Source organism: Herbidospora mongoliensis (assembly GCF_001570545.1).
Taxonomy (GTDB): domain Bacteria; phylum Actinomycetota; class Actinomycetes; order Streptosporangiales; family Streptosporangiaceae; genus Herbidospora; species Herbidospora mongoliensis.
Genome location: NZ_BBXD01000009.1, coordinates 57,672 through 171,067 on the forward strand (window position 1 = coordinate 57,672; position 113,396 = coordinate 171,067).

The 113,396-nt window shown below is 69.5% G+C and carries 106 protein-coding genes, 2 tRNA genes and 2 pseudogenes (2 of these 110 cut by a window edge); 64 read left to right on the plus strand and 46 right to left on the minus strand.

The window, feature by feature from the left end:
- Both AW272_RS04715 and AW272_RS04720 read left to right on the plus strand, forming a co-directional pair.
- Window positions 1-435: the 3' end of a class I SAM-dependent methyltransferase gene (locus AW272_RS04715; protein WP_066361288.1), read on the plus strand. The gene continues 621 nt to the left of window position 1, outside the view; 435 of the gene's 1,056 nt are visible here — the last part of the coding sequence; the start codon falls outside the window, past its left edge; its stop codon occupies window positions 433-435.
- A 50-nt stretch (window positions 436-485) separates the two neighbouring features.
- On the plus strand, window positions 486-3,365 hold the full coding sequence (locus AW272_RS04720) for an AfsR/SARP family transcriptional regulator (protein ID WP_066361290.1): 2,880 nt from the start codon (window positions 486-488) through the stop codon (window positions 3,363-3,365).
- Here the strand turns inward: AW272_RS04720 and AW272_RS04725 are convergent.
- From AW272_RS04725 to AW272_RS04735, 3 genes are read right to left on the minus strand one after another with little or no spacing between them, the layout of a single operon-like run.
- Window positions 3,355-4,425 carry a methyltransferase gene (locus tag AW272_RS04725; protein ID WP_066361291.1) on the minus strand — a complete coding sequence of 357 codons (1,071 nt, stop codon included), beginning with the start codon at window positions 4,423-4,425 and terminating at the stop codon, window positions 3,355-3,357. The two genes, AW272_RS04720 and AW272_RS04725, sit on opposite strands and share 11 nt — an antisense overlap.
- A complete protein-coding gene (locus AW272_RS04730) occupies window positions 4,409-4,786 on the minus strand; it encodes a YchJ family protein (RefSeq protein WP_275527278.1) in 378 nt (125 codons plus the stop codon). Before AW272_RS04730 ends, AW272_RS04725 begins: the two co-directional genes overlap by 17 nt.
- Window positions 4,787-4,837: 51 nt before the next feature.
- Window positions 4,838-7,186 carry a PEP/pyruvate-binding domain-containing protein gene (locus AW272_RS04735; RefSeq protein ID WP_066361293.1) on the minus strand — a complete coding sequence of 783 codons (2,349 nt, stop codon included), beginning with the start codon at window positions 7,184-7,186 and terminating at the stop codon, window positions 4,838-4,840.
- Between the two features lie 115 nt (window positions 7,187-7,301).
- Here AW272_RS04735 and AW272_RS04740 point away from each other — a divergent pair, with 115 nt between their 5' ends.
- Window positions 7,302-8,459 (plus strand): alkaline phosphatase PhoX, encoded by a 1,158-nt coding sequence (locus AW272_RS04740; protein WP_066361296.1) that lies wholly within the window; start codon window positions 7,302-7,304, stop codon window positions 8,457-8,459.
- 35 nt (window positions 8,460-8,494) lie between these two features.
- Here AW272_RS04740 and AW272_RS04745 read toward each other — a convergent pair whose 3' ends face one another.
- Entirely contained in the window at window positions 8,495-8,989 is a 495-nt protein-coding gene (locus tag AW272_RS04745; RefSeq protein WP_066361298.1) for a hypothetical protein, read from the minus strand.
- 10 nt (window positions 8,990-8,999) lie between these two features.
- Window positions 9,000-9,506, minus strand: a complete 507-nt coding sequence (locus AW272_RS04750; RefSeq protein ID WP_066361300.1) for a MarR family winged helix-turn-helix transcriptional regulator — start codon at window positions 9,504-9,506, stop codon at window positions 9,000-9,002.
- Between the two features lie 45 nt (window positions 9,507-9,551).
- Between AW272_RS04750 and AW272_RS04755 the strand changes: the two genes are divergently transcribed.
- The gene (locus AW272_RS04755; RefSeq protein ID WP_066361301.1) at window positions 9,552-10,466 is read left to right on the plus strand and encodes an EamA family transporter; all 915 of its coding nucleotides are present in this window, start codon (window positions 9,552-9,554) and stop codon (window positions 10,464-10,466) included.
- 56 nt (window positions 10,467-10,522) lie between these two features.
- On the opposite strand, the gene AW272_RS04760 is transcribed toward AW272_RS04755, so the two are convergent.
- The 4 genes from AW272_RS04760 to AW272_RS04775 are packed head-to-tail and all read right to left on the minus strand — an operon-like array spanning window position 10,523 to window position 14,897.
- Window positions 10,523-11,251 carry an alpha/beta fold hydrolase gene (locus AW272_RS04760; protein WP_066361302.1) on the minus strand — a complete coding sequence of 243 codons (729 nt, stop codon included), beginning with the start codon at window positions 11,249-11,251 and terminating at the stop codon, window positions 10,523-10,525.
- 5 nt (window positions 11,252-11,256) lie between these two features.
- The gene (locus AW272_RS04765) at window positions 11,257-12,186 is read right to left on the minus strand and encodes a winged helix-turn-helix transcriptional regulator (protein WP_066361303.1); all 930 of its coding nucleotides are present in this window, start codon (window positions 12,184-12,186) and stop codon (window positions 11,257-11,259) included.
- Entirely contained in the window at window positions 12,179-13,687 is a 1,509-nt protein-coding gene (locus AW272_RS04770) for a carotenoid oxygenase family protein (RefSeq protein WP_066361305.1), read from the minus strand. The genes AW272_RS04765 and AW272_RS04770 overlap by 8 nt, the downstream gene beginning before the upstream one ends.
- Window positions 13,688-13,691: 4 nt before the next feature.
- A complete protein-coding gene (locus AW272_RS04775) occupies window positions 13,692-14,897 on the minus strand; it encodes an acetyl-CoA acetyltransferase (RefSeq protein ID WP_066361306.1) in 1,206 nt (401 codons plus the stop codon).
- Between the two features lie 38 nt (window positions 14,898-14,935).
- On the opposite strand from AW272_RS04775, the gene AW272_RS04780 reads away from it, so the two are divergent.
- Entirely contained in the window at window positions 14,936-16,114 is a 1,179-nt protein-coding gene (locus tag AW272_RS04780; RefSeq protein WP_066361307.1) for an acetyl-CoA C-acyltransferase, read from the plus strand.
- Window positions 16,111-16,905 carry a DUF1295 domain-containing protein gene (locus AW272_RS04785; RefSeq protein ID WP_066361308.1) on the plus strand — a complete coding sequence of 265 codons (795 nt, stop codon included), beginning with the start codon at window positions 16,111-16,113 and terminating at the stop codon, window positions 16,903-16,905. The genes AW272_RS04780 and AW272_RS04785 overlap by 4 nt, the downstream gene beginning before the upstream one ends.
- Here AW272_RS04785 and AW272_RS04790 read toward each other — a convergent pair.
- The 9 genes and pseudogenes from AW272_RS04790 to AW272_RS44820 all read right to left on the minus strand — a co-directional run bounded on the left by AW272_RS04790 (window position 16,893) and on the right by AW272_RS44820 (window position 22,297).
- A complete protein-coding gene (locus tag AW272_RS04790) occupies window positions 16,893-17,627 on the minus strand; it encodes a GNAT family N-acetyltransferase (RefSeq protein ID WP_066361309.1) in 735 nt (244 codons plus the stop codon). The genes AW272_RS04785 and AW272_RS04790 overlap by 13 nt on opposite strands.
- 15 nt (window positions 17,628-17,642) lie before the next feature.
- Window positions 17,643-18,698, minus strand: a complete 1,056-nt coding sequence (locus AW272_RS04795) for a tetratricopeptide repeat protein (RefSeq protein ID WP_066361310.1) — start codon at window positions 18,696-18,698, stop codon at window positions 17,643-17,645.
- Entirely contained in the window at window positions 18,695-19,171 is a 477-nt protein-coding gene (locus tag AW272_RS41785; protein WP_157518324.1) for a hypothetical protein, read from the minus strand. The genes AW272_RS04795 and AW272_RS41785 overlap by 4 nt, the downstream gene beginning before the upstream one ends.
- A gap of 44 nt (window positions 19,172-19,215) precedes the next feature.
- Window positions 19,216-19,479, minus strand: coding sequence for a hypothetical protein (locus tag AW272_RS41790; RefSeq protein ID WP_157518326.1), 264 nt, complete (start codon window positions 19,477-19,479; stop codon window positions 19,216-19,218).
- A complete protein-coding gene (locus AW272_RS04800; protein WP_157518328.1) occupies window positions 19,473-19,988 on the minus strand; it encodes an LVIVD repeat-containing protein in 516 nt (171 codons plus the stop codon). The genes AW272_RS41790 and AW272_RS04800 overlap by 7 nt, the downstream gene beginning before the upstream one ends.
- A 100-nt stretch (window positions 19,989-20,088) precedes the next feature.
- Window positions 20,089-21,557: pseudogene (locus tag AW272_RS04805) on the minus strand (nSTAND1 domain-containing NTPase).
- The gene (locus AW272_RS04810; RefSeq protein WP_066361319.1) at window positions 21,545-21,892 is read right to left on the minus strand and encodes a hypothetical protein; all 348 of its coding nucleotides are present in this window, start codon (window positions 21,890-21,892) and stop codon (window positions 21,545-21,547) included. Before AW272_RS04810 ends, AW272_RS04805 begins: the two are co-directional and overlap by 13 nt.
- On the minus strand, window positions 21,882-22,067 hold the full coding sequence (locus AW272_RS04815; RefSeq protein WP_066361321.1) for a hypothetical protein: 186 nt from the start codon (window positions 22,065-22,067) through the stop codon (window positions 21,882-21,884). Before AW272_RS04815 ends, AW272_RS04810 begins: the two co-directional genes overlap by 11 nt.
- Window positions 22,064-22,297 (minus strand): effector-associated constant component EACC1, encoded by a 234-nt coding sequence (locus AW272_RS44820; protein WP_245657194.1) that lies wholly within the window; start codon window positions 22,295-22,297, stop codon window positions 22,064-22,066. The genes AW272_RS04815 and AW272_RS44820 overlap by 4 nt, the downstream gene beginning before the upstream one ends.
- A 131-nt stretch (window positions 22,298-22,428) precedes the next feature.
- On the opposite strand from AW272_RS44820, the gene AW272_RS04825 reads away from it, so the two are divergent.
- Together AW272_RS04825 and AW272_RS04830 are read left to right on the plus strand one after the other, a co-directional pair.
- On the plus strand, window positions 22,429-23,184 hold the full coding sequence (locus AW272_RS04825; protein WP_245657195.1) for an ABC transporter ATP-binding protein: 756 nt from the start codon (window positions 22,429-22,431) through the stop codon (window positions 23,182-23,184).
- Between the two features lie 103 nt (window positions 23,185-23,287).
- Complete coding sequence (locus AW272_RS04830) at window positions 23,288-25,153, plus strand: hypothetical protein (RefSeq protein ID WP_066361328.1); 1,866 nt, start codon at window positions 23,288-23,290, stop codon at window positions 25,151-25,153.
- Here the strand turns inward: AW272_RS04830 and AW272_RS04835 are convergent.
- On the minus strand, window positions 25,137-25,460 hold the full coding sequence (locus AW272_RS04835) for a winged helix-turn-helix domain-containing protein (protein ID WP_066361330.1): 324 nt from the start codon (window positions 25,458-25,460) through the stop codon (window positions 25,137-25,139). The genes AW272_RS04830 and AW272_RS04835 overlap by 17 nt on opposite strands.
- A complete protein-coding gene (locus AW272_RS04840; RefSeq protein WP_066361332.1) occupies window positions 25,457-25,879 on the minus strand; it encodes a hypothetical protein in 423 nt (140 codons plus the stop codon). The genes AW272_RS04835 and AW272_RS04840 overlap by 4 nt, the downstream gene beginning before the upstream one ends.
- Before the next feature lie 305 nt (window positions 25,880-26,184).
- On the opposite strand from AW272_RS04840, the gene AW272_RS04845 reads away from it, so the two are divergent.
- Together AW272_RS04845 and recD2 are read left to right on the plus strand one after the other, a co-directional pair.
- On the plus strand, window positions 26,185-28,113 hold the full coding sequence (locus AW272_RS04845) for a fibronectin type III domain-containing protein (protein WP_066361334.1): 1,929 nt from the start codon (window positions 26,185-26,187) through the stop codon (window positions 28,111-28,113).
- A 50-nt stretch (window positions 28,114-28,163) separates the two neighbouring features.
- On the plus strand, window positions 28,164-30,275 hold the full coding sequence (gene recD2 / locus AW272_RS04850) for an SF1B family DNA helicase RecD2 (protein ID WP_245657196.1): 2,112 nt from the start codon (window positions 28,164-28,166) through the stop codon (window positions 30,273-30,275).
- A gap of 41 nt (window positions 30,276-30,316) precedes the next feature.
- Here recD2 and AW272_RS04855 read toward each other — a convergent pair whose 3' ends face one another.
- Entirely contained in the window at window positions 30,317-31,801 is a 1,485-nt protein-coding gene (locus AW272_RS04855) for a TLP1 C-terminal extension domain-containing protein (RefSeq protein ID WP_066361341.1), read from the minus strand.
- 163 nt (window positions 31,802-31,964) lie between these two features.
- Between AW272_RS04855 and AW272_RS04860 the strand changes: the two genes are divergently transcribed.
- Entirely contained in the window at window positions 31,965-32,603 is a 639-nt protein-coding gene (locus AW272_RS04860) for a TetR/AcrR family transcriptional regulator (RefSeq protein ID WP_083958016.1), read from the plus strand.
- Here AW272_RS04860 and AW272_RS04865 read toward each other — a convergent pair.
- Complete coding sequence (locus tag AW272_RS04865) at window positions 32,582-33,388, minus strand: aldo/keto reductase (RefSeq protein ID WP_066361344.1); 807 nt, start codon at window positions 33,386-33,388, stop codon at window positions 32,582-32,584. The genes AW272_RS04860 and AW272_RS04865 overlap by 22 nt on opposite strands.
- Complete coding sequence (locus tag AW272_RS04870) at window positions 33,385-33,732, minus strand: MmcQ/YjbR family DNA-binding protein (RefSeq protein WP_066361346.1); 348 nt, start codon at window positions 33,730-33,732, stop codon at window positions 33,385-33,387. The genes AW272_RS04865 and AW272_RS04870 overlap by 4 nt, the downstream gene beginning before the upstream one ends.
- 166 nt (window positions 33,733-33,898) lie before the next feature.
- Here AW272_RS04870 and AW272_RS04875 point away from each other — a divergent pair, with 166 nt between their 5' ends.
- The 4 genes from AW272_RS04875 to AW272_RS04890 all read left to right on the plus strand — a co-directional run bounded on the left by AW272_RS04875 (window position 33,899) and on the right by AW272_RS04890 (window position 37,218).
- Entirely contained in the window at window positions 33,899-34,648 is a 750-nt protein-coding gene (locus tag AW272_RS04875) for a lytic polysaccharide monooxygenase (protein WP_066361347.1), read from the plus strand.
- A 69-nt stretch (window positions 34,649-34,717) separates the two neighbouring features.
- Window positions 34,718-35,248 carry a DUF305 domain-containing protein gene (locus tag AW272_RS04880; protein WP_066361349.1) on the plus strand — a complete coding sequence of 177 codons (531 nt, stop codon included), beginning with the start codon at window positions 34,718-34,720 and terminating at the stop codon, window positions 35,246-35,248.
- Window positions 35,249-35,283: 35 nt separating this feature from the next.
- Window positions 35,284-36,606, plus strand: a complete 1,323-nt coding sequence (locus tag AW272_RS04885; RefSeq protein WP_083958017.1) for a phytase — start codon at window positions 35,284-35,286, stop codon at window positions 36,604-36,606.
- Window positions 36,607-36,651: 45 nt separating this feature from the next.
- Window positions 36,652-37,218, plus strand: a complete 567-nt coding sequence (locus tag AW272_RS04890; protein WP_066361350.1) for a PadR family transcriptional regulator — start codon at window positions 36,652-36,654, stop codon at window positions 37,216-37,218.
- Here the strand turns inward: AW272_RS04890 and AW272_RS04895 are convergent.
- Window positions 37,205-37,975, minus strand: a complete 771-nt coding sequence (locus AW272_RS04895; protein WP_066361352.1) for an SGNH/GDSL hydrolase family protein — start codon at window positions 37,973-37,975, stop codon at window positions 37,205-37,207. The genes AW272_RS04890 and AW272_RS04895 overlap by 14 nt on opposite strands.
- A gap of 95 nt (window positions 37,976-38,070) precedes the next feature.
- Between AW272_RS04895 and AW272_RS04900 the strand changes: the two genes are divergently transcribed.
- Entirely contained in the window at window positions 38,071-40,269 is a 2,199-nt protein-coding gene (locus AW272_RS04900; protein WP_066361353.1) for an ABC transporter permease, read from the plus strand.
- A 211-nt stretch (window positions 40,270-40,480) separates the two neighbouring features.
- Window positions 40,481-40,553 (plus strand) — tRNA-Met (locus AW272_RS04905).
- A 365-nt stretch (window positions 40,554-40,918) separates the two neighbouring features.
- On the opposite strand, the gene AW272_RS04910 is transcribed toward AW272_RS04905, so the two are convergent.
- Window positions 40,919-41,539, minus strand: coding sequence for a fasciclin domain-containing protein (locus AW272_RS04910; protein WP_066361355.1), 621 nt, complete (start codon window positions 41,537-41,539; stop codon window positions 40,919-40,921).
- Between the two features lie 22 nt (window positions 41,540-41,561).
- Window positions 41,562-42,947: a molybdopterin-dependent oxidoreductase gene (locus AW272_RS04915; RefSeq protein ID WP_439649138.1), complete on the minus strand. Its 1,386-nt coding sequence runs from the start codon at window positions 42,945-42,947 to the stop codon at window positions 41,562-41,564.
- 241 nt (window positions 42,948-43,188) lie between these two features.
- Between AW272_RS04915 and AW272_RS04920 the strand changes: the two genes are divergently transcribed.
- The 3 genes from AW272_RS04920 to AW272_RS04930 are packed head-to-tail and all read left to right on the plus strand — an operon-like array spanning window position 43,189 to window position 48,341.
- Window positions 43,189-44,622 (plus strand): MFS transporter, encoded by a 1,434-nt coding sequence (locus AW272_RS04920; RefSeq protein WP_066361357.1) that lies wholly within the window; start codon window positions 43,189-43,191, stop codon window positions 44,620-44,622.
- 42 nt (window positions 44,623-44,664) lie between these two features.
- Window positions 44,665-46,536, plus strand: a complete 1,872-nt coding sequence (locus AW272_RS04925; protein ID WP_066361358.1) for a WD40 repeat domain-containing serine/threonine protein kinase — start codon at window positions 44,665-44,667, stop codon at window positions 46,534-46,536.
- Window positions 46,536-48,341 (plus strand): serine/threonine protein kinase, encoded by a 1,806-nt coding sequence (locus tag AW272_RS04930; RefSeq protein ID WP_169807490.1) that lies wholly within the window; start codon window positions 46,536-46,538, stop codon window positions 48,339-48,341. The genes AW272_RS04925 and AW272_RS04930 overlap by 1 nt, the downstream gene beginning before the upstream one ends.
- On the opposite strand, the gene AW272_RS04935 is transcribed toward AW272_RS04930, so the two are convergent.
- Window positions 48,338-48,742 carry a hypothetical protein gene (locus AW272_RS04935; protein ID WP_066361361.1) on the minus strand — a complete coding sequence of 135 codons (405 nt, stop codon included), beginning with the start codon at window positions 48,740-48,742 and terminating at the stop codon, window positions 48,338-48,340. The genes AW272_RS04930 and AW272_RS04935 overlap by 4 nt on opposite strands.
- Before the next feature lie 51 nt (window positions 48,743-48,793).
- Here AW272_RS04935 and AW272_RS04940 point away from each other — a divergent pair, with 51 nt between their 5' ends.
- Genes AW272_RS04940 through AW272_RS04950 form a run of 3 tightly spaced genes read left to right on the plus strand, consistent with a single transcriptional unit; the run spans window position 48,794 to window position 51,146 of the window.
- Window positions 48,794-49,477 (plus strand): response regulator transcription factor, encoded by a 684-nt coding sequence (locus AW272_RS04940; RefSeq protein WP_066361364.1) that lies wholly within the window; start codon window positions 48,794-48,796, stop codon window positions 49,475-49,477.
- Window positions 49,474-50,748 (plus strand): sensor histidine kinase, encoded by a 1,275-nt coding sequence (locus AW272_RS04945; protein WP_066361366.1) that lies wholly within the window; start codon window positions 49,474-49,476, stop codon window positions 50,746-50,748. Before AW272_RS04940 ends, AW272_RS04945 begins: the two co-directional genes overlap by 4 nt.
- A 56-nt stretch (window positions 50,749-50,804) precedes the next feature.
- On the plus strand, window positions 50,805-51,146 hold the full coding sequence (locus AW272_RS04950) for a PepSY domain-containing protein (RefSeq protein ID WP_066361368.1): 342 nt from the start codon (window positions 50,805-50,807) through the stop codon (window positions 51,144-51,146).
- Between the two features lie 124 nt (window positions 51,147-51,270).
- Here AW272_RS04950 and AW272_RS04955 read toward each other — a convergent pair whose 3' ends face one another.
- Window positions 51,271-52,074 (minus strand): SAM-dependent methyltransferase, encoded by an 804-nt coding sequence (locus tag AW272_RS04955; protein WP_066361370.1) that lies wholly within the window; start codon window positions 52,072-52,074, stop codon window positions 51,271-51,273.
- Between the two features lie 104 nt (window positions 52,075-52,178).
- On the opposite strand from AW272_RS04955, the gene AW272_RS04960 reads away from it, so the two are divergent.
- From AW272_RS04960 to AW272_RS04970, 3 genes are read left to right on the plus strand one after another with little or no spacing between them, the layout of a single operon-like run.
- Window positions 52,179-52,706, plus strand: a complete 528-nt coding sequence (locus AW272_RS04960; RefSeq protein ID WP_066361371.1) for a hypothetical protein — start codon at window positions 52,179-52,181, stop codon at window positions 52,704-52,706.
- 31 nt (window positions 52,707-52,737) lie between these two features.
- A complete protein-coding gene (locus tag AW272_RS04965) occupies window positions 52,738-53,265 on the plus strand; it encodes an RNA polymerase sigma factor (RefSeq protein ID WP_245657197.1) in 528 nt (175 codons plus the stop codon).
- Window positions 53,262-54,017 (plus strand): hypothetical protein, encoded by a 756-nt coding sequence (locus AW272_RS04970; protein ID WP_066361373.1) that lies wholly within the window; start codon window positions 53,262-53,264, stop codon window positions 54,015-54,017. Before AW272_RS04965 ends, AW272_RS04970 begins: the two co-directional genes overlap by 4 nt.
- A gap of 240 nt (window positions 54,018-54,257) precedes the next feature.
- Here AW272_RS04970 and AW272_RS04975 read toward each other — a convergent pair whose 3' ends face one another.
- On the minus strand, window positions 54,258-54,857 hold the full coding sequence (locus AW272_RS04975) for an MBL fold metallo-hydrolase (RefSeq protein ID WP_066361375.1): 600 nt from the start codon (window positions 54,855-54,857) through the stop codon (window positions 54,258-54,260).
- Between the two features lie 110 nt (window positions 54,858-54,967).
- Here AW272_RS04975 and AW272_RS46290 point away from each other — a divergent pair, with 110 nt between their 5' ends.
- Window positions 54,968-55,462: a helix-turn-helix domain-containing protein gene (locus AW272_RS46290; RefSeq protein WP_083958019.1), complete on the plus strand. Its 495-nt coding sequence runs from the start codon at window positions 54,968-54,970 to the stop codon at window positions 55,460-55,462.
- Window positions 55,463-55,501: 39 nt separating this feature from the next.
- Here AW272_RS46290 and AW272_RS04980 read toward each other — a convergent pair whose 3' ends face one another.
- The gene (locus AW272_RS04980; protein WP_066361376.1) at window positions 55,502-56,590 is read right to left on the minus strand and encodes an S-(hydroxymethyl)mycothiol dehydrogenase; all 1,089 of its coding nucleotides are present in this window, start codon (window positions 56,588-56,590) and stop codon (window positions 55,502-55,504) included.
- 12 nt (window positions 56,591-56,602) lie between these two features.
- Here AW272_RS04980 and AW272_RS04985 point away from each other — a divergent pair, with 12 nt between their 5' ends.
- Window positions 56,603-57,376, plus strand: coding sequence for a class I SAM-dependent methyltransferase (locus tag AW272_RS04985; protein ID WP_066361377.1), 774 nt, complete (start codon window positions 56,603-56,605; stop codon window positions 57,374-57,376).
- Here the strand turns inward: AW272_RS04985 and AW272_RS04990 are convergent.
- Window positions 57,330-58,229, minus strand: coding sequence for a bile acid:sodium symporter family protein (locus tag AW272_RS04990; RefSeq protein ID WP_369408715.1), 900 nt, complete (start codon window positions 58,227-58,229; stop codon window positions 57,330-57,332). The genes AW272_RS04985 and AW272_RS04990 overlap by 47 nt on opposite strands.
- 113 nt (window positions 58,230-58,342) lie before the next feature.
- Here AW272_RS04990 and chvE point away from each other — a divergent pair, with 113 nt between their 5' ends.
- Genes chvE through AW272_RS43080 form a run of 6 tightly spaced genes read left to right on the plus strand, consistent with a single transcriptional unit; the run spans window position 58,343 to window position 64,129 of the window.
- On the plus strand, window positions 58,343-59,458 hold the full coding sequence (gene chvE, locus AW272_RS04995) for a multiple monosaccharide ABC transporter substrate-binding protein (RefSeq protein ID WP_066361381.1): 1,116 nt from the start codon (window positions 58,343-58,345) through the stop codon (window positions 59,456-59,458).
- Entirely contained in the window at window positions 59,455-60,999 is a 1,545-nt protein-coding gene (mmsA, locus tag AW272_RS05000) for a multiple monosaccharide ABC transporter ATP-binding protein (RefSeq protein ID WP_066361383.1), read from the plus strand. The genes chvE and mmsA overlap by 4 nt, the downstream gene beginning before the upstream one ends.
- Window positions 60,996-62,243, plus strand: a complete 1,248-nt coding sequence (gene mmsB / locus AW272_RS05005) for a multiple monosaccharide ABC transporter permease (protein ID WP_083958020.1) — start codon at window positions 60,996-60,998, stop codon at window positions 62,241-62,243. Before mmsA ends, mmsB begins: the two co-directional genes overlap by 4 nt.
- Window positions 62,244-62,261: 18 nt before the next feature.
- The gene (locus tag AW272_RS05010; protein ID WP_066361385.1) at window positions 62,262-63,284 is read left to right on the plus strand and encodes a LacI family DNA-binding transcriptional regulator; all 1,023 of its coding nucleotides are present in this window, start codon (window positions 62,262-62,264) and stop codon (window positions 63,282-63,284) included.
- A 57-nt stretch (window positions 63,285-63,341) separates the two neighbouring features.
- The gene (locus AW272_RS43075; RefSeq protein WP_066361387.1) at window positions 63,342-63,683 is read left to right on the plus strand and encodes a DUF3147 family protein; all 342 of its coding nucleotides are present in this window, start codon (window positions 63,342-63,344) and stop codon (window positions 63,681-63,683) included.
- Entirely contained in the window at window positions 63,680-64,129 is a 450-nt protein-coding gene (locus tag AW272_RS43080) for a DUF3147 family protein (protein WP_066361389.1), read from the plus strand. The genes AW272_RS43075 and AW272_RS43080 overlap by 4 nt, the downstream gene beginning before the upstream one ends.
- Here AW272_RS43080 and AW272_RS05025 read toward each other — a convergent pair.
- Window positions 64,044-64,826, minus strand: a complete 783-nt coding sequence (locus AW272_RS05025; RefSeq protein ID WP_218010788.1) for an alpha/beta hydrolase — start codon at window positions 64,824-64,826, stop codon at window positions 64,044-64,046. The genes AW272_RS43080 and AW272_RS05025 overlap by 86 nt on opposite strands.
- Window positions 64,827-64,851: 25 nt before the next feature.
- Complete coding sequence (gene mdlC, locus AW272_RS05030; RefSeq protein ID WP_066361390.1) at window positions 64,852-66,405, minus strand: benzoylformate decarboxylase; 1,554 nt, start codon at window positions 66,403-66,405, stop codon at window positions 64,852-64,854.
- A 198-nt stretch (window positions 66,406-66,603) separates the two neighbouring features.
- Here mdlC and AW272_RS05035 point away from each other — a divergent pair, with 198 nt between their 5' ends.
- Window positions 66,604-67,797: an Nramp family divalent metal transporter gene (locus AW272_RS05035; protein WP_066361391.1), complete on the plus strand. Its 1,194-nt coding sequence runs from the start codon at window positions 66,604-66,606 to the stop codon at window positions 67,795-67,797.
- Window positions 67,798-67,898: 101 nt separating this feature from the next.
- On the opposite strand, the gene AW272_RS05040 is transcribed toward AW272_RS05035, so the two are convergent.
- A complete protein-coding gene (locus tag AW272_RS05040) occupies window positions 67,899-68,939 on the minus strand; it encodes a cupin domain-containing protein (protein ID WP_066361392.1) in 1,041 nt (346 codons plus the stop codon).
- A 93-nt stretch (window positions 68,940-69,032) separates the two neighbouring features.
- Between AW272_RS05040 and AW272_RS05045 the strand changes: the two genes are divergently transcribed.
- From AW272_RS05045 to AW272_RS05070, 6 genes are all read left to right on the plus strand, one after another.
- Window positions 69,033-69,104, plus strand: a tRNA-OTHER gene (locus AW272_RS05045).
- 26 nt (window positions 69,105-69,130) lie between these two features.
- Window positions 69,131-70,471, plus strand: a complete 1,341-nt coding sequence (locus AW272_RS05050) for an SDR family NAD(P)-dependent oxidoreductase (protein WP_066361393.1) — start codon at window positions 69,131-69,133, stop codon at window positions 70,469-70,471.
- Window positions 70,472-70,516: 45 nt separating this feature from the next.
- Complete coding sequence (locus AW272_RS05055; protein ID WP_157518334.1) at window positions 70,517-71,347, plus strand: leucine-rich repeat domain-containing protein; 831 nt, start codon at window positions 70,517-70,519, stop codon at window positions 71,345-71,347.
- Window positions 71,344-72,921, plus strand: a complete 1,578-nt coding sequence (locus AW272_RS05060; RefSeq protein ID WP_066361394.1) for an ankyrin repeat domain-containing protein — start codon at window positions 71,344-71,346, stop codon at window positions 72,919-72,921. Before AW272_RS05055 ends, AW272_RS05060 begins: the two co-directional genes overlap by 4 nt.
- 46 nt (window positions 72,922-72,967) lie before the next feature.
- Window positions 72,968-74,137, plus strand: coding sequence for a sigma 54-interacting transcriptional regulator (locus AW272_RS05065; RefSeq protein ID WP_066361396.1), 1,170 nt, complete (start codon window positions 72,968-72,970; stop codon window positions 74,135-74,137).
- Window positions 74,138-74,150: 13 nt separating this feature from the next.
- Window positions 74,151-75,020 (plus strand): vWA domain-containing protein, encoded by an 870-nt coding sequence (locus tag AW272_RS05070; protein WP_083958022.1) that lies wholly within the window; start codon window positions 74,151-74,153, stop codon window positions 75,018-75,020.
- Between the two features lie 109 nt (window positions 75,021-75,129).
- Here the strand turns inward: AW272_RS05070 and AW272_RS05075 are convergent, their stop codons facing one another.
- Window positions 75,130-76,293, minus strand: a complete 1,164-nt coding sequence (locus tag AW272_RS05075; RefSeq protein ID WP_066361398.1) for a cytochrome P450 — start codon at window positions 76,291-76,293, stop codon at window positions 75,130-75,132.
- Window positions 76,294-76,489: 196 nt separating this feature from the next.
- Between AW272_RS05075 and AW272_RS05080 the strand changes: the two genes are divergently transcribed.
- On the plus strand, window positions 76,490-78,163 hold the full coding sequence (locus AW272_RS05080) for a sensor histidine kinase (RefSeq protein ID WP_066361401.1): 1,674 nt from the start codon (window positions 76,490-76,492) through the stop codon (window positions 78,161-78,163).
- Here AW272_RS05080 and AW272_RS05085 read toward each other — a convergent pair.
- Window positions 78,160-78,801 carry a response regulator gene (locus AW272_RS05085; protein WP_066361403.1) on the minus strand — a complete coding sequence of 214 codons (642 nt, stop codon included), beginning with the start codon at window positions 78,799-78,801 and terminating at the stop codon, window positions 78,160-78,162. The genes AW272_RS05080 and AW272_RS05085 overlap by 4 nt on opposite strands.
- A gap of 138 nt (window positions 78,802-78,939) precedes the next feature.
- Here AW272_RS05085 and AW272_RS05090 point away from each other — a divergent pair, with 138 nt between their 5' ends.
- The 9 genes from AW272_RS05090 to AW272_RS05130 all read left to right on the plus strand — a co-directional run bounded on the left by AW272_RS05090 (window position 78,940) and on the right by AW272_RS05130 (window position 93,360).
- A complete protein-coding gene (locus AW272_RS05090) occupies window positions 78,940-79,794 on the plus strand; it encodes a universal stress protein (protein ID WP_066361405.1) in 855 nt (284 codons plus the stop codon).
- A gap of 88 nt (window positions 79,795-79,882) precedes the next feature.
- Window positions 79,883-81,064: an ROK family transcriptional regulator gene (locus AW272_RS05095; protein ID WP_066361406.1), complete on the plus strand. Its 1,182-nt coding sequence runs from the start codon at window positions 79,883-79,885 to the stop codon at window positions 81,062-81,064.
- Window positions 81,061-81,990: a carbohydrate ABC transporter permease gene (locus AW272_RS05100; RefSeq protein ID WP_066361408.1), complete on the plus strand. Its 930-nt coding sequence runs from the start codon at window positions 81,061-81,063 to the stop codon at window positions 81,988-81,990. The genes AW272_RS05095 and AW272_RS05100 overlap by 4 nt, the downstream gene beginning before the upstream one ends.
- Window positions 81,983-82,789 (plus strand): carbohydrate ABC transporter permease, encoded by an 807-nt coding sequence (locus AW272_RS05105; RefSeq protein WP_066361410.1) that lies wholly within the window; start codon window positions 81,983-81,985, stop codon window positions 82,787-82,789. Before AW272_RS05100 ends, AW272_RS05105 begins: the two co-directional genes overlap by 8 nt.
- Window positions 82,790-82,812: 23 nt before the next feature.
- Entirely contained in the window at window positions 82,813-84,066 is a 1,254-nt protein-coding gene (locus tag AW272_RS05110; protein WP_066361411.1) for an ABC transporter substrate-binding protein, read from the plus strand.
- Window positions 84,067-84,090: 24 nt separating this feature from the next.
- Window positions 84,091-85,131 (plus strand): glycoside hydrolase family 15 protein, encoded by a 1,041-nt coding sequence (locus AW272_RS05115; RefSeq protein WP_169807491.1) that lies wholly within the window; start codon window positions 84,091-84,093, stop codon window positions 85,129-85,131.
- Window positions 85,128-87,275 (plus strand): glycoside hydrolase family 31 protein, encoded by a 2,148-nt coding sequence (locus AW272_RS05120; protein WP_066361412.1) that lies wholly within the window; start codon window positions 85,128-85,130, stop codon window positions 87,273-87,275. Before AW272_RS05115 ends, AW272_RS05120 begins: the two co-directional genes overlap by 4 nt.
- Window positions 87,272-90,538 carry a TIM-barrel domain-containing protein gene (locus AW272_RS05125; protein ID WP_218010789.1) on the plus strand — a complete coding sequence of 1,089 codons (3,267 nt, stop codon included), beginning with the start codon at window positions 87,272-87,274 and terminating at the stop codon, window positions 90,536-90,538. Before AW272_RS05120 ends, AW272_RS05125 begins: the two co-directional genes overlap by 4 nt.
- The gene (locus AW272_RS05130) at window positions 90,535-93,360 is read left to right on the plus strand and encodes a TIM-barrel domain-containing protein (RefSeq protein WP_066361413.1); all 2,826 of its coding nucleotides are present in this window, start codon (window positions 90,535-90,537) and stop codon (window positions 93,358-93,360) included. Before AW272_RS05125 ends, AW272_RS05130 begins: the two co-directional genes overlap by 4 nt.
- Before the next feature lie 31 nt (window positions 93,361-93,391).
- On the opposite strand, the gene AW272_RS05135 is transcribed toward AW272_RS05130, so the two are convergent.
- Window positions 93,392-93,595: a hypothetical protein gene (locus AW272_RS05135; RefSeq protein ID WP_066362485.1), complete on the minus strand. Its 204-nt coding sequence runs from the start codon at window positions 93,593-93,595 to the stop codon at window positions 93,392-93,394.
- A gap of 105 nt (window positions 93,596-93,700) precedes the next feature.
- On the opposite strand from AW272_RS05135, the gene AW272_RS05140 reads away from it, so the two are divergent.
- On the plus strand, window positions 93,701-94,414 hold the full coding sequence (locus tag AW272_RS05140) for a hypothetical protein (protein ID WP_083958024.1): 714 nt from the start codon (window positions 93,701-93,703) through the stop codon (window positions 94,412-94,414).
- 18 nt (window positions 94,415-94,432) lie between these two features.
- Here the strand turns inward: AW272_RS05140 and AW272_RS05145 are convergent, their stop codons facing one another.
- Both AW272_RS05145 and AW272_RS05150 read right to left on the minus strand, forming a co-directional pair.
- Window positions 94,433-94,819, minus strand: coding sequence for a hypothetical protein (locus AW272_RS05145; RefSeq protein ID WP_218010790.1), 387 nt, complete (start codon window positions 94,817-94,819; stop codon window positions 94,433-94,435).
- 89 nt (window positions 94,820-94,908) lie between these two features.
- Complete coding sequence (locus AW272_RS05150; RefSeq protein ID WP_157518340.1) at window positions 94,909-96,627, minus strand: polymorphic toxin-type HINT domain-containing protein; 1,719 nt, start codon at window positions 96,625-96,627, stop codon at window positions 94,909-94,911.
- 89 nt (window positions 96,628-96,716) lie between these two features.
- On the opposite strand from AW272_RS05150, the gene AW272_RS05155 reads away from it, so the two are divergent.
- Together AW272_RS05155 and AW272_RS45945 are read left to right on the plus strand one after the other, a co-directional pair.
- Window positions 96,717-98,987, plus strand: coding sequence for an RHS repeat-associated core domain-containing protein (locus AW272_RS05155; protein ID WP_157518342.1), 2,271 nt, complete (start codon window positions 96,717-96,719; stop codon window positions 98,985-98,987).
- 31 nt (window positions 98,988-99,018) lie between these two features.
- Window positions 99,019-99,438, plus strand: a complete 420-nt coding sequence (locus tag AW272_RS45945) for an SUKH-3 domain-containing protein (RefSeq protein WP_369408717.1) — start codon at window positions 99,019-99,021, stop codon at window positions 99,436-99,438.
- A gap of 201 nt (window positions 99,439-99,639) precedes the next feature.
- On the opposite strand, the gene AW272_RS05160 is transcribed toward AW272_RS45945, so the two are convergent.
- Both AW272_RS05160 and AW272_RS05165 read right to left on the minus strand, forming a co-directional pair.
- Entirely contained in the window at window positions 99,640-101,148 is a 1,509-nt protein-coding gene (locus AW272_RS05160) for a TIM-barrel domain-containing protein (protein WP_369408718.1), read from the minus strand.
- Between the two features lie 62 nt (window positions 101,149-101,210).
- Window positions 101,211-102,020, minus strand: coding sequence for an IS5 family transposase (locus tag AW272_RS05165; RefSeq protein ID WP_066362486.1), 810 nt, complete (start codon window positions 102,018-102,020; stop codon window positions 101,211-101,213).
- Between the two features lie 487 nt (window positions 102,021-102,507).
- Here AW272_RS05165 and AW272_RS05170 point away from each other — a divergent pair, with 487 nt between their 5' ends.
- The 3 genes from AW272_RS05170 to AW272_RS05180 all read left to right on the plus strand — a co-directional run bounded on the left by AW272_RS05170 (window position 102,508) and on the right by AW272_RS05180 (window position 104,442).
- Window positions 102,508-103,347, plus strand: a complete 840-nt coding sequence (locus tag AW272_RS05170; protein ID WP_066362488.1) for an IS5 family transposase — start codon at window positions 102,508-102,510, stop codon at window positions 103,345-103,347.
- A 158-nt stretch (window positions 103,348-103,505) separates the two neighbouring features.
- Window positions 103,506-104,162, plus strand: a complete 657-nt coding sequence (locus AW272_RS05175; RefSeq protein ID WP_066361424.1) for a DUF6444 domain-containing protein — start codon at window positions 103,506-103,508, stop codon at window positions 104,160-104,162.
- Window positions 104,143-104,442 carry a hypothetical protein gene (locus tag AW272_RS05180; protein WP_066361425.1) on the plus strand — a complete coding sequence of 100 codons (300 nt, stop codon included), beginning with the start codon at window positions 104,143-104,145 and terminating at the stop codon, window positions 104,440-104,442. Before AW272_RS05175 ends, AW272_RS05180 begins: the two co-directional genes overlap by 20 nt.
- Window positions 104,443-104,613: 171 nt before the next feature.
- Here AW272_RS05180 and AW272_RS41800 read toward each other — a convergent pair.
- The 3 genes and pseudogenes from AW272_RS41800 to AW272_RS05190 form a co-directional block, all read right to left on the minus strand.
- Window positions 104,614-104,895: pseudogene (locus AW272_RS41800) on the minus strand (IS1380 family transposase); the annotation flags it as partial.
- 394 nt (window positions 104,896-105,289) lie between these two features.
- The gene (locus tag AW272_RS05185) at window positions 105,290-105,706 is read right to left on the minus strand and encodes a hypothetical protein (RefSeq protein WP_066361427.1); all 417 of its coding nucleotides are present in this window, start codon (window positions 105,704-105,706) and stop codon (window positions 105,290-105,292) included.
- Between the two features lie 368 nt (window positions 105,707-106,074).
- A complete protein-coding gene (locus AW272_RS05190) occupies window positions 106,075-106,725 on the minus strand; it encodes a winged helix-turn-helix transcriptional regulator (RefSeq protein ID WP_066361428.1) in 651 nt (216 codons plus the stop codon).
- Window positions 106,726-106,801: 76 nt separating this feature from the next.
- Here AW272_RS05190 and AW272_RS05195 point away from each other — a divergent pair, with 76 nt between their 5' ends.
- The gene (locus AW272_RS05195) at window positions 106,802-107,323 is read left to right on the plus strand and encodes a pyridoxamine 5'-phosphate oxidase family protein (protein WP_066361429.1); all 522 of its coding nucleotides are present in this window, start codon (window positions 106,802-106,804) and stop codon (window positions 107,321-107,323) included.
- Window positions 107,324-107,340: 17 nt separating this feature from the next.
- Window positions 107,341-107,925 carry a dihydrofolate reductase family protein gene (locus AW272_RS05200; RefSeq protein ID WP_066361430.1) on the plus strand — a complete coding sequence of 195 codons (585 nt, stop codon included), beginning with the start codon at window positions 107,341-107,343 and terminating at the stop codon, window positions 107,923-107,925.
- Between the two features lie 435 nt (window positions 107,926-108,360).
- On the opposite strand, the gene AW272_RS05205 is transcribed toward AW272_RS05200, so the two are convergent.
- Window positions 108,361-108,885 (minus strand): GNAT family N-acetyltransferase, encoded by a 525-nt coding sequence (locus AW272_RS05205; protein WP_066361432.1) that lies wholly within the window; start codon window positions 108,883-108,885, stop codon window positions 108,361-108,363.
- 376 nt (window positions 108,886-109,261) lie between these two features.
- Window positions 109,262-110,461 (minus strand): ROK family protein, encoded by a 1,200-nt coding sequence (locus AW272_RS05210; protein ID WP_083958125.1) that lies wholly within the window; start codon window positions 110,459-110,461, stop codon window positions 109,262-109,264.
- A gap of 80 nt (window positions 110,462-110,541) precedes the next feature.
- Between AW272_RS05210 and AW272_RS05215 the strand changes: the two genes are divergently transcribed.
- From AW272_RS05215 to AW272_RS41805, 5 genes are all read left to right on the plus strand, one after another.
- On the plus strand, window positions 110,542-111,183 hold the full coding sequence (locus AW272_RS05215) for an HAD-IA family hydrolase (RefSeq protein ID WP_218010793.1): 642 nt from the start codon (window positions 110,542-110,544) through the stop codon (window positions 111,181-111,183).
- On the plus strand, window positions 111,176-112,375 hold the full coding sequence (locus AW272_RS05220) for an MFS transporter (protein ID WP_066361435.1): 1,200 nt from the start codon (window positions 111,176-111,178) through the stop codon (window positions 112,373-112,375). The genes AW272_RS05215 and AW272_RS05220 overlap by 8 nt, the downstream gene beginning before the upstream one ends.
- A 144-nt stretch (window positions 112,376-112,519) precedes the next feature.
- Complete coding sequence (locus AW272_RS45530; protein WP_066361436.1) at window positions 112,520-112,765, plus strand: transposase; 246 nt, start codon at window positions 112,520-112,522, stop codon at window positions 112,763-112,765.
- Window positions 112,766-112,802: 37 nt separating this feature from the next.
- Entirely contained in the window at window positions 112,803-113,297 is a 495-nt protein-coding gene (locus AW272_RS40355) for an IS3 family transposase (RefSeq protein WP_169807492.1), read from the plus strand.
- A 65-nt stretch (window positions 113,298-113,362) separates the two neighbouring features.
- A protein-coding gene (locus tag AW272_RS41805) for a hypothetical protein (RefSeq protein ID WP_157518346.1) crosses the window boundary here: on the plus strand, window positions 113,363-113,396 show its 5' portion. It continues 1,496 nt past the right edge of the window; only the first 34 of its 1,530 coding nucleotides appear in the window; it begins with the start codon at window positions 113,363-113,365; the stop codon falls past the right edge of the window.

The following is a 113,396-nucleotide window of genomic DNA, read 5'->3' on the forward strand; positions in this document are numbered from 1 at the left end:
GAGGACGCCCGCCAGGCCGCCAAGGCCGCCGGGGTGGACGCCCGGGTGCACTTCCACGTCTCCGACTCCACCGAGGAGCAGGGCGGCACCTGGGACCTCATCTGCTTCTTCGACGCCCTCCACGACATGGGCGACCCGCTCGAGGCCGCCCGCCGGGCCCGCGAGTCGCTCGCCGACGGCGGCACCGTGCTGCTCGTCGAGCCCATCGCCGCCGACCGCCTCGAAGACAGCATCGGCAGCCCGATCGCGGCCGCCTACTCCGCCGCCTCCGTCATGCTCTGCCTGCCGCACGGCCTGTCCGAGGGCGCGCGGCTGGGCCTGGGCAACCAGGCGGGCCCTGCGCGGATCGAGGCGCTGCTCCGCGAGGCCGGGTTCTCCCGGGTCCGGCTGGCCCTGTCGACCGACTACAACCTCGTCTTCGAAGCCCGCGCGTAGTCGTGTGAGAATTGGGCCCGACAATTCGGGTCCAATCCTGGAGAACACGGGTGGCGGTTCAGGTCAGAGCGCTGGGGCCGCTGGAGCTCGATGGAGCCTCCGCCACCTCGGGCAACGCCCGGCGGGCGCTGGCCGCCCTGCTGGTGCGGCGCGGCTCGGTCGTCGCGGCCGACACCCTGGCCGAGATCGTCTGGGGCGACGGCCCGCCCCGCAACGTCGAAGCCGCTCTGCAGACCGTCGTGTCCCGGCTGCGCGCCGTCCTGCGCGCCGCCGGGCTCGGCGACGCCCTACGGACCCGCAGCCCCGGCTACGTGCTGGAGCTCGACCCCGGCAGCTTCGACGTGACCGTGTTCACGGAGCTTGCGGGGCGGGGCCGCGCCCTCCTCGCGACCGACCCCTCGGCGGCGACGCGGCAGCTCGACGAGGCGCTCAGGTTGTGGCGCGGCCCGGCCTATCTGGAGTTCGCCGACGACGCGTTCGCGGCGGCGGAGATCGCCGGGCTGACCGAGGCCAGGTTCGGCGCACTGGAGGACCGCGCGGAGGCGGCCCTGAAGCTGGGCCGCCCGCAGGAGGCGGTGCCGCCGCTGGAGCGGGTGGTGGCCGAGGCGCCCATGCGCGAACGCCCCCAGGCCCAGCTCATGCTGGCCCTCTACCGCACCGGCCGCCAGGTCGAGGCGCTCGACGTCTACCGGCGCTACCGCGACCTGCTCGACGAGGAACTCGGCCTGGAACCGCAGGCCGATCTGCGCGAGCTGGAAGGACGCATCCTCCGCCAGGACCCCGGCCTGCTCGGCCCCTTCGCACCGGTCGCCGGCAACCTGCCCGCCGCCCGGACCGCCCTGGTCGGCCGGGACGCGCCGCTGACCGACATCGTGACCCGCCTCGGGGCCGGCCGGGTGCTCACCCTGACCGGGCCCGGCGGCGTCGGCAAGACCCGGCTGGCGCTGGCCGCCGCCCACGAGGCGGCGGCGGGCTTCCCCGGCGGCGGCTGGCTCGTCGAGCTGGCCTCGCTGTTGCGGACCGGCTCGGTCGCCGCCGCCACCCTGACCGCGCTCGACGTCCACGTGGCCGACACGGCGGGGCCGCTCGAGCGGCTCGTCGGATATCTCCGCCGTGAACGGCTGCTGCTGGTCCTGGACAACTGCGAGCACGTCGTCGACGACGCCGCCCGGGTCGTGCAGCGCATCGTCGACAGCTGCCCCGGCGTGACCGTGCTGACCACCAGCCGGGTGCCGCTCGGCGTCGAACCGGAACACCTGGTGCCGGTGCAGCCGCTCGTCGACGACTCCGACGCGGTCCGCCTGTTCGTCGACCGCGCCCAGGCCGTGGTGCCCGCCTTCGACCCGGCCGACGCGTCGCTCGACACGGTCGGCGAACTCTGCCGCCGCCTCGACGGCATGCCGCTGGCGATCGAGCTGGCGGCCGGGCGGATGCGCTACATGACCCCGGCCGAGATGCTGAACCGGCTGCCCGACCGGCTGACCCTGCGCAACCCCCACCGGCTGGCCAGTGAACGGCACCAGACGCTGCGGGCGGTCGTCGACTGGTCCTACCAGCTCCTGGAGCCGGCCGACCAGCGGCTGTTCGAGCGGCTGTCGGTGTTCGCGGGCGGTTTCGGCGCCGGCGACGCGGCCGCCGTCTGCGCCCTCGACCCGGTGACCGCCGTCGAACGCGTCGGCGAGCTCGTCGACCGCTCGATGGTCGTCGCCACCGCCGACAGCTCCTGGCAGACCACCAGCTTCGCCCTGCTGGAGACCCTGCGCGACTTCGGCCGCGAACGCCTCGCGGCCCGCGACGAGACCGGCGTCGTCTTCCGCGCCCACGCCGAACACCTGCTCGCCCTGCTCGGCCAGGGCCCCGAGAAGGTGCTCAGCCGCGAGTGCGGCGCCTGGATGGCCCAGGTCGCCGAACGCATGGACGACCTGGGCGCCGCCCACGCCTGGGCCATGGACCACGACCTGACGCTGGCCCTGCGCCTGACCGCCGGCCTGAGCACGTGGGTCGGCCTGCAGATGCACGTCGACATCCTCGGCTGGTGCGAGACCGGCTTCGCCGCGTGGGACGACCACGGCGACCCGGCCGACACCGTGCTCGCCGCGATGACCCTGGCCGTCGCCGCCGACTGCGCGAGCTTCCGCAGCGACCACAGCCAGGCCACGTCCCTGTCGCTCCGGTCCCTGGAGCTGCTGAAGGATCGTCCGGAGCGCGCTTTCCCGCTGTCCGTGCTGGGCGCGCTCGGCCTGCTCCTCGGTGACCTCGACCTCGTCCGCGACACCAGCGAGGAGATCTTCCGCATCGGCCCCGCCGCCGGAGACCACCTGCTCTGCTACGCCCACGTGGTGCTGGTGCTCGCCCGCGCCTACGGCGGCGACCACGACAGGGCGGTCGCCGACGCCCAGGCGTTCCTGGCCCGGGGACGCTCCCCCCTGGAGCTGGCCTGGGGCCGCTACATCCTCGGCGAGGCCCTGCTCGACACCGACCCGCCCCGCGCCGCGATCCTCCTCGAACAGGCCTTCACCGGCGCGAAGGCCACCAACGACCGCCTCGTCTACGGGGCGTCGCTGACGTCACTGGCGTCGGTCAAGATGCGCCACGGCGACCCGCGCGACGCGGTCCCGCTCTACCGCAAGGCCGTCGAACACTGGCACCGCAACGGCAACTGGCTCCAGCAGTGGACGTCGATCCGGGGCGTGCTGTTCCTGTTCATGGCCCTGGGCGAACCGGGGTGGGCGGCGATCCTGCTGGCCGCGATCGACCACCAGGAGAGCGCCAACGAACCCTACGGCCCCGACGCCGAACGCGTGGCCGAGGTGCGGGCCCGGCTGGCGGCCGACCTCCCGCCCGCCGAACTGGCCGAGCTCACCATCCGGGGCGCCCGGATGGACGCGCCGGAGATCCTCGCCTTCGCCCTCGGGCGGCTCAGCGCCTGACCGAACTCAGCACGACGAACTTGGGGTCACCGGCCACCATGACGGCGTTGCCGAACAGCCGCTTCAGCTTGACGTGGTAGCCGAGGTGCCGGTTGCCGACGATCCGCAGCTCACCCCCGGGCCGCAGAGCCCGCTTGGCCTGCGCGAACATGCGCCACGCGGTGGCGTCGGTGACGGCCTGGTGGGAGTGGAACGGCGGGTTGCACAGCACGAGATCGGCCGACCCGGGCTCCGCGTCGGCCAGCCCGTCACCCACCAGGAACTCGGCCGGAGCCTGGACGTTGGCACGGGCCGAGGCGACGGCGGCGTAGGACTCGTCGACGAACAGCACGTCGGCGTCCGGGTTGTCCTTCAGGACGAAGGCCCCGACGATCCCGTTGCCGCAGCCGAGGTCGACGACCCGCTGCCCCTTGCTCGTCTCGGGCAGGTTCTTCAGGAAGAACCGGGTGCCGATGTCGAGCCGATCGCCGCAGAACACCCCGGCGTGGTTGACCAGGTCAAGACCTTCATGGCTGTACGTCACCGGGAAGCGGCTCGTCGCCTGCGCCGGGCGTGGCTCCGTGAAGATCAGCCGGGCCTTCCTGACGGCGAGGGAGGTGCGGGTGGGGCCGAGGATCTTCTCGAACAGGGCCAGCGTGGAGGTGTGGATCTCCTTGACCATGCCCGTACCGACGATCTTCGTCTCTTCGTGGACCGACGGCGCGAGCCGGACGAGCTGGTCTTCCAGCAGCGCGAGGCTCTTCGGAATCCTGACGAGCAACGTGTCGATGCGCGGGGGCGGGCTGTCCAGGACGGACAGCAGCCGCGGCTCCGGCAGCCCGAGCCGGTCGAGGTTGGCCCGGGTGGCCTGCTGGGTCAGATAGGAATCGGTGATCTGCACGGGGTTGTACTCAGCCAGAGCGGTGACCAGCGCGCCCCAGCGGTCGCCGAACACGACGACCGTGCCCCGAGGTTCGCCGAGTTCGTCGAGGAGGTATTCGTCGGCGGCGTCCCAGGCGCGAAACTCGTCGCGGGGGTCGTCGGGATAGCGACGCAGGCCGAGGTCAGAGAGCGGCGACATAGACCCAGCGCCCGTTCTCCCGAGCGAACGTGCTGTGCTCCTCCATGACGCCGGCCTGGCCGCGCTCGGCGTAGTGGGCCCGGAACCTGACCGTGCCCTCGGTGTGGATCGCGGATCCGCCCGTGGTCTCGACGATCTCCAGCTCGGTCCAGCGGGTCTTCCGGTCAAGGTCGAGCCGCTGGGGGCGGGTCGCCGCCGCCCATGTCTGGAGCAGGTAGGCCGTGTCGCCCTTGGCGTAGGCGGAGAACCGCGACCGCATCAACGCCTCAGCGGTCGGCGCCGCCGTCTCGCCGGCGTGAAACCGCCCGCAACACTCCCGATAGCCCTTGCCGGACCCGCATGGACACCCCGTATCAACCACCCGGCCATTGTCCCCCAGCCGAACACCTCAACCGCCCGGCCGGTCCCCCGATCAGTCGAGCACCTCGACAGTCCCCGCCGACCCGTCCACCCGCACCCGCGCCCCGTCCCGGATGCGGCTCGTCGCGTCGCCCGTTCCCACGACGGCGGGGATGCCCAGTTCACGGGCCACGATCGCCGCGTGCGACAGCGGTGCCCCGATGTCGGTCACGACCGCCGCCGCGCGCGGGAACAGCGGGGTCCAGCCCACGTTCGTCACCGTCGTGACCAGGATCTCGCCGGCGGCCAGGTGATCGCCCTCGCTCATCGAGGGGATGACGCGGGCGATCCCCTCGACCACCCCGGCCGCACCCGGGAAGCCGTTGATCGAGCCGTTTCGCGGAGGCAGGCCCGCGTGAGTGCCCGCGTAGTCGGTCCGCCGGTCCGGGTCGGCGGCCCACCGGTCGGGGTCGAAGCGCCCCTGGATCACGCCCGGGTAGGCCGGCAGCGACCGGTAGTGGTCGTAGGTCGCCCGTCGCGCGTCGATCAGCCCGAGCACCGCATGGTCGCCCTTGAGCAGCGAGAGGATCTCGCCGATCCGCAGGTAGAAGACGTCGTCGCCGATCCCGGCCACCGATCCGGCCCGGCGGACCCAGTCGCGCAGCACCCAGAACGCCCGGACCGCCTCCGACCTGGCCTCCTCCCGCGCCTGGACGATCTCGCCCCACCGCCGGATCCGCCCCCAGTAGCGGTAGGCGTTGGTCGGATCGGTCTCCTTGAAGCGCCGCCACGCCGCCCGCGACACCTGCTCCTGCTTGTGCAGCAACTCGATCGGGTCCTCGCTCAGGCCGAGCAGCTCCCGGTCGAGCCACTGGGAGTCCTCGCCCGGACGGGGGGCCGAGAGTTCCAGCTCGTCGGCGCAGCGGTGGCCCCAGCGGTGGGCGTACTCCTGGCGGGACAGGTTCCCCCGCCGCACCTCGCTGAGGCCCAGCAGCGGGCCCATGCTCTCCAGTCGGGCGCCGAATCCGCTGGTCAGCGCGTTGGCGTCGGCCACGCCGACGAGGTGTTCCAGGCGGTTGCGCAGGAAGACCAGGCTGCCGGCGTCCTGGCGTCCGGCGGCGGCCAGGAGGCGGTTGCACTCGCGGAAGTAGGGCTCGATCGCCTCCCGCCACAGGTGGGGCAGGTCATTGCTGACGGCGATCAGGGTCCGCAGGTCGTCGGCGCGGCGCCGGGCGCGGGGCAGCGCCTGGTTCAGCCGCCGAGCATAGGAGAACAGGGCCAGCCTGCCTCTGAGGAGGGGCAGGAGCGCCCGTCCGAGCTGGGATTTGGTCAGCGGCAACAGCGGGATGTCGGTGCCCTCGGGCAGGCGGCCGAAGACGGGCTCCAGGCTGTCGCGGATCACCCGGCTGAGGCCGAGCGACTCGCCGATCGTGAGCAGGACCGACAGGTTCATGTAGAAACGCCCGCCGATGTTGCCGCACATCGGATGCCCGGCGAACTCCCCGGTGATCATGGCGTCGGCCATGAAGCGCTGGATCACCGACCACGTCACGGGCGTCATCACGCTGGGGATGGCCTCGCCGAGGTTGCCGTTGCTCCACAGGTAGTCGCCGCGCAGCGAGTCGTTCCAGATCTCCCGGCGTCCGGTGATCGGCCGGGCCTGCAGGATGTACGGCTTCGCTTCGGCGATCGCCCATTCGACGTCCATCGGCATGCCGTACAGGTTCTCGATGCGCCTGCCGAGGCCCGCCAGCGCCATCACCTGCTCGCGCGTCAGCGTGGGGACCAGCCGCAGGTCACCGGGCACCGGCACGAGCCCGGACGTGCCCGCCATCACGGTCTTCTCGGAGATCGTCTCGTCGATGTGGCCGTCGCGATCGAGGGCGAAGACGTCGGGCGTGACCGTACCGCCCACGACGGTCTCCCCCAGCCCCCACGCCGAGTTGACCACCAGCTTCCCGTCGACCTCGGTGAACATGACCCCGGAGACGGACGCGTCGATCAGTTCCTGGACGACCACCGCCATCCCCGGCCGGTCGATGCCCATCCGCTCCCGATAAGCCCGCGCGCGGTCGTTGTCGAGCGAGTGCCAGCAGCGCTCCACCGCGTCGATCACCGCGGCGGCCCCGCGAACGCCCAGATAGGTGTCGTGCTGCCCGGCGAACGACACGTCGGGCCGGTCTTCGGCCGTGGCCGACGAGCGCACCGCGACCGGCACGTCGTCGCCCATCGCCCGGTAGGCCGCCGTGATCTCGGCGGTCACCTCGCGGTTCATCCCGGCGTCACACGCCGCAGTGGTGACGTGGAAGCCCCCCGGCACCGGCAGCCCCGCCGTGGCGAGCCGCGCGAGGGAGGCGCCTTTCCCGCCGACGGTGCCGACGTCGGCGGAGTCGCTGGTCAACGGCAGGGTATAGGGCCTCATCTCGGGATGATGCCGGAAACTCGGGCATACCAAACCCGTCACGCGCTGCCCGCATCGCGTTCACCGTGTGTAAACATTGGCAGGCTTACAGTCCCGGTCAAGGAGGTAAGAAAACGTGGAAAGACGTAATTTTCTTCGCGCTTCCGTCCTGGGCGCGAGCACCGTCGCCTTCTCCGGAACCCTCTGGCAGGGTGCCGCCCTGGCTGCCCCGGCCCAACCGGCGACCAGCCCCTACGGCGCTCTGCTGGCGGCCGACGCCAACGGCATCCAGCTGCCCACCGGCTTCACCAGCCGGGTGATCGCCCGATCGCGGCAGGTGGTCTCCGGGACCTCATACACCTGGCACGACGCCCCCGACGGCGGGGCCTGCTTCGCCGACGGATCCGGCTGGATCTACGTCTCCAACTCCGAGATCAACCCGAGCGGCGGCGCGTCGGCGATCCGCTTCAACTCGGCCGGCACCGTCGTCTCGGCCAACCGCATCCTGGCGGACACCCGGCAGAACTGCGCCGGCGGCAAGACCCCGTGGAACACCTGGCTGTCGTGCGAGGAGGTCAACCGGGGTTTCGTCTACGAGACCTACCCCTTCGGCGGCACCGCGGTCCGGCGCCCCGCGATGGGCAGGTTCACCCACGAGGCCGCCGCGGCCGACCCGGTCCGCAAGGCCGTCTACCTGACCGAAGACGAGACGAACGGCCGCTTCTACCGGTTCGTCCCCACCACCTGGGGTGACCTGTCATCGGGCAGGTTGCAGGTCATGGTCGCCGGGACCGCCACGAGCGGCTCGTTCACCTGGGCGAACGTCCCCGACCCCGACGGCTCCCCGACGCTGACCCGCAACCAGGTGTCCGGCTCGAAGTCGTTCAACGGCGGCGAGGGCTGCTACTACGCCGACGACACCGTCTGGTTCACCACCAAGGGCGACAACCGTGTCTGGCAGGTCAACCTGGCGAACAACACCTATGAGCTGGCCTACGACGACAGCCTCGTCTCGCCGGGCACTCCCCCGCTGACCGGCGTCGACAACGTGACGGGCACGACCGCAGGAGACCTCTACGTCGCCGAGGACGGCGGCAACATGGAGATCTGCATGATCACCCCAGACGACAAGATCTCCCCGTTCCTCCGCCTCACCGGCCAGAGCTCCTCGGAGATCACCGGCCCGGCCTTCAACCCGGCGGGCGACCGCCTCTACTTCTCCTCCCAGCGGGGGACGTCGGGCTCGTCGTCAGGCGGCATCACCTACTGCGTCACGGGCCCGTTCCGCCGCTGACGCGCGCAAAGGTGGCCGGCCACTCCGGCCACCTTTCATTCCTGCGGTCGACAGGCGTCCAGCCAGTACTGGAAGGTCTCGGTCGTCGCTTTGAGCACGACGGAATCCCCGGGTTTCGCGGGCCAGATCTGCAGGAGATAGTGATCCTCTGTCGCTTCCTCGTCCATTCCCAGGACGTGGTAACGCAGGCGATAGATGCCAGGACCAGCCGGCAACGACACGAAGGGATAGGGCTGCTCGCCCCATTCCCGCAGCCCGACCCGGCCCGACGGGGAGTCGAAGTCGATTTCGACGATGTCCTCGTGACCATCGAGGTCAGGGCCCGGATCCTGATCGGCCACCATCAGGGTGAACGGCACCGTCCCATATTGGATGCCGAAGATCAGCTGGGCGACCCCTTTCCCCTCCAGGAGGATGCCCACGTCAGATGACTGCTGGCAGTCCCAGCTGTCTTTGTATTCTTCGTCCACCAGATATGCCTGGCTGTAGTCGACCGTCAAATCCAGGTTCACGATGTGCGTGACAGACATGGGCGAGATCTTAGGAAGACCTACCGACAGGAGGCGGCTCGAAGACGGCCAGCCATCTCGTCAGGATCTCTTCGAGCCGCGCCGCGTCCTCCGGTAAGAGGGCGTCGAGCAGTCGGCGTTCGTTGGCCATGTGCTCGGTGAACGCCGCGTCGATCAACTCCAGCCCCGCCGCCGTGAGCGCCACCACCCGCCCCCGGCCGTCCGACTCGCTGGGCCGCCGGGTGACGAGCCCGGCCTGTTCCAGCCGGTCGACGCGCTTGGTCATCGCGCCCGTGGTCACCATGGTGTGGGCGGCCAGTTCGCCCGGCGCCCGTTCGTACGGCGCCCCGGCGCGGCGCAGTGCGGCCAGCACGTCGAACTCGCCTTCGGCGAGGCCGAACCGACGGTAGACGAGGCAGAGCCGCTCGGTCAGATGCCCGCCGACCCGGTGCAGCCGACCGATGACCCCGGCCGGGCTGACGTCGACGTCGGGCCGCTCACGGGCCCATTCCTGCTGGATGCGCGCGACGTGATCCATCACACACGTCAGGATATAGCTTCCCGGGAAGCTATATTAACTTCCGTGGAAGCTACCTGGCGGTGGGTGCCGGTGACGGCCATCGCCCCCATCGCGTGGGGAACGACCTACTACGTCACCCACGAATACCTCCCCGCCGACCATCCCCTCTACGGCGCCGTCTTCAGGGCCCTCCCGGCCGGACTGCTGCTGCTCCTGCTGACGAGAAGCCTGCCGCGCGGCTCGTGGTGGTGGCGCTCACTCGTCCTCGGCACGCTGAACATGAGCGTGTTCTTCGCCCTCGTCTACCTGGCGGCCCAGCTCCTCCCGTCCAGCGTCGCGTCGACCATCATGGCGACCTCGCCGATGGTGATGATGCTGCTGGCCTGGGGCCTGGTCTCCGAACGCCCGGCGGTCACCCACCTGCTCGGCGCGGGCGTCGGCGTGGCGGGCGTGGCGCTGACGGTCTTCACCGGCGCCGAAGGGGTGAACCCCTGGGGCGTCGCAGCGTCGGTGGCCGCGATGGTCCTGTCATCGGTCGGCTTCATCCTGGCCAAGCGATGGAGCGGAGGGGTGGACATCCTGGCGTCCACCGCCTGGCAGCTCACCGCCGGCGGCCTGGTCCTGGTGCCGATGGCGATCGTCTTCGAAGGCGCGCCACCCGCTGTGGACGCCCCCGCGATCGGCGCCTACGCCTACGTCTCGGTGATCGCCACCGCGGTGGCCTTCACCGCCTGGTTCACCGGCCTCCGCCACCTCCCGGCGGGCACGGTCGGCCTCATCGGCCTGCTCAACCCGGTGACCGGCGTGCTGATCGGCACCGTGATCGCCGCCGAGACCCTGACCCCGATCCAGCTGGGCGGCCTGGCCCTGACGTTCGCCGGCATCCTCCTGGGCCGCCCGGTCACGTCCAGGCACGGAGCAGATCGGCCGGCTGTGCCGCCAGGGACACGGCGACCAGCGGAATCGGCTCGTCGGTGAGAGCGGCCCGGTATCGCGAGCGATAGTTTCGCTCGCGATACTTTCACTGAGCGAACCTATCGGCGTCGTATCGGGGCGTAGGTCGGGACCGGGTCGTTCAGCAGGAAGTCGCTGATGATCTGGTGGCAGAGGTCGGGCTTCTCGACGAGGAGCCCGTGGGACGTGCCCGGAACCACCGCCAGCTCCCCGTCGGGCAGCGCCCGATAGAGGCTGAGCGCGTGTTCGAGCCGTACCTCGTCGTCGTCGGCGACCATCACCAGCGTGCGCGCCGTGATGTTCTTCAGGTCTTCTTCTCCGTACGCCGGTTCGCGCGCGTGCAACTCCGCCAGCTTGGCCGCGACGACCCGATAGTGGGCCTCACCGTCGGGTGAGACCTCGCCGTAGCCGCGGCCCAGCCATTCGAGCGTGGCCTCGTCGGTGTCCAGCACCCCGGGGAGCCACCCCTCATGGTGGTGGACACCCGCGACCAGGACGAGCCTCCGCACCAGGTCAGGGCGCTTGAGCGCCATGGTCAGCGCGACCGTGGCGCCGTCGCTGCAGCCCAGCAGGTGGGCGGGGCCGATGTGTCCGTCCTGGAAAGCGATCATGTCGTCGGCCATGACGCCGAAGCTGAACGGCCCGGGCACGTCGGGCGTGCGGCCGTGACCACGGCGGTCGGCGCGCCAGACGGTGAAGCGGTCGTCGAGCGCGGCGGCGTTGACGTCGAGGGCGCGGGAGTCGACACCGCCGGGATGCAGCATGAACAGGGGGTCGCCGGTTCCCCGGCGGTCGTACCACGTCTTCATGCGCCTCAAGCTAGCTCGGGACGCTCCACGGCCACATCCTGTCCGCGCAGCGCCGCCCCGCACTTGCCGCAGAGAAGCCGGGGCGCGAACCACTGCCCGCACCCCTGGTGCCGGTAGATCAACGCGGGGCCCTCGGGGGCCTGGAACCATCGCTGGCCCCACGCGATCGACGTCACCACGACGGGAAAGAACGCCCGGCCCTTGTCCGTCAGGTGATAGGTCGTCCAGTCGGCCCGATCGGGTGAGGGCACCTGCTCGAAGATGCCCAGTTCGCGGAAGACCCTCAGCCGATCGGCCACAACGGCGGGGGGCGCGCCGAGGCGCTGCTCGAAATCGCGGAACCGATTCAGCCCCTGGAAGGCGCCGCCGAGAATGGCCGCCGACCATCGATTCCCGATGAGCGTCATGGTCTGGGGAAACAATCCGGCGGCGGAGGACGCGACCCGCCGCCGCGTGGTGCCCGAGGGGACCGATCGCTCCCACCCGCCGGACGGGCCGAAGGTCCCGGCCACGTCGCGGGGAAGCACGGCGTCCAGACATCCGTGACACGCCAGGACGGGCGCGAATTCGGAACCGCACCCCAGATGCACCATGACCGGCAGCGACTCGGCGTGCTGGGGAACCCAGGTGGACTCCCACGCCCAGACCGTGAGGAGCACCGTCCACAGGTCACGTCCGCGTTTGGTCAGCCGGTATTCGAGTCGTCCGCCCGAATATTCGGCCTTCTCGAAGACGGCCATCTCCGTGAGATAGGCCAGCCGCCCGCTCAGCACCGCATGAGAGATCGGCAGCGCCTCCCGCCATTCTCCGTAGCGCCGCACGCCCATGACGGCGTACCGGAGAATGAGCAGGTTCCATTCGTCGCCGACCAGGCCGAGGGTCACCCCGACCGCGTTGGTGCCCCCCGGTTCGAGGGGGGTGGGTGCGTCAGCCAAGCCGGAGGGCCTGTTCCGGCGACTCCGCGGTACGCCAGCCGGGGATCGAATCCCCCGCTGCCCAGGTGGCGTGGGTGCCGCTGGAGATGCGCTCGGGGAGGCGGATCCGGGCCAGTGGGCCGTCAGAGACGCGGGAGGCGTCGAAGATCAGGCACTCTGACCGGTCTTCGTTCATGTCGGTCGTCAGGGTGATGAGGTAGCCGTCGTCCTCCGAGGCGCTGCCGGTGCGCGGGGCCACGGCGGGTTCGCTGCCGTAGACGTTAGGAGGCAGTTTGTACGTCTCCTCTTTCCCGGTCACCAGATCGTGCTTGGTGACACCGTCGAACAGGAACCAGCCCTCGACCCCGGTGGCCGCGTAGGCGTAGCGGTAGTCGACGCCCCCGTACGCGGAATTGAGCACGCCGAATTCGGTGATGGAATCGGTGAGGCGTTCCTCCCGGCACTGACCCGTTTTCAGGTTGAGGCGCCAGCGGTGCAGCTTGGTCTTCATGCGGTCGAGCGCGAGGAAGCGGAACATGCGCTGGTAGTAGCTGCCGTCGCCGATGTCCTTGGGCTCCGGGTCCTCCTGGAAGAAACCGTCGAGGACGATCTCGTCGCCCTCTTCGTAGGCGTTCACCCAGTGCAGGACATAGGTGGACGCGGCCTCGAACCACTGGACCGCGGAACCCGTGCGGGGGATCACGCCGATGCGCAGCGGAATCTCGGGGTGGAACCGCGCGGCGTATTTGCCGCGAGCCAGCAGCGAGGGGTCCCAGAACATCGGGCAGTCGTTGAGGATCGCGTAGTTCTCCGTGAACGCCATGTCATGGGGCAGCCGAGGCCCGGGAAGCGGGACGTCCACATAATGCGTCAGGCGGTTGTCGGCGGAGACCACGCCGTAGTGCATATAGGGCTCGTCGGTGCCGTAGTTGAAGAACAGCAGTTCCCCGGTACGCGGATCGACCTTCGTATGCGCCGACACCCCGCACGCGTAGGGGAAATCCCCGTTCCAGTCGGCCTTCCCGAGCGTCTCCAGGGTCAGCGGGTCGAGCCGGTAGAGGTCACCGCACTGGTAGAAACTCGTCAACGCCACTCCGGCGTGCACCACGACGTCGGTCGAGGAGGCGTCCTTGAGGCGGCCCCGCGCGCCCCAGCCGTCTCGCAGCGACTGCGAGGGCCGCTCGGCCAGCCCGGCCCACAGCGGCTCGCCCGCCTCGGCCTCGGCCAGGAAGCCGTCGGTCTGGATGAAGCGGTTGCGGTAGAAGGCCTTCCCGTCGCGGAAGCCGATCACGTGGATCATCCCGTCGCCGTCGAACGGGTGATAGCGCTCGATGGCCGGATGCACCGGGTTCTCGGTGTTGCGCAGGTAGACCCCGTCAAGATCAAGAGGGATCTCGCCGACCACGTCGAGGTCGGTGGCGCGCCACTCGGTCGTCTGGGGACGCCACGGGCCCGTCCGGTACGGATGATCGTCGTCTTCCGGCAGGGTCGACAGGACCCGTGCGACGACATCGACGTCCACTCTTCTACTCCCCTGTCCCGATCACGAAACTGACGGTCGTGGTCGTGCTGCCGCCGATGTTCAGCGTGCCGAACCGGCCGGCCCCCTCGACCTGGTAGGCCCCCGCGCGCCCACTCACCTGCTTACACGCATCGAGCACCATCCGTACGCCGGTTGCCCCGACCGGATGGCCGCCACCGATCAGGCCGCCGCTGGGATTGACGGGGATTCGTCCGCCGATGGCCAGATCGCCGTTCTCGATCGCCTTCCAGCTCTCCCCCGGCTCGGTGATGCCGAAGTGGTCGACGGCGGCGTACTCCGACATGGTGAAGCAGTCGTGCGTCTCGATGCCGTCGATCTGGTCCAGGGCGACACCGGCGCGGGTGAAGGCGTCGGTGATCGCCCGGCGGACGTGCGGGAGGACGTAGCGGTCCCCGGCGCTACGGGAGAGCTTCTGGGCCAGCGGCAGGCCGACCGTCCGGTGGCCCCAGCCCAGGATCTGGGCCATCGCGGCGCGCTTCATGAACCGGCGGCCGACCAGGACCACGCCGGCGCCGCCGTCGGTGATCTGGGAGCAGTCGGTACGGCGGACCCGGCCCTCGACGATCGGATTGGCCACGTCGTCGGCCTCGAAGCTCTCGGGCGTGAAGGCCCACTTGCGGGTCTGGGCGCTCGGGTTGGCGCAGGCGTTGGAGAAGTTCAGCCGGGCGATCTCGCGCAGGTGGGACTCGTCGATGCCGTACCGGCGGTCGTATTCGTCGGTGAGGGCGCTGAACATGTGCGGCCACATGAACTTGGCGTGCTGGCCCTCGTGGCCGATCCAGGCGGCGGCGCCCAGATGGCCGGCGGCGTCGTCGCCGGGGACGGTGCGTTCCAGCTCCAGGCCGAGGACCAGGGCGGAGTCGTATCTGCCGGACTCGATGTCGGCCATCGCCGCGAGCAGGGCCACGCCACCGGAGGCGCAGGCGGCCTCGTGCCGGGTGGCGGGGACGTCCCAGAGCTCGGGCACGACCGTGGCGGGCATGCCGCCGAGCTGGCCCTGGCCGGTGAAGAGCTGGCCGAAGGCGTTGCCGACGTGGATGACGTCGATATCGGCCGGGGCGAGGCCCGCGTCGTCCAAGGTGCCGCGCACGACCTCCTCGGTGAGGTCGGCGAACTCCAGCCCCTCGCGGGACCAGTTGCGGGCGAAGTCGGTCTGGTAACCACCCAGGACCCATACGGCTTCCGGCATACTTTCCGTACTACAACAAACAGAGTTAGAGTGCAAACGTGTCTGACGTCTACGTCCTCGACTATGTGCGCACTCCCCGGGCCAAGGGCTCCGCGAAGGGGTCTCTGCACCATCGGAGCCCGGTCGATCTGGTCGCCGGCCTGCAGAGGGCGCTCGTCTCCAGAGGGCTCGATCCGGGTGCCGTCGAAGACGTGATCATCGGGTCGGCCTCGCAGGTCGACGAGCAGGGCGGCAACCTCGCGCGGGTGGCCACGTTGCTGGCCGGGTGGGGTGACGGGGTTCCGGGCGGGACGGTCAACCGGTTCTGTGCCAGTGGGATAGACGCGGTGGCGCAGGTGGCGGCGCGAATTCGTACCGGGGAAATGGACCTCGCGGTCGCCGGGGGCGTCGAGAGCGTGTCCCGGGTGGCCATGTTCAGCGACCGTGCGCCGCTGTGGACCGACCCGGCGACGATCGCCGAGGTCGGCTCGATCCACATGGGCGTCGCCGCCGACCTGAACGCGACCATCGACGGCTGGACCCGCGAGGAGCTCGACGCCTACGCCGTCGAGACGCACGCCAAGGCCGCGCTGGCTTGGGACCGGGGTGACTACGCGAACTCGGTGATCCCGGCGACCCGCGCCGACGGGTCCGTCTTCGATCGCGACGAGCTGATCCGGCCCGGCACCACGATGGAGTCGCTGGCCAAACTGCCACCGGCCTTCGCCGACCCGGCCCAGGACGCCATCGCGCTGAAGGCCCATCCCGGGGTCGGGGCCGTGGAGCACCTTCACACGGTCGGGTCCTCCCCCGCTCTCGCCGACGGGGCGGCGCTTCTCGTCCTCGGCACCTCGAAGAGCCCCATCAGACTGGTCGCGTCCGCCACCGCCGCCGTCGATCCGGTGATCATGCTGACCGCCGGGCAGGTCGCGATCGAGAAGGTCATCGCCAAGGCCGGGCTCACCCCCGACGACATCGACGTCTGGGAGTTCGCCGAGGCGTTCTCGGCCCTGTGCCTCAAGCTGCGGCGCGATCTCGGGCCGGGGCCCGAGCGGCTCAACCCCAGCGGCGGGACGATCGCGATGGGCCACGCGTTCGGCGCGACCGGGGCGATCATGGTCGGGCAGTGCGCCGAGAATCTGAAGCGGCTGGGCGGACGTTACGGTGTGGCGTCGGTCAGCGGTGCGGCCGGGCTCGGGGTGGCAGTGCTGATCGAGCGGGTAGACGTCTCCACGTGATCTGGATAAATCTGGCGGCGACCCTCGTGGCCGTCGCCCTCACGATGGCCGCCACGATGGCCTACGCGCTGCGCACGAACAACCAGTCGATCGTCGACTCGGTCTGGGGCCTCGGCTTCGTGGTCGTCGCGGTCGTCTCGTTCGTGCTGTCCCTGTTCATCGGCGAGGGCAACCTCGTGCGGTCGCTGCTCGCACTGGTGCTCACCGCGATCTGGGGGGTGCGGCTGGGTGCGTACATCCATCACCGCAACCGGGGCAAAGGCGAGGATCCCCGGTACGCCGCCATGATGCGCCAGAACAGCGGCCCGGTGGTCCCTTATGTCATCAAGAAGATCTACTTCCCGCAGGGCGCGGTCATGTGGATCGTGTCGTGGCCGGTGCAGATCGCCATGTACCAGCCCCAGGCGCTGAACGTCTTCACCTGGATCGGCGTGGCGTTCTGGATCGTCGGGTTCGCGTTCGAGGCGATCGGCGACGCGCAACTCGCCCGGTTCAAGGCCGACCCGGCCAACCAGGGCCGGGTGATGGACCAGGGGCTGTGGGCGTGGACCCGGCATCCCAACTATTTCGGTGACGCGGCCGTGTGGTGGGGGCTCTTCTTCATCGCCCTCGGCACCCCGTGGGCGCTGGTCACGATCGTGTGCCCGTTGCTGATGACGTACCTGCTGATCTCCAAGAGCGGGAAGGCCCTCACCGAGAAGCGCATGGCGAGGAGCAAGGGCCAGGAGTTCGTCGACTACGTGAACCGGACCAGCGGATTCTTCCCGCTGCCGCCGCGTCAGCGGTCGTAGGCCCACATGTGGAAATGCGGGACCGCCACCTGGAAGCCCATCTTCTCGTAGACGGGCAGGCCGAGTTCGCTGGCCAGCAGCATGGCCGAGGCGGCGGGATCGGCGCAGGCGGCGGCGTAGGTGATGGCGGCCGCGAACCCCTGGCCACGCGCCTCGGGGGCCACCGAGACGTAGTTGACCTCGGTGAGGCCGTCATGGGTGTACGCCGCCGAGGTCGCGACCGGCCGTCCGTCGTCGAGCCGCCCGAGGAACAGCCGCCAGCCGGTGGCGTGGACGTCCGGGCCGAAGAGGAGGCCGGGCCGCCAGCCCGCGCGGTCGAGGGGATAGGCCCGCGCCAGGGTCGCCTCGAACTCGGCGGCGTCGCCGGTGACCTCTTCGATGTGATGCGGCAGGCTCGGCCGCTCCAGAGGCTCGCGGATCATCAGCGGCGGGTGGCCGTCCGGGCGCCACGGCGCGACCGGCTCGGGCAGCGGCCAGCCGCCCCAGAAGTAGAACAGGCCGGAACCCGGCTGCCGGTCGGCGAACGCGATCGCCTCGTCGGCGAGTCTGCCCAGGTCTTTCGGCTCCCGTAGCAGCGTCGCGCCATTGGCGAACCCGGCCGCTCCCCCGAAGTCGGCCAGCCACATGTCGTCGCTACGGGCCACCCGGCCGCCCTGGTGGGCTACGTGGGCGTCGGCCGAAGCGGCGAGTAGGCGGGCGTATCGGGAGAGCATGTCGGTCATACGGGACATTTTGCCCTAGGCAGAGCGTTGCTCGGCGATGCGCCGGCGCATCGCCGAGACGTCCGAGTGGTACGGCAGCGCCTCCAGGATGTCGCAGCACTTGTCCGCCGCGTTCAGCCATTCGAGGGCGAACTTGGCCACGAACCGGTCGTAGAACAGCACCAGGCCGGCACCGGCCAGCAGGAACATCTCCCGGTCGTCCGGACGCGACTGATCGACGGCTTTGCGCAGGTGGCGGGCGGCCTCGGTCAGATATTCGGGTTCGTGCTCGATCCGGGCCCGGCAGGCCGCCGCGCACGCCAGGGTGAGGTCGTCGCGGCTGCCCCACGGCAGGACCACGGCGAGGCGGCCGAAGTCGGCGGGGAACTCGACGGACAGGTGGCGGCACATGGCGGCCAGCACCAGGATCATGGCGTGGTCGTATTCGGGATCGCCCGGCTTCGACTGCTCCATGAGCTCGATCAGGGCGTCGACGCCTTCGGCCAGGTCGTGCGGCTCCTCCGACTGGATGGACAGCAGGTTGCCCAGGGCCAGTAACGCGGGCGGCCGCATCAGGCTCGGCGGGGCTCCCAGCGCGGCGCGCAGGATCGAGAGCCGGCGGCCCTCGAAGGTGCCGGGGTCGTAGGCGGTGAGGCAGGCGTAGAGGGTGCCGAGCATCGCGGCGTGTTCCGGGTCGTCGGGGCGACCGGCGCCGACCTGGTCGAGCGCGGCCAGCGGGTCGCCGATGGCCAGGGCGACCGATCCGAGCAGCAGGAGGGTGTGAGCGTCGTGCGGGTCGTGGCGGGCCGCCGCCCGCAGGTGCCGCCCCGCCTCGATGAGTTCCCGCCCGGTACGCCGGGGCATGACGGCCGCGTCCACGAAGGAGATGCCCAGGCCGGGAACGGCCTGCTCCAGGAGGAGTTCTCCGGCGCGTGAGTGCGCGGTGGCGGCGGCCTGGACGAGTCCGGGGGTGGAGCCCCCGGTCCGCAGGCGCTTGTCGACGACCCGGGCGGCCTCAATCGCGACGGCGGGGCTCGGGTCGTCCTTCAGTGCGCGGAGGGCACGCTCGATTTCCTCGTCCGATGAAGTCATATCGTCATATTGCCGATATTTCGGGGTTCGTTACGAGTGTTCAACGGGAGAAGTTTTGAGGTCGGGTGATTCGTGGCGTGAATCGGCAAAGGTCGAGGGTTTTCTGGGGGGCATATTTCGTGATAGGGGATGGCGGGGAGGTACCTGTCCCATTCTTCCCGGGTCAGGCCTTTGCCGATGATGGCGCAGGCGCTGTCGAGCGGGTGAGAGAGTGCGGTGAAATCCCACAGGGTCACCGACCCTGAGAAGTCGTGAGTGTTGATGGAATCGAGCCAGGAATCACTGGTCAGAGCACGCGACCCGGCCGAGGCCAGGGGAACTTCATAGGCTGAACCGAAGGGTTCGGGCGCCGGCAGCGGAAGAGCGTGCGGCGTCTCCGGATCGGAGACGTCCCAGAGGGCCGCGGAATAGGGCCCGCCGCTCGTCAGCAAGCGCGCGCCATCGGCGCTCAGAGTCGCATTCTGGAAATCCACCCGCGACAGGCGCAGTGAGGTCGACGTCGGCGTGGCCGGATCGGTCAGGTCCCAGAACTTCGCGTCGTGCGCGTTGACATCGCTTCCACGGTTGAAACTGAAGGCACGCCGGCCGTCGGGAACTGGTCGGCCATCTCGAGCCGATGTGAGCGGGAATGCTCCGGTTCGTCCAACTCCCAGAGCAAGGTGCTCTTCGAACCAGCGGTCAGCGCGCGGCTCCCGTCCTCGCTGAGTTCCAGTGTTCGCGTGCCGCTGCTCGGCAGTGGATACAGGCGTGGGGTCGTCGGATCGGTCAGATCGATCAGCATCGCCTGCCCGCCATGGGCACCAGAGCACGATCGCCCCGGACGCTGAGACGCGGGCCGGAACTGTGAAGGTCACCTTCTCCCGGCAACTGGACAGTGCGGGAGCGCGGCATGGCCGGGTCGGTCAGATCCCAATAGACCACGCCACTCTCGACGCCCTCGTCGAGTTCGCTGGTCGTCAGGGTCCTGGTCGCCAGCGCGTGTGTTCCAGTCGCGTCGAGTGAGAACTCATAAACAAAGTGCTCCCGCCCCGGTAGTGGGTAGGACCAGATCTTCTCCAGGTCCGACAGATCCCAGATGAGCGCCCGATCCCTTTCATCCGTCAGCGCGCGATTGCCATCCGCGCTGACCTTCGCCGCCTGCGGGTTGAAACCATGGACTGTGGTGATCGGCGTGGCCTGCAGGTTGAGCAGGTTTCTCTTCAGAGCTGCCCGCGCCTCGCCATCCGAAGGCTTGAGGGCGTGCGCCGTGGCCACGAGACGCAAATTCAGACCGCGGTCACCGTCGCCCACGGCCTGCGCCTCTCCCAGGAGGCCACGCACGGCCGCCGTCAGCGCGGCCTCCTCGGCGGCCCGCCACTGGATCAGCCCGAAGCCGCCCGCCCCGCCGTCATCAGGAGGAGCACGCCGAGCACGGCGGCGAGGAGGTGCGGCGTCTCAGCCTCCGAATCGTGGCGCGCTGCTCGGCCAGGTCGTGGTCGACGCTCGCGTCCAGGAAGCGTCGGGCCGGCGGGTCCAAGGCCGCCGACGTGTCGGCCATCTGGCGGGCCAGGGCCAGGCGGCTGCCCAGGTAGAGGCCGCCGGGGTCGCGGTTCTCGGCGTCCCAGTGGCGGGCCGCTTCGGTGAGTTGCTGTTCGACCAGGAGGTTGGTGCGGTCGGCGTCCAGCCAGTCGCGCAACTGCGGCCACGAACGGATGAGGACCTCGTGGGCGATCTCCACCCCGTCGTGGTCGGCGGTGACCAGGCGGGCTGCGACGAAGCGGTCCAGGACGGTCCGCGCCGCATCGTCGAGAGCGGCCAGGGGCAGGCGGCGGCGGGTGTCGGGGCGCCCTCGCCGAGCCGGACCAGGCCCACGAGCAGGCGGCGTGCGGTCGTCCGGTCGGTGAGGTCGAGGTCGTCGAGGGTGCGGTCGGCGGTCTGGGCCAGGGCGTGGGCGACGCCTCCGGCCGACCGGTAGCCCGTCAGGGTCAGGGTGTCGCCCTCGCGTTCCTGCCAGGTCGCAAGGAGGGCGTGCGAGAGCAGCGGGAGGGCCGCGCCGGTGCCGAAGTCGTCGAGCAGCAGGTCGACCAGGCCTTCTTGCAGACGGAGGTCGGCCAGGCGGGTGGGCTTCTCGATGGCCTCGCGGAGCTGGGCGGGCGTCAGGGGGCTCACCACGACCGGCCGCCGCAGTGCGGGAACCAGCTCCGGATGGGCCGCGCAGTGGCCGAAGAAGTCGGCCCGCACGCCGATCACGACGGCCACGTCGGGGGTGGCGGCCAGGGCGCTCAACTCTCGTACCCAAGAGTTCTCGTCGGTGCCGGTCACGAAGGTCTGCTCGAACTGGTCGACGACGACCACGTCCGGGCGGCTCTCCGGCATCCGCACCGGATCGCCCGGTGAGACGGTGACGACCTCGGCGGTGCGGCGCAGCGCGGGGATCAGACCGGCGTGCAGGAGCGACGACTTGCCCACTCCCGACGGGCCGACGACCACGAGCGGTTCCGCGGCGGGCAGCGCCTCGGCGACGCAGTCGAGCAGGTCGCGGGTGAGGGCCTCCCGGCCGAAGAAGACGTCGGCGTCCCGGGGGCCGAAAGGCGCCAGTCCCCGGTACGGGCTGAACGCCCCGTCCATGGGGTCACCGCCGCGGCGGGCGGGGTTCGGCCCGAACGGGCGGCGGTCGGCGTGATCGATCGACAGCCTGCGCGGCGCGTTGGCCAGCTGTCCGGTCATCGAGCGGAACACGTCTTCCAGGGTGAACACGGGCGGGGCCGCCGGGTCGCCCCTCGTGAGCACGTCGATGAGCGCACCGGTGAACGTGGTGTGGCGAGCGCCCTCCGGCGCCCAGGCCGCTTGGTCGCGGTCGGTCGCGGTCAGCAGGAACATGCCCTGCTCGGCCGTCTCGACGACGACGTCGGGGAGGCCGCCGCCGGCTCGTCCCGACGAGCAGCGAAGTGGAGGACGAAGACGTCCCGTGCCGCCGCCGCGGTCCGCACGAGCGCGTCGCCGAACGCGCGCGGGTCGGCCGGGTCGAGGACCACGTCGAGATGGGCGGGATCGAGCCCGGCCCGCTCGACGAGACATCGGCCCAGGTCGGCGACCGTGTCCGGCACCGCCGGGATGTCCGGCAGCCGCGACCCGGCGATGTGACCGCCCGAACCGACGACGAGCACCCGGGCACCGGGCCGGGACAGCAGGAGCCGTGGCTCGTCAGGCGGCACCGGTGGTCTCGCCCGTGATTCCGCCGCTGGTTTCGCCCGTGGTTTCGCCTCGCTCGATCGTCTCGGCGACGTGGGAGGTCAACTCGCGAAGGGCGATCGGGTCGAGGTCGCGGACGCCCTTGGCGCTCATCTCGACCCTGGTTTCGGTGTCGCTCCTGGTGACGGTGATGCTCACTTCTCCCGGCGGGCTCGCAGCCAGGCGATGACAACCCCGGCCAGCGTGGCCGCCCCTCCCCCGGCGCCCAACGTCATGTGGAGGCCGTCGAGCACCGGCCCCAGCGCGCCCGGTTCCGGGTCGGACTCGACAATTCGCACGTCGCCCCGGAAATCAGTACGCAACGTTAAATAGAGTTCACGAAGGGCATCCGCCGCATCACGGCCGTCGGCTCGGAGGAAAACCTCCATTGGGGGCTCCACTTCGAAAGGAAGGAAAGGCTGCTCACCGGAAGTTCATCGCACTCCCGATTGGGCCGGGGATAACGTTCTCGATTTATGTCGATATGTTAGGCCCCTGACATCGATCATGGGGAGCCGTGGTGACCGCAGCCCTGGAACTGGACGCACTGAGCAAACGGTTCGGGCCGAAAATTGCGGTCGACCATGTCAGCCTTTCCGTCCCGCCCGGATCCTTTTACGGCCTGGTCGGCCCCAATGGCGCCGGCAAGACGACCTCGCTCTCCATGGCGGTCGGGCTGCTGCGGCCCGACGGCGGCCACGCCCGCGTCTTCGGTGTGGACGTCTGGGCCGACCCCGTCGACGCGCGGGCCCGGGTGGGCGTCCTGCCCGACGGCCTGGCCCTGCCCGAACGGCTGACGGGCCGGGAGCTCCTCACCTACCTGGGCCGGCTGCGCGGCCTGGACAGGGAGACGGCGGGCAAGCGGGCCGGTGAGCTGCTGGAGATCCTGGAACTCGACCAGGCCGAGCGCACCCTGGTGATCGACTATTCGACCGGCATGCGCAAGAAGATCGGCCTGGCCACCGCCCTGCTGCACGGCCCCCGCCTGCTGGTGCTCGACGAGCCGTTCGAGGCGGTCGACCCGGTGTCGGCCCTGACGATCCGGGCCATGCTGAAGAGTTTCGTCGCCGGAGGCGGCTCGGTCGTCCTGTCGAGCCACGTCATGGCGCTGGTGGAGCAGCTGTGCGACCACGTGGCGGTGATCGACAAGGGCCGCGTCGCGGCGGCGGGGCCGCTCGACGAGGTGCGCGCGGGCGGTTCGCTGGAGGACCGTTTCGTCGAACTGGTCGGCGCCGACATCGAGGAGATGAAGGGTCCGTCGTGGCTGGCGTCCTGATCACCGTGCGACAGCGGACGCTCCGGCACTCGAAAGCGGCCCTCGTGGTCGGCGTCCTGATCGCTATGAAACTGCGGACGCTCCGGCACTCGAAGGAGGCCTCGTGGTCGGCGTCCTGATCGCGATGAAATTGCGGGTGCTGCGGCACTCGATCAGCGGTTCCCGGGCCGCCGGCATGGTCATGGGCGGGGTCGCCGGGCTGGTGCTGGCGATCGGGACGATCGTGCTGGCCGCCTCGTCCGGCGAGGTCGGCGCCGATCTGCTGGCGGCGGTGTTCGCGGTCTGGCTGTTCGGCTGGATGCTCGGGCCCGTCTACACGGGCGGCGGCGACGAGAGCGTCCGGCCGGAGCACTTCGCGCTGCTGCCGGTTCATCCCCGGAAGCTGGCGCTCGGTCTTCTCGGTACGGCCTTCGTGGGCGTCCCCCCGCTGATCAGCCTCATCGCGTTCTCCGCCCTGGCGGTCTACGCGGGGTCCTTCGGCGTGGCGGCGTTCTCGGTCGCGCTGGTGGCGATCCCCCTGATGGTCGTGCTGGTCGTGGCGCTGTCGCGGCTGATGATCGGGGTGCTGGGCGTCGCCGTGCGGTCGCGGGTGGGCGCGATCCTGGCGGCGCTGGTCAACGCGTCGATGAACGTCATCCTGAACCAGTCGTGGGTGCTGATCTGGGCGGCGATCCAGCTCGACCTGCTGACCTACGGCTTCCCCGAGTCGTTCTCGACCGTGGTGCGCTGGCTCCCGTCAGCCTGGGGCATGGCGGCGGTCGAGGCGGCCGGGCGGGGCGACTGGCTCGTGGTGGTGGCGGCGCTGCTCGGTATCTGCGCGATCATCGGGCTGGCGTTGCTGGTGTGGTCGTACCTGCTGGTCAAGCGGACCACGACCAGGCCCCTGCACTGGGTGCCGCAGGGCAGCGGCGCCGAAGGCGGCCTGCTCGACCTGCTGGCGGCGCGCGGCCCGATCGGCGCGGTGGCGGCCAAGGAGCTGCGCACATGGTCGCGCGACCTGATGCGCACCCACCTGCTGTGGTTCGCCATCTTCTTCGGGCTGCTCTACACGATGGTCCCGTTGATCATCGACTGGTACGGAATGCTGCCGTGGGCCGGTGTGCTGGTGGTCGTGATGGCCGCCGCGACCTCGGCGAACCTGTTCGGCCTCGACGGGACATCCCTGTGGCTGAACCTGGTGAACCCCGGCACCGAGAAGGCGGAGGTGCGGGGACGCCAGACCGCCTGGCTGCTGCGGGTGGGCCCGATCGCCGCGCTCTTCACCGTCGCCGGGACGATCATCGGCGGCGAGGGCTGGACCTGGCCGTGGACGCTGTCGATCCTGGCGGCGGTGCTGGGCGGAGGAGCCGGGCTGATCGCCCTGGTCTCGGTGTACATGCTGGTGCCGGTGACCGAGCCGAACAAGCGCGGCGGGAACCCGCTGGAGGCCGGGAACATCTTCGGCCAGGTCGTGCTGATGCTGTTGCTGGTGACGTTGACGGCGCTGCCGGCGGGCGGGGTCGCGTATCTGGGTGACGCGCTTGACCTGCCGGTCCTGTCGTGGCTGGCGGTCGTCGTCGGTGTCGGCACGGGCGCCTTGCTGACGGTGTGGTTCGGGCGCCTGGCGTATCGGCGGCTGGCGGCCAAGGGGCCGGAACTGCTGTCGCTGATGCGCTCGGGCGGAACGGTCACGGCGGACGACCCGACGCTGTCGATGGGACGGCCGAGGGCCAAGCTGCCCCGGGGCAAGCAGGCGCTGGTCACGTTCCTCTGGATCTTCTGCTGGATCCCGCTGTTCCCGCAGGGGCTGGTAGCGCTGTGGATGATCTACAACGACAGCGCCACGAAGCTCTGGTTCCTGGCCCTGCACCTGCAGGACCCGTGGCGCGTTCCCGTGGCGATCGGCTTCGCGCTGGCCGGCGCGGTGATGATCTATTACGGCACGGTCATCCCGAGCCGCCACGAGAGACTGGTCACGGATTCCCGATGATCCGGCGCAAAACGTCCATGTAGTTGGTGAACGCCTCGCGGCCCCGGTCGGTCAGTGACAGCCAGGTCCGGGGGCGTTTGCCCTCATAGCCCTTGGACGCGTTCACATAGCCCGCCTCTTCCAGCGCCAGCAGGTGCTTGGACAGGAGCGAGTCGCTGACCTCGATCGTCTCCTTGAGGAAACGGAAGTCGGCCTGTTCGCCCGCCGCCAGGGCGGCCATGATCGACAGGCGCACCGGGGCGTGGATGACGTCGTCGAGGTCGTGGCGCGGGTGCGAGTTCTCCTGCGGCGGCTTGGCCGCGGTCATCGTCCGCTCCGGAAACGCCACCCGGCGTAGATCAGCGGCAGGCCCGACACCAGGCACAGCACCGTGATCAGCCAGTTCAAGCTCTCCACGCCTGCGAGTTTAAGGCCGAGCCCGACCCCCATCGGGACGAAGAACAGCAGAAACGTGGCCGCTATCCAGCCGCGCGTATACCAGGACGCGGCGACGTTGCCTCGCAGGCCGTGCTTGCGCGGGATGGCGTAGAGCACGATGCCTCCCACGATCCAGACGACGTAGCCGGCGTTGCGCACCCAGTCGGGCGCGGCCAGCTGGCTCCACCAGAACGGGCCGGCCGCCAGGCCCGTGATCAGCAGGTTGGTCCCCATGTGCCGGCGCGCCTTGCGCACCTCTTCCTCGACCCTGCGCACCTCGTCGAACGCCGAACTGGCAGACAGTTCCATTACTCCTCCTCTGTTCCGGTACTCAAACCGTATCAACTACTCAACTCCCATTCAAGTGAACGAAGAGAGATCCGATCTTTTCGAGTAAATCGAAGGGTTCTTTACAGAAGTTGCCAAGCTGGAGCGGTCCATGCCGACACCCTGACCTGCCATGTCTTGCCGATCATTCATCCAGAAGTTACCGATGCGCGGCTGAATGTTGCGTTCGTGTGTCGGCGGCTGTCAAGATGACGCCAAGCCGTCCGATGTTACGCGGCGATAACACCGCGACGCGCGTTCCCTCCGCCTGACTGAAGGAGTCCAACGTGGCCGTCTCCCGCCGGGGGTTCATGACCTCCGCCATGACCGGCTCCGCCCTCGCCGCGGTGTCCTCGACCGGTGTGCTGTCCGCGCTCTCCAGCCCGGCACACGCGGCGAGCCCGCCCGGCGACGTGGTGGGCAAGGTCACCGTCGGTTACCAGGGGTGGTTCGCCTGCCGTGGCGACGGGTCCCCCATCGACCGCTGGTGGCACTGGAGCGGCCAGGACAACACCGTGCCGCCCTCGCCCTCGAACACCACGATCGTGTCGTGGCCGGACAACCGCGACTACACGCGCACCTACCCCACGCTCTACCAGAACCTGGGCAACGGCCAGACGGCCAACCTGTTCTCGTCGTGGGACCAGCAGACCATCGACACCCACTTCAAGTGGATGCGCGACTACAACTGCGACACCGCGGCGCTGCAGCGCTTCAACCCGAACGGCGCCGAAGGGCCCATCCGCGACGCGATCACCGCCAAGGTGCGGCAGGCCGCCGAGGCCTACGGGCGCAAGTTCTACATCATGTACGACGTCACCAACTGGACCAACTTCCAGTCGGAGATCAAGACCGACTGGACGTCCAAGATGTCGGCGTACACCCAGAGCCCGATGTACGCCAAGCAGAACGGCAAGCCGGTCGTCTGCATCTGGGGCTTCGGGTTCAACGACCCCGGGCGGCCTTTCACCCCGGCGCAGTGCCTCGACGTCGTCAACTGGTTCAAGGCGCAGGGCTGCTACGTGATCGGCGGCGTGCCGACCTACTGGCGCCAGGGCATCAACGACTCACGCACCGGGTTCTCCGGCGTCTACCACGCGTTCAACATGATCTCGCCGTGGATGGTCGGCCGCACCCACACCATCTCGGGCCTGGACGGCTTCTACGCCAACAACGTCGTCCCCGACGTCGCCGACTGCAACGCCAACGGCATCGACTACCAACCCTGCGTCATGCCCGGCGACCTGCAATCACGCGCCCGCTCCCACGGCGACTTCATGTGGCGCATGTTCTACAACACCATCCGCGCCGGCTCCCACGGCATCTACATCTCCATGTTCGACGAATACAACGAAGGCAACCAGATCGCCAAAACCGCCGAGACCCAGGCCTGGATCCCCGCAGGATCCGGCATCCTGGCCCTCGACGAAGACGGCACCTTCTGCTCGAGCGACTACTACCTGCGCCTCACCGGCGACGGCGGACGCATGCTCAAGGGCCAGATCCCGCTGACCGCGACCCGGCCGACCCAGCCGGTGGTCTCCAGCGACGGTCAGGCCCCGTCGGCCCCGGCCGCCCTGGTGGTGACCAACCGGACGGCGACGTCCGTCACCCTGTCGTGGGGCGCCTCGACCGACAATGTGGGTGTGGCGTCGTACACGATCAACAGAGGCGGCACGGCGGCCGGCTCGACGGCGGCGACGAACTTCACCGTGACCGGGCTGACGCCCAACACGGCCTACACCTTCACCGTCGTCGCACGTGACGCGGCCGGGAACACCTCCGGTCCGTCGAACCAGGTGTCGGCGACGACGCTGGCGCAGACCACCGCGTTCGTCGCGCTGCGGGCCCGCGTGAACAGCAGGTTCGTCACCGCCAACGCGGGCCAGGCGCTGATCGCGAACGCGACGACGGCCGCCACCGCCCAGCAGTTCGAGCGCGTCAACCTGGCGAACGGCCAGATCGCGCTGCGGGCCAGATCGAACAACCAGTACGTGTGCGCCGACCAGGCGGGCGCCGCGCCGCTGATCGCCAACCGGGCCTCGGTCGGCCCGTGGGAGACGTTCACGCTGGTGCAGAACTCCAACGGCTCGGTCAGCCTCCGGGCCCAGGCCAACAACCAGTACGTCTGCGCCGAGAACAACGGCGCCGCCGCGCTGATCGCCAACCGTCCGGCCATCGGCGGATGGGAGCAGTTCGACATCGTGCCAGTGTGATCGCGACGGTGTAACCGGAACTGTCGCCCCGGGCTCCTAGAGTTGCGCCCGTGGAGGCGACGGTCGAGCGGCTGGTGTTCGTCCGTGACGACGAATACACGGTCGCGCGGATGAGCGACGGCGGCGGCGGTTTCGTCGCCGCCGGTCGCGTGCTGGCGGGGATACAGCCCGGAGAGACGCTCGAGCTGGCCGGAGCGTGGTCCGAGCACCCCCGGCACGGGCGCAGGTTCGCGGTTGAGGCGTGCGAGCGGGTGACCCCGGCGACGATCCCGGCCATCCAGGCCTACCTGGGGTCGGGCCTGATCCGGGGCATCGGCCCACGGCTGGCGGCGGCGATCGTCGGGCATTTCGGCGCGGACACCCTGACCGTGATCGACGCCGAGCCCGACCGGCTGACCGAGGTGATCAACATCGGCCCGCAGCGACGGGCCCAGATCGTCGAGGCCTGGCTCGACCAGAAAGCCGTCGCCGCCCTCATGGTCACTTTGCAGGGGTTCGGCGTCTCCCCCTTACTCGCGGCCAAGATCTACCAGGCGTTCGGAAGCGACGCGGAAGAGGTCGTCACGACCGACCCCTACCGGCTGATCGGCCGGGTGCGCGGCGTCGGGTTCGGGGTGGCCGACCGCATCGCCCTGAAATCCGGCGTTCCCGAACGCAGCCCGCAGCGCGTCAAGGCGGCGATCCTCGACCGCCTCGAGTCGGCCGCCGCGCGCGGCGGGCACTGTTATCTGGCGATGCCCGCCGTGCTGGCCCAGACCGCCGACCTGATCGAGCAGGATCCCGAGCTGGTCAGGTCGATGGTCGACGCCCTGACCGCCGAACGCCGCGTGGTGGTCGAGGCCGGGGAACAGCCCGGCAGGGTCATCGTGTACGAAAAGGAGCTGCACAGCCGCGAGGTCGCGCTGGCCGGCCACCTCCAGCGCCTGATGTCGGCCCGGTCGACGATGCCGATGCGCCACTACGACGAAGACGCGTCGCTCCACGACGACCAGCGGGCGGCGGTGACCCTGGCGCTGACCTGCCCGGTCACCGTGCTGACCGGCGGTCCCGGCTGCGGCAAGAGCCACACGGTGCGGTCGATCGCGCGGGCGGTCCGGGCGATGGGCGGCAGCGTGACGCTGGCCGCGCCGACCGGGAAGGCGGCCAAACGCCTGTCGGAGCTGACCGGGCTGCCCGCGATGACCGTCCACCGCATGCTGATGGCCCCCGAAGACGACGGGACCACCTTGTTCGCCGAGGCTCCGGCGAAGGCTGACCTGATCGTGGTCGACGAGGCGTCCATGCTGGACCTTCATCTGGCGGTACGCCTGACGGCCGCGATTCCCGACGGGAGCCATCTGCTTCTCGTCGGCGACACCGACCAGCTGCCCTCGATCGGGCCGGGCAACGTGCTGGGCGACGTGTTGAAGGTGCCCGAGGTGCCCCGGGTGCGGCTGACGAAGGTCTTCCGGCAGGCCGAGGGGAGCGGGATCGTCCGGGCGGCGCATCTCATCCGTTCCGGGGAGCTGCCCGACCTGCCGGGGCGGGGCGGGTTCTGGTTCGAGGAGGTGGGCGATCCCGCGCTGGTCGCCGATCGGGTGGTCCACCTGGCGACCGAGGGGATCCCGCGCAAACAGGGCGTGCCCGCCGACCAGGTGCAGGTGCTGTGCCCGATGCGGCGCGGGGTGACCGGGACGGTCGAGATCGGGCGGCTGCTGCAGGAGCGGCGCAACCCCGCGCGTGAGGGGGTGGCCGAGTTCTGGTCGGGGCCGGAGGTGTTCCGGGTCGGCGATCGGGTCATGCCGGTCCGCAACAACTACGACAAGGGCGTCTTCAACGGCGAGACCGGCACCATCACGTCGATGGACCTGCCCGGCCGGACCGCCTCGCTGCGGGTCGACGACGGGCGTGAGGTCGACTACGGCTTCGACGAACTCGACGACCTCACCCACGCCTACGCGATCAGCGTGCACCGGGCCCAGGGCAGCGAATACCCGTTCGTGGTGGCGCCGCTGGTGGCCGAGTCGGGCGGCATCATGCTGCGACGGCGGCTGCTCTACACCCTGGTCACCAGGGCGCGATCGTGGGTGGTGCTGGTGGGACACCGGGAGGCGCTGGAGCAGGCGGTCCACCAGCTGGGAACGGCCCGGAACACCGGGCTGGCCCGGCGACTGAACGTGTAGTCGCTCAGCGGGACGGTGATCGGAGTCGGGCCCGTCTTCGGCTAATCAGCGGCATCCACTCTGTTGCCATTCGAGGTTGCGCGGGCGTGGATGCGGGCGCCGATCGGTTCACCCGTGATCAGCAGCTCCGGGTCGGCTGTCGCCGCGAAGCGGCGGCCGTCGTCCAGGCGGGCGATGACGATGCCGGTTCGACGGCCGTCTCGTGAAAATCTGATCGTGTACGTCTCTATCGTCGCCGGGCCGTTCGCTTCTGAGGCCGACTCCACCTTCGGCCAGGCGTCGACCTGGGTCTGGAGGTCTGACTGTTCTGTCCAGGGGGCGGGTGTGGTGGCGTACAGACCGACGGAGTATTTGGTCAGCAGGCCGCCGTTGGCGCCCACCAGCACCCGGTCACCGGGGTGGGCCCGGCAGAAGGCCACGGCCTCGGCGATGGCGTGGAGTGAATAGTCGTTGCCGGGGCCGCCGAAGAACGGGAGGCCGCCGGTCAGGGTGAGCGGGCAGGTCAGCGGGATGGCGTCGGTGATGTTGGAGACGGCGATCGGGAAGCAGCTGTAGAGGTCGGCGGCGGCGATGTCGCCGGGGGTCGCGCCCGCCTGGGCCAGGGCGTCGGTGACGGCCAGGATCGCGGCGGGGCTGCGGCTGAGGTCGGGGCGGGCGAGGATGTCCTGTTCGCGGATGTCGGCGTGGCCGTGGAGGTGGACCCATCGGACTTCGGGGACGCCGAGGGCCCGCGCCTTCTCGCGTGACATCAGCAAGACGGCGGCGGCCTGGTTGACCTTCTCCCTGGCGACCACGTAGCGCGGGTAGGGGTCGGCGATCATCCGGTTCTGCGGCGACACCGTGACCAGTTCTTCCGCCGTCCGTTCGGTGGGGGCGGCGGCGTGCGGGTTGCGGGCGGCGATCCGGGTGAAGGGGGCGAAGAGGGCGCCCATGCCGTGGGCGTAGTCGTCGCGGGTCTGCTTCAGGCGGGCGCGGCGGGCGTTCTCGAAGAGGGCGTACTGCGCGGCCGCGCTGGTCAGGCCGTGACGGGCGAGTTCGAGGTCGATCAGTCCGTCGAGACCGTGGCCTCGGTCTTCCAGGCTGCCCTGTACGTGTTCCGCGAAGTCCGGCCTGTCGGGAGATCTCACCAGATGGGCGATGGTGGAGATGGCCTCCGCCCCGACGACCAGCGCCGCCTCCGACTCCCCCGCCGCGATCGAGGCCGCCAGTTCCGTCACGAGGCGCTGCGGTGACTGGCCACCCGTGACGTCGAGGATCGCGCGCTTCGGGTCGGCGCCGATCCGCGCGGCGACCGAGCGGGGAAAGTTGTTCGACCTGCCCAGGAGGGCCACCGCCTGCGGGGTGGAGATCTCGAACTGGCGGACGGCGGCGACGGTGTCGATCGCCCGGGGGTCGAGGCCCGCGATCGCCTGGGCCGCCGCGGCGGCGGCCAGTTCGACCGGGGACAGAGCGCGGTAGGCGGGGTCGCCGAGTCGCTCGGAGACCTGACCGGCCCCGACCAGAACGGGAGTGCGCGGATCATGCATGGGCCATTCTTACCCTCGACTCCCCCACCGCCTGACGTCACACGTGACCAGCGGAATCGTCAAATTGACTGAAACGCCGTTCATCTCACCGCCCGGACCCCTCGGCGCTGGCCGTCCGCGAAGGCCGCTTTGACCGGACTTCCCGGAGTTAACCTGCTGACCTGTGAGCACCGATCCCGGTATGCCCATTCCGGGACCCGGCCGTCCGCGAGACGCCGAGGTCGACCGGAAGGCCCTCAGAGCCGCGCTGGCCCTGTACGCCGAACTGGGCTGGGCGAAGTTCACGCTCGACGCGGTCGCCCGCCGGGCGGGCATCGGCAAGGCCGCACTTTACCGGCGCTGGCCCAGCCGCGAGCGGCTGATCGCCGACGCCATCGAGTCTGCGCTGGTCGGGCCGTCGTTCGACATCGACACCGGCACACTGCGGCAGGATCTGCGGGAACTCACGGGCGCGATGCTCTCCCACTACTTGGGGCCCTACGGGCTGGCGGGGCTGCGGCTGATCGTCGAGGCGAAGGCCTATCCCGAACTCTTCTCCCCCGTGACGGGGGTGATCCGGCGGTCGCGCGTGCTGGAGGCGCGGGCCATCATCCGGCGCGCGATCGCCCGGGGGGAACTCGGCGCCGACGCCTCACCCACGTTGATTCTCGACACGCTGCTCGGCGCGGTGCTGCAACATGTGATGGCGACGCCGGAGGAGCTCCGCGAGGAGATGCGGACCCAGGCGTCGGCGTACGCCGACCGGCTGATCGAGTTCGTGATGACGGCGGCGACCGTGCTCTATCCCCCGGCGAAGGCCTGAAGCCGGTCGAACCGCTCGTCGCCGAGCTCCAGGTCGGCCGCGGCCAGATTCTCCGCCAGGTGAGCCTCCGAGGTCGTGCCGGGAATGGGCAGCATGTTGGGCGCGCGCCGCAGCAACCACGCCAGCGACACCTGCGCCGGCGTCGCGCCGAGCTCCCCGGCGACCTCCTTCACCACGGTGTTCGAGGCCGCGACGGGATAGAACGGCACGAACGCGATGCCCAGTTCGGTGGTCCGGTCGAGCACGGCCTCGTGGGTGCGGTCTCCCACGTTGTACGCGTTCTGCACCGCCCCGATCGCGGTGATGCGCAGCGCGGCGTCGAGCTGCTCGACGCTCACCTCGGACAGCCCGATGGTCCCGATCTTCCCCGCTTCCCGTAACTCGACCAGCGCGCCGAGCTGGTCTTCCAGGGCCACCAGCGGATCGATGCGGTGCAGGTAGAAGAGCGGGATGTGATCGACCCGCAGCCTGCGCAGACTGAGCTCGGCCTGCTGCTTCAGATAGGCGGGGTTCCCGACGGGCACCCACTCGCCCGGGGACGGACGGGTCTCCCCCGCCTTGGTCGCGATCAGCAGCCCGTCGGGGTAGGGGTGCAGCGCCTCGGCGATGAGGGCCTCGTTGTCGCCGAGCGCGTAGACGTCGGCGGTGTCGATGAGCGGCACCCCGAGTTCGGCCACTCTCCTGAGCAGCTTGACGGCCGCCGGACGGTCGGCGGGGCCGTGCCAGATGTCCGCATCGGCGAGGCGCATCGCGCCGAAGCCGATCGCGCCGGTCGGAATGGTCATGACAGTTCTCCCAGGTGTTCGCGGACGACCTTCTTGGGGACGCACATCCGCCAGGCGTCGACGACCAGTTCGCGCATCTGGGCGGGGTCGAGCCGGTCGAGCCGGCACTCCACCCACTGGTAGCGCATGTCGACAGGACCCGGCAGGAAGAAGGTCTCGGGCTGAGCCGCGACCAGGGCGGCGCGCTCCTCCTTCGGGTAGCCGAAGCCCATCGTCGTCTCGTCGCGGCTGAACGCGACGTAGACGATCCGCCCGACGCGGAACTTGACCCGGTCGCGGATCAGGTGCTCGGTCGTGCGGGGCAGGGGCAGCGCGACCCGGCGCACGTCGTCGACGTCGACCATCGGGGAACCTCCTTGAACGCAGGCGTCCAGAGCACCGTATCTGGGTGTACCGACAACTAAACGGCCCTGTTGACCGACGTCCTGACAGGTGGCCCCTTACACCATTTACTCTTAGGAAACTTTCTTTTACATTGCTCGGAAGCCCCCCAGGAAAGGAGAGCTTCGCATGAAGAAAACGATCTTGTCGATCGTCACGGCCCTGGCCGCCGTGGCATCGACGCTGGTCGTCCTCACCGCCCCCGCGAACGCCCACGGTTACATTTCCTCGCCGCCCAGCCGGCAGGCGAACTGTGCCCAGGGCCGGGTGGCCAACTGCGGCCCGATCGTCTACGAGCCGCAGTCGGTCGAGGGTGCCAAGGGTCAGAAGAACTGCCACGGAGGTCTCGGACAGTTCGCGCAACTGAGCGATGAGAGCAAGCCGTGGCCGGCCACGTCGGTCGGGCAGAACGTGACCTTCAACTGGGTCCTGACCGCCCGTCACTCGACGAGCACGTGGGAGTACTTCATCGGCAACACCCGGGTCGCCGTCTTCAACGACGGCGGACGCCAGCCGGGCGCCACGGTCTCCCACAACGTGAACCTCGGCGGTTTCTCCGGACGTCAGCGCCTGCTGGCCGTCTGGAACATCGCCGACACCCCGATGGCCTTCTACAGCTGCGTCGACCTCCAGATCGGCGGTGGCGGCGGCAACCCGAACCCGACGCCGACCCCCACGCCGACCGTCACCCCCCGTCCGCCGTCGCCGACGCCCACGGTCACCCCGCCCCCCGCGGGTGGAACGTGGCGTGCCGGTGTGTCGTACGCGACCGGTTCCACCGTGACCTACGGTGGCGCCACCTACCGCTGCCTCCAGGCGCACACCTCGCTCACGGGCTGGGAACCGCCGAACGTGCCCGCGCTCTGGTCCCGCGTGTAGGCGACTGAAGACCGCCGGCACGGCGCAGTCCGCGCGCCGTGCCGGCTCCTGATCAACGATGAGGGATAGATGAAGCGTCTGGCAATCGTCCTGGCCCTCGTGGCCGGATGTTCCGCCCCTCCGCCGCCGCCGTCGTTCAACGCGGCCGACGTGATGTTCCTGCAGATGATGATCCCGCATCATGAGCAGGGCATCGAGATGGCGAAGATAGCCGAGCGACGGGCCGTCCGCCCCGAGGTGAAGGCGCTGGCGTCGGCGATCAGCGCCACCCAGTCGGACGAGGCGAAGACCATGACGACCCGCCTGACGAGGTGGGAGCAGCCGATGGACGCGGCCCCCGGCGCGCACGACGCCCACGGCGGCCTGCACGACACCCGCCCCTCCGACATCCTGTCGCTGAACGACCTCCCGGACGACCAGTTCGACACGAACTTCCTGAACCTGCTCACCGGCCACCAGCACAACGCCGTCGACATGGCCCGCACCGAGGTGAAGACGGGCCAGGACACCGCGACGAAAGACCTGGCCAAACGCATCGAGGACTCACGCAACGCCCAGATCAAGGAGATGCTCCGGCTCCTGGCCGCTCCCCCGCGTTAACCCGCCCGACAGGTTGATCGGGCAGCCTCTCGCGTGTGACCCGCACCCCCAAAGCCGCGCTGGCGGTCGGCGTACTCGCCACCGTCCTGCTCTCCGCCGCCCCCGCCTCGGCCGAGGGCCCCGAGGTCGTGACGACCGACAACGAGACCCCCGTCCTCTACGACGACTCCCGTGGAGGGAACGCGTCCGGTGACGACCCGGCGATCTGGGTCCACCCCCGCGACTCCCGCAAGTCGGTCGTCATCGTCACCGCCAAGGAGGGCGGCCTGCGCGTCTACGACCTTCGCTCACGCGAGCTGCAGTCTTTGAAGGCGACCAAGGCGCCTCGGCGCGATTCCAAAGAAGGGCGCTACAACAACGTCGACATCGCCTACGGCGTTTCTTTGAGCGGCCGCGAGGTCGACGTGGCCGTCGTCTCCGACCGGTACAACGACCAGGTCCGCTTCTTCGCCATCGACCCCGCCGGGTCGTCTTCGCACAGGCCGCTGCGCGAAGTGACGGCGCGGGACCAGAAGTTCCTGTTCAGCAAGGACCGCAAGACGGTCGACGAGGAGCACACGGCCTACGGCCTGGCCGTCTACCAGCCCCGCCCCGGCGTCTCCTATGCGGTGGTGACCCAGGAGGGTGCGACGACGATCGCGACCGCCCGGATCGTCGAGAAGAACGGGCGGCTGGGCTACACCGACGTCAGGAAGCAGACCATGCCCGCGAGCTTCCCGCTGCCTGACGGGAAGACCTGGAAGCCGTGCGACGAGCCCGGCGCGCTCCCCCACTTCGAGGGCTTGTCCGTCGACCAGCGTTCCGGGGTTCTGTACGCGGCCCAGGAGGACGTCGGGTTGTGGCGTCTCCAGCTGCCGCTGGGGTCCTCGAAGCCGAAGCTGATCGACAAGGTGAAGAACTTCGGCATCGAGGCGACGTACGACGAGGAGACCGAGGAGTGCACCCCGGTCGACCCGGACGCCTCCGGGTTCGGCGGCGATCGGTTGACCGCTGACGCCGAGGGTGTCGACATCTACTACGCGGGCGGCTCGGCCGGTTACGTGATCGTGTCCAGCCAGGGCGACGACACGTTCACCGTCTATGACCGGCAGGGCGCCAACAAGGCGCTGGGGACGTTCCGGATCAAGGGCGTCAAAGGCGTGGACGACGTCAACGGGTCCGACGGACTCACGGTGACCAACCGTCCGGTCGGGAAGTACACGAAGGGCCTCCTCGTCACCCACGACGAGCCGGACACCGGACGGAACGTGAACGAGAAGCGCGACGCGACGAACTTCTCCTACGTTTCGTGGGGCGACGTGGCCCGCGCGCTGCGCCTGAAGGTCGACACCAAGTGGGGCAACGACCCCCGCTTCTGATCATGCCCGTGGATACCCGGGCCTCGCCGGTTGGTTGAATGAGCCATGGCACTGCGCAACGCGATCATGGCCACCCTCCTCGACGGCGAGGCCTCCGGCTATGACCTGACCAAGAGCTTCGCCGCCTCGGTGGCGAACTTCTGGATGGCCACCCCGCAGCAGCTCTACCGCGAGCTGGAGCGCATGGAGGGCGACGGGCTGATCGCGGCCCGGGTCGTGGAGCAGGAACGACGCCCCAACAAGCGGGTCTTCTCGCTGACCCCGGCGGGTCTGGAGACCCTGTGCGACTTCACGGCGGAACCGCCCCGGCCGAGCGTGATCCGCGACGAGCTCATGGTGAAGGTCCAGGCCGTCGACTCCGGCGACATGGAGGCCGTCCGCACGGCGGTGTCCGAATGGCGGTCGTGGTCGGAGGCCAAGGTCGCCCGCTTCGAACGGCTGCGGCTGCGGCTGCTGGGCGGGGTGCCTGAAGAGGACTATCTGGTGAGCACCGCCAGGGTCGGGCCTTACCTGACGCTGATGCGGGGGCTGGCGTTCGAGAAGGAGAACGTGGCCTGGGCGGACAGGGTGCAGGCGATCCTGGAGCGACGGCTGGAGCTCATCCGCGGATGACGGCGGCCAGCTCAGGCCGCTTGGCGGTCCGGCCGTCGCCGGAGGAGCGGCCCCTGATGCGGCGCACCACCCACGGGCCGAGGAAGGCGCCGAGCCAGACCAGCTCCGCCTGATATCTGGCCAGCCTGGCGGGGGCCTCCAGGGGCGGCAGCGGGTCGGCCCAGGAGGCGTCGCAACCGGGCAGGCCCAGCGTGTGAGCCGCGGCGGCGGCCATCCTGGCGTGCCCCAGCGGGGTGGCGTGGATGCGGTCACGCGACCACAAACGGGGGTCGACGCTGATGTCGTAGGAGAACGTGTCGACGACGATGACGCCGTGGTCGCGGGCCGAGGCGCGGATCGCGTCGTTGAGCCGGAGGACCTTCGGGCGCAGGTGCCGGGCCAGCGGCACGATCCTCGCCACATCCGGGAAGGTGAAGGTCACCACGGTCGCGCCGGAGTCACTGAAGGCGGCGTAGAGGGTGTCGAGATCGGCCATCACCGCGTCGATGTCGACGCCCGGCCTGACGAGGTCGTTCATGCCGGCCATGACGGAGACCAGGTCGGGCTTCAGCGCGAGGGCGGGTTCGAGCTGAGTCGTCAGGATGTGACGGGTGAGCTGGCCCCGGACGGCGAGGTTGGCGTAGTGGATCCCGTCGTGGTGGACGGCCAGCGTCTCGGCGAACCGGTCGGCCCAGCCCCGGTAGCCGCTGTGCTCGTCGCCGTCGTTGAGCCCTTCGGTCTGACTGTCGCCGACGGCGACGTAGCGCAGGTAGCCCATCCCGACTCCTTCATAGTCAATTAGTTGAATAGTAGCCATAGCGAGTAGGGGATAACCCTCTGGGTGTACGGCCGCCACTCGGCGACAGTGGGACCGTGACCACGTGGCTGGCGCTGGAGCTACGGCGCAAGTGGCGGGTGCTGACGGTCCTCGCGCTGCTGACCGCGCTGACCGGCACCGTCGTGTTCACCACGCTCGCCGCGGCCCGGCGCGGGGCCGGCGCCCTCGGCCGGATGGCCGCCGTCACCCTCCCCGCCACCGCCGGAGTGCTGCCGAACCGCCCCGGCTTCGACTGGTCTGTCGTGCGCGGCCTCCCAGGCGTCGAAGCGGTCGGTACGTTCAGCTTCAACTCCTCGGGCAACGAGCTCAACCCCGCCCCGGACGGGGTGTGGTTCCCCCCGGCCGATCCGGCGTACATGCGTGACGTGGAACGCCCGGTCGTCCTGGAGGGCCGCCTGTTCGACCCGGGCGATCCGGCCGAGGCGGTCATCACCCCCGAGTACGCCGTCCGGCACGACCGCGCGGTCGGGGACGTCGTCCGGTTGCGTCTCACTCCCGACGGCGACGCGCGGGCGGATGTGACGATCGTGGGCGTCGTACGGTCCTATCTGTTCTGGGATCCGCCCGGCTCCACAGGTGGGCTCTGGACCTCCCCCGCGCTCTTCGCCGCCCACCGGGACCTGTTCGCGGGGATGCCGCTGAACGGTCTCGTCCGGCTCCGCGACGGCGAGGCCGGGCTGCCCGCGTTCCAGTTGGCCCTGCGCGCGGCCACCGGCGAGGAGATCCAGGTGTGGAACGTGGCCGCGCAGCTGCGCCGCGAACAGACGGTGACCGGCTACCAGAGCGCGACGCTGGTGGCGTTCGCGGCCGCGGCCCTCCTGGCGGGGGCGGTGCTGGTCGGCCAGGCGGCCGGGCGGGTGACGGCGGGGGCGCGCGCCGAACTCGGCGCGTTGCGCGGCTGGCTGAGCCCCCGCGAGACGACCGGGTTCGCGGTGGTCGCCCCTGCCCTGGCGGTGAGTTCCGGGGCGCTGCTGGCCGTACCGGCTGCGGTGGCGTTGTCGCCGTTGGGGCCCATCGGGCTGGCCGCGAGCTTCGAACCCGCGCCGGGGACGGCCGTCGACGCGGCGGTGCTCACGGCCGGGCCCGTCGTGCTGGCCGTTCTCGTCCTCGCCGGTGTGTGGCGCGTCCCCCACCGGGTGAACCCACGCCGCTCCCGGCTGGTCGGCTCGACCGTGCCGGTCATTCTGGGGGTACGTCACGGCGTCGGCCCCGGCCCGGGACGCGCCTCCCTGCTCGGCGCGGTGACCGGTGTCGCGGGGGTCGCGGCCGTGCTGACCTTCTCCAGCGGGATCGCGGCGGCCGACGTCGGCCGGTTCGGGTTCACCCACGAGATCACCGTCACGGTCGAAGCCGATTCCGGTCCGGTCGTGGCCCCGCTGCTCGCGGATCCCGACGTCGAGGGCCTCAGTGACGTGCGAGCTTCGGTCGCGGCGTCCGGTGATCGCTCGCTCACCCTGTTCGCCCGGACGACTCATGGACGGGCCCCCGACCTGGTGCTCACCCAGGGCCGTGCGCCGACCGGCCCGGACGAGATCGCGCTGGGGCCGTTGAGCGGGGCGTACCGGATCGGTTCTCAGGTCAGCCTGACCGGCCCGGCGGGCAGCGCCCGCTTCACCGTCGCCGGCATCGGATTCGTGCCCGAAGCGGGCCAGAACGACTACGGCACCGGGGGCTGGCTCACCCCGGCCGGCTATGACCGGCTGTTCCGCGCCGACCAGTACCGTTTCGTCGGTGTCCGGCTGAAGCCCGGCACCACCGGGAGCGGGCTCGTCACCGCCGTCGGCCCCCTCGGCCTCGTCGAACCCACCCCGGAACCGGCCGAGATCCGGCTCCTCCACGACCTTCGCTGGCCACCGGCCGTGGTGGCGGCGTTCCTCGCCCTCCTCGGTCTCGGCGGCCTCACCCACGCGCTGTCCACCACCGCCCGGCGGCGCGAACTCCTGCTGGCACGGGCCCTCGGCCTCACTCCCGGCCAGGCCAGGCTGACCGTGCTCACCCAGGCGACGGCCATCGCCGCGACGGCGCTGCTGGCCGGATTGCCACTGGGCGTGGCGGCCGGACGGATCGCATGGCGGGTGGTCAGCGAGACGACCCCGCTGTTGTACGTGGCACCGTGGACGTGGACCGTCCTGTCACTGGTGCCGGCGGCATTCGCGGGGGCGGCGGTGGCGAGCCTGTATCCGGGGCGACGCGTGGCCCGCGCGAACATGGCCGCCGCGCTGAGAGCGGGGTAGCGATTCCCGGCGGCCCGGATCGATAACCTCTCGCGCCCGATCAGGTCGGTCCTGCATGCTTGTCGCCACACGTCGAACGGAATCAGAAGGGGTCTGCCATGCGGTGTCATCCCCGAATGCCCCTGCTTGGGGAGGCTCACGTGTGACGCTGGTCGCGTCGATCACGTGAGCCGTCTCGGACCAGATCGGGTCCGAGACGGCTTTCTCTTTGGGCGGGTGAGGGCGCTGGTGTGCTCGACGGTTTCATACGCCGTTCTGGGTGGGTTCGATTCCCACACCCGCCACCGGGCGACGTACGAGAAAGATGAGAGCGGAACCGTCAGAAGCACGTTGAGAAGAACCTGAATCACGTCGCCCTCGGCGAAGTGCCGCAGGGGGATCAGGTTGAGGTAGCGGCCACCCGCGCCGGGGTTCCCGTGCGGCATCACCTGCGTCGCGCAGACGAACGTCGCCGCCGCGCCGGTCAAGAGGAAGTCGGCGAAGCGGCGGCGTACCGCGTATAAGACCACCGCGTAGCCGACCAGGGTGACCACCACGATCAGTGGGACAAGGCCCGCCAGGTGCCGCGTGTGGTTCAGGCGGTGATCGTGGTCGGCATGGGCCACCAGCGTGCCACACGCCGATCACGGAACCCCTGTCGTCCTGGGGACTACATCGGCATCAGGACCTTGTCGATGATGTAGACGGTCGCGTTGCCGGTCTGGACGCCGCCGCACACGATCTTCGCCTCGTTGACGGTGAGGTCCTCGCCCGCGCCCGTCACGGCCAAAGTGCCGCCCTGGAGCGTCGCGGGCACGGCGCCGGGGAGGGCCGAAGGCGCCAGGCGGCCCTGGACCACGTGGTAGGTGAGGATCTTGGTCAGCAGCTCCTTGTCGGCCAGGACCTTGTCGAGCTGGTCCTTCGGGATGGCGGCGAACGCGTCATCGGTGGGGGCGAAGACGGTGATGTCCTTGGCGGAGTTGAGGGTGTCGACCAGGCCGGCCTTCTTCACGGCGGTCACGAGGGTCGACAGGACCGGGTTGTTGGAGGCCGCGGTGGCCACCGGGTCGTCGGCCATGCCGGTGAAGCTGCCCTCGCCCGCGGCCGGTACGGCCGAGCAGGCCGGGCCGAACGGCCCGGCGGCCGGCTGGGCGGCGGCGGAAGCCGGCTCGGTCACCGGGGCGGGGACGTTCACCGGGGCCTCCGCCGCGGTGCCGGCGGTTCCGGCTCCGCAGGCCGAGGTCGCGGCGATGGCGGCGGTGGCCAGGGCGAGCAGGAACGTCTTCTTCATCGAATCCTCTTTCCGGTGCGGGTCACGGGACCGTGACCACGATTGAGTGGTGGCCGGTGGCGCCGTCGGGGAAGGGCGGCACGCGGGCCATCTGCTGGGTCCGTCCGGCGCCGTCGGTGGCGCGGACCTCCAGGCGGTGGGTTCCCGGGGTGGCCTGCCACGTCCAGGCCCACTGGCGCCAGGTGTCGACGCCGGGCACGTCGGCCAGGCGGGCCTGCGACCAGGGGCCGCCGTCCGCGCGGACCTCGACGGCGGCGACGCCCCGGTGCTGCGCCCAGGCGACTCCGGCGACCTGGACGGGGCCCGGCGCCACCCGGGCCAGCGGGGCGGGCACGTCTATGCGCGACATCGTCTTGACCGGGCCGTCCGCCGCCCAGCCCCGGCGGACCCAGTAGGCCTGTTCGGCGGCGAACGTGGTGAGCTTCAGTTCGACGACCCATTTGGTGGCGGAGGCGTAGCCGTACAGGCCGGGGACGACCATGCGGGCGGGGAAGCCGTGCTCGGCGGGCAGGACCTCGCCGTTCATCGCGACGGCGAGGAGGGCGTCGCGGCCGTCCATGACGGCGGTGAGCGGGGTGCCGCAGGTGAAGCCGTCGGCGGAGGTGCTGAGGAGCTGGTCGGCGCCTCGGCGCACCCCCGCCTCGCGGAGCAGGTTGAGCAGGGGCGCGCCGAGCCATCGGGCGTGGCCGGCGTAGGGGCCGCCGACCTCGTTGGACACGCAGGTCAGAGTGATGTCACGTTCCACGAGCGGGCGCGCGAGAAGGTCTTCGAGGTCGATCTCCAGGGGGCGGTCGACCATGCCGGTGATCCGCAGCGTCCAGTCGCTCGGGTCCACCCGGGGGACGACCAAAGCGGTGTCGACCCGGTAGAAGTCGCGGTTGGGCGTGGTGAAGGGGGTGAGGCCGGGGATCCGGAGGTCGGCACCTGCGGGCAGCGGTTTCGCGGGGATCACCGGCCGGGGCAGCCGGAACGTGGCCGCCACCGCGCGCCCGGCGCCGGCCACCCGCCCGATCACTCCCCCGGCCGCAGCGGTTACGAGCAGCCCGAACGACCCGGCCAGGAAAAGCCGCCGCCCTCCCGGCAACCGCCTCTTCGGCCACGCCCGCTCACCCCGCAACGCGACTGCCAGCAGCAGTGCCGCGGCTCCGGCAAGCCCGGATACGACCGAAGGCACCGCATCCAGCCAACTCGCCCCAGGTCGACCGGCCGCCACGACCGCGGCGACTGTCCCGGCGCACCCGATGGCGGCCGCCGCGAAGCCCGGCCGCCGTTCGGCGGCTCGGCCGAGGGCCATGGCGATGGCCGCCACCACCAGGACCATGCCGCCGATCAGGACGGCCTTGTCGTAGACCCCGAACGTCCGGATGGCGAAGTCCTTGAGGACAGCCGGAGTGGCGTCGATGACCATCCCGCCGACGGCGACGAGCGGTGACGCCGACGGGCGGAGCGCGATCGCGGTCAGTTCGCCCACGCCCAGCGCCACGGCTGCCGCGGACAGTCCTCGCGCCGACTCCCGGATGAATCTCACGCGGGGTCTTCGGAGCGGCGCGCTCCTCGGATTGCCCTGACTTCACAGATCGTGGCCACTCGACGACAAAATGCAACCGCATCGTCACATCGGGCCAGGTCAACTGGGGTACGCACGGCGGGTGGCCACCACCTGTACCCGGCCCGGCGTCGTGCTGGCCGTCTGCTGTGTCAGCGTGTTCATCGTCGGCATGGACAGCAGCATCCTCAATGTCGCGCTGCCCTCGATCCAGCATGTCTTCGGCGCCTCCATCTCGGGAGCGCAGTGGACGCTGGACGCCTACACCCTGACGCTGGCCTCGTTCCTGATGCTGTCCGCCTCCACGGCGGACCGGATCGGGAGAAGGAAGGTCTTCCAGACGGGGCTCGCGGTCTTCACCACCGGGTCGCTTCTGTGCAGTCTCGCGCCCAGTCTCGAATGGCTGATCATCTTCCGGGTCATCCAGGCGGTGGGGGGCAGCATGCTCAACCCGGTCGCGATGTCGATCATCACCAACACGTTCACCGAACCCCGGGCGCGAGCCAGGGCCATCGGCGCCTGGGGCGGGGTGGTGGGCGTCAGCGTCGCGGCGGGGCCGCTCATCGGCGGCGCTCTGGTCGAGTTCATCGACTGGCGCGCCGTGTTCTGGGTCAACGTCCCGATCGGTATCGCCGCGTTCATCCTCGCTATGCGCGACGTGCCGGAGTCGAAGGCGCCGCATCGACGCAAGTTCGACCCGGCGGGACAGATCCTCGTCGTCGGCACCGTGTTCCTGCTGACGTTCGGCATCATCGAGGCGCCTCACACCGGCTGGGGGTCCCCGCAGATCGTCCTCTGCCTGTTCGCCTCGGTGGCCTGCCTGATCGCGCTGATCTTCGTCGAGCTGCACAAGAGCGAACCGCTGGTGGACGTCAGGTTCTTCAAGGCGCCACCGTTCGCGGGGGCCACCTCGATCGCGCTGATCCTGTTCACCGCCCAGGGCGGGTTCCTGATCCTCAACACGCTGTACCTGCAGGACATCCGCGGGTTCTCACCGCTGGAGGCGGGGGTCTCGATCCTGCCGATGCCGGCGCTGATGGCGATCTTCGGGCCGATCTCCGGGCGGGTCGTCGGCAGGTACGGGCCACGGCCGTCCATGCTCCTGGGGAGCACCGGCAGCATCTGCGCGGGCCTGCTCGCGGCCATCCCGCCCGAGCTCCCGACCGGAATCCGGATGTACGTGTGTTACGCCCTCATGGGCTTCGGGATCGGCTGGCTGAACGCCGCGATCACCACCACGGCCGTGTCCGGGATGCCCAACGCGCAGGCGGGAGTCGCGGCCGGGATCACCTCGACCATGCGGCAGACGGGCGTGACGCTCGGGGTGGCGATCATCGGGAGCGTCCTCGCCACGCACGTCACGGTGCTGGCGCCCGGTCCGGCCTACTCGGCGGCCTACCGGATCTGCTGGGCGATCATCACGACCTGTGGGGTCCTGGTGCTGATCATCGGGTTGATCACGACGGGGCGGTGGGCGCAGCGGGCGGTCTACCGGCAGGTGAGCAAGCATCCGATGGAGAAGATCTGGCATCCCTAGGACTTTCCTGACTTTCGTCGTGACTCACCACATAATGTCCGCATGGCGCGCGCCGTTCCGCTGGGGCCCGACGACCCGACCGACGTCGGGGAGTACCGAATCACCGGCAAGATCGACGAGCCGGGGCCGGAGGACGCCTATCTCGCCACCGATCCACACGGGACGCCGGTCGTCATCCGGTTGCTGGCCGCCGTCGCGGAGCCCGAGCGGGTCACGGCGGCCGTCGGGCCGCTGAAGGGGGTGCCCGCGTTCTGCGTCGCCCAGGTCCTGGGGAGCGGCACTCTGGGCGATCGGCCCTATGTGGTCTCCGAGCATGTGGACGGCCCGACTTTGGCGGAAGCCGTACAGGAGAACGGGGTTCTGAGCGGGGCGGCGCTGCACCGGCTCGCGGTGGGGACCATGAGCGCGGTGGTCGCCATCCATCAGGCGGGCGTGCTGCACGGGGACATCCGGCCGGGCACCGTCGTTCTCGGGCCCGACGGGCCCCGGGTGGCGGACTTCGGGTTGAACCAGGCGCTGCGGACGTCCGAGACCACAGCCACGCGACATGTGGGGAAACCGGCCTATCGGGCGCCTGAGGAGTTCTCAGACGCCCAGGGGGGACCTCCCGCCGATGTCTTCGCCTGGGCCGCCACGATGGTGTTCGCGGCCACGGGGCGGGATCCGTTCGCCGGGGACTCGGTCGCGACGACGGTCAACCGGGTGCTGCACGATCCGGCCGATCTCACCGGGATCGACGTCGACCTGCGGACCGTGCTCTCGGCGTGCCTGTCCAAGGGTCCCGGCGACCGGCCGGTCGCCGGCGACGTGCTGTTACGTCTCATCGGCGAGGAGTCGCTCCTCCACGTCACCGGGCGGGTGACACCTCCACGGCGCAGACCGCCCTGGCGGCTCGGGGTGTCGTTTCTCGCGGGGGCGCTGGTCGCCGGACTCGCGGTCTTCCTCGCCGTGCCGCCTCGCGTCGAATACGTGAAGGTCCAGGCCGCGCCACCCACGCTGGCCACCGCGGCGACGACCGAGGTCGAACTCGCTTCGGTGCCGGAGGAGACGACGGACCTCAAGATCGACGGGACCTCGGTCACGCTGCACGAAAACGCCGAGGACCCGGTCAGGTTCAACAGCTATCTCTCGCTCGACAGTCCGTTCGCCGCCTTCGTCCGGCGGACCGACGGGACGTTGACCGAGGTCGGGCGGGGTGAGGAGCCCACGGTCTCGCCCGACGGGAAATGGGTGGCCCTCAGCCCGTGGGTCAAGTTCCTGGAGTCCGACTACGACTTCGTCAAGTTCCGCGATCTCGCGACCGGCGCCGAGTTCACCGTCAACACCGTGCGCAAACCGCAGCAGACCATCATTCCGAGCTGGTCGCGTGACGGGACCAAGGTCGTGCTCTCCGTCGAGAACGTCGACGAGGATCGCATGGACGGCTACGTCGTCGTGGACGTCAACGCCAGGACCGCGAACTTCGTCAAGACCGAGTACACCGGCGGCTCCATCTACCCGTTCGGGTTCACCCCCGAGGGGACCGTCGCGCGCGGCTACAGCGACGGCAAGAGCCTCGGGGTGGAGATCTACGACGCCCGGGGCCTGGTGATCCGGACTCTCCACTGGGTCGGCATCCCCCGCGACCGGAACTGGTTCAGCCCGTCGGGCGCGAAGCTGGCGACGGTCTGCCCGAAGAACGAGGGCCTGTGCGTGTGGGACTACAAGACGGGCGGGCGGCTGGCGACCATACCGATCCCCGACGACACCCTCTGGAACGGCTGGTTCACCGACCGCCATCTCGTCGTGCGGGTGCCGGTCAAGAAGGGGTACGAGGTCCGGATCATCGACCTGCTCGGCAAGGTCGAACGGGTACTGGCGACCATCGACGGCAAGAAGGAGACCGCGTTCTTCCGCCTGGGCACGCTCCCATGATGATCGGCGGTCACCGGATCGTCGGGCAGCTCGGGGCCGGCGGGCAGGGGGTCGTCTACCTGGGCGAATCGCCCACCGGGGAGCGGGTGGCGGTCAAGGTCCTGCGCGGCGGCGACGTGGGGGCGTTCCTGGCGGAGTCGGAGATGGTGCGCCGGGTGCGCACCTTCTGCACCGCCCAGGTGCTGGAGACCGGCGTGGCCGACGGGGCGCCCTACATCGTCAGCGAGTACGTCGACGGCCCGAGCCTGGCCTTCGCCCTGGCCGAACGCGGGCCGCTGAAAGGCGCCGAGCTGGGGCGGCTCGCCATCGGGACCATGACCGCGCTGGCCGCCATCCACCGGGCCGGGGTGGTGCATCGCGACTTCAAGCCCGCCAACGTGCTGCTCGGCGGCGACGGGCCGCGCGTGATCGACTTCGGCATCGCCCAGCTGGGCGGTTCGACCGCTTCGGATGTCGTCGGTACGCCGCCCTACATGGCCCCCGAGCAGTTCCGCGGTGAGCCCGCGGGGCCGCCCGCCGACCTGTTCGCGTGGGGGTCGACGATCGTGTGCGCCGCGACCGGGCGGCCGCCGTTCGGGACCGAACCCGTTCCCGCCGTCATCAACCGGATCCTCAACCGCGAGCCCGACCTGGGCGGGCTCGACGGAGACCTGCGGGAGCTGGTGGTGGCCTGCCTGGACAAGGACCCGGCGGCCCGGCCGGCCGCACAGGCGGCGCTGATGCGGCTGCTCGGCGAACAGACCGCTCCCGGCGGCGTGGCGCGGGACCACACCGCGGAACAGCCGGCAGGGCCGGCACCCCGGCCGGTCCGGTCCAGACGATGGTGGATCGCCGTTCTGGCCGCCGTCGGCGTGACCGCGGCCGTCCTGGTCACCCGGCCGGATCCGCCGGCCGCCGCGCCGCCGCCCCCGGTGGCGGCCCCGGTCCCGATCGTGGTGCGGCCCATGGCCGCGGCCTCCACGGTCGACGTCGAGATCGAGTCGCTTGGCGTCACGTTGCACGAGAACCCCGACGACGGCCTGTGGGTCTCCTCCTACGAGAACGCACAGGAGGAGGGTGGGAACGGCGGCTACATCCGCGAACCCGCCACCGGGAAGTTCACCTCCGTGGGCAACCTGGCGGAACCTTCCGTCTCCCCCGGCGGCCGGTTCGTGGCGGTCCTGTCGGGCGCCCGGCTGATGGCGCCCGACTTCGACTTCGTCCGCTTCACCGACCGGCTGACCGGCACCACCCGTCAGGTCACGACGGTCCCCCGCCCCGCGTTGGGCCGCCAGCCCGCCTGGTCGGCCGACGGCAGCCGCCTGCTGATGACCGTCAAGGGCGCCGCGAGCGACTCCCCGATCACCGGCTTCGTCCTGGTCGACCCGGTCACGGGCACATCGGCCGTCGAGGACGTCGCGGTGCCCGGCTCGGAGCCGTTCCTCTGGGGCCCGGAGAAGGACACGCTCGCCCGTGAGACCGGCGGCACGACCACGATCTACTCGGTCACGGGCGAGAAGATCAGAGAGCTGAAGGACACCGGCGACCTCTACAGCACCCGCGACGGTTCGCTGCTGACCGGCTGCGACGAAGGCCGGGTGTGCGTGCTCGACGCGGTCTCCGGCGCGGAGCGCCGCGGGTTCGACCTGGCCGAAGGGCTGTCCGTGGACGGCTGGCTCGACGACGGCCACGTCCTGTCGAGCCGGCGCGGCAAGGACAGGTTCGAGGTCGTGCTGCTCGACCTCGACGGAGAGCAGGTGAGGGTCCTCGCCGACGGGCCCGACAAGGTGTTCCCCGACATGCGGCTCAACTGGACCCCCCGCTAGTCGTCGGTCCCCCGGGCGACCGAGGCGACCGGGCCGGGGCAGCGGACCGTGACCGTGGCCGTCCGGTCGTCGTCCGACTCGAAGGTCACCGAGGCCGAGGGCGCCGGGCCGCGTTCGACGTCCTCGACGCCGTGGCCCTGCGCCGGGGTCCACGACAGCAGCACGGCCCGGCCGCCGGAGCAGGCGGCGGTGACCGAGCCCTCCTCGTAGGCGAAGCTGCCCCCCGCCCGCAGCGTCACGCCCGGCGGGGCGGGCGGCAGCGCCGAGGCCGTGACCAGCACCTGCTCCACCTCCGCCACGGTCAGCACGTCGCCGGGCGCGATGAGCGAGACCGCCCACACGCCCACCGATGTGGCACAGGCCGCCGCCAGCAGCCAGCCCGCCAGTCCCGCTCCGCGCATCGTCCGCCTTTCTGAGGGAACGCAACAGGCACTACCCAGAAAGGCGGACAGGTGGCACACCTGCTTCTCGTGGAAGACGATCCCCAGGTCAGGGCGGCCCTCACCCGGGCGCTGACGGGGCTCGGGCACGCGGTCAGCTCGGCGTCGCAGGGCATGGCGGGGCTGACCCAGGCGCTGGAGGAGCGGCCCGACCTCGTCGTGCTCGACCTCGGGCTGCCCGACGTCGACGGGTGTGAGGTGCTGCGGATGCTGCGGGCGGTCAGCACGATCCCGGTGATCGTGGCGACGGCCAGGGACGCCGAACAGGACATCGTGCGGGCGCTCGACGCGGGGGCCGACGACTACGTCGTGAAGCCGTTCGGCGCCGGGCAGCTCGACGCCCGGGTGCGGGCGGTGCTGCGGCGCGGCCGTGAGCGGGCCGAGCCCGAGGTGATCGTGGTCGGCGGGCTGCGGGTGGAGCCGGGCGCGCGGGAGGCCTCGCTCGACGGGCGACGGCTCGACCTGACGCCGAAGGAGTTCGACCTGCTGCACCATCTGGCCGCGCGGGCCGGGCAGGTGGTGCAGAAACGCGAGCTGCTGGCGGAGATCTGGCGGATGGCCTACGGCGGCGGCGACAAGACGGTCGACGTGCACCTGTCGTGGCTGCGGCGCAAGCTCGGCGAGACCGCGCAGAGCCCGCGCTACCTCCAGGCGGTGCACGGGGTCGGCGTGAAGATCGTCGACCCGACCCGGTGAGGCGGCGGCTGGCCTCACTGACGCTGGCGACGACGTCGCTGGTGCTGGTGGCGTTCCTGGTCCCGCTGGCGGTGCTGGTGCAGGCGCTGGTCGCCGAACGCGCCACCGGCACGGCGGCGGCCTGGGCCGGTTCCGTCGCCGCGACGGCCGCGCTGGGCGACCGCGACGCGCTGGCCGCCGCCATCGCGCAGGCCAGGGGCGCGGGAGTGCCGGTGACGGTGTTCCTGCCGGGCGACCGCTTCGTGGGAGAGCCCGCCACCCGGGGGCCCGGCGTGCGGCTGGCCGAACTCGGCCGCAGCCTGACCGTCGACACGCCGCAGGGCCGGGAGGTGCTGGTCGCGGTGCAGGGCGACGGGACGACCGTGGTCCGGGCGCTGGTCGCGCCGGAGCGGCTGCGGGAGGGCGTGACCAGGACCTGGCTCGTGCTCGGCCTGATGGGGCTGGCCCTGCTGCTCGTGGGGGCGCTGGTGGCCGACCGGCTGGCCCGGTCGCTGATCGGCCCGGTGGCCGACGCGGCGGGCGTGGCGCGGCGGCTCGGCGGCGGCGACCTGGCCGCGCGGGTGACACCCGGCGGCCCGCCGGAGATCCGCGACGTCGGCGCGGCGCTCAACCAGCTCGCCGGACGCATCGACGGCCTGCTGCGCCGGGAACGGGAATCGGTGGCCGACCTGTCCCACCGCCTGCGCACCCCGGTGACGGCGCTGCGGCTGGAGGTCGACGCGATGCGCGACCGCGACGACGCCGCCCGCGTCGGCGCGGCCGTGACCAGCGTCGAACGCATGGTCACCCAGGTCATCACCGAGGCCCGCCGCTCGGGCGCGGAACCCGGGCCGGGCTGCGACGCGGCCGAGGTGGTGGCCGAGCGGGTCGCGTTCTGGTCGGCCCTGGCCGACGACCAGAACCGCCCTCGTTCCGTACGGCTCTCGCCAGGCCCCCTGCCCGTCCCGGTCCGCGCCGAAGACCTGGCCGCGCTCGTCGACCTGCTGCTGGAGAACGTGTTCGCGCACACCCCCGAAGGCACCCCCTTCACGGTCGAGCTCACCGGCCGGCCCGGCGGGGCCGTGCTGACGGTCGGCGACGAGGGACCCGGTTTCCCCGGCGCCGACCCGGTGGAGCGGGGCGCCAGCGGGGCCGGGTCGACGGGCCTGGGGCTGGACATCGCCCGGCGGACGGCCGAGGAGTCGGGCGGGGCGCTGCGGGTGCGGAACGGGCCGGTCGGCGCCCAGGTCATCGTGGATTTGGGAATCCTTAGGAAACCGGCAGGGCCTTGATAGGCCGGTTTCTCAGAAAGTGGTGGAACACGGAGATCACCACAAGGAGAACCGATATGCGTAGGAAGACCATCATCGCCACCGGCGTTCTCGCCGCCGCCCTCGCCGCCGGTGTGGCCGGGGTCGGGATCGCGTCGGCCGACAGCGACACCACGGACACCCCCGACAAGGCGCCCACCCAGCCGACCGTGCTCGTCGACGCCGCCCAGCGCACCGCGCTCGGACAGGTGGCCGGTGGATGGGTCGTCTCGTCCGACCTCGAGGGCACGACGTGGGAGATCGAGGTCGCCGGCACGGACGGGACCGTCAAGGAGGTCTACGTCGACGCCGCCAAGGGCGCCGTCGTCCAGGCCCCCGCCGACGATGACAATGACGCCGACGACAACGACAACGACTGATCCGGCTTCAGGCCGTGGACCGTCTGACCTCAGGCGGGAGCCGTAACAGAAGTCGAGGCTCGTGAAGACGGCGGCCGGCCCGGTCCGGCCGCCACTTCGGCGCAGAAGGTCGCGGACGACGGCGTCACGGCTTGCGGGCGACGGCTCCGTAGGAGTCGATGGAGCGCTCGTAGCCGGACGGCTGCCACTCCGCCAGCGGCACCAGGCCCGGCTCGACGAACTCGAGGCCGTCGAAGACCGACTTCAGCTCCTCGACGCTGCGCAGGTAGTAGGGCACGCCGCCCGACTCGACCAGCTTCTCGGCCCCGTCGCCGATCGCGTCGCCCTCGGTGCTGTCCCAGAAGATCATGTAGCTGCCCGACGGGACCTGCTCCATGACGCGGTCGACGATCGACTTCAGCTCGTCGAGCTTCTCGACGTAGCCGAGCACGCCCATGAACATGACGCAGATCGGCTGGGTGAAGTCGAGCACGTTCCGGGCGTCGGTGATGATCAGATCGGGGTCGTGGTAGTCGGCCTCGACGTAGGTCGTCACGCCCTGGGGCGTGGTGTTGACCAGCAGCGCGCGGGCGTGTACCAGGACCATGGGGTCGTTGTCGACGTAGACGATCCGGGCGTCGGCGTGCACCGACTGGGCGACCTCGTGGGTGTTCTGCATGGTCGGCAGGCCGGTGCCGATGTCGAGGAACTGCTTGACGCCGCCCTCTTCCGCGACCCACCCGACGGTGCGGATCAGGAACTTCCGCGACTGCTTGGCCATGACCACGATGTCGGGGTAGACCGACGCGACCGCGTCACCCGCCTGGCGGTCGGCGGCGTAGTTGTCCTTGCCGCCCATCCAGTAGTTCCAGATACGCGCGGCGTGCGGCACATTGGTGTTGAGCTTGGCCGCGTAGTCGGCCCGCGGGTTCGTTAAGTCGTCGGCCATTTCGGCTCCCTGTACGGAAAATGTTCCGGGTCGCGAAGATCATACTTTCTGCGGCACAGAGCGTTACAAGCGAACCCCAAGTCGCCTCCGCCACGATAGGCGTTATGAGCGATTTCGCCGATGTGTTCACCGGAGTCACCCCTGGCCGACGCGGTCCCGGCCCCATCGGGAAAATCATCCTGATCGCGTGCTGGATCGCCGTGTGCGCCGCGTCCATCTACTTCTCGGTGCCCGCGCTGCGGCTCGCGACCGGCCAGATCGGCACCCCGGGCACCCTGACCGTGGTGTCGTGCGAAGAGCTCGGTCAGGGCCGGTACGACTGCAAGGGCTCCTTCCAGCCCGACTCGGGCGGCCCGGCGATCGCCGTCGCCGCCTCCCCCGACTCCGACGCGGGCGACGTCGAGCGGGCCCAGCTCACCCCCGAGGGCGACCAGGCCGCGCCCACGGGAACGAAGGGCGTGCTGAGCGCTCTGGCCCTGATCGGGGTGGGGATCGGCGGGCTCGGCTACCTGCCCTATGTGCTGATGTACTGGGCCGGGCTGCCCGGCCGCAGGTTCGCCGCCGTCACGGGCGGCGTGATCACCGTGGCGGGGCTCGTCCTGTGCATCGTGGGAGTCGGCGCCGCCATGTAACTTTTGCGAAGGTCCGGACATTCATCTGGTTGTGACGGCATTCGACGAGTTCTATCTGGCCCATTACCCGGCGGTGATGGGCTATGTCCGACGCCGAACGGCGTCGCCCGACGACGCCGCCGACGCGATCGCGGAGACGTTCGCCACCGCCTGGCGGAAACGCGACACCATCCCCGGCGAGGCCCGCTTATGGCTGTTCGGCGTGGCCCGGCGGGTGCTGGCCAACCAGCGCCGCGAAGACCACCGCCGCACCGCCCTGGCCGAGCGACTGCGCGTCGAACTGGCCACCGAACCGCGCGGCGAGCCCGACGGCGACCCGGACGCGGTCCGTGCCGCCTTCGCCCGCCTCGGTGACCTCGACCGTGAGGTGCTCTCGCTGGCCGGATGGGAAGGCCTGACCACCGCCGAGATCGCGAAGGTGCTCGGCTGCCCGCAGGGTGTCGCCAGGGTCCGCTTGCACCGTGCCAGGAAACGTCTCGCTCGGCTGCTCGACGCGGCCCACCTCGATCTGTCCCGGTACGGCTCCCGCGCCGGCTCCCTCGCGAAAGGACACCGATGAACATCGACCAGATGATCGCCGGGATCAACCCGGCTCCGGATGACGCCCCGGTCACGCCGGGCGCCCTCGCATTGCTGGAGGAGATCAAGGCCGTCCCCGCGGTCCGGCGCCCGCGCGCCCGGGTTGGCGCGCCGATCGCGGCGCTCACTGCGGCGGCGGTGACCTGGGCACTCTGGCCCGGCCCCGCGGCAGCGCTGGACATCAGGCGGGAGGGCGACCGCTATGTGATCGTCGTGAACGACCTGACCGCCAATCCCGAGACCTACCGGGACCTGCTGCGCGGGGTCGGGCTGGAGGTGAACCTGCGGACCGTGCCGGCCGCGCCCAGCCTGGTCGGCACCGCGATCCCCCTGGGCGGCCGTGACGTCGACTTCCTCACCAAGGAGGGCGACTGCGTCCTCATCGACTGCGTCGTCGGCCTCCGCATCAAGGCCGGCCACCAGAGCCCGATCGACATCAGGCTCGGCCGGGAGGCGGCGGCCGGGGAGCGGTATGCCATGCCGGGCCAGATCGACGCCCCCGGCGAGCCGCTGCACTGCGTCGACTTCCGCGGCCTGCGCTTCGGCGCGGTGAAGGCGCGGCTGGCGGAGAAGGGCGTCACCAACGTGACGGCGGCCGGTGGCGCCGCCGAGGACGACTGGTTCGTCCACGACGGCGTCATGTGGGCGGCCGACACGGCGCTGCTGCTGGCCGGGCCGACCTCCGACATGCCACGGGACGTCGGCCCGGTGAACAGCAGGGGTCTGTGCTGAATCCGAGACGGTCAGGGCGGCTCGATCAGCAGGCCCCGATAGGAGTCGAGGGCCTTGTCTCTCCAGGCTCTGAGGGTGATCCAGGGCAGGCCGTTCCATTGCCCTTCGGTTGCGGCGCGGGCAACACTCAAAACCGGCCGATCACCCATGCGTCAGGGCTTCTGTACAGATCCCGTCCATGACGGAGCGGATCTCACGCCGGTCGGACCCGCCTCGGGGCGTCCGACCGGCGTGACAGGTTCAGCGGTTTTCCGCCGCGATCGTCGTGTCGGAGCCGTGGCCCGTCTTGACGACGGTCTCCGGGGGCAAGGTCAGCAGCTTCGCCCCGATCGACGCCACGATCGTGTCGTAGTCGGAGAACGACCGCCCGGTCGCGCCGGGCCCGCCCTGGAACAGGGTGTCGCCGGTGAAGACGACCCCCAGGTCAGCGGCATAGAAGCAGCAGGCCCCCGGCGCGTGGCCGGGCGTGTGCAGGACCGTCAGCGTCGTGCCGCCGACCTCGATCGTCTGCCCGTCGGCCAGTTCGCCGTCGGGGTCGCGGTCGAGGTGGGTGAGCCGCCACACCGGCAGGTCGTCGGGGTGCAGCAGGATCGGCGCGCCCGTCGCCTCGGCCAGCGCGGGGGCCTGGCGCACGTGGTCGTCGTGGGCGTGGGTGGCCAGGATCGCCTTGACCCGCCGTCCGCCGATCACCTTCAGGATCGCGTCGACATCATGGGGCGCGTCGAAAACCACGCACTCCTCGTCGTCGCCAAGCACCCAGACGTTGTTGTCGACGTCGAAGGTCTGCCCGTCGAGGCTGAAGGTGCCCGCGGTGACGGCGTGGTCGATCCGGGTCACCAGGACCGTCCAGCATGAAGGCTCCGGCTTTCGGAGCGCGAAGGGAAGGCAGAACGCTGTGGCACTTTTTTGTCTCCCTGATTCTACCGGTAGGGCCCGCTATATTTTTCCACATGTCCCGCTACCGCCTTTCGCCGACATCCGCCCAGGAGGCGGCGTTGGCGGCGCATTGCGGGCATGCACGTTTCGTGTGGAATCTCGCAGTTGAGCAGCATTCCTGCTGGCAGCCGGGACGGAAGAACGCCCCCAAATTCGCCGAACAATGTCGCCAATTGACTGAAGCGCGAGCTGAACACGAATGGCTTCGCGAAGGGTCGGTCGTTGTCCAGCAGCAGGCGCTGAAGGATTTCGCCCAGGCTCTGGCGAATTTCTTCGGCGGAACACACCGACGGCCGACCTGTCACGCCTGCGGGCATCGCGCACTGGAAAACCGTGAGAGCCAAACGGCCTTCCAGTGTCGCGCCTGCGGGCATAGGGCCAACGCCGATGTGAACGCCGCCCGGAACATTCGGGACATCGCCGCGGGGCACGCGGTGAATGCGCGGGGAGGCGACCGGATTACCGGGCCTGTGAACCGCGAACCTCAGCTCGCTCTCCCCTCCGCGTGAGACGAGTTGGAATCCCCCACCTGTCGGCGGGGGAGGATGTCAATTCCAGACCACCACGGACCGCAGCACCTCACCGTGGTGCATCTTCTCGAACGCGGCCTCGACGCCGTCGAGCGGGATCGTCTCCGAGACGAACGCCGCCAGGTCGATGCGCCCCTGGAGGTGCAGGTCGATCAGCATCGGGAAGTCGCGGGAGGGCAGGCAGTCGCCGTACCACGACGACTTCAGCGAGCCGCCGCGCCCGAACACGTCGATCAGCGGCAGTTCCAGCTTCATCTCCGGCGAGGGCACGCCGACCAGCACCACGGTCCCGGCCAGGTCACGGGCGTAGAAGGCCTGCTCGTACGTCTTGGGGATGCCCACCGCGTCGATGACGACGTCGGCGCCGTGGCCGCCGGTCAGCTCGCGGATCGCCTCGACCGCGTCGTCAGACGACGAGTCGACCGTGTGGGTCGCACCCATGTTCTTCGCCCATTCGAGCTTGCGCCCGTCGATGTCGACCGCGATGATCTTGGCGGCTCCGGCCAGCCGGGCGCCCATGACCGCCGCGATGCCGACGCCGCCGGCGCCGATGACCGCGACGGAGTCGCCCCGGCCGACGTTGCCGGTGTTCATGGCCGCGCCGAAGCCCGCCATGACGCCGCAGCCCAGCAGCCCGGCGACCGCCGCGCCCGCGGCCGGGTCGACCTTGGTGCACTGCCCGGCGGCGACGAGGGTCTTGTCGGCGAACGCGCCGATGCCCAGGGCCGGGGACAGCGGTGTCCCGTCGGCCAGGGTCATCTTCTGCGTCGCGTTGTGGGTGTTGAAGCAGTACCAGGGACGTCCGCGCAGGCAGGCCCGGCACTGCCCGCAGACGGCCCGCCAGTTCAGGATGACGAAGTCACCCGGTTCGACCTCGGTGACCCCCTCGCCGACCGCCTCGACGATCCCGGCGGCCTCGTGGCCGAGCAGGAACGGGAAATCATCGTTGATGGCGCCTTCGCGGTAGTGCAGGTCGGTGTGGCAGACGCCGCACGCCTCCACCCGGACCAGGGCCTCACCCGGGCCCGGGTCGGGCACGAGAATCGTCTCCAACGTCACCGGGGCGCCTTTGGCCCGGGCCACCACTCCGCGTACTTCATGTGTCATAGAGCGATTGTGATGGACTGGATCTCCGACTGGAAGGAGCGCGACGTGCCCCCGAGAGACGACGATCTGTTCAAAGGCGCGGCCGAGTACTACGAGCTCGGCCGCCTCCCCTACGCCGGGCAGTTGCCCGAGGCCCTCGCCAAGGATCTGGGTCTCGGCCCCGAGTCGGTCGTGGCCGACATCGGCTGCGGTCCGGGTCTGCTCGCGGTCGCGCTGGCCCCCTACTGCGGCCGGATGATCGGCGTCGACCCCGACCCCGACATGCTGGCCAGGGGCCGCCGGCGTGACCCGTCGATCACGTGGCTGCGCGCACGGGCCGAGGATCTGTCGTTCGAGGCGGGCGAACTCGACGCGGTCGTCTTCGGGCGGTCCTTCCACTGGACCGACCGCCCGCTGATGGCCACCCGACTGCGGACCTTCCTCCGCCGGGGTGGCCACCTGGTCCTGATCTCCGAGATCCACCGTCCGGCCCGCATTCCACAGCAGGTCAAGGAGCTGATCGCCGAGTTCCTCGGCGCCTACCGCCTGCCGAAGCTCGGCGACGAGGAGGAGATCCTGGCCGAAGCGGGCTGGCAGGGGCCGAAACGGCTGACCCTGCGTACCGAGGGGACGCTGACGCGCGACCCGGAGACCCGGATCGCCGAGATCTACTCGATGTCGACCTCCACCCGCCACCGCTTCGGCGAACGGCTGCCGGAGTTCGACCACCGGCTGCGGGAGCTGCTGTCGGAGCCCGAGGTCATTCCCTATCCGTCGACGCTGGCTCGGATCTGGACCAACCCCTGACCAGATAGCCGAAGATCAATGTTGTCGCGAACATCAGCACCCCGTACACCGCCGGCGGCACGGCCATCGTGGAGTTGTTCAGCAGTGACGGGCTGAGCGCGATCGTGATGGCCAGCGTGCTGTTGTGGATGCCGATCTCCATGCCCGACGCGATGGCCTGGCGCCGTTCCACCCGGAACAGCCGGGGCAGCCAGTAGCCGATCGTCAGGCTCAGCGCCGAGAACAGCACCGCGACGGCGCCCACCGAGGCCAGGTGGTCGAGGAGCCGTTCGCGTTCCTGGATGATCGCGCCGATGATCACGGCGGCCAGCACGAGGGCCGAGGCGATCCTGACCGGCTTGTCGGCCCGGTCGGCGAAGGACTCTCTCCAGCGGCGCACCAGCATGCCGATCACGACCGGGATCAGGACCAGCGCGAAGACCTGGATGACCTTGTCGGCCTGCAGCCCGAGTTCGTCGCCGCCCTCGACGAAGTGGCTGATCGACAGGTTGACCACGAGCGGCAGCGTGAACACGGCCAGCACCGAGTTCACCGCCGTCAGGGTCACGTTCAACGCGACGTCGCCGCCGAACAGGTGGCTGTAGAGGTTGGCGGTGGTGCCGCCGGGCGAGGCGGCCAGCAGCATCATGCCGACCGCGAGCAGGGGTTCGAGGTCGAAGAGGACGACCAGGCCGAAACAGATCGCGGGCAGGATAAGCACCTGCGCGACCAGGGCGATCACGACGGCCTTCGGCCGGCTGGCGACGTTGGCGAAATCCTGCCAGGTCAGCGACAGGCCCAGGCCGAACATGATCAAGGCGAGGGCGGCCGGGAGCGCCACAGTGGTGAGGATCGACTGTTGCAAGCGGAACACCGCATTTCTCAGGGGGTTCGCCCGGTTGTAACAGCAGTGGTCGCGTGGATCAAGAGTCGGCTGATCTTACTGAACCGGTTGACACGATTCGTGTTAGCGATAACAGTACGGGGATGACGGACGTGAGACTCCCCCGATTCACCGCCCTCGTCGTCCTGGCCTTAGCGCTGACCGCCTGCGGATCAACCGAGAAGACCATCGACGCGGAGGCCTCGCAGTCGGCCGCCCCCGGTAACGCCGGGGTCCTGGTCGGGGTGACGATGCCCACCAAGTCGTCGGAACGCTGGATCTCCGACGGCGACAACGTGAAGGCGGGGCTGGAGAAGCTCGGCTACCAGGTCGACCTCCAGTACGCCGAGAACGACATCCCCACGCAGATCAACCAGATCGAGAACCAGATCACCAAGGGCGCCAAGCTCCTGGTCATCGCCTCGATCGACGGCACCGCCATCACCACGCAGCTCCAGCAGGCGGCGGACAAGAAGATCCCGGTCGTCGCCTACGACCGGCTGATCCGAAACTCGCCGAACGTCAGCTACTACGCCACCTTCGACAACTTCAAGGTCGGCGTGCAGCAGGCGACGTCCCTGCTCAAGGGCCTGAAGGTGGACGACTCCACCAAGGGGCCCCTCAATATCGAACTGTTCGCCGGGTCACCCGACGACAACAACGCCACGTTCTTCTTCAACGGCGCGATGTCGGTGCTCCAGCCGTACATCGACAAGAAGACCCTGGTCGTGAAGAGCACGCAGACCGACTTCTCGACGGTCGCCATCCTGCGCTGGGACCCGGCCACCGCGCAGAAGCGCATGGAGGACATCCTCACCAAGACCTACAGCGGCGGCGACCACGTCGACGGCGTGCTGTCCCCCTACGACGGTCTGTCGATCGGGATCCTGTCGGCGCTCAAGTCGAACGGCTACGGCACCTCCGACCAGCCCTACCCGGTCGTGACCGGGCAGGACGCCGAGCTCGCCTCGGTGAAGTCGATCATCGCGGACGAGCAGTACTCGACCATCTACAAGGACACCCGTCAGCTCGCCGACGTGACCGTGAAGATGGCCGACTCCCTGCTCAAGGGCTCGACCCCCGAGGTCAACAACACCACCGACTACGACAACGGCAACAAGGTCGTGCCGTCGTTCCTGCTGGAACCGGTCATCGTCGACAAGGCCAACACCCAGACGCTGGTCGACTCGGGCTACTACGAGGCGTCCGAGTTGCAATGAGCGACCACATCCTGCGGATGCGGGAGATCACCAAATCCTTCCCCGGCGTGCGGGCGCTGCAGGACGTGAACCTGTCCGTGCGCCGGGGTGAGATCCACGCGATCTGCGGTGAGAACGGCGCCGGGAAGTCGACGCTGATGAAGGTGCTGTCGGGGGTCTACCCGCACGGCTCCTACGACGGCGAGATCACCTTCGACGCCCAGGAGTGCCGCTTCGGCGGCATCCGCGACAGCGAGCAGCGCGGCATCGTCATCATCCACCAGGAGCTGGCGCTCTGCCCGCAGCTGTCGATCGCGGAGAACATCTTCCTCGGCAACGAACGGTCCCGGCGCGGGCTGATCGACTGGAACCGCACCAACCACGAGGCGGGCCGGCTCCTTCAGCGCGTGGGCCTGCGGGAGCACCCGGTCACCATGGTGTCGGACATCGGGGTCGGCAAGCAGCAGCTCGTCGAGATCGCCAAGGCGTTGTCCAAAGAGGTCCGGCTGCTGATTCTGGACGAGCCCACCGCCGCCCTGAACGACGAGGACTCCGCCCACCTGCTGGACCTGCTGCGGGGCCTGCGGGCCGAGGGCATCACCTGCGTGATCATCTCCCACAAGCTCAACGAGATCGCCGCCGTCGCCGACCGGGTCACCATCCTGCGCGACGGCCGCTCCATCGAGACCCTCGACATGCGCGCCGACGACGTGACGGAGGACCGCATCATCTCCGGCATGGTCGGCCGCGACCTGGAACACCGCTTCCCGCCGCACGACCCGTCGATCGGCGAGGAGGCCTTCCGCATCGAGGACTGGACCGTCCACTCCACCACCCAGCGCGACCGGGTGGTGGTGTCGAAGGCCAATCTGTCGGTACGGCACGGCGAGGTCGTCGGCCTCGCCGGGCTCATGGGCGCGGGCCGGACCGAACTCGCGATGAGCGTGTTCGGCCGGTCCTACGGTGTCGGCATCTCCGGCCGGGTCTACCGCGACGGCAGCCCCGTGGAGATCAGGACCGTCCGCGACGCGATCAACAACGGCATCGCCTACGCGACCGAGGACCGCAAGCGCTACGGCCTGAACCTGATCGAGGACATCAAACGCAACATCTCGGCCGCCGACCTGGGACGGCTCGCGAAGAGGGGCTGGGTCGACGACAACGAGGAGTTCCGCGTCGCCGAGGACTACCGCCGCGACATGAACATCAAGGCCCCGAGCGTCCTGAGCGTGACCGGGAAACTCAGCGGCGGCAACCAGCAGAAGGTCGTGCTGTCCAAGTGGATCTTCACCGACGCCGACGTGCTGATTCTGGACGAACCGACCAGAGGCATCGACGTCGGCGCCAAGTATGAGATCTATTCGATCATCAACCGCCTGGCCGACGCGGGGAAGGCCGTGCTGGTCATCTCGTCGGAACTGCCCGAACTCCTCGGCCTGTGCGACCGCATCTACACGCTGTCGGCGGGCCGGATCACCGGCGAACTGTCTCGGCACGAGGCCACCCAGGAACGCCTCATGACACTGATGACCACAGTGACCATCAAGGACCCGACCCCATGAGCAGTATCTCTCCCACCGATGTTCCCACCGCCCCGGCCGGTCCGCCGCCGGCGGGTCCCGCCCGGGCCACGATCTTCGGGGTCTCGCTCAACATTCGGCAGAGCGGGATCTACATCGCGTTCGCGCTGATCGTGGTGCTGTTCGCGGTGCTCACCGACGGCGCGTTGCTGCAGCCGCAGAACATCTCCAACCTCATCGTCCAGAACTCCTACATCCTGATCCTGTCGATCGGGATGATCCTGATCATCATCGCCGGGCACATCGACCTGTCCGTCGGATCGGTCGTGGCCGTGACCGGCGCGATCTCCGCCGTGCTCATGGTCGACTACGGCATCCCGTGGCCCGTCGCGCTGCTGCTCACGCTGATCGCGGGCGGGGTCATCGGCGCCTGGCAGGGCTACTGGATCGCCTACTTCGGCATCCCCGCCTTCATCGTCACGCTCGCCGGGATGCTGCTGTTCCGGGCGCTGACGCTGACCGTCCTGGGCAACCAGGGCATCGGGCCGTTCCCCGACCCCGTCAGGACACTTTCCAACGGGTTCACCGACGGCTACTTCGGCAACGTCGGGCTCGGCGTGCTCGGTGGCGCGGACATCTTCTCGCTGCTCATCGGGGTGCTCGCGGTCGGCGGCATGGCGGTGTCGCAGTGGCGGACCAGGACCGCCCGGCTCGGCTACCGCCAGGCGGTCGACCCGCTGCCGGTGTTCCTGTTGAAGATCGTCACGGCGGCGGCGGTGATCCTGTTCGTGGTGGTCCAGCTCGCCCGGTTCCGGAACCTGCCGTGGGTGCTGGTGCTGCTGACGCTGCTCGTGCTGGCCTATTCGCTGGTCACGAGCCGGGCGGTGTTCGGACGGCAGATCTACGCGATCGGCGGAAACCTGCAGGCGGCGGTGCTCTCGGGCATCAAGGTCAAGCAGGTCGTGTTCTGGCTCTTCGTGAACATGGGCGTGCTGGCCGCGCTGGCCGGCGTGATCTTCGCGGGCCGGCTGAACCAGGCCGGGCCCACCGCGGGCAACACCTTCGAGCTCGACGCCATCGCGGCGGCCTTCATCGGCGGCGCGGCGGTCCAGGGCGGCGTCGGGAAGGTCGTGGGGGCGATCACCGGCGGCCTGATCATGGGTGTGATCAACAACGGAATGTCCCTGATCGGCTCCCCGAGCGAGCGCGTGATGCTCGTGAAGGGCGTGGTTCTTCTGGCCGCGGTGGCTTTTGACGTGTGGGCGAAGCGGCGTGCCGCCCAATAGGTCCTACGCTTGGATGTTATGACGACAACTTCCGGCGGCGGGCCGGCCGAGCGCACCAAGGCGGCCGTCCTCGAAGACGTCGCCGGCCTCGCGGGCGTCTCCGCCATGACGGTCTCCCGTGTCCTCAACGCTCCTGAGAAGGTGCGCCCCGAGACCCGTGCGCGGGTGCTCGCGGCCGTTCAGGAGCTCGGCTACCGACCCAACTTCGCGGCCCGTTCTCTGGTGACGGGCCGCTCGGGCGTCCTCGGCGTGGTCAGTTTCGACACCACTCTGTACGGCCCGGCCTCCACCCTCTACGCCATCGAACGCGCCGCCAGGGAACACGACTACCTGGTCAACATCGCCAGTCTGGCGACGATGACCCGGCGCTCGATCGCCGAGGGCGTCGACCGGCTCCGTCAGCAGTCGGTCGACGGCGTGATCGTGATCGCCCCCCACGAATCGGCCGTCGAGGGCCTCCGCGACCTGCCGCCCGACCTGCCCGTGGTCGACGTCGGCGGCGGCGAGCGGCTGGCGATCCCCGCGGTCGCGGTCGACCACCACTCGGGCGCGTTCCGGGCCACCCGGCACCTGCTCGACCTGGGGCACGAGACCGTCCACCACCTCAGCGGCCCGGTCAACTGGATCGACGGCTACCACCGCATCCAGGGCTGGCGCCACGCCCTGCGCGACCGCGAGGCGCCGCCGCCCCTGGTCGGCGACTGGTCCGCCAACAGCGGCTACGAACAGGGCAAACGGCTGTCGCGCGACCCGTCGGTGACGGCGGTGTTCGTGGCCAACGACCCGATGGCGCTGGGCCTGATCAGGGCCTTCCGCGAGGGCGGCCGGCGGGTGCCGGAAGACGTCAGCGTGGTCGGCTACGACGACGTGCCGGAGGCGGCGCACTTCTGGCCGCCGCTGACCACGGTGCGGCAGAACTTCGCGACCCTCGGCCGGCAGGCGTTCCAGCTCCTGCTCGACCGGATGGTCGGCCTCGACACCACCGAACGCCGCACGGTCGAACCGGAACTGGTCGTACGGGAGTCGACCAGCCGCCGGTAAACGCGAATTACCCCGCGCATGACCTGATCGCACACCCCCAGCGGGCAACGATCTTCCATGAACGACGTGTGGTTGATCGTGGCCCGGGGGGTGTTCGGCGGCGTGCTCGTGATGGGCTTCGCCCTCCTCGGCGAGGCGACCTCGCCGAAGCGCTTCGCCGGGATCTTCGCCGCCGCCCCGGCCGTGGCCCTCGGCGGTATGACGATCACCGCGCTGAGCCTGGGCGACCACGCCCTCAGCCAGTCGGGGCTCGGCATGATCGTCGGCGCGGTGGCGCTGGTCGCCTACTGCGCCCTGGCGGTCCCGATGGTCCGCCGCTTCGGCGCGCTCAAAGGCTCGACGTGGGCGCTGCTCCTGTGGGCGGCCGTGGCCTGGCTGGGCTGGACGGTGATCTCGTGAAGATCACCTTCAAGGCCTCGCGGCTGCGGTACACCCGCCCCCGCGACCTCGCCATCAGATTCGTCTTCGGCGCGCTCATCTCGGTGATCGCCGGCCTGGTCGGCCATCAGTGGGGCACACTCGCGGGCGGCGTGTGGCTGGGGTTCCCGGCCATCCTCGGCGCCACCCTGACCCTCATCGAGGAGGAGGAGCACAAACGCGGCCCGGCCGCGAAGGACGCCATGGGCGCGGTCTTCGGGGCCTGCGGGCTGATCGCGTTCGCCGCCTGCGTCTGGATGTTCGCGCCCGACCTTCCGACCTGGCTCCTGCTGGTCGTCGCCCTGGCCGTGTGGGCGGCGGTGGCCGTCCTCCTGTACGTCGTCAGCGAAGCGAGCAGATCGCGGCTTCGATCACGTGGCTCACGGCCTCGGGGTGGGAGACCAGAGCCAGGTGGGAGCCGCCCTTGAACTCGGTGACCTTCGACTTCGCCCGTTTGGCCATGGCTCGCTGCGAGTCGGGGACGATGATCTTGTCTCCCGTCGCGATGAAGTACCACGACGGGATCGTCTTCCAGGCCGGTTCCTCGGACGGGGTCGTGAACGCCGCCATCGCGGCGGCGCGCTGTTCGGCCCAGAGCAGGGCCGACTGGGTCTTCGGCAGATCCTGGCCGAACGAGTTCTGGAAGACGTCCTGCTTCAGATAGAGGTCCGTGCCGACCTGGTCGTAGAGGGTGGCCCTGTTCGCCCCGAGGGCCGAGCCTGTTCCGCTGAGCTCCGCGGTGGTCTCGCCCGTGTCGGGAGCGGCGGCGTCGATGTAGACGAGCGCCTTCACATCCTCATCGCCGGTGGCCGCGTTGGTGATCACCGAACCGCCGTAGGAGTGGCCGACGAGGACGATCGGGCCCTCGATCGTGTCCAGGAAGTCGCGGACGGTCTGGGCGTCGCTCGTCAGGCCGCGGAGCGGGTTGCCGATCGCGCGGACGGGATATCCGGCCCGTTGGAGGTCGGTGACCTGGGCGGACCAGCTCGACGCGCCGGCCCAGGCGCCGTGGATCAGGACGACGGTGGGTTTGACCGGGCAGACCTGCTGCGGCCGCGCGGCCTCGGCCGCGACGGCGGCCGTGGTGGTGGCCGTGGTGGTGAGGATCATTGCGATTGCCAGCATCGTTTTCGACACGTCTCCCCCTGGGTCAGTGCTGGTCGACGAGCACGAGGCGGGGTTCCTCCGCGTGGGTGCCCTCGTGGACGAATTCCGTCAGGTCCTTGAGCGTCTCGGCGTGGTGCGTCTGGAGGCCGTAGCCCTGCGCGATGGCCAGCGGGTCGATGCCGCCGATGTCGAGGTAGTCGCCTCTCGGGACCTCCAGCAGGTCGGCGAACTGCTCCAGCGCGCGGTACCGGCGGTTGGCGCAGATCACGAACGTCACCGGCACGTGGTGGCGGGCGGCGGTCCACAGGGCCGACGGGGTGTAGTGCATCGCGCCGTCGCCGATCAGGGCGATCACCGGACGGTCGGGGCGGCCCAGCGACAGGCCGATCGCGGCCGGGAGGCCCCAGCCGAGGCCGCCGGCCGCCGGGTAGAAGAGGGACTTCGGGCGGGTGATGGTGAGGCGGTCCCGCAGCGGGTCGGCCGAGGTCCACTCGAAGGCGATCATCGCGTTGGCGGGTTTGCCGTGGTCGACGGCGTCGAGGATGGCCTCGGCGGTGAAGGGCTCGGCCTCGGGGAGGAAGTGGCTCTTGGGCAGCGGGCGGTCGCTTCTCTCGACCGTGTCGACCAGTCTGACCAGGGCGTCGGTCGGGTCGCCGAGGAGGAATCGGCCCATGGGGGCGCGGGCGGCCTCGCCGGGGTCGTCGGTGATGGCGTACAGACGGACCCCGCTCGGCAGGAAATCGGCCTGGCTGGGAGCGTGGTAGCGGAAGACGGGCGTGCCGACGCAGAGCACGACGTCGTGGCCCATGAGCTTGTCCGCCACGGCGCCCACCGCCGACGGGAGAACGCCCTGGTAGCTGGGGTGGCGGGTGGGGAACGGCGCCCTCGGGGCGCTGGGCGCGGTCCAGACGGCCAGGCCGATCTTGTCGGCCAGGGCGACGGCGGCCTCGAAGCCCTCTTCGGTGTCGGCGCCGGGGCCGAGGATCAAGGCGGGGGTCTCCGCGTGGTTCAGGGCCTCGATGACTTCTTTGAGGTCCTTCACGATCGGGGCGCCTTCGACGGTTCTGGCCAGCAGGTGGGTCAGCGCGGCCTCGTCGGCGGGTTCGCTCCAATCGTCCAGCGGAATCGACAGGTAGACCACACCGCGCGGTGAGCTCTGCGCGAGCAGGAGCGCCCGGGAGAGCAGGGCGGGGCCGTCTTCCGGGCGCAGGGGCTCGCCGGCCCATTTGACCAGCGGATCTGTCAGCTTCGTGGGGTCGGCGTTGGTCAGCATGGCCTCGATGGGGACGTAGCGGCGGGCCTGCTGGCCGGCCAGCACGACCATCGGGGTGTGGCAGGACGCCGTGTTGGTGAGGCAGCCCATGGCGTTGCCGGTGCCGGAGGCGGCGTGCAGGTTCAGGAAGCCGGTCGTGCCGCTGGCCTGGGCGAATCCGTCGGCCATCGCGATGGCGGCGCCTTCCTGGAGAGCCAGGTAGTAGGGGATGTCGGCGGGGAGCCCGGTCAGGAAGGACAGCTCGTTGGAGCCCGGGTTGCCGAAGACCGCCTTCACGCCGTGGTGGCGCAGCACCGCGTAGAAGGCTTCGCGCACGTCTGCCATTAAGTGAACATATCCGGATTTATCGGAATTGCGCAATTTACGGCATCACGTTTCATCGCTTACTCGATGCGGGAACATTTGACTCGGTGTGGCGATTTCCAAAACCTAACAAATAGGGAAATCACTGTGATTGCTCGCCCCAATCTCGCTAAATCCGGCATACATCCATCAAATCGGAAAGTTCCCGCGCTGGCGCCCATGTTGGGTCCTGCGTTCGTGGCGGCCATCGCCTACGTCGACCCGGGGAACGTGGCCACCAACCTGACCGCCGGGGCGACGCTCGGCTACCTGCTCGTCTGGGTCGTCGTGGCGGCCAGCCTCGTGGCGATCCTGGTGCAGTTCCAGGCGGCCAAGCTGGGGATGGCGACCGGGCTGAACCTGCCGGAGCTGTGCCGGCGGCGGTTCAGCCGGCGCGGCAGCCTCCTGTTGTGGGTGCAGGCGGAGATCGTCGTGCTGGCCACCGATCTGGCCGAGTTCGTCGGGGCGGCCATCGGGATGCAGCTGCTGTTCGGCATGCCGGTGTGGCTGTCGGCGATCACCACGGCGGTCGTCTCGCTGGCGCTGCTGGAGCTGCGGCGCAAGGGGCGCACCCGGCCGTTCGAGCTGATGAGCGCGGCGGCGCTGATGTTCGTCGGCGCCGGGGTCGGCTACGACATCGTCGCGACCGGCCACCAGTCGGCGAGCGGGCTGGCCGCCGGGCTCATCCCCAGCCTGGGCGGCGCGGGCGCGCTGTTGCTGGCCATGGGGATCGTCGGCGCGACGGTCATGCCCCACGCGGTCTACCTGCACTCCGCCCTGGTGCAGGGGCGCGGGATGACGACCGAGGCGGCTCGCGCGCAGCCGGGGCTGGTGCGGCGGATCCTGCGGTGGGACTGCTCGCTGGCCCTCGGGGTGGCCACGGTCATCAACGTGTCGATGATCGCGCTCGGCGCCGGGCTCGGGGTCGCGAGCGGCGGCACCTGGACCGGCGACCTGACCGCCGCCCACGCCCAGCTCGGCACGCTGGCGGGCGGGTTCGCGGCGCTGGCGTTCGCGGTGGCGCTGCTGTCGTCGGGGCTGTCGTCGTCCGGGATCGGGACGCTCGCCGGTGACGTCGTGATGCGCGGGTTCCTCAACGTGCGGGTGCCCGTCCACCTGCGGCGGATCGTGACGATGACCCCGGCCGTGCTGGCGCTGCTGTCCGGGGTCTCGCTCACCGATCTGCTGGTGCTGAGTCAGGTGGTCATCTCGCTCGGCGTGCCGGTGGTGCTGTTCCTGCTCGTGTACTTCTGCCGCGACCGCGAGCTGATGGGCCCGCTGGTGAACGCGCCCCTCACGACCTGGATCGCCGGCACCGCCGCCGCGGTCGTCGCCCTGCTGGGCTGCTCGCTGCCGATCACGATGCTGTTCTGATGACCGTCCGGGGCAAGGTGCGGGTCTGCGCCGTGCTGACCGCCGTCTGTTTCCTGCTGGACGTCGACCTCCGGCTCACCCTGACGCTCCTTGCGCTGGCTTCACTTGCTCACGGGGTCGCTGGGATTGACGCGCGGCACGAAAAGCGGGTCGATCGGAGTGAAGGGAAATTGCGGGAGGTCCCTTTCGGGGAGGGCGAAACTCGCCGCGAGGACTTCGCGTGAGAACGCCGTCGCGGTGGCCCTATATCCGATGTCGGCGGGCATCGGCTGGTCGAAGAAAATGAGGAAGTGGATTTCCTCGTCGCCGATGACCTCGATGTGGTGCGGATAGGCCCTCGGCACGAAATAGACGTCGCCGGGGCCGAGCAGATATTCGTCCAGGCTGAGATCGGGGTCGAGCACGCGCATCCGCGCGTGGCCCTTGGCGACGTAGCCCATCTCGGCGGTCACCGGATGCCAGTGCGGCTCCCGCATGCCGCTCTCCTTGACGCGGAGCGAATACATCGAGATGTCGTCGAGCGCGGCCCAGAACTGGCTCCGCGCCATCCGCGCGTCGCCATACGAATAGGTCAGCACCGGGGCCTGGCTCTCGATGTCGAACAGCCGCGCATTGGGCAGACCGACATTCGACGACAGGTCGATCGAGCCGTTCCGCCGCACGATCTGCTGGGCCGGGGACCGGTCGAAGTCCTTGAACGCCGCGGCCTTCAGGTCGAAGGTGTTGCCGAGCACCGCGTCGGTCATCGCGGTGAAACTGTCGCGCACCGAGAAGTGCTGCGGCCGCTCGTTCCGCAGGGCCAGCACGAGCTCCGCCCGGTCGTCGCCGATGTTCTCGATGTGATAAACCGCGCCCGACTCGACGTGGTACATCTGCCCGGGCCGCACGATGAACGACGCGAACGTGTCGAGGTTGCCCAGGATCGACACCAGCACCGTGCCGGAGACGCAGTAGGCGAGCTGGTTGGCGTTGATGTTCCACTGCGGTTCGCGGATCGCGCCCGGCTCCAGGACGAGCCGCTTGAGCGAGAGCTTGTCCAGAATCGGCATCACCTTCTCGTCGACCATGGTGACGGAGCCGAGTTCGTTCTCGAACATGGGCCGGACGTTCGCCAGCGTGGTGATGTGAGGCGATTTGCGCATGGTCTTCCCCCAGGATGCCGAACTGTTTTCCCAGGTTAATCAGCATGTATCCGATATCGGAGGATGGACACGCTTGGGATAGGGTGCGACGGCACGGTCGTAGCGCAGAGGTCGTCGCGCCCCAATTCGATGCGGAGGACGCCGGTTCGAATCCGGTCGGCCGTGCCTTTTTCTTCGCCGGAGGGGGACTCGTGGCTTCTGACGTGGAGACCTGCCTGCGAATACTCGCGGAGGCCCGCGCCGCCGACCCCGACGACCCGCGCTGGGCGACGGTCCGGGACGCCGCCGCGCAGGTCTACCGGGCGGGCAAGAAGGCACGCAAAGCGGCCCGGCACGCCGACCGCAGGCAGCACGACGACACCGCCTCCGCCGCGACCGAACGCCACCGCAGCCAGAACCCCGCCTCCGCGCCATCGGAGCCCGTTCCGCCTGCGGGCTTACGGCCGCTGGTCGGCACCAGGCGCTGCTACACCTGCAAGGCCGTCTACGGCCTGGTGCACCCGGTCTACCACCTGCTCTGTCCCGGCTGCGCCGAGGAGAACCTGGCCCGCCGCGTCGCCCGCTGCGACCTGCGCGGACGCCGGGCCCTGATCACCGGCGGCCGGGTGAAGATCGGCTTCCAGACCGCGCTGAAGCTGCTGCGCGACGGCGCGGAGGTCCTCGTGACCACCCGCTTCCCCGCCGACGCGACCCGCCGCTTCGCCGCGGTCCCGGACGCGGCCGAGTGGCTCGACCGGCTCCACGTCCACGGCGTCGACCTGCTCGACCTGCCCGGTGTGGCGGCCCTGCTGAAGACCGTCCACGACCGCTTCGACCACCTCGACATCCTCGTCAACAACGCGGCCCAGACGATCCGCCGCCCCGCCGCCTACCACCGCGAGGTGCGGGCGGCCGAGAGCCTGCCGGCGGAGGGCTTGGCCGCCCGTGTCCGCCTCACGAGCAGCGCCTCGACGGAGATCAGCCCTGCGGCCACGGCCACGTCGACCTCGGCGGACGAGATCGAGTCGCTTTTCCCCGCCGGTCTGCTCGACGAGAGCGGGCAGCCGCTCGATCTGCGGGAGCGCAACAGCTGGAGTCTGCGGCTGCACGAGGTCGACGCCGCCGAGTGGCTGGAGGTGCAGCTCGTGAACTCGTTCGCGCCGTTCCTGCTCACCTCGCGGCTACGGGGGCTGCTGGAGGCCTCCCCTCATCCCGATCGGTACGTCGTGCAGGTCTCCGCGATGGAGGGCAGCTTCTCCCGCGAGAACAAGACCGTGCGCCATCCCCACACGAACATGGCCAAGGCCGGGCTGAACATGCTCACCCGCACCGCCGCACCCGACTACGCCGCGAGCGGCATCCACATGAACAGCGTGGACACCGGGTGGTGCACCGACGAGCGCCCTCATCCGGAGAAGGCGAACAGCAGGTTCCGGCCGCCGCTCGACGTCATCGACGGGGCGGCGCGGGTCTACGACCCGATCGTCCGGGGGGTCGGCGGCCGGCCCGTATCCGGATTTTTCCTGAAGGACTTCCGACCGGTGGAGTGGTGAACGTGAAGCCTGTGCCCGTACGCTGCCCGGCCATCGAGCACCCCGATGTCCCCCTGGCCGCACCGGCGGACCCTCTACCTGGGCTGCAACCGCATCGGCCCGGGCGGCACGGCGGCCCTGGCCGACCGGCTGGGCGACGACGACACCGTGCGGGCGCTGTGGCTCAAGCGGAACCCTGTCGGCGAGGAGGGCGTGCGCGCGCTGGCCGCGATGCTCGGCCGGAACACCACGCTGCGCACCCTCGACCTGTTCAACACCGGCCTGTCGATGAGCTCGCTGGAACTGCTGGTCACGGCGCTGATGAGCAGGCGGACACCGCTGGAGCGGCTGTTCCTCGGCGGCAACGGGCTCGGCCCGGACGCCGCGCCGCTGCTGGCCGCGCTGATCTCCGGCGCGGGCCTGCGGGAGCTCTACCTCCAGTCCAACCACCTGGGCGACGAGGGCGCGGCCGTTCTGGCCGCCGCAGGCGATCCCGATCGTCCGGTGCGGCTGGGACTCGGCGGCAACGGCATCGGCCCGCGCGGCGCGACGGCTCTCGCCGGCGCGCTCGCCGGCATCGAGACCCTCGATCTCGGACGCCCTCTCTCGGAACGCAGCCTCGGCGCGCCCCCCAACACGACCGGCGACGAAGGCGCGCAGGCCCTGGCCACCGCCCTGGCGGGCAGCCCGCTGCGCCGTCTGGAGCTTCGTCACACCGGCCTCACCGGACGGGGCGCGAAGGGCCTGCTGGCGCGGGTCCCCGACGACACCCGCCTGGAGTACGTCGGCCTCGGCCCCGGCCTGCCCCGCAGGGTCAAGCGGTCGTTCACCGCGCGCCTGCGCCCGGCCGGTCCCGGCCACCCCGACCTGATCGCGATCGGCAGCCTCTTCCGATGACCATGTCTTCGGCCCGTGAGGACCTGAGCCGCTGGCACCAGGCCCGCCGCTACTCCGTCCCCCGCTGGATGATCGAAGAGGCCACCGAACGCCGTCTGGCCGGCGACTGGCAGGCCGCCTGCGCGGTCGCGGACGTGGACATCGCCTTCGACCCGGCGGATGTGACCCCCGAGATCGAGGCGGACCTGCGGCATCTCGTCCCGGACCTGCTGCGCTGGCATGTCCCTCGCGGCTCGAACAGCGCCGGGACCATGGCCACCCTCCTGCACGTCACCCTCGCCAGATACGGCCCCGGCCACGAACTCCAGGCCACCACCCCCCACCTGAGCGAAGGCCCGCAACGGCTGACGCTGCGCCTCGGCCCCGCCCAGCGAGACGATGACCACTACGGCGTCGAGAACGCCGACTGGACGTCCGCCCGCCACCTCTGGGACGCCCGGCACACCGCCGAGCTGCGCGAACGCGGCGGCGGGAACGACCACGCGACCGCCCTCCACGCCGAGGGCAAGGTCGAGGAGGCCTTCGCGGCGGCCGGGGTGGAACTGGAGATCGTCCCGTTCAGCCGCGAGCGGTTCCGGACGCGCGACCACCTCGACATGCTCGCCCACATGCCGCTGGACATCGCGCGGCTGAAGACCGAGGTCGCCCTGCTGACCGCCCGTGGCGTGGACAAGCAGTTCCGCGTCATGTGCCCTGAGTGGCCGTACATGATCTTGCTTGAGCCCTCGCGAGAGGGCCTCAAAGCCCGGGTCCTCGGCGAGCGGGAAGACCACCCCCACACCGAACTGACCGAGGTCCACTGGCGCCGCCTGCCCGACCTCGACCTGCTGCGCGCCGGCCTGCTGACCCCCGACGAACTGCACCCGCTGGTCCGCGAGGCGCTCTTCCCCGACCTCCCGCCGGGTGAGTCCGGGCCGTGGGGGCCCGACCTTCCCCACCCGGTGCGGGTGCGCTGCGGCGGCGAGTGGCACGAGGTCGTCTCCGGCGGCGGGACCCTTCAGATCCCGCACAGCGAGGACGAACAGCGCCGCGAACGCGCCATGCGCGCCCTGGGCGGCGCCGTGGCCGGCTGTTTCGCGGCGCAGCGGTCGTGGACGTCGGGCCAGGGGAAACTGCCCAAGAAGCTGCGCTTCCAGCGGCGGAACCTGTTCATGCACGCCCAGCACGGCGACACCCAGGCGGTCCTCCGGCTCCTCGACGACGGGCTCGACCCCCGAATCCGGGACGGCCGGCAGCGCACCCTCCTCCACATCCTGCACCTGGTCGACTGGGAACTCCTGCTGCCCCGCCTCCTGGAGGCGGGGCTCGACGTGGACGCCGTCGACTACCAGGAACGCACCCCGCTGCACCACGCGGTCGCCTCCTATGGGTCACCCGCGCTGGTCGAGGCGCTGCGCGCGGCGGGGGCATCGATCGACGTGGTCGACTGGGAGGACTGGTCCCTGGCCGACATGATCCGCCGCCGCAGACGGAAGGACCTGGCCGACCTGCGCGCGGAGATCGAACGCGACCACCCCGGCATCGGCATCGGCTACGAGAGCGACGGAGACGAAGACGAAGACGACGAGGAATGACGCACGGATCCCGGTCACGTTCCGGCTGCGGCGGGGACGGTGAAGGGTGAGCCAGGGCAACCTCGCCGCGGCCGACGAGCTGAACCGGCGGCTGCGGGTCTTCCGGACCGAACCGGCCGCCAGCGTCCAGCTGGAGGCGCTCGCGCTGGCCGTCTCGGCGAACCTGCCCGTGCTGCTGTGGGGTGAGCCGGGGATCGGGAAGTCGGCCGGGCTGGAGCAGCTCGCGGACGGGCTCGGGCTGCCGCTGGAGACGGTCATCGCGAGCGTGCACGAACCCTCCGACTTCGCCGGGCTGCCGATCGTCGGCGACGACCCGGCCGTGACGGGGGTGCCGATGGCGCCGCCCGACTGGGCCGTCCGGGTGGCCACGGCCGGCCGGGGGCTGGTGTTCTTCGACGAGTTGTCGTCCGCGCCGCCCGCCGTGCAGGCCGCGCTGCTGCGGGTGGTGCTGGAACGGCGGGTCGGCAGCCTCGGGTTGCCGGAGCCGGTGCGCGTCGTGGCCGCCGCGAACCCGCCGTCGAGCGCGGCCGACGGGTGGCATCTGAGCCCGCCGCTGGCCAACCGCTTCGTGCACCTGCGCTGGACCCACGACCCCCGGACCGTCGCCCGGGGGCTGGCGGGGACCTGGCCGACGGCGCGCATCCCGTCGATCGACGCGGGCCGGATCCCGGGCGCGGTGGCGCGGGCCAGGGGCGCGGTGTCCGGGTTCCTCACCGCGCGCCCCGGGCTGGTGCATCACCTGCCCGCCGACGCGGAGAGCCGGGGCGGCGCGTGGCCGTCGCCGCGCACGTGGGAGATGGCACTGAAGCTGCTCGCGACGGCCTATGCGGCCGGGACCGGCCGGGAGGCGCTGGCGGCCGCGGTGGTCGGCGCGGTGGGCGACGGCGCGGGCGTCGAACTCATCTCCTACCTGGAGGAACTCGACCTGCCCGACCCGGACAAGGTACTGGCCGACCCGGACGCGTTCAAGCTGCCGGAGCGCGGCGACCGGCAACTCGCGTTCCTCACCGCGGTCGTGGCGGCCGTGCAGGGCGACCTGACCCAGCGGCGCTGGGAGGCCGGGTGGGCGGTGCTGGCCAAGGCGGTCGACGCCGGCGTGCCCGACGTGGCGGCGCGGGCGGCGATGGATCTGGCCGCGATGCGCGACCTCGACTGGCCGGTGCCCCCGGGCATCGACGCGTTCGTGGACCTCTTGCGGCTGTCCGGCGCCTTCTGACGATGGATCGGCTATGGATCGGGTGAAGCTGCTGGCCGACCGCCTGCCGCTGCCGGCGGGACGGATGGAGCCGCACCTGTTCGGCCTGGCGACGGGCGGCCTCTTCGAGGAGTACGTGCAGAAGCTGCCGCCGCCCGCCGGGACCGTCGACTGCGGCTCGGGCGCGCACGGCCACCCCTCCCCCTGGGAGATCGCGGACGGCGCTCCGATGGTCGGGCCGGTCGAGGCCGAGTCGCTGCGCCGGCACACCGCCGAGGCGATGCGGGCCCATCGGCGCAGCCGGGGGACCCTGCCGGAAGGGTGGAAGCGCTGGGCCGAGCAGGTGCTGGAACCGGTCGTCGACTGGCGGCAGGTGCTGACCGGCGCGGTCCGCGAGGCGGTCGCGTGGGCGGGCGGCGCGGTCGACTACACCTACCGCCGCCCGTCCCGCCGTTCGGCGGCCCTGCGAACGGTGGGGCGCGGCGTGGTGCTGCCGAGCCTGCGGCGGCCGCTGCCCCGGGTGGCGATCGTGGTGGACACGTCCGGTTCGATGGGCGAAGACGACCTGGCGGCCGCGCTGGCCGAGGTGACCGGGGTGCTGCGGGAGGTCGGCGTGCGGGGCAACCGGGTGACCGTGCTGGCCTGTGACGCCGACGTGCACGCCGTCTCCCGGGTGACCTCGGCCGAGCAGGTGACCCTGGCGGGCGGAGGCGGCACCGACATGCGGGTCGGCATCACGGCTGCCCTGGCCGGACGAGAGCGGCCCAACGTGGTGATCGTCCTCACGGACGGGCACACGCCGTGGCCCGGCGAGCCGGAGTCCTGCCGCCTGATCGCGGCCCTGATCGGCCTCGACGCGCCGTCACCGCCGGGGTGGGTGGAGACGGCGCGCATTCCCCGATGACGTCGTCGCGGCGGTCGCCCGAGCGGGTGCGGAGCGCCGGGCGACCGCCCGCCACCGGGGGCGGCGGGCGGTGCCGGGGTAGGCGGAGCCGTAACGGAGGAAAGAGCTTTTACCAGGCCACGGGGAACTTCGAGAGGCCGTAGACGACGTTGAAGGACCGGAATTCCGGTTCGCCTGCTTCGCGCAGGTCGGGGAAGCGCTCGAACAGGGCGGGGAAGGCGATCCGCATCTCCATGCGGGCCAGCGGGGCGCCGATGCAGTGGTGGGCGCCGTAGCCGAAGGCCACGTGGGGGACGTCGGGGCGGGTGATGTCGAAGGCGTCGGGGTTCTCGGTGAGGGCGGGGTCGCGGTTGGCGGACGGGAGCGAGACCACGACGGCGTCACCCTTCGCGATCCGGACGCCCGCGATCTCGGTGTCGGCGGTGGCGACCTTGATCGCGCCGGTGTGAATGATCGTGAGCCAGCGGAGCAGTTCCTCGACCATACCGTCGACCCTGGCGGGGTCCTCGCGGAACCTGGCCAGCTGGTCGGGGTTGCGGAGCAGGGCGAGGGTCCCCAGGCCGATCATGCTGGCGGTCGTCTCGTGGCCGGCCAGGAGCAGCAGGCCGCCGAGGCCGATCAGCTCCACGTCGGTCACGTCGTCGCCCTGTTCCCGGACGAGCATGCCGAGCAGGTCGTCGCCAGGCTCGACGCGGGCCCGCGCGACCAGTTCGCCCATGTAGGCGGACGATTCCACCTGTGCCTTGCCGCGCGCCTCGGGGGGCAGGCCGAAGTCGAGGAAGACCCGGCTGCGGGCCTGGAACTCGTCGCGGTCGGCGTAGGGGACGCCGAGGAGTTCGCAGATGACCAGCGACGGGATCGGGGTGGCGAACCCGGCGACCAGGTCGGCGGGGGAACCGGTGCGCTCCATCTCGTCGAGGTGGTCTTTCACGATCTCGCGGATCCGGGGTTCCAGGCGGCGGATGCGGCGCATCGTGAACTCGGGGGTGAGCATGCGGCGTAAGCGGGTGTGATCGGGCGGGTCCATCATCAGCAGCGCGCCCGCGCGCAACCGCTTGGTCTGTTCCTCGCTCATCGGCGGCACGTTGATGCCGTGTCCGTAGCTGAACAGCTCGGCGTTCCTGAGCACGTCACGCACGTCGTCATAGCGGGTGACCACCCAGGCGTCACGGCCGTAGGGCGTGGGCACCCTGGTCAGGCCCTGCTGTTCGCGGACGGCGGTCAGCTCGGGATCGGGGTCGAATCCCTGGCGGCGCAGGTGAAGAGGCAGCATCGTGAGGTCTCCTGAGAAAGATCGGCTTACCCCAGCAAGATCCCTCCCCATCGGGGGCGGCGCAACCGCAACGAGGCGGAAACTCGACGGGGCTTGGCGGTCGGTTGCACCGCTCATCGGTCAGGCCCCTCGGTCCATCGGATCTACTGACCTAACCCAGGGAGTTGTGTCCATATCGGGAGCGGAAGATGGGGTTATGGCCCGTCCACTGATCCCGAGCATGCGGCTGGACGAACTCCTCTCGGAGCTCCAGACGAGGCTCGACGCCGTGCTCGCCACCCGTGACCGGGTCCACGCCCTCCTGGAGGCGGTGGTCCTGATCGGCGGTGACCTCGAACTGGAGACGGTGCTGCGGCGCATCGTCGAGACCGCCACCCGCCTCGTGGACGCCAGTTACGGCGCCCTCGGCGTGATCGGGGACGAACACGCGCTCGTGGAGTTCCTCCCCGTCGGGCTCAGCGAGGAGGAGATCGCCCGGATCGAGCACTGGCCGCACGGCCTCGGGGTGCTGGGCCAGCTCATCAAGGAGCCCAAGCCGCTGCGGCTGTCCCGGATCGCCGACCACGCCGAGTCCCACGGGTTCCCGGACGGCCACCCCCCGATGGGCTCCTTCCTCGGGGTGCCGTTGCGGGTCCGGGACGAGATCTTCGGCAACCTCTACCTGACCGAGAAGCGCGGCGGCGACGAGTTCGACGAGGAGGACGAGGCCGTCGTCGTCGCCCTGGCCACCGCGGCGGGCGTGGCGATCGAGAACGCGCGGCTGTACGAGGAGACCCGGCGCCGCGAGACCTGGCTGCGGGCCACCGCCGACGTGACCACGAACCTGCTGTCGGGGGCGGGCCCCAGCGACGTGCTGGCCCAGGTGGCCAAGCGGATCAAGGAGATGGCCGACTCCGACACCGCCCTGGTGTTCTTCCCCGTCGACGGCGGCCGGTCGCTGCGGGCGCTGGTCGCCGAGGGTCCGACCGAACTGATCGGCGGCGAGGTCGGCCTCGACACCTCTCTCGCGGGCCAGGCCTACAAGACGGGCGAGGCGCTCATCGTCAACGACATGACCGCCGCCGGGTACGAGACCATCCGGGGCCTGCCCATCGGACCGGCCGCGGCCATCCCCCTGGGGTCGGCCGGATCGGTGCGCGGGGTCCTGGGCCTGGGGAAACGGCCCGGCCGGATCCCGTTCTCCGCATCGTCGCTGGAGATGCTCCGCTCGTTCGCGGCCCAGGCGACCGTGGCGCTGGAACTGGCCGAGGCCCGGCGCGACGCCGAGCGGATCAACCTGCTGGAAGACCGCGACCGCATCGCCAAGGACCTGCATGACGTGGTGATCCAGCGGCTGTTCGCGGTGGCGATGACGCTGATGAGCACGGTCCGGCTGGTGGAGCACCCGGAGGCGGCGTCCCGGGTCCAGCACTCGGTGGACGAACTGGACGCGACCATCCGCCAGATCCGGGCGACGATCTTCGCCCTCCAGGGGCCGCTGGGCCCGGACGAATCGGGGCTGCGGGCGCGGGTCGCGGAGCTGGTCGACAGGACGTACGGGGATCTGGGGTTCCGGCCGGTGCTGCGGCTGGACGGGAAGCTCGACTACGGCGTCTCCGACGAGATCGCCGCGCAGGTGCTGGCGGTGCTGCGCGAGGCGCTGTCCAATGTGGTGCGGCACGCCGAGGCCAAGAAGGTCGAGGTGTCGCTGGAGGCGGGCGAGGAGGTCATCTTGATCGTCGACGACGACGGCATCGGCCTGCCTCCCGGCGGGCGGCGCAGCGGGCTCCGCAACCTGGAGGAACGGGCCACTTCCTGCGGCGGCGCCTTCGAGGCGGTGGCACGTGAGGGCGGGGGCACCCACCTGATCTGGCACGTGCCCGTCAACTAACTCACCCCGTCGGGCTGCATCCGGGCGGCGTAGACCGCGACCTGGGTGCGGCGCTGCATGCCCAGCTTGCCCAGCAACCGGGAGACGTGGTTCTTGACGGTCTTCTCCGCCAGGAACATCGCGTCGCCGATCTGCCGGTTGGTCATGCCCTCACCGATGTACTCCAGGATCCGGCGCTCCTGCTCGGTCAAAGCGGCCAGCGGGTCGCGGCGGCTGTTGTCCTCGCGGAGCCGGCGCAGCATCGTGGTGGTGGCCTTCGGGTCGAGCAGCGACCGGCCGCCCGCCACCGTGCGGACCGCGCCCACCAGGTCGCACCCGTGGATCTGCTTCAGCACGTAGCCGGCGGCTCCCGCCATCACGGCCTGGAACAGGGCGTCGTCGTCGGCGTAGGAGGTCAGCATCAGGCACGGCAGTTCGGGCACGGCGCTGCGGACCTCGCGGCAGACGTCGACACCGCTGCCGTCGGGCAGGCGGACGTCCAGGACGGCCACGTCGGGCCGGATCGCGGGGATGCGCGTGATCGCCGTCGCGACGGCCCCGGCCTCACCGACGACTTTGATGTCGTCCTCGGCCTCGAGCATCGCGGCCACACCGCGCCGCACCACTTCATGATCGTCAACGAGAAATACACGAATCATGTCTTCAAACCTATTCGTCCCCTATGTCCATAGATAGGGCCCAAAGTCACCCTTTGCCCGGTTAGGGACTTTCGACCCTGGGTATTTGCGCAGCTCAAGCGTTGTCATAGAAGTCGGGGCGAAGACCAAGGGGGAGTCATGAAGGACGTAACGGTTGGTGTGGACGGTTCGCCGATGTCTCTGGCGGCCGTCCAGTGGGCCGCCGACGACGCCGCACACAGGGGCTCGTGGCTGCGCGTCGTGCACGTGATCGACCGGTCTCCGTACGAACTCACGCAGTCCCCCGAGCTAGACGCCCAGCTGGCGGACGCGGCCTGCCGGATCATGACCGAGGCCGAGAAGACCGCGCGCGAGCGGCGTCCGGGTCTCGGGATGCGCCTGCAGAGCGTCGAGGGCCGCCCGGCCGACGTGCTGCGCAGGCTGGCCGACGAGTCGGCCGGGCTGGTGCTGGGCAGCCGGGGCATGGGCCGGACGGCCGGCAGCATCCTGGGTTCGGTCAGCATGCAGCTGGCCGGGCACGCCTGCGGCCCGGTCGTCATCGTCCGCGACCGGCCCAGGAACCGCGTCGGCGAGGTCGTGATCGGCCTCGACGAGACGGCCGAGTGCCAGCGCCCGATCTCCTACGCCTTCGAGCAGGCGAGCCTGCACGGTTCGGAGGTCCGGGCCCTGCACGCCTGGACCCTGCCCACGCACTCCTACGCCCCGGAGATCACCTACGACATCGAGTCGGTCCGCGCGGGCCAGCGGGCCGTCGCGGCCGGGCAGCTCGCCAAGCACCGCAAGAAGTATCCGACCCTGCCGGTCTTCGACGACCTGCGCTCCGCGCACCCGGTCGAGGCACTGGTCGACGCGTCCAGGGAGGCCGACCTCGTCGTGGTGGGCTCGCACGGCCGGGGCCGGGCCGGGTCGATGGTCATGGGTTCGGTCAGCCGCCGGGTGCTCCGGCACGCCCGCTGCCCGATCGCCGTGGTCCGCCCGTGCGCCAAGCACTGAGGTTTCGATCTGATTTCGGAGTCTTGACAGTCCACCACTGAACAGCCATATTTCGGGACTAACTTTACCAATAAAGAAAGTGAGCCCGATGGCTGCGACCGATCGTGGTGACCTCACCCGGACGGCGATCCTGGCCCTGCTCGGCACGGTCGGGCCGCTCAGCCGCACGGAGATAGCCAGGGAGCTGGACCTCTCCCCCGCGACGGTCACCCAGCTCACCAAGGCGCTCATGGCGGCGGGCATGCTCGAGGAACTCGACCTCCAGCCCTCCCGGGGCGGTCGTCCCGCCCAGCGCCTGGGCCTCCTCGGATCGGCGGGGCGCGCACTCGGCGTGAAGGTGACCGCCGAGCACCTGGTCATCGTCGAGGTCCGCCTCGACGGCGACGTCCTCGGCTCCTGGGAGACCCCCTTCGACCCCTCCTCCCCCGACGCGCTCGGCGATCTGTCCGAAGCGGTCGCCGACGTGCTGGGCCAGATGCCCCCCTTGCTCGGCGTCGGGGTCTGCGTCCCCGGCAGCGTCGACGACCAGGCCGTCGGCACCGTCAACGCCCCCACCCTCGGCTGGCAGGCCATGCCGGTCGGCGACCGGTTGCGCCGCCGCCTGAAGCTCCCCGTCCTCCTGGAGAACGACGTCAACGCGCTGGCCGTGGCCGAACGCCTCTACGGCCGGGGCCGCACCCACCGCGACTTCCTCGTGCTGACCATCGGCCGCGGCGTCGGCGCCGCGATCGTCGCCGACGGCCGGGTCTACCGGGGCGCCCGCGGCGGCGCGGGCGAGTTCGGGCACGTCCCGGTCGCCGTGGACGGGCCCCTGTGCGGTTGCGGGGTGTACGGCTGCCTCGAAGCCGTCGTCGGCGCCGCCGGTCTCGTGGCCTCGGCCCGCGAACGCGGTCTCCACGTGACGACCGTCGACGAACTGGGCGCGCTGGCCTCCTCCGACGCGACCGCCCGTGAGGTCTTCACCGAGGCCGGCACGATCCTCGGCCGGACGACGGCGGGCTTGATAAACGTCGTCGATCCCGAGGTGGTCGTGGTCCTCGGCGAGGGGACGGCCAACTGGCCGTACTGGCAGCGGGGCTTCGACACGGCGGTCCGCCACCAGCTCATGCCGGGCCGCCGGGACATCGAGATCGAGGTCGAGAGCTGGGACGACACCTCGTGGGCCCAGGGCGCGGCGGCGCTGGTCCTGGCGACCCCCTTCGACACCGAGGGGGCGGCGGGCGAGCAGGGCCGCATGGTCAGGGCCCGGCTGATCGGGGCGACCCCGTGACCCTCACCGAGACCCCGGTCGAACAGGTCGCCAAGCAGCCCGTCCGGCCGCCGAGGAAGCGCCTGCGCTACGCCCTCACGGTCGCCGTCTTCCTGCTCCCCAGCGCCGTCCCGCTCCTGCTGTTCACCCTGATCCCGATGGCGGGCTCACTCTGGACGTCGCTGCACGAGTGGAACCTGATCACCCCGATGCGCTGGGTCGGCCTGGACAACTACGCCGACCTCCTCACCAGCGAGGAGACCCACGCGGCGTTCGGCCACACGCTCTACTTCATCGCCGGCTATCTGCCGCTGGTCTACGCCGGCGGCCTGGGCCTGGCGATGCTGCTCAACCGGGCCATGAAGGGCCGCGACCTCTTCCGGGCGATCTACTTCCTGCCGGTCGTCACGTCGTGGGTCGTGGTGGCGCTGCTGTGGAAGTGGCTGCTCAACCCGGCCTCGGGGATCGTCAACTGGGCGATCGGCCTGGCCGGGCTGGAGGGCCCCGGATGGTGGACCGACCCGGACTGGGCGATGCCCTCGATCATCCTGGCCTCGGCCTGGAAGGACCTGGGCTTCGTGATGATCATCCTGCTGGCGGGGCTGCAGGCGATCCCGAACGAGTACATCGAGGCGGCCCGGGTCGACGGCGCGAACGCCTGGCAGCGGTTCCGGCGCATCACCCTCCCGCTGCTGTCCCCCAGCACCTTCTTCGTCGTCGTCATCTCGCTGATCAACGGGTTCCAGGTCTTCGACCAGGTCCACGTCATGACCGGCGGCGGACCGGCCGGGGCCACCCAGGTCGTGGTCGAGCAGGTCTACAACCTGACCTTCAAATACGGCCGCGCCGGTGAGGCGTCCGCCCTGTCGTGGCTGCTGTTCGCGGTCGTGCTGGTGGTCACGATCTTCCAGGTCCGCGGTCAGCGCCGGTGGGTGAACTATGGCTAAGACACTCAAGTACGCCCTCGTCGTGCTGGGCGCCCTGATCATGCTGTTCCCGTTCGCCTGGGCGGTGATCACCTCGCTGACCCCGGCGGGCGCCGTCCTGCAGACCCCGCCCGACTTCACGCCGGACAACGCGACGCTCGACGGATACACGCGGCTGCTGGAGACCATGCCGTTCTGGCGGATCATGTTCAACAGCCTCTGGATCGCCGTCGCCTCGACCGTGTTCCAGCTGGTCACCAGTGCGATGGCGGCCTACGCCTTCGCCCGGCTGCCCTTCCCGGGCCGGGGCGCGCTGTTCGCCGTGTACCTCGCGACCCTGATGGTCCCGCTGCAGGTGCTGGTCGTGCCGCTGTTCATCGAGATGCGGACATTCAACCTGACCGACACCTACTTCGCGATCCTGGCCCCGACGATCGCCTCGGCGTTCGGCGTGTTCCTGCTGCGCCAGGCCGTGCGGCAGGTGCCGAAGGAGTTCGACGAGGCCGCGGTCCTCGACGGCGCGGGGCACTTCCGGATCTTCACGCTCGTCGTGCTGCCGCTGATCCGCCCCGCCCTCGCCACGTTCGCCATCTTCGGCTTCATGGCCAGCTGGAACAGCTACCTGTGGCCGCTGGTGATCATCAGGTCGCCCGAGTTCATGACGCTCCCGCTCGGGCTGGCCAACCTGCACGGCCAGTTCACCACCGAGTGGAACGTCGTGATGGCCGGGTCGGTGGTCAGCGTCGTCCCGATCCTCATCCTCTACCTGTTCGCCCAGAAGCACGTCATCGCCTCCGTGGCCCAGTCAGGCCTCAAATAACCCCCCGAAGTAAAGGAACAACCATGGCCGGATCAGCTCGGGTCGTCGCGGCGACCCTGATCACCGCCCTGCTCGCCACCGCCTGCTCCCAGGGGTCGGCGACCCGTACGGAAGAGCCCGCCGCAGGCGGCAAGGTCACCCTGCGCTACTTCACCTTCTCCGCCGCCCCCGACCACGTGAAGGATCTCGACACGATCGTGGCGGCGTTCGAGAAGGAGAACCCCACGGTGGACGTGCAGGTCGAGACGGCCCCCTACGACCAGTACTTCACCAAGCTCCAGACCAGCATCGCGGGCCAGACCGCCCCCGACACCTTCGAGCTCAACTACGAGAACTTCGTCACCTACGCCGGCGCGGGCAGCCTGCTCGACCTGGGCACCGCGGGCGGCGACACCGACACCTCCGGCTACGCCACCGAATCGCTGAACGCCTTCAAGCACGACGGCAAGCAGTTCGGCCTCCCGGCCTCGTTCTCCACGGTCGTCCTGCTCTACAACAAGGACCTGTTCGAGAAGGCCGGCGTCGCCCTGCCCACCGCCGACTGGACCTGGGAGGACGAGAAGGCCGCGGCCGAGAAGCTGACCGGCGACGGCGTTTTCGGGGACTTCCAGCCCGTCACGTTCTTCGAGTTCTACAAGGCCCTGAAGCAGACCGGCGGCGAGTTCATGGCCGGCGGGAAGTCGACGTTCAACAGCCCCGAGGGCATCAAGGCCGCCAAGTGGCTGGTCGAGAAGGTCGGCAAGACGATGCCGACCGAGGCCGAGATCGGCGGCACCGCCGACTACGACACCAACCTGTTCAAGTCGGGCAAGCTCGCGATGTGGCACAACGGCATCTGGCAGTTCGCCGGCCTGAAGGACGTGCCGTTCGGCTGGGACGTCGTCGTCGAGCCCGGCGACACCCAGAAGGCCAGCGCCGTCTTCCACAACTCGGTGGCCGCGTCGGCCACGACCAAGCACCCGCGTGAGGCGTACGCCTGGGCCAAGTTCATGAGCAGCTCGAACGTGGCCGCGACGACCCGGATCGCCAGTTCGTGGGAGCTTCCGCCGGTCTCCGACCAGGCCGTCCTGGCGGGCTACCTGAAGGACCCGGTCCCGGCCAACCGCCAGGCCGTCTTCGACTCGCTCAAGAGCATCGCCCTGCCGCCGGTCATCGCCCGCCAGCAGGAGATGCAGGACGCCGTCACCCAGGAGCTCACCGAGGCCGCGGCCGGTCGCAAGTCCGTCGAGGACGCCCTGACCGAAGCCGCCGCCAAGGTCGACGCCCTTCTCGGCTAGGAGAGAACCAGCATGATCGACTTGATGTCTCGCAGTGTCCAGGTGATCCGCGAGAATCAGTCGCCCTCGGGGGCATACCCGGCGTGTCCGACCTTCTCGGCCTACGCGGGATACGCATGGCTTCGCGATGGCGCGTTCATCGCCGAAGGCATGTCCCGGGCGGGCGAGGAGGCCTCGGTCACCGCCTTCCACGAGTGGTGCGCGCGGGTCATCACCGCGCGCACCGCGCAGGTGGACGATCTGATCTCCCGCCGGCACGGCCCCCTTTCACCTGGGGAGATGCTGCCGACCCGGTTCACCCTGGACGGCGCCGACGGCACCGACGACTGGTGGGACCACCAGCTCGACGGCTACGGCACGTGGCTGTGGCAGCTCGCCGAGCACGCCCGGCGCCACTCCGTGGAAGTCCCGATGGAGGCCGTCCGGGTGGCGTCGCGGTACCTGGCGGCGTTCTGGGACAGCCCCTGCTACGACTGGTGGGAGGAGCACGTCGAGCAGCGCCACGTGGCCACGCTCGGCGCCGTCCACGCCGGTCTGCGGGCCGCCGTCTCGCTCGGGGTCACCGACGCGGAGGTGAAGGAGGCGATCGGCGGCATCGAGGCGCTGATCGCCGCCGAGGGCGTCTCCGCGAAGGGCCATCTGCGCAAGTGGCTGGGCTCCGACGAGGTCGACGCAAGCCTGCTGGCGTGCGTCGCCCCCTTCGGTCTGTACGCCCCCGACCACCCCGTGGCCGTCGCGACCGTCGCCGAGGTCGAGCGGCAGCTCGCGCACGAGGGCGGGGTGTACCGCTACCGCGCCGACACCTTCTACGGCGGCGGCCGGTGGGTGCTGCTGGCGGGGTTCCTCGGGCTGAACCACGCTGCGGCGGGGCGGCGCGACGAGGCTTCGAGGTATCTGGAGTGGATGGCCGCCCAGGCCCTCCCGAATGGGGATCTGCCCGAGCAGGTCTCCGACGTGCTGCTCTTCCCCGACCGCTATGACGAGTGGTTGCAGCGCTGGGGGACGGTCGCCACCCCTCTGCTGTGGTCGCACGGCATGTACCTGATGCTGGGAGCCGAACTGTGATCCGCCACCGCCCCTACGGCTCGGGCCACCCCTACGCCGTCTCTGAAGACCAGCGGATCCCGTCACTGCCCCTCGACGGCCAGGCGGTCGAGCTGCGGGCTCGCTCGTCTGCGGCCGAGGTGGTCTGCGAGTTCGACGGTGTCGACCTGCCCATGGAGCCTCAGTTCTCCGGTGAAGGACCTGTCGTCACCGACGGCGGTCACCTGGCCGCCGCCCAGGCCAAGGCGGCACGGGCCGCGGTCGGGTCGTGGACGGTGACGACGGGTCCGTTGGTGTTCGGGGACCGCTATCGCTACCGGTTTCGGGAGCCGGGGCGTACCAGCCGGTGGTTCGAGGTGTCGGCGGCGCGGTGGGTCCCCGGGAAGATCAGCGTCAGCGGGACCGACCGGGTGGTGCCCGGGTCGGTCGAGTGGCTGGTCGACGCGGACGGGCCCCGTCGGGTCAGGTTCGCGGTCCGGCTCGACGAGGGTGATCACCTGGTCGGGTTCGGAGAGCGGTTCAATGCCGTCGACCAGCGGGGGAACGATCTCGACGCGGTCGTGTTCGAGCAGTACAAGGGGCAGGGGGCGGCGAACAAGACGTACCTGCCGATGCCTTTCGCCTTCGTCATCGGCGACTCGTCGTGGGGTTTTCATGTACGCACGTCACGACGCACCTGGTATTCCAGCGAGGGCGACCTGCTGACGATCGAAGCCGAGCTCGGCCCGGACGGGGAGCTGGAGATCGCCTTCTACGACGGCGAGCCCTCGGCGGTGCTGACACGGTTCCTCGACGAAGTGGGGCTGCCGACCGAGCTGCCGTCGTGGGTGTTCAAGCTGTGGGCCAGCGGCAACGAGTGGAACACGCAGACGCGCGTGTTGCACGAGATGGACCGGCACCGCGAGCACGACATCCCGGTCGGCGCGCTGGTCATCGAGGCGTGGAGCGACGAGACGACCTTCACGGCGTTCCGGGGCGCGGTCTACGAACCCTCCTCTGAGCCGCATTCGCTGGCCGACTACACCTTCCCGCCCGACGGGCCGTGGCCCGACCCGAAAGGCATGATCGACGAGCTGCACGCCCGCGACGTCAAGGTCCTGCTCTGGCAGATCCCGCTGCAGAAGATGCGCCCCCACCCCCGTCACCAGGCGGCGGTGGACGCCGCGCAGCTGGTCGAGAAGGGCTACGGCGTCCGCGAGGCGAACGGGAAGCCCTACCGGAACCGTGGCTGGTGGTTCCCGCTGTCGCTGATGCCCGACCTGTCCTCGCAGGAGGTCCGCGACTGGTGGACCGCCAAGCGGGCCTACCTGGTCGCCGAGATGGGCGTCGACGGCTTCAAGACCGACGGCGGCGAGCACGCGTGGGGCCACGACCTACGCTACGCCGACGGGCGGCGCGGCGACGACGGCAACGGCCTGTTCCCGGTGCACTACGCGCGCGCCTTCGGTGACCTGTTGCGCGAGCACGGGAAGGCGCCGGTGACGTTCAGCCGGGCCGGTTTCACCGGATCGCAGCCGCACGGCGCGTTCTGGGCCGGTGACGAAGACTCGACGTGGACGGCCTTCGAGTCGTCGATCCGGGCCGGGATCACCGCGTCGGCCTGCGGAATCGTCTACTGGGGCTGGGACCTGGCCGGGTTCTCCGGCGACCTGCCCTCGGCCGAGCTCTACCTGCGCGCGGCCGGGACCTCGGCGTTCATGCCGATCATGCAGTACCACTCGGAGTTCAACCACCACCGCACCCCCATCCGCGACCGCACGCCCTGGAACATCGCCGAACAGACCGGCGACGCGTCGGTCATCCCGATCTTCCGGGAGTTCGCGCAGCTCAGAGAGCGACTGGTGCCCTACCTGACCGAGCAGGCCGCGGTGGCGGTACGCGGCGGCAAGCCCCTCATGCGGGGTCTGTTCTTCGACCACATGGAACGCGAGTTGTGGTCCTACCCCCTGCAGTTCAAGCTGGGCGACGCGCTGCTCGTCGTCCCCGTCACCACGCCCGGCGCCACGGACGTCGCCGCCTACCTGCCTTCCGGCGAGTGGGTGGACGTGTGGACCGGCGAGGTGCTGCCCGGTGGGCGGGAGGTCACTCTTCCCGCGCCCATCGAGCGTCCTCCAGTGCTCTGTGCCTCCGAGCACTGGCCGCGTTTGAGAGGAGTGTTCCAGTGATCCGGTTACGCTCGGGCGTCACCGTCGTGGTGCTGGCCCTGCTGGCCACGATGTTCCACGCCCTTCCCGCGGCCGCCCTCAGCGGCGTGCACCACAACCCCACCGGCATCGACGATCTCTACTCCACCGAGCCGACCGAACGCGCTCCCCGCGACCCGATGGCCGGGGAGGCCGTCACCCTCAAGGCCACGACCTGGCCGATCGAGGCGGGACAGACCGTCTGGATCACCTGGACGAAGAACGGCGTCGCGCAGAGCCCGATCGGCGCCGCCTGGGACTACAACCAGGGCAACAACACCTACTGGCGCATCACCATGCCCTCGTTCGCGCGGGGCGACGCGATCTCCTACACCGTCAACGCGAATGTGAACGGCACCGGGCAGCAGAGCACAGGCCCGTTCACGTTCAAGGTGACGTCGTGGTCGACGGTCACCAACGTGGCGTCCTACGTCAACAACGGGACCAGCGTCGACGTGACGACCGGCGACTCGGCGGGGTCGTTCACCCCGAAGATCCGGTTCGCCTTCCCGGCGCTGGACCGCTTCCGCACCCAGATCGCGCCCTCGGGCAGCGGCCTGAACATCACCGGCGTGGCCGGATACACGGTCACCAACTCGGCCTCGACCCTGCAGATCTCGACGCCCTCACTGGTGCTGAAGATCCAGAAGACGCCCTACCGCCTCTCGGTCTACAAGGGCGACGGGACGACGCTGATCACGCGGCAGTACGACCCCGCGGTGTTCCGCAACATCGGCTGGGCCAGCGACGGCGTCTCCACGGTCACGAAGATCGAAGACCATTTCCTGTCCCCCGCCGGAGAACGCTTCGAGGGCTTCGGCGAACGCTATGACCGGCTCGACCAGCGCGGCACCGACGTGCACAACTACGTCTACAACCAATATCGCGACCAGGGGTCGTGGCGGCGCACCTACCTGTCGACGCCGTTCTTCCTGAACTCCGCCGGTTACGGCGTCTACATCCCCTCGACCCGCTATTCCCTCTTCAACCTGAACACCCACCTGAACGACCTGGCCGGTTTCTCCGTCGACACCGGCGGGGCGTTGAACTCGACGCTCGACTACCACTTCTTCGCGGGCACCCCCGCTGACATCGTCGACGACTACACCGCGGTGACCGGCCGGCCGCAGTTGCCGCCCAAGTGGGCGTTCGGCCTGTGGATGTCGGCCAACGAGTGGAACACCCAGGCCGAGGTGACGGCCGAACTGGCCAAACCCACGACCCACAACATCCCGCACTCCGCGCTGGTCCTCGAACAGTGGAGCGACGAGGCGACCTTCTACGTCTGGCACGGCGCGACGTACACGGCGAAACCCGGCAGCGGGAAACTCGCCCTGACCGATCTGACCTTCCCGCCGGGTACGGCGTGGAGCGACCCCAAGGCGATGGTCGACGACGCCCACGCCAAGGGCATCAAGGTCATCCTCTGGCAGATCCCGGTGTTCAAGGAGAACTTCGACACCAACCCCTCGACCGCCCCGCAGCAGCACCTCAACGACCGGTCGTACGCCCAGACGCAGGGCTATCTGGCCACCCAGCCGGGCGGTTCCCCCTACCGGATCCCGACCGGCCAGTGGTTCGGCGACAGCACGGTCCCCGACTTCACCTCGGCGGCGGCCCGCAACTGGTGGATGAGCAAGCGCGACTACCTGATGGACGACGTCGGCGTCGACGGCTTCAAGACCGACGGTTCCGAGGCGGTGTTCGGACGCGGTGTCTCCTTCGCCGACGGGCGCAAGGGCGACGAGATGCACAACGCCTACCCGAACTCCTACCTGTCGGCCTACAACACGTACGTGAAGGGCAAGAAGCCCGACGGGACGATCTTCAGCCGGGCCGGGACCGCCGGGGCGCAGTCGACCTCGATCTTCTGGGCCGGCGACCAGAACTCCTCGTTCCCCGCCTTCCAGGAGGCGGTCCGGGCGCAGCTCACCGCCGGGCAGTCGGGGGTGCCGTTCACCGCGTGGGACATGGCCGGGTTCACCGGCACCTTCCCGAGCGCCGAGCTCTACCTGCGTTCGGCCGCCCAGGCGACGTTCTCGCCGGTCATGCAGTATCACTCCGAGACCGCCAACCCGGGGACGTCGGAGGCGCGGACGCCGTGGAACGTCCAGGCGCGGACCGGGAACACGAACGTGATCCCGTACTTCCGGAAGTTCGCGAACGTCCGGATGAACCTGATCCCCTACCTGTACACGGAGGCGAAGGCGTCGTCGCTGACGGGTGCGCCGATGATGCGGGCGATGAGTTACGCGTTCCCTGCTGACTCTTCGGCCGCCGCTCTCGACCAGCAGTACATGTTCGGGCCGCAGCTCCTCGTCGCGCCGATCACCACCGCCGGGGCCACGTCGAAGAACGTGTACCTGCCCGCAGGTGAGTGGTACGACCTGTGGAACGGCGGGCGGTTCACCGGTCCCGGCACGAAGACCTACAGCGCCGGGCTGGACACGATCCCCGTCTACGCGCGGGCCGGGGCGGTCGTCCCGCTGAACCTGAACGCGGCTTACGAGCTGGGCGGGAACGTCTCCAACAGCGTCTCCTCCTATGCCAACCTGGTGTTCCGGATCTATCCGTCGGGGAACTCGTCGTACTCGTACTTCGAGGACTCGGCCGGGCTCTCCCGGACCATCTCCGTCACGGAGACCTGGGCCTCTCACACCGTCGGGGTGTCGGTGCCCGCGCTGACCACGACCAGCACGCTGCAGGTGGCCTCCACACAGCCGTCGTCGGTGACCGGGGCGACTTCCCGGGCGTCGCTGTCGGCGTTGCAGTCGGCCTCCGAGGGCTGGTGGTGGGATCCGGTGCAGCAGCTCACGTACGTGAAGCTGGCCTCCAGCGGGTCCGCGCGTTCGGTGACGCTGAACGGGGTCGACAAGGCCGCCTACGAGGCGGAGTTCGGCGCCGGGGTGGGCGTCTCGACCAACACCGACCACGCCGGCTACACCGGCACCGGTTTCGTCGATGGTTTCGCCTCCTCGGGCGACTCAGTCACCTTCGCGGTGCGGGCCGAGGCGACGGGCAGCCACCAGCTCAAGTTCCGCTACTCGACGACGGTCGCCTCGACGCGGACCGTCTACGTGGACGGGGTGTCGGTGGGGACGCTGAACCTGCCGGCGCTGGCGAACTGGGACACGTGGGGCACGGCGACGTTGACGACCAACCTCACGGCCGGGGCTCGATCGATCAAGATCGAATATGCCTCCAACGGGATCAATCTCGACAACCTGGTGGTGGCGCGGCCATGAGACGCCTGGTGTTCTTCGCAGTTCTATTAGGCGGTCTGCTGGTGGCCCTGCCCGCCCAGGCCGCCGTGCAGCGGGTGCAGTTCACCAGCGGGTCGACCTACCTGATCGCCGAGTTCCTCGACGACGACCTGGTGCACTTCGAACTGGCCAACGGGACGAGTCCCGGCACCGGCTCTCCCCTGTTCACCACCCCACAGGTGCTCAAGACCGACTACACGGGACCGTCGTCCTTCAGTCAGGTCGGGAACGTCATCACGACGGCGTCCATGAAAGTGGAGGTCACCTCCGGGACGCTGTGCGTGAAAGTCTCCGACCCGTCCCGACTGCTCTATGAGGCGTGCCCACGCAACCTTGCGCAAGCGTGGAAGGGCCTCTCAGTGACGAAGGGGTCGATCCAGAACGCCTACGGCCTCGGCGAGCAGTTCTTCATGGGCGGCAGCGCCGACGGCGACTGGGTCGGCCGCACCCGTTCGCCGGGCGGGACCTACGGCAACGCGATGGTGTACGACACCGACAACGGCCCGGTGGGCAACACCCAGATCCCGGTGCTGTTCGCGGTGGGGGCGTCCAATCTGAACTACGGGCTGTTCCTCGACCAGATGTACAAACAGGAATGGAACCTGACCGGCGATCCGTGGACCATCGACACCTGGGGCGACCAGATCCGGTGGTACACGATGACCGGCTCCGACCTGCCCGACCTGCGCAAGGACTACCTGGAGCTGACCGGCCGCCCGCCGGTGCCGCCGAAGAAGGCGTTCGGCATGTGGGTGTCGGAGTTCGGCTACGACAACTGGACCGAGATCGACAACCGCCTCGCCGGTCTGCGGACGGCGAAGTTCCCCGTGGACGGGTTCGTGCTGGACCTGCCGTGGTTCGGCGGGGTCACGGCCGGGTCGGACAACACGGCGATGGGGTCACTGACCTGGGACACCTCCGCTTTTCCCAACCCGACCACCAAGATCGCCGACTACGCCACGAACCAGGGCGTGGGGCTGATGACGATCGAGGAGTCGTACATCGGCAAGAACCGCACCGAGCACACGGACATGGCCTCGCGCGGGTATCTGGTGCGGGCGGGCTGTTCGTCGTGCGCGCCGACCTACCTGACCACCAACGACTGGTGGGGCCGCGGCGGGATGATCGACTGGACCCAGAACGCGGCCGGCGACTACTGGCACACGCTGAAACGCGCTGCTCTGAGCAGCCAGGGGATCCTCGGGCACTGGCTGGACCTGGGCGAACCGGAGATGTACGACGCCGCCGACTGGACGGCTGGAGTCCTGCCCGGCAAGCACGCCCATGCCGACTACCACAACGCCTACAACCTGAAGTGGGCCGAAAGCATCGCCCGCAACTACGCTTCGGGGACCAAACGGCCGTTCATGCTCGCCCGGTCGGGGGCGAGCGGGATGCAGCGGCACGGCGTGGCGATGTGGTCGGCCGACATCGGGTCGAAGCTGACGGCGCTGGCGCAGCAGCAGAACGTCCAGATGCACATGTCCATGTCGGGGATCGACTACTTCGGCTCGGACATCGGCGGGTTCCGGCGGGAGATGCTCGACTCGGACCTGAACGAGCTCTACACGCAGTGGTTCGCCAACGGCGCGTGGTTCGAGGTGCCGCTGCGGCCGCACACCGAGAACCTGTGCAACTGCGCGGCGACCTCGCCCGACTCGATCGGGGACGTGGCCAGCAACCTGGGGAACCTGCGGCGGCGGTATGAGCTGACGCCTTACTACTACTCGCTGGCGCACCGGGCCCACCTGACCGGGGAGCCGGTGGTTCCGCCGCTGGTCTACCACTACCAGAACGATCCTGCGGTCCGGGAGATGGGACACCAGAAGCTGATCGGCAAGGACCTGCTGGTCGGCGTGGTGGCTGGGGAGGACGAGCGGTCGCGGAACATGTACCTGCCCGCCGGGACCTGGTACGACTACGCGACCGGCGAGAAGCTCGTGTCGACCGGCCAGTGGTTCAACGACCGTCCTTTGTGGGTGAACGGCGAGTTCCGGCTGCCGACGTTCGCTCGGGCCGGGGCGATCATTCCCAAGATGTTCGTGGACGACAAGACCATGAATGTTCTCGGGAAGCGCACCGACGCGTCCACCCGGAACGAGCTGATCGCCCGGGTCTACGCATCGCCGACCGCAAGTTCTTTCACCCTTTACGAGGATGACGGATCTTCGACCGCCTACAAGTCGGGCTCGGTGCGGACGACCGCGTTGAGCCAGTCTCTTTCGGGGTCGGTGGCGACCGTGACGGTCGCGGCCTCTTCCGGGACCTACACGGGGGCGCCGGCGTCGCGCTCGAACGTGGTGGAACTGGTGGCGGACACGCAGGCCGGCGGGGTGACGCTGAACGGGTCCGCACTGATCCAGCACGCGTCCAAGGCGGCTTTCGATGCGGCGTCGAGCGGGTGGTACAACGCGGGCGGCGGCGTGGTCGTCGCGAAGTCCGCGTCGACCGCTGTCGGCACGGCGAAGACGTTTGCGTTCACGATCGGGCACACGCCTTCTGCCATGACGTTCAGTTGCGCGAACGGGACGACGACGGCTGGGCAGTCGGTTTACGCGGTGGGGAATGTGCCGCAGCTCGGGGCGTGGTCGGTGGCCAGCGCGGTGAAGCTGTCGCCGACGTCGTATCCGACGTGGACGGGGACCGTCTCCAAGCTGCCGCCAGGAGCGTCCGTGGAGTGGAAGTGCGTGAAGCGCCAGGAGGCCGGGTTCCCGGACACGGCTGATGCTTGGGAACCGGGCGGGAACACGGTGTTCACCGCACCGGCGAGCGGTTCGGGAGGGACGACCTCAGGCTCGTTCTGAGATCCGATCAAGGGTGCCCCGGTCATGACATTCATGGCTGGGGCACTCTGTTGTAGCCGTCACCGGACGATCCGAGCGCGGGCTCGCGTGCGATCGTGACGAAGGTCTCGCCGAAGGGGGTCGGGAACTTCCACAGCAGAAACTGATCCAGCTCGTATTCACACACACGCCGCAAAAGGGCGAGAAGGGTATCGAATTCCTCATCCGAGAGCGGGCCATCGTTGGTACCGTTCATCCCGATCACATTAGGGGGCCCGCTCTGGCCTATGAGCCTCCGGAGCGCTACCTGGCCCGACTCGGGACGATCTTCGCCCGCTTCGACCAGCAGGACTCCGGCAACGTGTCCTACGGTGTCACCGTCGACGGTGAGCGGTACTTCGTGAAGACCGCGGGCCGTCCCGGCCACACCCCCTTCCTCACCCATGCCCAGCGCGTCGACCTGCTGCGCAACGCGGTCCGGCTGGGCCGGACCTACCGGCATCCCGCGCTGCCGGCCCTCCACACGGTCATCGACTCCGCGCACGGACCGATGCTCGTCTACAACTGGGTCGACGGTGAACTCCTCGGGGTTCCCCGCGAGCACCGCGACGACCCGGAGTCGTCGTTCCAGCGCTTCCGCGACCTGCCGGCCGACCGCGTCCTGGCCGCCCTGGACACGATCTTCGACGTGCACGACCTCCTGGGCGGGGCCGGGGAGGTGGCCGGGGACTTCTACGACGGGTGCCTGATCTACGACTTCACCACGCACCGTCTGTCCCTGGTCGACCTGGACAACTACGTTCCCGCGCCGCACCGCAACGAGATGGGCCGCATGTTCGGCTCCTCCCGCTTCATGGCCCCGGAGGAGTTCACCAGGGGCGCCCTCATCGACCAGCGCACGAGCGTGTTCACCATGGGCCGCACCGCCCAGATCTTCCTCGGCGACGACTTCGGCGGTCCCCTCTACCAGGTCACCGCCCGCGCCTGCCACGCCCACCCTAGCGACCGTTACAGCTCTCTTCCCGAGTTCTGCACCGCCTGGAGAAACGCGCAACAGATACGGCAGATCACATAGCCGAAACCAATGATGGATTTATCGAGAGCCATCCTCAGGCCTAAGAGATGGCTTAGTCTTTTCATAAGCCTGATCCCAGGCTTCCTGCTGCGGGGCGTCCAGGGGAATATTCGGAAAAGCGTAGAGGAATCTGTGCGCGAGATCGACAAGGACCTCGTCTCCGACGTCCCGAAGTCGTTCGAACTCAGTCTTCGCGATGTCCAGTGAAAAGTGGCCTCCGGTGCCGTCCCGCAGAACCACCGTGGTCGAGCACCGGAGCACCTCGTTCGTTTCCTCGGACAAGAACGTGAGATAGACGTCTTTTACTTCGGCGCGGTGCTCGGCGAACCAGTCAGGCCGACCACGACCGCTCCAATCATGTTCGGCCGCCTGGTTCGCCAGTCGCTCGAGTTCCCCGGGGGACACCTCCTTGATGTCCCCCCTCCCGAGAATCCCCGTACGATTGGGCACCTGAGGCCACCGGCCCCGGGAGCGCCCCAACCGGAAGGTACGCATCAGTTTCCGAATCCACTGATGTAGATGGGCGTATCATCCGTGATGGCGGAATTCTGATCGTCGGCGCGCTTCAAGAGTTCCGCCCTCCGATGGTTTCCATTGCTCATCGTCTTTCCGCCCGTGTAAACGGCCATCATGTCCGGCCCTTGCGTGATCTGCGCAGCATCGATCAGTTCGTCATCGTCAAGATACCGCATGTTCTCAGCCTTGCCCTTGCTGAAGCTTCCGTCCGACTCTATTCGCCTCAAGTCGCCAACCTTGGAGTTCAGCTTCTTGACAGCCGGGGCGGGCGCCTCCTTCTTGCCGAAGATTCGCTTGATGAAGCCTGGCTTCTCCGCTGCGCAGTTGTGCGAGAGCACTGGAGCGGTGCCGACCATTACGTAGTAGGTGTGGAAGTCAGCGACCGTGAGATTGTGCACGCCGGCCTGCCCACGCCAGGTCGCCACTTCGTCGACCTTGACCAGGTCCCCATCGCTCGTAAGGAGTGGCGTGCCGGGCACGAGCTCGCCCGCCGCGAGCCATTTCTGCTGACTCGGCACCCAGAAAGGGTGTCCACTCGTGGCGATGAGGTCGTCTTCCTGCGCTCGCGGCCCCTGCTTCATCTGAGCCGCCGCCGGATCGGCCGTGACCTTGAGACGAACGAGGTCCTTCTCACCGTCTCCGGCGATGAGCGCCGTGACCGGTTTCGCCGCCGTCTCACCCGTCAGGGGCTCCGTGGCCAGGACATTGTCGCCGACCTGAATCTGCTCGATCGGCTTCTCCGCGCCGTCGGCCATGACGACCGTGGTCCCGGCGATGAAACTGTTCCCGACGGGGCAACTTCCGCTCGAACCACCCTTGAACTTGCCGCCGATGGTTCGTCCGATCGCCCCTGCGGCCTTGGACAAGAGCACGCCTCCGACCACCGAGGTCGCTGCGCCAGTGGCCATCGATCCGAGTGCGCCCATGAGGGACTGCTGTTCGGCTGGCGTGTCCATGGTGTAACTGACCAGACCGGCGACCGCTCCGCCCAGGGCCATACACCCGACGCTTCCGGCTCCCGCCGTCAGCGCGAGACATCCTCCTGTGGCGACGATGCCAGCGGCCGTGGACACGATCGTGCTCGCGTTGTCGGAGACCCAGTCGGTGACGGCCCCGAACCACCCGCCGTCGTCTTCCTCCGCCGGCTTCGGCTCTTCCTTCGGCTGCGGTTTGGGAGCGGGCGTCTTCTGCTGCTCCTTCTTCTTGTGCTCCTGGATGTTCTGCTCGCGCGTTTCCTCGCTCTTCTTGACCGACTGCTTCTGAGCGGGCGTCTTCTTGGTCCCGTTGCCGTTGTATTCCTTCTGGAACGTCGCGTTCGACTGACGGTTCCCGGCGTCGATGCCCAGACCCGTCACATCCGACAGACCGATCGGGTTGTTGCCCGCGTAGGAGAACGGATTGGCCCACTGGGGTTTGCGGAAGTCCAGCAACGGGTCGACCGAGATGAACTTGCCGATCGCCGGGTCGTAGTAGCGGGCCCCGATGTGGGTCAGCCCGGTCGATTCGTCCTCGATCTTGCCGAGGAATCCCAGGTCGGTGAACGGCAGGTCGTCGGCCCCGCGTCGCTGCCCGAAGGGCAGGTACCGTTCCCGGCTGATCGCCCCTCTGGTGTCGTCGATGGCCAGCTGCGCAGTCCCGTGCATGGCCGCTGCCATCCACTTCACACCCGACTGTCCGTTGATCCGCATCGCGACCATGGACCCGTCAGGACCGGTGTAGTACCGCTTCCCCGTCAATCCGGTCGAGGAGAGCTGGAGCCCCTGATTCACCCCAATACGCGGAGAAGGTGACGTCGACTGCGAGCTCTTCCCGCAGATCTGCCGCGACACCGCACACTCTGGGACTGCGGGAGAAGTTCGGCGACCTCGAAGATGCCATGGCGCAACCTGGTGACGCTCCTCACTACGACGTGATGGACCGGCCGCTGGGCTCCCGCCTGTCCCTGCCCGTCAGCGTGGGCCAGATCGGCCGGACCTTCGACTTCGCCACGACGTACAACGCGGGCGGCGCGGTCGCGACGACCACACTTCCGGCGGCCGGTGGGCTGCCAGCCGAGGTGCTGACGCCCGCGTACACGGACCTCGGGCTGCCCTACGGTCTGAGTTCCGACTTCGGCGGCGGCTTCACCTATGTGAAGTCGATCAACTACACGGCGATCGGGCAGCTTTACCAGCGGGCCTACGGTGGCAACGGGCAAGTCACCCGGACGTTGGCGTGGGACGACACGACCGGGCGAATCACCGGGGTGACGACGAAGTCGCGCGCCGACACGGCGACTCCGACGATGGCCCAGAATGACGCGTACACCTACGACGTGTCGGGGGAGATCAAGCGGATCGTCGACGAGGTGTCGGGCCAGGCGGAGTGCTACACCTACGACGACCTGCACCGTCTGTCGTCGGCGTGGACGACGACGGCCTCCACCTGCGCGGCCGGATCCGGCGACGGGCAGGGGGTCGACCCTTACTCCGAGGCTTACACCTACGATGCGATCGGGAACCTGACGACGCGTGCGCACGGCGGCCAGGTCGACACCTACGACGCCGGCGGGCAGCTGGCGGCGCGGATGGCCGGCGGCAAGGCCGGGACGTTCACGTGGAACGAACTGGGCGAACTGACCAAGGCGACGGTCGACGGCAAGGACACCTCGATGGTGTACGACGCCGACGGCAACCGCCTGCTGCGGCGTGACCCGGGCGGGGTGACGACGCTGTTCCTCGGGCCGATGGAGGTGCGGCTCTCCTCGGCCGGGTTGACGGGGAAGCGGTACTACACCGGGCCGGACGGGTCCATGGTCGCGATGCGGATCACCGGGCAGCCGGGCGTGAAGTGGATGGCAGCCGCCATGCACGGGACTGCGCAGCTGGCCATCGACGACACCAGAGGGGCGATCAGCCGGGAACGGTACCTGCCCTTCGGGCAGCGACGCGGGGCCGACGACCTGCCGTTCACCGACCTGGGATTCCTCGGCAAGATCGAGGACGAATCGACCGGGCTGACCCACATCGGGGCCCGCTACTACGACCCGGCGATCGGCAAGTTCATCTCGGTCGACCCGTTGCTGGACTTCCGCAAACCCCAGTGGGCCAATCCGTTCTCCTACGCGGGCAACAACCCGATCGGTCTGTCGGATGTGACGGGTCTGGGCATCGACGCCGGGAACCGTCAGTCGAACGCGACGTTCCAGAAGGAATACAACGGCAACGGGACCAAGAAGACGCCCGCTCAGAAGCAGTCGGTCAAGAAGAGCGAGGAAACGCGCGAGCAGAACATCCAGGAGCACAAGAAGAAGGAGCAGCAGAAGACGCCCGCTCCCAAACCGCAGCCGAAGGAAGAGCCGAAGCCGGCGGAGGAAGACGACGGCGGATGGTTTGGGGCCGTCACCGACTGGGTCTCCGACAACGCGAGCACGATCGTCGCCACCGCTGCTGGCATCGCCGCCACCACTGGATGTCTGGCGTTGACGGCGGGGGCGGGAAGCCTCGGATGCATGGCATTGGGCGGAGCGGTGGCCGGGTGGGTCGGCTACGCCATGGACACGCCAGCCGAACAGCAGACCCTGATGGGCGCGTTCGGATCAATGGCCACGGGCGCTGCCACGTCGGTGGTCGGCGGCGTGCTATTGTCCAAGGCCGCAGGGGCTATCGGTACTAAGCTCAAAGGTAATGCAATTGGTGCGGCCAAGACGCTTGCTGATAAAACGGCTTCCGTTCGCCCGTCCAGCACGAGACCGGTGGTAGCGGAGGCGATTGCACTCAAGAACGGTAAGGTAATCGCGCGAACCAGCGTCCGCGGCGAAGCACCTCAGTTGAATCCGAAAGTCAGCGCGGTCCTGGACGCTGTCCCCGCCGCTTCTCGTGGTGCTGGACACGGTAAATGCGGATTGGCGGTCTGTCTTTCGGACGCTTTGAATAACAAGATGAACCCGTCGGGTGCCGATGCCGCAGCAGTTCTGATTCGAGGAGACGTTGGGCATGCCAAACACGGACTTCCGGTCGGCCCTTGCGATAGTTGTAAGTATCTTGAGGCCCACTTCAAGCTGAACTTCCTGACATAACGAACAAGGAGTAAACCCGTTGGAATCTGAGGTGGAGCACATTCTGAGGAGGGCCGGATGGCAGCCGGGTCGACATGTGGACACATCGACTTGGCGCCACCTCCTGGAAAGTGATGGCTTCGTAATGCACGACGCCGCCGAAAGATTCCTGCGAGAGTTCGGCGGACTATCTGTGGGACATGGGGGCGCAGGCATCTCTCGCGCCCGAGAGCCATTCGAATTTGATCCACTGCTCGGAATGGGGGAAGATGACCGTTTCTCTGAGTGGGGTGAAGCGGTAGGGAAATCAATCTTCCCTATCGGCGAACTCGATCGGGGCAGATTCTTTCTCGGCATCGACGAGGTAGGGATGATCTACTTGGTAGCCGATTCGCTGGCTAGGTTTGGGGTAGGGCGCGTCGGAATAGAGTGTCTCGTGTTGGGTGTAGCACCAGAGATTATTTTTCCTTAACTCTGTCGTCGATGACGAGCTTGGGAGGTCGGTTCGATTTTATCTCGCCGAGCACTCATGGGCTGATCAATGCCCGTTGTATGAGAGACAACTGATGTCGACGCGATTTCGTTGCGCCGGCTGAGCAAGCTGGGGACGACCCCTGAAAGCCCGAGAGAAACAGCGCCCCGGCCAATGGCGAGGGCGCTGTGACCTGAATCGTCAGAACGAGCCTGAGGTCGTTCCTCCCGAACCGCTCGCCGGTGCGGTGAACACCGTGTTCCCGCCCGGTTCCCAGGCGTCTGCGGTGTTCGGGAAGTCGGCCTCCTGGCGCTTCACGCACTTCCATTCGACGGAGGCTCCAGGTGGCAGTTTGGAGATGGTCGCCGTCCACGTCGGATACGACGTCGGCGACAGCTTGACCGCGCTGGCCACCGACCACGCCCCGAGCTGCGGCACATTCCCCACCGCGTAGACCGACTGCCCGGCGGTGGTGGTCCCGTTTGCGCAACTGAACGTCAGGGCGGAAGGCGTCTGCCCGATCGTGAACGCAAACGTCTTCGCCGTCCCGACAGCAGTCGACGCCGACTTCGCGACGACCACGCCGCCGCCCGCGTTGTACCAGCCGCTCGACGCCGCGTCGAAAGCCGCCTTGGACGCGTGCTGCGTCAGCGCGGACCCGTTCAGCGTCACCCCGCCGGCCTGCGTGTCCGCCACCAGTTCCACCACGTTCGAGCGCGACGCCGGCGCTCCCGTGTAGGTCCCGGAAGAGGCCGCGACCGTCACGGTCGCCACCGACCCCGAAAGAGACTGACTCAACGCGGTCGTCCGCACCGAGCCCGACTTGTAGGCGGTCGAAGATCCGTCATCCTCGTAAAGGGTGAAAGAACTTGCGGTCGGCGATGCGTAGACCCGGGCGATCAGCTCGTTCCGGGTGGACGCGTCGGTGCGCTTCCCGAGAACATTCATGGTCTTGTCGTCCACGAACATCTTGGGAATGATCGCCCCGGCCCGAGCGAACGTCGGCAGCCGGAACTCGCCGTTCACCCACAAAGGACGGTCGTTGAACCACTGGCCGGTCGACACGAGCTTCTCGCCGGTCGCGTAGTCGTACCAGGTCCCGGCGGGCAGGTACATGTTCCGCGACCGCTCGTCCTCCCCAGCCACCACGCCGACCAGCAGGTCCTTGCCGATCAGCTTCTGGTGTCCCATCTCCCGGACCGCAGGATCGTTCTGGTAGTGGTAGACCAGCGGCGGAACCACCGGCTCCCCGGTCAGGTGGGCCCGGTGCGCCAGCGAGTAGTAGTAAGGCGTCAGCTCATACCGCCGCCGCAGGTTCCCCAGGTTGCTGGCCACGTCGCCGATCGAGTCGGGCGAGGTCGCCGCGCAGTTGCACAGGTTCTCGGTGTGCGGCCGCAGCGGCACCTCGAACCACGCGCCGTTGGCGAACCACTGCGTGTAGAGCTCGTTCAGGTCCGAGTCGAGCATCTCCCGCCGGAACCCGCCGATGTCCGAGCCGAAGTAGTCGATCCCCGACATGGACATGTGCATCTGGACGTTCTGCTGCTGCGCCAGCGCCGTCAGCTTCGACCCGATGTCGGCCGACCACATCGCCACGCCGTGCCGCTGCATCCCGCTCGCCCCGGACCGGGCGAGCATGAACGGCCGGGCAGGACTCCAGCCGTCCAGTCGGCGGCGTCGTACATCTCCGGTTCGCCCAGGTCCAGCCAGTGCCCGAGGATCCCCTGGCTGCTCAGAGGTTGTTTAATCCTGGGAGTTCCGATTAGTTCTGTTCAGGTGATTCGCCAGGTTGGTGTGCTTTCGCCGGTGAGGCGGCGGGACATGTTGTCGATCATCGCGAGGTGGATCATGGCCTCTGAGCTGGCGGGCAGTGTTTCGTAGTCGCGGGCCAGGCGGCGGTGGAACATCAGCCAGCCGAAGGTGCGCTCGATGGCCCAGCGTCGGGGTAGTGGGGTGAATCCTCTGGTGGCGGGCGGGCGTTGGACGATCTGCAGGTCGATGCCGGCGGTGGCGGCGTGTTCGACGAGATGGTGGCGATAGCCGCCGTCGGCCCAGGCCTTGACGATGGTGGGATGCCCGGCGGCGATGCGGTCGATGAGGGTGGTGGCGGCGGTGGAGTCCTGGACGCTGGCGGCGGCGACCAGGACCGCGAGCAGAAGTCCGAGGGTGTCGGTGACGATGTGGCGCTTGCGGCCGACGATCTTCTTGGCGGCGTCGATGCCCTGGCTGCCGGCGGGGACGTCGGTGGAGGTTTTCACGCTCTGGGCGTCGATGAGGCAGGCGGAGGGGTCGGGGGTGCAGTCCTCAGCGGTGCGGACCATGCGGCGCAGCAGGCCGCCCAGCTGGATGAAGACCTCGTCGTCGCGCCAGGCGGCGAAGTACCAGTAGACGGTGGCCCAGGGCGGGTAGTCGCGGGGCAGGTGACGCCAGGGGATGCCGGTGCGGTCGACGTACAGGATCGCGTTCAGGATGGCGCGCAGGGCGGTGGCCTGGCGCCGTTCGCGCCAGGCGGCCAGGACGGGTTCGACGAGATGCCACCGGGCGTCGGACAGGTCACTGGGATACTTCTGGTGTTCGTCCATGCGCAGGGCGTATCGCAGGTCTATGGCCCGGTGCATTCCCCCGGGAGGTCACACTAGCCAGTACCTCCGGCGGGACGAGGAACGAAAGAGACGCGAGAGGGCATCGCGGGTCCAGACAGGACCAAACACGCAAAAGATGGGCACATCTATCTCAGCGGCCCCAAGCGGGAATACAGGAACCATCAAAAATGCTTCACCCGAACTGCACTGAACAGCGAAACGGAGATATCGTCACGTATGCGGTTAACTCCCGTTTTCGCTGGTCGGAGCGGTTCGGGGGGAGCGTTTCCGATGGCGCCTGTACTCCCGCGAGGGGCCGCTGGGATGGATGCGGCCGTCTTTTGCGTGTTTGGTCCTGTCTGGACCCGCGATGCCCTCCCGCGTCCCTTCTGCTCGTCGACCTGCCGGAGGCATTGGCCGGCGTGACTCCACAATATGACTTCACGGGGGAATGTACCGGGCCATCGACCTGCGATACGCCCTGCGCATGGACGAACACCAGAAGTATCCCAGTGACCTGTCCGACGCCCGCTGGCACCTCGTCGAACCCGTCCTGGCCGCCTGGCGCGAACGGCGCCAGGCCACCGCCCTGGGCATCGGCCGCAGACCCGGCCACGACCTGCGGGCCATCCTGAACGCGATCCTGTACGTCGACCGGACCGGGATCCCCTGGCGTTACCTGCCCCGCGACTACCCGCCCTGGGCCACCGTCTACTGGTACTTCGCCGCCTGGCGCGACGATGAGGTCTTCGTCCAGCTGGGCGGCCTGCTGCGCCGCCTGGTCCGCACCGCCGAAGGCCGCGACGCCGAGCCTTCCGCCTGCCTCATCGACGCCCAGAGCGTGAAGACCTCCACCGACGTCCCGGTCACCGACCAGGGCGTGGACGCCGCCAAGAAGATCGTCGGCCGCAAGCGCCACATCGTCACCGACACCCTCGGACTTCTGCTCGCGGTCCTGGTCACCGCTGCCAGCGTTCAGGACTCCGCCGCCGGCACCACCCTCATCGACCACATCGCCGCCGAGCACCCCGCCATCTCCAAGGTCTGGGCCGACGGCGGCTACCGCCACCAGCTGGTCGAACACGCCGCCACCGTCGGCATCGACCTACAGATCGTCCAACGCCCGCCCGCCACCAGGGGATTCACCCCGCTACCCCGACGCTGGACGGTCGAGCGCACCTTCGGCTGGCTGATGTTCCACCGCCGCCTGGCCCGCGACTACGAAACCCTGCCCGCCAGCTCGGAGGCCATGATCCACCTCGCGATGATCGACAATATGTCCCGCCGCCTGACCGGCGAAAGCACACCAACCTGGCGAAACACCTGAACAGCACTAATCGGAACTCACAGGATTAAACAACCTCTAAGGTCCGTTCGGGAACTGCCGCGCTCGTAGCTATTCAGCTTGAGTCGGACGTGAGTGCCTGACTCGTGCCCGAGCGCCCGAGTTGATCACTATGGGGGTTGCCGGGATCATGAGGCTTCGTGTCCGAGTCGCCGTCTTTCGCCGCTGAACTGGTTGAGCTACGAGCGGGGCTGGCCGAGGCTCGGGTGGTGATCCGGGATCTCCGCGAGATCATCGAGGCGAAGGATGCCGCGCTGACCGCCAAGGACTTACAGGTCGCCGCGCTGCGGGCGACGAATGAGGCACAAGCCGAGCAACTGGTAACGCTGGCCGCTCGGGTGGAGGAGCTGGAACGCCAGAAGGGCCGCGGCTCGGGGAACTCCGGGAAGCCGCCGAGTTCGGATTCGATCTATACGAAGAAGACGGCGGCGCGGGATCGGTCGCAGCGAGAGCGCGGACGACGGAATCCCGGTAAACAGCCAGGTGAGCCGGGGACCACGATGAAGCTCATCGACAATGCGGACGTGCGGATCGAGTGTCCGCAGTCAGGTTGCGACGGGTGCGGGGCCGAGGAGGTGGCCACCGGGTGGACGGCCGCCGTCCGTGGCAAGGTCGCCGCGCTGCTGGCCGGGGGTGGGTTCGCCGAACACTTGCGTGAGCTGCTGCGGACGGCTCCGGCGTTGCATGTCGATGAGACTTTGGTGTGGGGCTCATCTCCTGCGCGACCTCAAGGACCTGTACGAGTTCGAGCCCAGGCCGCAGGCGTGGGCGGCCACGATGGCCGCGCTGCTGTGTGAGGCCAACGAGGCGGCCAAGACCGCTCGCGCCGCCGGTCAGGTCGCCCTGCCCGAGCCGGTGCTCGCTGACCTGCTCGCCCGCTATCGCGAGCTGGTCAGTCAGGGCTTCAGCGACAACCTGTACCGGCGTACGCGCGTCGCCGGGGACGCGGTCCGGCTCGACTCCTACCTGTCCACCGCAGCCAAGTGGGGCATCGACAAACTCGACGCTCTCAAGCAGTTGTTCACTACGGGACGCCCATGGCTCCCACCAGCGCTCACACCAGCCACGGCCACATGACCCCGTCGATCGATCTATCGGGCTGCCTCAGCCTGAATAGCTACGTCCAGGGGTTGCCGAGAAGCGCGTCATGAAGCGCGCGGGCAGCGTTTTGGCCGTTCTTGCGGACGGTGGAGATGCAGCCGCGGATGGCCAGGAAGACCTGAGCGCCTTTGATTGAGCCAGGGCGAGCCAGCGCCAATGCCGTGGCAGGTGGAGGGTGAGGTGGCCGCGTCCGTGCCGGGACAGGCGGGCGGGCACGGCTATCAGATTCCGGCGGAGCGTGGCACCGCGAGCCCTGGCATGGACGGAACCGGCCAGGCAGCCGGTCGCACGCAACAGGTTGTGCGTGATGGCAGCGCAGGTCAGCCAGGCGGCGTTCGCGGCGAAGCCGCCGGAGGGAAGGTGTGCGAGCGGGCCGTCGGCCAGGTCGGCGAGGACCTGCTCGACGATCGCGTGATCACGATGCTGCTGTTCGGCCTGGACCAGGTGGAACGGGCTGTCGGTGAACACCGCTCCATCGTCGTGCCGGTCCCATGCCCGCAGGGCCTGCACCGCCGCGCGGACCTTCGCTCTCGGGTGCCGTGGGAACGGGATGACCAGGTCCGCGTCAGAGGGGCCGCCGCTTTCGCCCAGGCCCTCGATCGATGCGGGACTGACCAGGTTGGGGCGGTAGTGGAGTACGGGGTCACCGCCCGCCCGCCTCACGCCGTGCGCGGTGCCCTGCTGCGCGTGCAGAAGGGGCGCCCAGGGTATCGACTGGAGGGCGATACCCTGGCCCGATCCGCCTCCTCGCGAAGAAGCAGTGCGTCGCTTGGAGCGGCCGTCTCGCCACGGCCACCTGGCAGAGCGGCTGGACCCGCTGCGACTAGAGCCGCTTCTCGTGCCAGGTGTAATAGAGGTAGGTGCTGCCGGGCCCGGTCATCGTGCCGTAGACCTGCCAGAAGCTGTTCGGGGCGAGCGAGAAGCGGAAGACCTTGTCACCGGGCTGGTCGTCCACGAAGGCGGTCTGTGTGCCGTTGTTCCAGATCCGCACTTCGATCGTGAACGTCGAGGTGTCCGGGATGTCGAGGCAGATCTCGTAGTCGTACGACCACGAGCCGCCGATGTTGTAGCTACGCCCGTCGATGGCCCCCCGCTCCATGTTGGTGGGGATATAGCTGTTGTACGCCCGCGTGTACCCGCCAGCCGAGCAGTCGACCGCGGAGGTGGCCGCGGACGCGGGATTGATGCCGGTGAGCATGGCGCCGATGACGCCGATGAGAACGAAGATGGTGCGCTTCATGCCTCTCCTCATCCGTGCAAGTGAGCCTCCAACCAATTAGTTGAAGACTGAACTGATTCTGATGAGGTCGCCGTAGTCGGACAAGGCCGGGCGGGGATTTCCACAGATTCGAGTCAAACGGGCCACGTTGAACTGCACTGATGAATCCGTTCTGCTTCTTTCGGCTGAACTTAGGCTGAAAGAAGCAGGTCAGGGGATTCAAAGGTGGCCGTCGCCTGGTGGTGAAGATCGCCCGTCGGTGCTCATCGAGCGCGGGAGGGTCACGGCGGCAAAGCGGTGGCGTCCTGGTCCGGCGGCATGCGCCGCAGGCTCGACCTGTCCATGACACTGGCCGGCTCACTCCCGGCGCACCGAGATCTTCGCAGGTCCTATCCGCGGGACAGGAGAAGGTCGGTGAGGCGCCGGCGGGCGGGCTCGTCGCCGGCGAGGTGCAGCAGGCCGGATCCGACCGCGTCGTCGACGGTGATGCGCCGTTCGCACACGTTCCGGAGGGTGTCGAGATCGGTGGTGAGTACGGCGTCGGGCGGTCCGGGCGGTGGTCGGCGGTCGATGAGCAGCGCGTTCTCGGTGACCTCGGTGACGTAGACGTCTTGGTCGATGCGGAGTTCGTAGTGGCCGCGGAGTTCGGCGGCGCGGGTCACGTCGAAGAGCGTTTTGACGCTGAGCAGCAGGGAGTCGATTCCGAGCGGGCGGTCGGGCGGCGAGGGAGCCTGGCTGCCCCAGCGGCCGAGCTGGAGCAGGATGGGCTCCAGCTCGCGGCCCCATTCGGTGAGTTCGTAGAGGTGGACCCGGGCCGGGGGCCCCAGGTCCACGCGCCGGACGACGCCGTGCTCGGCCAGGTCGCGCAGCCGCTGGCTCAGGACGTTGGGGCTCACACCGGGCAGGCCGGCGAGCAGGTCGCCGAAGCGCTTGGGGCCGAGCAGGAGGTCCCGCACCACCAGCACCGCCCACCGCTCGCCGATGACGTCGAAGCCACGGGCCAGACCGCACGAGTCCCCATAGCTACGTCTTCCGCTCATACCTCCAGGCTAGCGCCGATCCTCATTTAGGAGTAAAGCTTGTTTTTTAGGAGCAACCCACTTTACTTTGGGCCCCATGGGCCTTTCCGACCAAGAAGCGAGGCGGCTGCCGCAAGGTGACACGCGGCTGCTGGACACCCCCACCGCACAGAACCTGCTGACCAGTTCCCTGGTCGCCCGCCTGGCGTACCCCGGCAAGGACGGGACGCCGCGGTTGATCCCGGTGAACTTCCGGTGGACCGGAGAGGAGCTGGTGATCGGCGCGTTCGCCGGCAACTACAAGGTCCGGGACCTGCGGGCCCGTCCTGACGTCGCGGTCTGCGTCGACACCGCCGACGGTCTCCCGCAGGTGCTCATGCTCCGTGGCCGGGTCACGCTCGCCGAGGTCGACGGCGTCCTTCCCGAATACGCCGAGATGCAACGGTCGGCGATGGGCGAGGAGGCGGGCGCCGCATACGTGAAGGCGATCGACCGGCCAGGGTTGCGGATGGTCCGCATCGCCCTGCGACCGGCCTGGGCCGGCGTCCTTGACTTCCGGGAGCGGTTCCCCGAAAAGACGCCGCAACCCGTCATGGCCGCCCTCCGCGGCGACCGATGAATCCGAAGGAGACGCGGATGCGCAGAATCGTGGTCTCGATGTGGATCACCCTCGACGGCTTCGTCGCGGGCCCGCAGGACGAGATGGGCTGGCTGCTGGTCGACGAACGACTCCAGAAGTACGAGCAGGACCTGGTGGACACCGCCGGCGGCCTGCTGCTGGGCCGGGTCACCCACGGCGACTTCGCCGGACACTGGCCGAAAGCCGCCCAGAGTCCCGATCAACCCGATGAGGTGCTCGCCTACGCCCGGCGCCTCGACGCCCTGGAGAAGATCGTCGTCTCCGCCTCGGGTCGAACCGCGACGTGGCGGAACACCCGCAGGATCGACCGCGTCGAGGCCGATGAGATCGATGAACTCAAGCGCGGTTCCGGCGGGGACCTCGTGGTCTACGGCAGCCTAGGGGTGATCCGGTCCCTCGGCGATCTCGGGCTCGTCGACGAATTTCACCTCTTGGTGCACCCCGTGTTCCTCCGCCGGGGCAAGGCACTGTTCGACGACGGACGGGACCCCTTGGAACTGGAGCTGGTCTCCGCCGAACCCTTTCCCTCCGGCGTCGTGCTGATGAAATACCGTCCTGCGGGTGTCGCGTCTCTGTCATGAGGGTCCCAGTAGCCCGTACGACGAGTGCCGCGCCACTCGGGCGGATTCTTGACGACCACCGCCGACACGTCCGATGTGGTGAGCGTCCGCAGAATGCGAATGCCGGCGAGTTCCTGACGGAACCGCCACCATCGTTCCACATCTCCCCGGTCACGCCCGTGCACAGCGCCGCCACGGCGGCGGGAAGCCACCATTCAGGGCCCAACAGGGATCCGCAGTAGCCCGTGTGGGCGAACCTGTCCTACCCCACGGGACGGCGCCGGGCGCTCTGCTGTGAGCTCGCGTGACGAGGACGGTTCGGGGACGGACCGCACGCGGCTGAGCGGACGGCTGGAAGGGGAGACATGCGTACGCGGGGCGAGTGACCGTGAGTCCTCGTATTCCCCGCTGGTTACCGACCGCACGGGCACGCAACGGGCCCAGGGCAAGGATGGCTCAGTGACCGGCCGGAGGCGGATCGTTCCGCAGTCTGCTGTACATCCAGCCATCGCGCCACTGACCGGCGCGGAACTCCACCGCGCGTAGGACGCCCTCCAGTATGAAGCCGGCCTTCTCCAGCGACTTCTGTTCTGCGATGTTCTCCGGGTGGGTGGCCGCCTGGATGCGCTCGACGGGAGTGTGAGTGAACAGGTAGTCGCAGAGCATCGCCTGCGCGCGCCACCCGATGCCACGCCCACGCCAGTCCGGAAGCAGGGCGATCCCTATCTCCCAGTATCGCGAGACCCCGAACCCTCGGGACGACCAGCTCATGATGCCCGCGGCCGTGCCGTCGACCTCGACTATGACCCTGCTGTCATCGTCGCCCAGGTAGCCGTCGGTAGCGTAGCGCCGCGCCGGGGCCTGTGCGTCGCGGAACCCCGTCCAGTCGAGGCCGATCAATCCCGGCTCCGTGGCGAAACGCCGGAACATGGCGAGATCGTCCTCTGTCACCGGCCGCATTCGTACCTCATGCGGGCTCATCACGCCTCCTCCCCTGTGGTGCGTTCGTCCGCCAAGATCGCGTTGCTGGCCCGGACCCTACCTCGCCACATTTTGGGGCGCGGGAATGAGGCGTACAAGATCCCAGACAACGGCTCCAAACGCGACGAGAATCAGAATGCCCGGTGAGGGAAACGATGCTCTCGGCGATGAACCAGGGCGGGATTCCGGGCTGCCGGGAGGACACGCGGTAGGTCGGCCGCAACTCCGCAGCGCCCGATGCCTGCATAGCCCGGTCCCGGGAGGCAGGCTCACCGGGGACGTCTGGACGACCCACGCTGTGAGTGTGGAGCAGGTTCCACCCTGACCGGGACACCGGCGGGGTCCGGTGGAGCGTGGAGACCTGCAGGGCAGGTCGTCAGGAGCTGGTGATCCGGTTGGTGCGCCAGGTTCGCAGGCCCTCCGCGGTGAGAAAGGCGTCGAAGACCATTTCGGCGGTGCCGATGCGCGGTGCCGCAGCGCCGAGGCAGGACGACACGATCAGGGCCGGGCTCTGACGCCGGAACGCCATGAGCGCCTCCTCGCAACCCGCCGTCACGGTCTGGGGGGCCGCCTCGTAGAGCTGGGCCCCCAGACCGGACAGGGTCACGGCCTCGGGGTCGTGCGCGTTGACGAGGGCCCCGATCCCCCGGCCGAATGCCCGCGCGATCGTCTCGACCGCCCGGCCGCTCGCCGAGTCGCCGCCGGCCGCCTGGGCGATCAGCCGCTCGGCGTGGTCGAGCCGCCGGTCGACCGGGATGTCCTGGTCGAGGTGCCGGATCAGCGCGTTGGCCCCCACGTCGAGGTCCCAGCATCCGCGCTGACCGCAGGCGCACGCCTGGCCGGGGTCGCCCGCCAGGGGCAGGTGGCCGAACTCCCCCGCCATGCCGCGCGCTCCGGTCAGCGGACGTCCTCCGACGACGAGCGCCCCGCCGACGCCGAGGGAGACGTGCAGGTGCAGGCCGAGTCCGACGCCGCGCAGGGCGCCCCGCCGCGCCTCGGCGAGCGCCGCGAGAGTGGCGTCGTTGCCAAGCCGGACAAGGGGGTGGCCGTCGAGCCGCAGCAGGGAGACCAGGTCGACGTCGTGCCAGCCCAAATGGACCGCGTCCACGACGCGGCCGTCACGCACACTGGCCGGGACCGAGATGCCGATGCCCACCACCCGTCCGTCGAGCTCGGCCATGCGCCGCCGTAGCGCGCCGGACAGTTCGGCCAGCACGTCGGTGGCGAGCCCGGCGGTGTGGTGGCGGCATTCGAGCATCTCCGAGGCGCCGCCGAGCGCGGCGGCCGTGATGGACCAGGAGTCCTCCCGCAGGTCGGCGGCGAGCGCGATCGGCCCTCGCGGGTGGGGCCCGACCAGGTGGGTCGGCCGTCCGCGCGCCCGGTCGGCCAGCGGCCGTTCCAGGACCATCTCGGCGGCGGCCAGCTCGCCCATCAGGACGGTCGCGGTGCCCCGGGCCAGCCCGAGCTCGCGGGTGAGCTGGGAGCGGGTGAGCTCTCCTCCACCGGCGTGCACGGCGCGCAGCAGCCGGTTCAGGTTGTGGAGCCGCAGCTCGGTGCTGGTCGTGGGCGCGTGCACGCCTCCCATTGTGGCATCCATGATCCCCCGATTATGCTCTTGCCTAGAACAAAACATTCCCCCAATATGACGAGGTGCTCGTGCGCGACTTCTGTGCGGTGCTGTTCGACCTGGACGGAACACTGGTCGACTCCGACGCCGCAGTGGCCGGGGCTTGGGCGGCCTGGTCGGTCAAACGCGGCGTCGACCTGCAAGTGATCATGAAAGTCTCGCCGGGACGACCAGGGATCGAGACGATCGCCGAACTGGCCGTCGGCCTGACCTCCGCCGAAGTCGTCGCGGACTCCGAGGAGAACCTGCGTCTCGAGGAGGCCGACCTCGACGGCGTCACGGCGATGCCGGGAGCCGTCGACCTGCTCACCTCCTACGACGATCTCGGCGTCCGCTGGGGCATCGTGACCTCGAGTCCCCGCCCGCTGGCGCTGGCTCGGATAGGGGCCGCCCGGCTGCCGCAGCCCCCGGTCCTCGTGACCGCCGACGACATCGACCAGGGCAAGCCCGATCCGGCCTGCTACCTCCTGGGGGCGAAACTCCTGGGCGTCGACGCACGGCACTGCCTGGTGGTCGAGGACGCGACGGCGGGCGTCCGGTCCGGGCAGGCCGCAGGGATGGCGGTGGCGGGGGTGCGCGGTGTCGCGGGCGCCGACCTCGACCTCGCGAGCCTGCGGGACCTGACGACGGTCGCGGGCCGCTGTGCACACGAACACCGCGTCGATGCCTGAGCGATCCGCGGACTCCCGCGCCCGGGCGGCGCTGTCAGTGTTCTACGGGCTGGCCGGGGTGCTGAGCGCGTTGTGGGTGGCGACCCTGCCCGCGGTCGACGAGCGGCTCGACCTGGGTCCGGGCCGGATCGGCACGCTGCTGCTCCTGCTGGCGGTGGGCGCGCTCGCCACGATGCCGATCGCCGGCCGGGTGGCCGACCGGTGGGGCAGCCGCCGGCTGCTCCGGGTCGCCGCGCCGGTCTGCGCGTCAATGCTGTGCGGGGTGGCACTCGCGCCGTCCTACGGGGTTTTGGCCGTCGCCGTGGTGCCGTTCGGGGCCGCCACGGGCGCGGTCACCATCGCGCTGAACGTGCACGGCGTCGAGGTGGAGCGCGGCCTCGGCAAGCCCGTCATGGGAAGCCTGCACGGCGTGTGGAGCCTGGGCGGGGTGATCGGCGGCGCGGTGATCACGGCGGCCCTGGCGGCGGGCGCGGACGTGCGGACGTTGATGGTGTCCGTCGCGGTCGCGGTGATCGTGGTCTCGATAGTCCCCGGGCCTTTCCTGCTCACCGTGTCCACGTCCGGCCGAGAAGACGCCGAGAACGTCGGCGGTCCGGTCGTGCTGAGTGCCGGCATGATCGCGCTCATGGGCGGAGTGGTCTTCGCCGCGTATCTCAGCGAGGCGACCGCCACCGACTGGGCCGCCGTGCACGCCCGATGGGAACTCGCGGCCGAACCGGCCACCGCGTCCGTCGTCTACACCGCCTTCGCGGCGGCGATGACCGTGACCCGTTTCCTCGGCGACCCGCTGCGCGCCCGGCTCGGCCCCGCCCGGACCATGCGATTCGCCGGATCCGTCGCCTCCACCGGATACGCCCTCGTGCTGGCCGCCTCCTTCGCCGGTACGGGCGCCGTCGCCTGCGCGATCGCGGGCTGGAGCCTGGTCGGGGTCGGCATGGCAACGGTCGTCCCGGTGATCTTCAGTACGGTCGGGGCGATGGCGAGCCGCCCGGGACGAGCGCTGTCGGCGGTCACCACGATCAGCTTCGGCGGAGCCCTGATCGGGCCGGCGGTCATCGGATACGTCGCGGAGGTCGAGTCGCTCGGGACGGCGCTCCTCATTCCGGCCGTCTTCGCCGTTTTCGTGACCCTGGCCGGTCCCCCCGCAGTCCGCGCCGTGACCGGAGGCCTCTTTCGGCAGCGGAAATCATAGCCGTTCACGTGCGGCTGCATCTGACTGCCACCGAGCGGCCAATGATCCACAACCGAGGCACACGGCGGAGAAGCCGGGCTCTGGCCCCGCAAGGCGTCGCCATCCGATGGCGGCGATCCACATGGGGTTGCGCCTGCATGCACACTGACATCGCGCCGGGATGTCGCCCGCGATCTGGGCATCAGCGAGCAGACGATCTACGTCTGGCGCAAACAAAACCTGATCGACACCGGACGGCTCCCCGGAGCGACCACGACCGAGCAGTCCGAGTTGCTGGCCGCCCGCAAACGGATCCGGGAGCTGGAGACCGAACTGGCCGTCACCCATCGGGCGATCGAGCTGGTGCGAGAGGTGGTGCCCCCAGAAGACGGTTCGAAGCCATCGCGGTGATGGCCGATGAGGCCTGCCGGTCCAGGTCGCCTGCAGGGTGCTGAACGTCTCCGAATCGGGCTACTTCGCCTGGCGGAACCGGCCCCCGTCACCCCGGTCGCTGCGTCACGCGTGGCTGACCGAGCGGATCCGGCAGATCCACGCCGCCTCCCGCGGCGCCTACGGGTCGCGGCGCGTCCACGCCGAGCTCAAACTGGGCAGCGGCCTGATCGTCGCCTACCACACGGTCGAGATGCTGACGCAGCGCGAGGGCATCCGCGGCCTGCCCGGCAACCCACGAGGGCGCCGGCCGATCCAGCAGGTCCCCACCGCCGCCGGCGAAACACCCACAAACGACACGGCACATTCCGCTCCTGCCAACAGTCGGGGGCGAGGACAGGTAAAGGCCGCTTTGTCAATTCCTAGGCGCGCCAATTTCGGATATGTCATTTCCTCGGCTGAATGGACGGGCCGCGTTTCACCGGAAAGGCCACGTCGGGCAGTCGATGCTGATCATCCGGGGTCGAGGAAATGTCATACGCCTGAAATATAGGGCTTGTGAGGTAAATCGGTCGACGGTATTGTGAAGCTATGGGAGCGCTCCCACTAAATGTGGAGATGATTCGGCCCCGATTACGCCCCGACGTGCGGT

Excerpts from the sequence above, each read along its gene's own strand:
- AW272_RS05055 (WP_157518334.1), top strand. The coding sequence starts at position 70,517 with ATGTCCCCCTGGCCGCACCGGCGGACCCTCTACCTGGGCTGCAACCGC.
- AW272_RS04915 (WP_439649138.1), bottom strand. The coding sequence starts at position 42,947 with ATGGTCATCGACGCCACTCCGGCTGTCCTCAAGGACTTCGCCATCCGG.
- AW272_RS04870 (WP_066361346.1), bottom strand. The coding sequence starts at position 33,732 with ATGGTCGACGTCGACGACGTGCGCCGGGTCGCGCTGCCCCTGCCCCGC.
- AW272_RS05190 (WP_066361428.1), bottom strand. The coding sequence starts at position 106,725 with ATGAGCGGAAGACGTAGCTATGGGGACTCGTGCGGTCTGGCCCGTGGC.
- AW272_RS04865 (WP_066361344.1), bottom strand. The coding sequence starts at position 33,388 with ATGACCATTCCGACCGGCGCGATCGGCTTCGGCGCGATGCGCCTCGCC.
- AW272_RS04930 (WP_169807490.1), top strand. The coding sequence starts at position 46,536 with ATGATCGGCGGTCACCGGATCGTCGGGCAGCTCGGGGCCGGCGGGCAG.
- AW272_RS05080 (WP_066361401.1), top strand. The coding sequence starts at position 76,490 with ATGGCCCGTCCACTGATCCCGAGCATGCGGCTGGACGAACTCCTCTCG.
- AW272_RS04960 (WP_066361371.1), top strand. The coding sequence starts at position 52,179 with ATGAGCGATTTCGCCGATGTGTTCACCGGAGTCACCCCTGGCCGACGC.
- AW272_RS04935 (WP_066361361.1), bottom strand. The coding sequence starts at position 48,742 with ATGCGCGGAGCGGGACTGGCGGGCTGGCTGCTGGCGGCGGCCTGTGCC.
- AW272_RS04840 (WP_066361332.1), bottom strand. The coding sequence starts at position 25,879 with ATGGAACTGTCTGCCAGTTCGGCGTTCGACGAGGTGCGCAGGGTCGAG.
- AW272_RS04890 (WP_066361350.1), top strand. The coding sequence starts at position 36,652 with ATGGCACTGCGCAACGCGATCATGGCCACCCTCCTCGACGGCGAGGCC.
- AW272_RS05115 (WP_169807491.1), top strand. The coding sequence starts at position 84,091 with ATGTCTCGCAGTGTCCAGGTGATCCGCGAGAATCAGTCGCCCTCGGGG.
- AW272_RS05165 (WP_066362486.1), bottom strand. The coding sequence starts at position 102,020 with ATGGACGAACACCAGAAGTATCCCAGTGACCTGTCCGACGCCCGGTGG.
- AW272_RS04955 (WP_066361370.1), bottom strand. The coding sequence starts at position 52,074 with ATGGCCGACGACTTAACGAACCCGCGGGCCGACTACGCGGCCAAGCTC.
- AW272_RS05070 (WP_083958022.1), top strand. The coding sequence starts at position 74,151 with ATGGATCGGGTGAAGCTGCTGGCCGACCGCCTGCCGCTGCCGGCGGGA.
- AW272_RS05010 (WP_066361385.1), top strand. The coding sequence starts at position 62,262 with ATGACGACAACTTCCGGCGGCGGGCCGGCCGAGCGCACCAAGGCGGCC.
- AW272_RS04895 (WP_066361352.1), bottom strand. The coding sequence starts at position 37,975 with ATGGGCTACCTGCGCTACGTCGCCGTCGGCGACAGTCAGACCGAAGGG.
- AW272_RS46290 (WP_083958019.1), top strand. The coding sequence starts at position 54,968 with ATGTCCCGCTACCGCCTTTCGCCGACATCCGCCCAGGAGGCGGCGTTG.
- AW272_RS04745 (WP_066361298.1), bottom strand. The coding sequence starts at position 8,989 with ATGTCTGTCACGCACATCGTGAACCTGGATTTGACGGTCGACTACAGC.
- mdlC (WP_066361390.1), bottom strand. The coding sequence starts at position 66,405 with ATGGCAGACGTGCGCGAAGCCTTCTACGCGGTGCTGCGCCACCACGGC.
- AW272_RS04970 (WP_066361373.1), top strand. The coding sequence starts at position 53,262 with ATGAACATCGACCAGATGATCGCCGGGATCAACCCGGCTCCGGATGAC.
- AW272_RS05185 (WP_066361427.1), bottom strand. The coding sequence starts at position 105,706 with ATGAAGCGCACCATCTTCGTTCTCATCGGCGTCATCGGCGCCATGCTC.
- AW272_RS05205 (WP_066361432.1), bottom strand. The coding sequence starts at position 108,885 with ATGAGCCCGCATGAGGTACGAATGCGGCCGGTGACAGAGGACGATCTC.
- AW272_RS41790 (WP_157518326.1), bottom strand. The coding sequence starts at position 19,479 with ATGCTGATCGATCTGACCGATCCGACGACCCCACGCCTGTATCCACTG.
- AW272_RS04750 (WP_066361300.1), bottom strand. The coding sequence starts at position 9,506 with ATGGATCACGTCGCGCGCATCCAGCAGGAATGGGCCCGTGAGCGGCCC.
- AW272_RS05135 (WP_066362485.1), bottom strand. The coding sequence starts at position 93,595 with ATGAACGGTACCAACGATGGCCCGCTCTCGGATGAGGAATTCGATACC.
- AW272_RS04760 (WP_066361302.1), bottom strand. The coding sequence starts at position 11,251 with ATGAAGACGTGGTACGACCGCCGGGGAACCGGCGACCCCCTGTTCATG.
- AW272_RS43075 (WP_066361387.1), top strand. The coding sequence starts at position 63,342 with ATGAACGACGTGTGGTTGATCGTGGCCCGGGGGGTGTTCGGCGGCGTG.
- AW272_RS05060 (WP_066361394.1), top strand. The coding sequence starts at position 71,344 with ATGACCATGTCTTCGGCCCGTGAGGACCTGAGCCGCTGGCACCAGGCC.
- mmsA (WP_066361383.1), top strand. The coding sequence starts at position 59,455 with ATGAGCGACCACATCCTGCGGATGCGGGAGATCACCAAATCCTTCCCC.
- AW272_RS04880 (WP_066361349.1), top strand. The coding sequence starts at position 34,718 with ATGAAGCGTCTGGCAATCGTCCTGGCCCTCGTGGCCGGATGTTCCGCC.
- AW272_RS05035 (WP_066361391.1), top strand. The coding sequence starts at position 66,604 with ATGTTGGGTCCTGCGTTCGTGGCGGCCATCGCCTACGTCGACCCGGGG.
- AW272_RS04775 (WP_066361306.1), bottom strand. The coding sequence starts at position 14,897 with ATGCCGGAAGCCGTATGGGTCCTGGGTGGTTACCAGACCGACTTCGCC.
- AW272_RS05110 (WP_066361411.1), top strand. The coding sequence starts at position 82,813 with ATGGCCGGATCAGCTCGGGTCGTCGCGGCGACCCTGATCACCGCCCTG.
- AW272_RS04855 (WP_066361341.1), bottom strand. The coding sequence starts at position 31,801 with ATGCATGATCCGCGCACTCCCGTTCTGGTCGGGGCCGGTCAGGTCTCC.
- AW272_RS04980 (WP_066361376.1), bottom strand. The coding sequence starts at position 56,590 with ATGACACATGAAGTACGCGGAGTGGTGGCCCGGGCCAAAGGCGCCCCG.
- AW272_RS05085 (WP_066361403.1), bottom strand. The coding sequence starts at position 78,801 with ATGATTCGTGTATTTCTCGTTGACGATCATGAAGTGGTGCGGCGCGGT.
- AW272_RS04985 (WP_066361377.1), top strand. The coding sequence starts at position 56,603 with ATGGACTGGATCTCCGACTGGAAGGAGCGCGACGTGCCCCCGAGAGAC.
- AW272_RS44820 (WP_245657194.1), bottom strand. The coding sequence starts at position 22,297 with ATGGAGGTTTTCCTCCGAGCCGACGGCCGTGATGCGGCGGATGCCCTT.
- AW272_RS05180 (WP_066361425.1), top strand. The coding sequence starts at position 104,143 with ATGGCCGCGCTGCTGTGTGAGGCCAACGAGGCGGCCAAGACCGCTCGC.
- AW272_RS05150 (WP_157518340.1), bottom strand. The coding sequence starts at position 96,627 with ATGGTCGCGATGCGGATCAACGGACAGTCGGGTGTGAAGTGGATGGCA.
- AW272_RS04790 (WP_066361309.1), bottom strand. The coding sequence starts at position 17,627 with ATGACCGACATGCTCTCCCGATACGCCCGCCTACTCGCCGCTTCGGCC.
- AW272_RS05095 (WP_066361406.1), top strand. The coding sequence starts at position 79,883 with ATGGCTGCGACCGATCGTGGTGACCTCACCCGGACGGCGATCCTGGCC.
- AW272_RS04950 (WP_066361368.1), top strand. The coding sequence starts at position 50,805 with ATGCGTAGGAAGACCATCATCGCCACCGGCGTTCTCGCCGCCGCCCTC.
- AW272_RS05195 (WP_066361429.1), top strand. The coding sequence starts at position 106,802 with ATGGGCCTTTCCGACCAAGAAGCGAGGCGGCTGCCGCAAGGTGACACG.
- AW272_RS04795 (WP_066361310.1), bottom strand. The coding sequence starts at position 18,698 with ATGACTTCATCGGACGAGGAAATCGAGCGTGCCCTCCGCGCACTGAAG.
- AW272_RS05025 (WP_218010788.1), bottom strand. The coding sequence starts at position 64,826 with ATGCTGGCAATCGCAATGATCCTCACCACCACGGCCACCACCACGGCC.
- AW272_RS05220 (WP_066361435.1), top strand. The coding sequence starts at position 111,176 with ATGCCTGAGCGATCCGCGGACTCCCGCGCCCGGGCGGCGCTGTCAGTG.
- AW272_RS05090 (WP_066361405.1), top strand. The coding sequence starts at position 78,940 with ATGAAGGACGTAACGGTTGGTGTGGACGGTTCGCCGATGTCTCTGGCG.
- AW272_RS04735 (WP_066361293.1), bottom strand. The coding sequence starts at position 7,186 with ATGAGGCCCTATACCCTGCCGTTGACCAGCGACTCCGCCGACGTCGGC.
- AW272_RS05200 (WP_066361430.1), top strand. The coding sequence starts at position 107,341 with ATGCGCAGAATCGTGGTCTCGATGTGGATCACCCTCGACGGCTTCGTC.
- mmsB (WP_083958020.1), top strand. The coding sequence starts at position 60,996 with ATGAGCAGTATCTCTCCCACCGATGTTCCCACCGCCCCGGCCGGTCCG.
- AW272_RS04910 (WP_066361355.1), bottom strand. The coding sequence starts at position 41,539 with ATGAAGAAGACGTTCCTGCTCGCCCTGGCCACCGCCGCCATCGCCGCG.
- AW272_RS05040 (WP_066361392.1), bottom strand. The coding sequence starts at position 68,939 with ATGCGCAAATCGCCTCACATCACCACGCTGGCGAACGTCCGGCCCATG.
- AW272_RS05075 (WP_066361398.1), bottom strand. The coding sequence starts at position 76,293 with ATGCTGCCTCTTCACCTGCGCCGCCAGGGATTCGACCCCGATCCCGAG.
- AW272_RS05130 (WP_066361413.1), top strand. The coding sequence starts at position 90,535 with ATGAGACGCCTGGTGTTCTTCGCAGTTCTATTAGGCGGTCTGCTGGTG.
- AW272_RS04835 (WP_066361330.1), bottom strand. The coding sequence starts at position 25,460 with ATGACCGCGGCCAAGCCGCCGCAGGAGAACTCGCACCCGCGCCACGAC.
- AW272_RS04725 (WP_066361291.1), bottom strand. The coding sequence starts at position 4,425 with ATGTCGCCGCTCTCTGACCTCGGCCTGCGTCGCTATCCCGACGACCCC.
- AW272_RS04875 (WP_066361347.1), top strand. The coding sequence starts at position 33,899 with ATGAAGAAAACGATCTTGTCGATCGTCACGGCCCTGGCCGCCGTGGCA.
- chvE (WP_066361381.1), top strand. The coding sequence starts at position 58,343 with ATGACGGACGTGAGACTCCCCCGATTCACCGCCCTCGTCGTCCTGGCC.
- AW272_RS05170 (WP_066362488.1), top strand. The coding sequence starts at position 102,508 with ATGGACGAACACCAGAAGTATCCCAGTGACCTGTCCGACGCCCGCTGG.
- AW272_RS05105 (WP_066361410.1), top strand. The coding sequence starts at position 81,983 with ATGGCTAAGACACTCAAGTACGCCCTCGTCGTGCTGGGCGCCCTGATC.
- AW272_RS04925 (WP_066361358.1), top strand. The coding sequence starts at position 44,665 with ATGGCGCGCGCCGTTCCGCTGGGGCCCGACGACCCGACCGACGTCGGG.